Source organism: Pseudomonas mediterranea CFBP 5447, assembly GCF_000774145.1.
In the GTDB taxonomy this organism is placed as follows: Bacteria; Pseudomonadota; Gammaproteobacteria; order Pseudomonadales; family Pseudomonadaceae; genus Aquipseudomonas; species Aquipseudomonas mediterranea.
The window spans coordinates 402,196-517,538 of sequence record NZ_KN322983.1 but is presented as its reverse complement, the minus strand read 5'-3'; the positions used below and the strand labels follow the sequence as shown (position 1 = coordinate 517,538).

The following is a 115,343-nucleotide window of genomic DNA, read 5'->3' as shown; positions in this document are numbered from 1 at the left end:
TGCAAGGTACCACATTGCCAGACGCGACCCAGACAATCTTTCAGGGAGAATTCGATCTTCGGACCGTAGAAAGCCCCTTCTCCCGGCTGCAGGTCGTACGCCAGGCCCGCGCTGTCGAGGGCAGCGGCCAGTGCGGCTTCGGCGCGATCCCACAACTCGTCGGAGCCGACGCGTTTTTCCGGACGAGTGGACAGCTTCATCTCGACTTCGGTGAAGCCGAAGTCCCGGTAGACGTCCATGGTCAGCTTGATGAACGCAGCGGATTCAGCCTGCATCTGCTCTTCGGTGCAGAAAATGTGGGCATCGTCCTGGGTAAACGCACGCACGCGCATGATGCCGTGCAGCGCACCTGACGGCTCGTTACGGTGGCACGCACCGAACTCGGCCAGGCGCATCGGCAGCTCGCGGTAGCTTTTCAGGCCCTGGTTGAACACCTGCACGTGGCATGGGCAGTTCATCGGCTTGATGGCGTAGTCGCGGTTTTCCGACTGGGTGGTGAACATGTTGTCGGCGTAGTTGGCCCAGTGCCCGGACTTCTCCCACAGGCTGCGGTCCACCACTTGCGGCGTCTTGATTTCCAGATAGCCGTTCTCACGCTGGACTTGACGCATGTACTGCTCGAGCACCTGGTACATCGTCCAGCCGTTAGGGTGCCAGAACACCATGCCCGGGGATTCTTCCTGGGTATGGAACAGGCCCAGGCGCTTGCCGATCTTGCGGTGATCGCGCTTCTCGGCTTCCTCGATGCGCTGGATGTAGGCCGCCAGCTGCTTCTTGTCGGCCCAGGCAGTGCCGTAGACGCGCTGCAACTGCTCGTTCTTCGCGTCGCCACGCCAGTAGGCGCCGGACAGCTTGGTCAGCTTGAAGGACTTCAGGAAACGGGTATTCGGCACGTGCGGACCGCGGCACATGTCGACGTATTCTTCGTGGTAGTACAGGCCCATGGCCTGCTCGTCTGGCATGTCTTCCACCAGACGCAGCTTGTAGTCCTCGCCACGGGCCTTGAAGACTTCGATGACCTCGGCGCGAGGAGTGACTTTCTTGATGACGTCGTAATCTTTCTCGATCAACTGCTGCATGCGCTGTTCGATGGCGGCCATGTCGTCCGGGGTAAAAGGACGCTCGAAGGCGATGTCGTAATAGAAGCCTTCGTCGATGACCGGCCCGATGACCATCTTCGCGCTCGGGTACAGCTGCTTGACCGCATGGCCGACCAGGTGAGCGCAGGAGTGGCGAATGATCTCCAGTCCCTCTTCATCCTTGGGGGTAATGATTTGCAGCGTGGCGTCGCTGTCGATGACATCACTGGCATCCACCAGTTTGCCGTTGACCTTGCCGGCCAGGGTGGCCTTGGCCAGGCCGGCACCAATGGATGCGGCGACCTCGGCTACGGATACCGGATGATCGAATGAACGTTGACTGCCGTCGGGAAGAGTAATAGTTGGCATGGCGCCTCCTCTCCTAGTGGTGACCCCTACCAAAGGTCACGTGGGTTGGGATGAGCCAGTACAAGATCCAGTCCAGGCCATTCAATCATGAACGCCTGCCTTACAGCGGCAGGAGCCTTGCGGCCAACCGGGAAACCGAACCAGAGTGACTGGGATTCAAATCAGGGTTATTCGAACATTTGCCGCTTCCGGGACCTGTCGTCATCCGGTGCCTGAAAATACCCGAGCCCGGCATGCTAGCACAGATGAACGGTCATCGCCGTGCTCGAATTGCAACTGTGGAGCAAAGCTTGCTCGCGATCAGGTATAACAGCCGACCACAATGTTTCAGGCCCGCCCGCCCTACCATCGCGAGCAAGCTTTGCTCCCACGGGCCTTGTTCGGCAACAAGCGTAAACCCCTGGTTTTTATGCCAGAGTGCTGAACTGAAACGCCCCGCAATACCTCTGATAACAATACATCGACCCAAAAGGAGCATCCCAGCATGCGTCTGAACACGTTATTGGCAGCAGTCGCCCCCTTCGCCCTGCTGCTCCCGCTGACCGCCCACGCCGACTGGCCAAAAGGCGAGCGTGAGAAATACATGGCCCAGTGCACTCAGGCGGCCACGCCCCAGATCGGCGCGGCGGCGGCCAAATCCCACTGTGCCTGTGGCGCCGATGCGATCAAGTCCTACCCGGCCGCCGATATCCAGGCCCTGATGGACAACAAGGCGCCCGTGGAATTGCAGCAAAAGGCGCTCGGACAGATCGCCAAATGCAAGGCCACCCCCTCGAAGAAAAAATGAGCGGACAGGCCTTTCAAGACTGCCTTGAGCCCATGAAAAACCCCGAATTTGCCTTTTTTCAGACGAATTTTGCAGGTTTTACAGCTTTTTTTATCGCCTTTACTTTTGGCTGAAACCCTTTAAAACCGGGGCTTACAGCGGGATTAGGCAGTAAAGAAAAGACGACTGTTCGGCAAACAGCACGTCCGGGGGGCTCCCAAATCGAACATTTCGACTATGATACCCGGGTGTGCCCAGTTGGCCTGAGCAGCACAGCACTACTGAAAATATATGTTTCTTGGAGATACACCATGTCTAATCGCCAAACCGGCACCGTTAAATGGTTCAACGATGAAAAAGGCTTCGGCTTCATCACTCCTCAAGGTGGCGGTGACGACCTGTTCGTACACTTCAAAGCTATCGAAAGCGACGGTTTCAAAAGCCTGAAAGAAGGCCAGACCGTTTCCTTCGTGGCTGAGAAAGGCCAAAAGGGTATGCAAGCTGCACAAGTTCGCCCAGAGTAATTTCTCGGTGCGCTAAAAAACCCCGTCCATGTGACGGGGTTTTTTATGGGCGGCTGTTGGGACGCAAGGCGTCCCTGGCTGCATTCCCACGGGGAGCATGGGAATGATCCTCCTGCTCCAGGGCAGTCAGCCGCAGTTCACCCGATTGACCACCAGGTTAGCGTCGGTATTGAGATTCAGGCGATCGGATCGGTACTCAAGCGTCACCATGTCGTTGGGCTTGAGGATCCGGGCAATCTGCGCGCCGGAACGGGTGCGGGCCTGTTCCAGCAATTGCGGCGAGGCCTGTTTGCCGATGGCAAACTCGGCGCCCTTCGCTTCGCAGCGATCGTAATGAGTCTCGGCGGCAACCGGATCAGGGGACGATTCAGCGCTGCTGCAACCGTGCAGGAATCCGGCGGCCAGCAAAATACCCAATGACGCGAGCTTCCAAGGCATGAAGCCTCCTTTCGTTGATCAATAAACAGAGAGCGTGCGACAACCCAAACGAAGCTTGGTTTCAGTAGAAGGCCGGCGCCCCGCTCTTCCACTTGGAAAACCGGCAGTTTGCCTGAGCCCGCACCGCTGGTCAGACATGAATCGTGACTGAATATGTTCAGCGCTCAATAAACATCAATGTAGTCGAAGGGCGGATTCGGCCAATTGTCTTTCAGCGCGTTATAGATCTGCATCACCCAGACCTCATCACTGGCAGCGACTCGCCCGACATAACCCGAGCCCTTTGCCCACGTCTCAAGTCGAAACAGCAGGCCATTGATGTCGGTTCCCCCCACCACGCCCGAAGACAGGTAGGCAATACCACCCTTGGTCACGCGCAATTGGGTGTGTTCGTCATCGCTGGCCGATGCCAGCAACTGGCGGACGGCGTCGAGGGTCAGCCCGTCAGGCGCGTTCAAATCGATCTGCACGGCAGGGTTCCTTGAACAATCCAAAAAACAAGTGTCGCACAGCCCTCCCCCAATGCCTAAGTCGCAGTGCCAAACCCAGGGCAAAAGTGGTTAACTCAATCTACAGACCTCCCACCCCGCGAGCCCTTGCCATGAGCATCATCAGCATCGAAGCCACCATCAAGGCCAAATGGTCGGAGGGCCACAGCTCCTACAGCCCTGGCAGCCCCGAGGAACTGGCAATCATCGGTATAGAGCTGTTGGTGAAGGAACTGGGGACGGAAGTGGCCCGGAATTTCATCCAGCAGGCATTCGAGCGCTACCCAAGCGTCGTCGAGGCCACGGATTGAGGCGACACACAGCACCTGTGGGAGCCGAGCTTGCTCGCGATGGCGGCGGACCAGCCAACCTATTGTCGACTGACGATCCTATCGCGAGCGGGCTCGCTCCCACAGGTCTTGTGCTTGAGGCAGGTTACTTGAGACGTGCCAGACGCTCGGTCAACAGGTCGAAGAAGCCCTGGGCATCGCCGTTTTCCACCCAGAATGCATTCTTCGGCGCCTTCAGGCCGTCATACCAATCCACGATGGTCTGGCCGAAAGTCGGCCCCTCGCGGCTGTCCACCACGACGTTGACCGAGCGACCGGTGAACAGCTGCGGCTTGAGCAGGTAGGCAATCACCGTCGCGTCATGCACCGGCCCACCCGACATGCCGTAGTGTTCCATATCGCCCTTGACGTACTCGTTGAGGATATCGCCCACCAGCTTGCTGGCATTGTTGTTCACGGCCGCGATCTGCTTGAGGCGAGCGTCACTGGTGAGGATCTTGTGAGTCACGTCCAGCGGCAGGTAGGTCAGCTTCACACCGCTCTTGGCGACCACTTCCGCCGCCTGTGGGTCGGCGAACAGATTGAATTCAGCCACCGGCGTAATGTTGCCGCCATTGAAGTGCGCACCGCCCATGATCACCACTTCCTTGATGCCCTGGACGATGTCCGGCTCCTGGATCAGCGCCAGGGCCAGGTTGGTCTGCGGACCGAGCATGGCAATGGTGATGCTGTGGGGCTTGGCGGCCTTGAGGGTGTCGATCAGGTAGTTGACGGCGTTACCCTTGGCCAAGCCTTTTTTCGGCTCATGGACGGTGACACCCGACAGGCCTTCCTTGCCATGGATGTTTTCCGCGTAGATCGGCGTGCGCATCATCGGCTTCGGCGCACCGGCGTATACCGGCACCTCTTCGCGCCCTGCCCACTCCCGGGCCAGGCGAGCGTTGCGGGAGGTTTTGTCCAGGCGCACGTTGCCGGCAACGGTGGTCAGCGCGCGGATCTGCAGTTCTTCAGGGGATGCCAGGGCGAACAACAAGGCAACCACATCGTCGGCCCCGGGATCGGTGTCGATGATCAGATCGATTTTTTCCGCCGCCTGGGCGCTCGTAGCGGTGATCAGTGACAACAGCAGCAGACTCCGGAACAGTTGATGCATTTTCTGAGCATAGCGGTGCATGGTGCACTCCTTGTGCGGGGTTTTAGAAGGTTACTCCAGCAATCAGTACAACGTTGCAGTACGGAGAGCATTCTCCTGTGCGAACAATCGCTCGAGCTTGTCGGCTGAGGACCTTGAATTGCTCATGACTGACCAGCTCACGCGTCCCCATTGCACCTTCGGCCTGCAACGACTCGAGCGTCGACAGGGCCGCTGGCTGTTTATCGAATATTTCAGTGGCCAGCACATGGCTTTCCACCTGCATTTCACTGAGCACCACTTTCAGGGTACTGACGAAATCCGGGATGCCATGGGTCAGAGCCAGGTCGATCAACTCGACCCCGGGAGGGACCGGTAGCCCGGCGTCACCGATGACCACCTTATCGCCATGGCCGAGGGAGGCGATCAGTCGTGAGAGGGCCACATTCAGCAAGGGTGTCTTTTTCATGATTTGAAAGCCTGTACTTCCAGCAATGTGGGGATGGAGGGCTGGGCCCCGACGCGGGTGACCGACAGCGCCGCGGCGACCTGACCGAAGCGAATCGCGTCGACTTCGCTTTTTCCATTGGCGAGGGCCGCCGCGAAACCACCGACAAAGGTATCCCCCGCCGCTGTGGTGTCCACAGCCTTGACCCGCGGCGCCGGGAAGTGTTCGAAGCTCGAGCCGTTGGCGAACATCAGCCCCTGGGCGCCCAGCGTCACGACCACCTTGCCGGCACCCGCGGCGATCAACTGCGCCGCGGCCGCTTCGGCGGTTTCCAGGGAATCCACCGCCAGCCCGCTCAGCATGGCGGCTTCGCTTTCGTTGGGAATCAGATAGTCGACACACGCGTACCAGTCGGTCGGCAGCGCACGGGAAGCCGGCGCCGGGTTGAGGATGACGATCTTGCCCAACTCGCGGCCGCGCTTGAGCGCATGGCCGACCGTGGCATCCGGTACTTCAAGCTGGCAGATGATGACATCGGCGCCTTGCAGCACCTTGTCGAAGCCGTCCAGTACCTCAGGCGTGAGCGCACCATTGGCACCGGCGACGATGACAATCGCATTCTGGCTGTTGTCATCGACCACGATCAGCGCCACACCGCTGGCCCCCTCCACGACACTGACGGCCTGGCAATCGATGCCTTCGGCCAGCAGCGCGCCTCGCAACTCCTGGCCATAGGCATCGCTGCCCACACAACCGACCATGGAGACCTGAGCCCCCAGGCGCGCGGCGGCTACCGCCTGGTTGGCACCCTTGCCCCCCGCAATGGTGGAGAACGACTCGCCGATCAGCGTTTCACCGCCCCGGGGCAGACGCGGCGCGCGGGTCACCAGGTCCATGTTCAGGCTGCCTATTACCACTACTTTTGCAGACATACGTCACTACTCATCCATTCGGTTCAGCGGTACTGGGCGAATGCGCCTGACAGCGGCGCGGTCGACTCCCGCAAGACAATGCTGGGCGTCACGATCCGTTGATCGGTGACCAGCCCGGGCGTGGCGATCCGCCGCAACAGCACTTCCGCCGCCATCTCGCCAAGTTGCAGGATCGATTGCCCCACCGTGGTCAGCGCCGGGTAGACATAACGGCTCATCTGAATATCGTCGAAACCGATGACCGACAGTTCGCTGGGCACCCGCACATTGCGCTCGGCGGCGGCTCGCAGCACACCGATGCCGATCATGTCGTTGGCCGCAAAAATCGCACTGGGTGGCTGCTGTTCAAGCAATTCGGCTGCGGCGCGATAGCCGCCGGTGCTGGTGAAATCGCTTTCGAGCATACGCTCGACAGGCAGTTCAATCCCCGCCTCCTTCAGCGCACGGCAGTAACCGGCCAGGCGCATCTGCGCCACACTGGTGTCCGCCGGCCCACCGATAAAAGCGATATCGCGGTGCCCCAACTCCAGCAGGTGTCGGGTTGCCAGGTACGCACCGTATTCGTGATCGATGCGCACCAGGTCCGCATCGACGCCGTCCAGCCCGCGGTCGACGATGACCATGGGCGTGCGCACACCTTTCAAGCCTTGCGCCAGGCCGACGTCGCCACCGGCGGAAGCGACGATCAGGCCGTCAATACGTTTTTCCAGCAGCACCCGCAGGTAACTGCGCTGCTTGTCCGGGTTGTCGTCGGAATTGCACAGGATCACGCAATAACCGTTGCGCTCGCAGTAATCCTCAATGCCCCGGGCCAACTCGGCAAAGTAGGGGTTGAGGCTGTTGGGCACCAGCAGGCCGATGGTCGCCGTGGTCTTGGCCTTGAGCGAACGAGCCACTGCGCTGGGTACATAGTCGAGACGCTGGATCGCCGCCTCGACCTTGAGTCGTACCTCTTCGCTGACCGGCCGGGTCTTGTTCACGACATGGGACACCGTCGTGTAGGAAATCCCCGCGAGCGCCGCTACATCCTTGATCGTCGCCATGGCTCAGGACCGCCGGCTGGCGCGCTGGCTGCGGTAGGTATCCAGCACCACCGCGACCACGATCACCGCACCGGTAATGATGCGCTTGGTCGGTTCTGTCGCGCCGATCTGCGCCAGGCCCGCTGCCAGCACGGAGATGATCAACACGCCAAAGAACGTGCTGATGACCGAACCGCGCCCGCCCATCAGGCTGGTACCACCGATCACCACCGCGGCGATGACCTGCAGTTCGAGCCCTGAGCCCGCGTTCGGGTCCGCCGCCTCCAGGCGGGAAATCTGGAACAGCGCCGCCACGCCGGCCAGCAAGCCCATCAGGCTGAATACCAGGATCTTGTAGGGCTTCGGATTGATACCGGCCAGGCGCACCGCTTCTTCGTTGGTGCCGATGCCGATCAGGTAGCGGCCGAATACCGTACGGGTCAGCACGGCCTGGGCAATGAAGATCACCAGCAAGGCAATGATGAAGGACGGTGAAATACCGAACGCGATCGGGTTGGATAGCCAGGCGAAGGAGTCGCCGATATAAGCCGTCCGGGACCCGGTCATCTGGTACGCGAGGCCACGGGCCATTTCCAGCACGCCAAGGGAGACGATGAACGATGGAATCCGCCACGCCACGGTGATCGAACCGGTAACGGTCCCCGCCAGCGCCGCCACGGCCATGCCCAGTAAGGCCGATGGCCAGACGCTCCAGCCCCAGCCGAGCACTGCGACGCTGACCGTCGAGGCCGCCAACGCCAACACCGAGCCCACCGACAGGTCGATGCCACCGATGATCAGGATGAACGTCATACCGACCGCCAGCACCATGAGGTCGGGAATCTGGTTCGCCAGGGTGCTGAACGTGTCATAGGAAAGGAAGTGGCTGCTCAGGACCGAGAACAGCGCGACCATGGCCAGCAGCGCGCCGGCCAGGCCCAGGTAGGTGCCGAGGCCATAGAAGTTGCCACTCGGCTTGCTGACGGCAGATGCGGTTTTCATGAAAATTCCCTAGGCGTCGCTTCGTTGAGCAACGCGTCACGTTTCTGGTAGCCGGCGAATGCGGCGGCAAGCAAGTCATCCTGGGTCCAGCTGTCGCGCTCGAAGGTGTCGATCAAGCGGCCGGCGGACAGCACGCCGATCCGGTCACAGATCAGCATCAGTTCCCGCAGGTCGCTGGACACCACAACCAGCGCCTTGCCCTGGCGGGTCAACTCGCCGAGCAACGCATAGATGTCGAATTTCGCGCCGACGTCGATACCACGGGTCGGCTCGTCGAACAACAGCACCGAGCAATCGCGTTCGAGCCAGCGGCCGATCACCACCTTCTGCTGATTGCCGCCCGACAGCTCGGACACCAGCTGTGTCGGGCTGGAACTGCGGATGCGCATGGCATCGATCTGCCGCCGGGCCAGGGACAGTTCGTCATTGCCGTTGACGATACCGGCACTGGAAATCTCCGGCATGTTACCCAAGGCAATGTTGGCGGCAATGGATTGGGTCAATAGCAAACCCTCGCCCTTGCGGTCCTCGGTGATCAAGGCAATGCCATGGGCCACCGCATCGGCCGGCGAACGGATGTTGGCGACGGTGGCCGGCGAACCCAATGCAACGGTACCGCTGTCGGCCGCATCGGCGCCGAAGATCAGTCGCAGCAGTTCGGTGCGCCCTGCCCCGATCAGGCCGGAGATGCCGAATATCTCGCCACTGCGGACTTCGAAGGACACATCGCGGACCTTGTCGGAACGGCTCAGGCCTTTGACGGTCAGGGCCGGCGCGCCGATCTGCCGTGGCCCCAGGTCGATATGCTCGCCCAGCTCCCGACCGACCATCAGCGTCACCAACTGCTCGCTGTTGTAATTGGCCATCGGCTCGACGCAGACCAGGTTACCGTCGCGCAGCACCGCAATGCGCTGGGCGACCCGTGCCAGTTCTTCGAGGCGATGGGAAATGTAGATGATCGAAACGCCCCGGGCCTGCAGGCGGGTGATCTGTTCGAACAGCATCTCGACCTCGCGCGCCGTCAGCATGGCGGTCGGTTCGTCGAGAATCAGCACATGGCAATCGCCAATCAGGTTGCGGGCGATCTCGACCATCTGCTGGTGACCGATGCCCAGCTCGCCGACCAGGGTGTCGGGATCGATTGCGTCGAGCCCTACCTGGGCCATGGCTTCCATGGCAGCCTTGCGCAACTGCTTGCGGCTGATCCAGCCGCCGCGACTGGGCAGGTTATCGAGGAACAGGTTTTCGGCCACGGACAGGGTCGGCAGCAGGTTGAGTTCCTGCATCACCATCCGCACGCCCAGCTCTTCAGCCTGGGTACGGCTGCCGGGGCGATAGTCCTGCCCCTGGAATTGCATCTGCCCGGTCGTCGGTGTCACCAGCCCACCGATGATCTTGGACAGGGTACTTTTACCGGCGCCATTTTCACCGGTCAGCGCCAGCACTTCACCGCGCATCAACGTCAGGTCGATGTCGCTCAGTACCGGCTGGGCATAGGTTTTACCGATGCCACTGACGGTCAGGACAGCGTTCGGGTCGAAAACGGACATAAAGACTCTCCACGTGCTCGCCCGGATGGGCGAGCACCACTACATCGTCAGGACGATTACTTCGTAACCAGCTCGACCGGCGTTTCGATCACGCCATTGGCACCACTATCGACTTTCTCGCCCTTGAGGATCTTCAGGGCCGTCTCGATACCGAAGACCGCCTGCTTGGCAGCAAACTGGTCGGCGGTCGCCAGGACACGACCGTCCTTGAGCATTGGTTTGATGGCATTGATGTTGTCGTAGCCGACCACTTGCACCTTGCCGGCCTTGCCCGCAGCGCGCACCGCGGATACCGCGCCGACTGCCATGCTGTCGTTACCGGCCAGCAACGCCTTGATGTTCGGGTATTCGCTGAGCATCGACGCAGCGACCTGATTGCCCTTGTTGATTTCCCAATCGCCCGATTGCAGGGACACGACCTTGACCTGCGCCGCTTCCATTGCATCCTTGAAGCCCGCGGTCCGCGCCTGGGCATTGGTGGTGGTGGACACGCCTTCGATGATGCCGACCTCGTCACCGGCCTTGAGTTGCTTGGCCAGGTATTCACCGACCAGGCGCGCACCCTTGCGGTTGTCCGGGCCTACGAACGGCACATTGATGTTCTTGCTCTTGACCACGGCAGGGTCGAGTTGGTTGTCGATGTTGATCACCGTGATACCGGCGTCGACGGCTTTCTTGATCACCGGCACCATGGCCTTGGAATCGGCAGGCGCAATGATGAGGGCGTCGACCTTGGACACGATCATCTGCTCGACGATGCGGATCTGGTTGGCGGTGTCGGTTTCATCCTTGATCCCGTTGGAGATCAGGTCGAAATCGGCGGAGTGTTCCTTCTGATAGGCCTTGGCGCCATCTTCCATGGTCAGGAAGAATTCGTTGGCCAGGGATTTCATGACCAGGGCGACCTTGGGTTTTTCAGCGGCCTGGGCGAATGCCGAGGAGAACGGCAATGCAGTGGATGCGGCCGCGAGCATGGCGACAGCGAGAAGGCGTCCAGCGAATGGCAACTTCATGGGTTCACTCCGATCTTATGATTATTGTGAGCAAATCAGTGCACGGAACGCCGCGCAAACGTTTGCGTGAAGTGAACTATGGTAAGGCTTTGGGGATTTGTCAACGTTGCGGTTGTGTTCGCAGGGTCTCGGATCATGTCATCGCTTCGAACCCATCGGGTTGAACAGAGTACTTGAAGTCACCGCGGTCAGCTTCTCGGTCCCGGCGATAAATATTCATTTTTTCCCACACCAAAACGTCAAAAGCGCTGTCAGACGATTTTCTTGAATTTTAAGCAGTTGCGTAAATGCCTACGGTTAAATACTGTATGCACGTACAGCTTAATAAGGATAATCCTGTGGCCACGCCCTCCGCTGCAACTACCCCCTTAGATTCCTATACAAAACTCGGCCTGCGGGTCTCGAAAATCATCAACGCCCCTACCGCACAAAAAGCCAAGGCAGCCCTGATCTTTCGCCTTCCCGACGAACCCATGGAGGAATGGGAGCGCCTGCTGGAAGAAATCGACGAGAACGACAACGTGACCCTCGCCTATCGCGACGACGGTGGTGTGCAGGTTTTCTGGGTTGTGCCGAAGGAAGATTGAGTCCGATGAAAGTCCGCTGTGTTGCTTTACTGCTTGTGCTTATCGCCACAGGCGCCCAGGCCGGGGCTCCTCGCACCTTCAACGAAGCCAAGAAAGTCGCCTGGAAACTCTATGCCCCGCAATCCACCGAGTTCTATTGCGGCTGCAAGTACACTGGCAATCGCGTCAACCTGGCGGCCTGTGGTTATGTACCGCGCAAGAATGCCAGTCGCGCCGCCCGTATCGAGTGGGAGCACATCGTTCCGGCGTGGCAGATCGGTCATCAGCGCCAATGCTGGCAACAAGGTGGGCGCAAGAACTGCACCCGCTACGATCCGGTCTATCAACGGGCTGAAGCCGACCTTCACAACCTGGTGCCCAGCATCGGCGAAGTGAACGGTGACCGGAACAACTTCAGCTTCGGCTGGCTGCCGGTGCAGAAGGGTCAATACGGCTCATGCCTGACCCAGGTGGATTTCAAGGCGAAGAAAGTCATGCCCCGCCCTTCCATCCGGGGAATGATCGCCCGGACGTATTTCTACATGAGCAAGCAATATGGCCTGCAGCTGTCGAAACAGGACCGACGCCTGTACGAAGCCTGGGACAAGACCTACCCGGTGGAAAGCTGGGAGCGCCAGCGCAACCAGAGCGTGGCCTGTGTCATGGGACGTGGAAACGAGTTCGTGGGCCCGGTGGATCTGAAAGCCTGCGGCTGACCGCACATTCGTGAACAACACAAAGCAACTGTGGGAGCGAGCCTGCTCACGATAGCGGTGAATCAGTCGATGCAGAAGTCACTCTGTATGGCGATAGCGCTCGTCCGACGCTCCCACAGGTTTTGTTCATACGATCATTGAGCCGTCGGGAAATCCACCACCTGCGTCTCGATGTTGCGTTTCTTGGCCCGAACCAGGGCGGCAGTGACCTGCTCCTGCTTGGCCTCGGCCTCGGCCCTGGAGCTGAACGGTCCGACCAGGACCCGTTCCTTGCCATTTTCCCGAACCACGCTCGACATGAAGCTGTGCTCGATCAGCCATCCGGTCAGGTCGCTGACAGCCTGCGGCGTCTCGCCCCGAACCTCGACTCCCCATTGCGGCGCGGCAGCGACTGCCGGTGCGGAGGTCGCGGATGGCTTCGGCTTCGGCGCTTCGACTTCACGCCCATCGCCACATCCGGCCAGCATCAACACCGCGATAACCCAAGCCAATTTACGCACAACGTTTCCTCAGGAAGACATGAGGGAAGGATTTTAGCACTCACATCCACCAAGAACCCCGCAAACAGTACGCAAAACACGAGAATCCTGCCCGGTCTCTCTGTATAGTCGCACCCTGGGAATTAATGCTGCATCTGCACGTCAGAAAGAGGCACCCACATTGTGACACTTAGCACTAATCTATAAGCAGTACCGACATCTGCACTGTCTGAATCAGGTGCCCTAATAAAGTAATCAAGGAGAACACCATGCTGATACTCACCCGCAAAGTCGGTGAAAGCATAAACATTGGTGACGACATCACGATCACCATTCTGGGCGTTAGCGGCCAACAGGTCCGCATCGGCATCAATGCCCCGAAAAACGTCGCCGTGCATCGGGAAGAGATTTATCAGCGCATTCAGGCGGGCCTGACTGCCCCCGACAAGCCGCAAACTCCCTGAGCCTTGCAGCGGTCCGTAGCCAGCCCGTTTGCATCATCGCAATGGCTGGCTAAAGATTCAGGCCGCCCGCGCCTCCCCCGCATTACCCCGCCCCTGCTTTTCCGTCCAGCCTGTGAACCGATATTAATGCCATGACTCGTAGCATGGCTGTCGGACGTTTCGTTTTAATGGCGGTGAAGCGGGCGTTCGTGCTGCTCAGCCGAAGCTCACGCCTCGGGCCATGCCAGTGGCGGCGATCACCATTAACATCAGCAGCAAGGCTTCGATGTGGCTGATCCGGGCCAGACGGCCGGCCCTTGAAGCATCGATCGTCGTCCCTTTGCCCAGCGCCACCCGCCATTTGATCAAGGTGATCATCGGCACGAGTTCGAGTAGCAGGATCAGCAGGAGCAAGGTCATCTTCAGGTGGAACAGGGGCTGATGCAGGTAATAGTCCGAGCCCTTTTCATAGCCGCCGAAAGCGCGCATCCCTCCGGTCACCAGCAGGACCAGAGCCGACAGGCCCCACACGTTATCCGCCATCAATACGTTTCGAACCGCATCCGCACCACCGGCCAGGCGTCGCAGCGCCGTGCCGCGGGTGAGCACCGCCCACAAGCCGAGGGCGAACGCCAAAAGATGAATTGCCGCGAGAGACCAATGAGCCAACATGGAAGGTACCCGTCAGAGAGAACGTCGGATCGACCTGACAGTACTAGCTCATAAAAGAAAGATCGGTGGGCTGGACACAAAAAATTGTGGGGGCGGGCTTGCTTGCGATAGCGGCTCAGCATTCAACGAAGGTGTTGATTGATCTGACGCCATCGCGAGCAGGCTCGCTCCCACAGGTCGGGGGTGTACGTGGGGCCGGGTTCAACCCGAGACAATGTGGGAGCGAGCCTGCTCGCGATAGCGGTTCAGCATTCAACGAAGGTGTTGACTGACCTGACGCCATCGCGAGCAGGCTCACTCCCACAGTTAATCGTCAGTCAGCCAAGCGCCAGGTCGTGCCGCCCTTCCCATCTTCCAGTACCACGCCCATGGCGGTGAGCTGGTCGCGGATGCGGTCGGATTCGGCCCAATCCTTATTGGCCCGCGCGGTCAGGCGCGCCTGGATCAATGCCTCGACCTCGGCAGCGTCCACACGGCCTTCGGCACCGGCCTGGAGGAAGTCGTCCGCTTCGAGCTGCAGCACGCCCAGGACGCTGGCCAGTTCCTTCAAGCGCGCCGCCAGGCCCGCCGCCGCATCGAGATCGCTCTCACGCAGGCGGTTGACCTCGCGCACCATCTCGAACAGCACCGCGCAGGCTTCCGGCGTACCGAAGTCGTCGTTCATCACCTCGGTAAACCGCGCCACGAACGCCTCGCCACCGGCGGCCGCTACGTTCGGCAGGCCTTTCAATGCGTGGTAGAAACGCTCCAGGGCGCCCTTGGCGTCCTTGAGGTTGTCTTCCGAGTAGTTGATGGCGCTGCGGTAGTGACTCGACACCAGCAAATAACGCACGACCTCGGGGTGGTACTTGTCAAGCACGTCGCGGATGGTGAAGAAGTTGTTCAAGGACTTGGACATCTTCTCGCCATTGATCCGGATCATGCCGCAATGCATCCACGCGTTGGCGTAGGTCTTGCCAGTGGCCGCTTCGCTCTGGGCGATCTCGTTTTCGTGGTGCGGGAACTCCAGGTCGCTGCCGCCGCCATGAATGTCGAAGGTCTCGCCCAGGCAGCAGGTGGACATCACCGAGCATTCGATGTGCCAGCCCGGACGGCCCTTGCCCCACGGCGAATCCCAGCTCGGCTCACCCGGCTTGGCGGCTTTCCACAGCACGAAATCCAGCGGGTCCTGTTTCGACTCGCCGACTTCGATCCGCGCGCCGATGCGCAGGTCTTCGATCTTCTTGCGCGACAGCTTGCCGTAGCCCATGAACTTGCCGACGCGGTAGTACACGTCGCCATTGCCCGGTGCGTAGGCATAACCCTTGTCGATCAGGGTCTGGATCATCGCGTGCATACCAGGGATATGATCGGTGGCCCGCGGTTCCATATCCGGCTTGAGGATATTGAGGCGCGCCTCGTCCTCGTGCATCGCCGCGATCATGCGCTCGGTCAATGCCTCGAACGACTCGCCATTCTCGTTGGCGCGGTTGATGATCTTGTCGTCGATGTCGGTGATGTTGCGCACATACGTCAGGTCATAACCGCTGAAACGCAGCCAGCGGGTCACCAGGTCGAAGGCGACCATGCTGCGGCCGTGGCCCAGGTGGCAATAGTCGTACACGGTCATGCCGCACACGTACATGCGCACCTTGTTGCCATCCAGCGGCTTGAAGACTTCTTTGCTCTTGGTGAGCGTGTTGTAGATCGTAAGCACAGGGTTTCCCTTAAGACTTGATCACTGACCCCAGGAATCGCGCAAGGTCACGGTACGGTTGAAGACCGGAGCACCGGGTTTCGAGTCCTTGATATCCGCGCAGAAGTAGCCTTCGCGCTCGAACTGGAAACGGTCTTCCGGCTGTGCGTTGCCCAGCGAGGGTTCGGCACGACAACCGGTGAGTACTTGCAGGGAATCAGGGTTGATGTTGTCCAGGAAGCTGGCGCTGTCCTCGGCCTTTTCCGGGTTCGGCGAACGGAACAGACGATCGTACAGGCGCACTTCGCATTCGACGCTGGCGGCGGCCGGCACCCAGTGGATCACACCCTTGACCTTGCGACCCTCCGGGTTCTTGCCCAGGGTGTCGGGATCGTACGAGCAACGCAGCTCGACGATGTTGCCATCGGCGTCCTTGATCGCTTCGTCGGCACGGATCACGTAGCTGCCGCGCAGGCGGACTTCACCAGCCGGTTCCAGGCGCTTGTAGCCTTTTGGCGGCTCTTCCATGAAGTCTTCACGGTCGATGTAGATTTCCCGGGCGAACGGCAGTACGCGCACGCCCATGTCTTCTTTCGGGTGGCACGGCAGTTCGAGGTTCTCGACCTGGCCTTCCGGGTAATTGGTGATGACGACCTTCAGCGGACGCAGCACGCACATGGCACGCGGAGCATTCTGGTCCAGGTCTTCGCGGATGCTGAATTCCAGCATGCCGAAGTCCACCACGCCGTCGGAACGGTTGGTGCCGACCATTTCGCAGAAATTGCGGATCGATTTCGGCGTGTAGCCACGACGACGGAAGCCCGACAGCGTCGACATGCGCGGGTCGTCCCAGCCGTTGACGTGCTGTTCATCCACCAGTTGCTTGAGCTTGCGCTTGCTGGTGATGGTGTAGTTCAGGTTCAGGCGGCTGAATTCGTACTGGCGCGGGGTGGCCGGCACCGGCAGGTGTTCGAGGAACCACTCGTACAACGGACGATGGCTTTCGAACTCCAGGGTGCAGATCGAGTGGGTGATGCCTTCGATGGCGTCCGACTGACCATGGGTGAAGTCATAGTTCGGGTAGATGCACCACTTGTCACCGGTCTGGTGGTGATGGGCGTGACGGATGCGATACATGATCGGGTCGCGCAGGTTCATGTTCGGCGAGGCCATGTCGATCTTGGCCCGCAGCACCCGTGCACCGTCCGGGAACTCGCCGGCGCGCATGCGGGCGAACAGGTCCAGGTTCTCCTCCACGCTGCGCTCACGGAACGGGCTGTTCCGGCCCGGCTCGGTCAGGCTGCCACGGTATTCCCGGGCCTGCTCGGGCGTCAGGTCGCAGACGTAAGCCTTGCCGGCCTTGATCAGTTCGACAGCCCAGTCATGCAACTGGTCGAAATACTGCGAGGCATAGCGCACTTCACCGGACCATTGGAAACCCAGCCACTTGACGTCGCTTTCGATCGCGTCGATGTACTCCTGGTCTTCCTTGGCCGGGTTGGTGTCGTCGAACCGCAGGTGCGTGACGCCACCGAACTCCTCGGCCAGGCCGAAGTTCACGCAGATCGACTTGGCGTGGCCGATGTGCAGGTAGCCGTTGGGCTCCGGCGGGAAACGGGTGACGATCTGCGTGTGCTTACCCGAATCCAGGTCCGCCTGGATGATCGGGCGCAGGAAATTGACCGGTACGGCCGGGCCGGTCTTGGAATTCGAGGTAGGGTCGACAGTGGGCTTGCTCATAGGATCCTTGAACTTACAAGTGCGCGGCCGGGTGCGGCCTGATAAATCAAAGCTCGTATCATAGCCGATGCTGTCAAGCCGCTGACAGGCCAGGCCGGCAAACGATTGAATTTATTCGGCCGCTGGGTGAAAAACCGCCTCGAATTTCGTGCCTGGCACGCTAAACTGCCCAACCTGGCCGATTACAGCCGGACCGGTTGCGGGCTTCCGGGCCGCGAAACCCACGAATTCCTAGAAAGAGTAGTCATCATGAGCAAAGTCAAACTGACCACCAACCACGGCGACATCGTCCTGGAACTGAACGCCGAGAAGGCGCCGAAGACCGTTGAAAACTTCCTTGAGTACGTCAAGAAGGGTCACTACGAGAACGTCGTGTTCCACCGCGTGATCAAGGGCTTCATGATCCAGGGCGGTGGTTTCGAGCCTGGCATGCAGGAAAAGAAGGACAAGCGCCCGAGCATCCAGAACGAAGCCGACAACGGCCTGCCGAACAAGAAATACTCCATCGCCATGGCGCGCACCATGGATCCGCATTCGGCATCGGCACAGTTCTTCATCAATGCCAACGACAACAGCTTCCTCAACCACACCGCCAAGAACGCCCAGGGCTGGGGTTATGCCGTGTTCGGTGAAGTGATCGAAGGCCAGGACGTGGTCGACAAGATCGAAGGCGTCGCCACCACCTCCAAGGCTGGCCACCAGGACGTTCCGAAGGACGACGTGATCATCGAGAAAGCCGAGATCATTGAGTGATCCTACTGATTTCAGATCTGCATCTGGAAGAGGAGCGCCCGGACATCACCCGGGCGTTTCTGGATCTACTCGCCACCCGCGCCCGCTCGGCGCAGGCGTTGTACATTCTCGGCGACTTTTTCGAAGCGTGGATCGGCGACGATGCCATGACGCCGTTCCAGCGTTCCATCTGCCAGGCCCTGCGCGAACTCAGCGACAGCGGCACGGCCATTTTCCTGATGCATGGCAATCGCGACTTCATGCTGGGGCAAGCCTTCTGCAAAGCGGCTGGCTGCACCCTGATCAAGGACCCGAGTGTCGTGCAGTTCAACGGCGAACCGGTGTTGCTGATGCACGGCGACAGCCTCTGCACCCGCGACGAAGGCTACATGAAGCTGCGGCGCTGGCTGCGCAACCCGGTCACCCTGTTCATCCTGCGGCACCTGCCGCTGGGCAGTCGCCAGAAGCTGGCGCGCAAGCTGCGCAGTGAAAGCACGACCCAGGTGCGGATGAAAGCCAACGACATCGTCGACGTCACCCCCGAGGAAATTCCGCGGATCATGCAGCAATATGGCGTGAAGACCCTGATCCACGGCCACACCCACCGCCCCGCCATCCATAAGCTGCAACTCGGCGAACGCGCCGCCCGGCGCATCGTGCTCGGGGATTGGGACAAGCAGGGTTGGGCGTTGCAGGTGGATGAACAGGGGTTTGCGTTGGCGCCGTTCGGGGTCGCCCCGCCGCCACAGCTGGCAGCCCCCACCGACTGACAGACACACCCCTTTTGTGGGAGCGAGCCTGTGGGAGCAAAGCTTGCTCGCGATAACTATCGCCGCCAGCATGGTTGTTGACTGACACACCGCTGTCGCGAGCAAGCTTTGCTCCCACAGCGGATTGTGTTTCAGGCTAGTCAGTGCCCGCTGGCCGCCGGCCCCGCCTTCGCCGCAAACGGCGGCTTCGCCAGCCACACCAGCAGGATCAGGCCCATGAACGCCCAGCCCAGCAGCGTGAAGTAGTCCACGGTGGAGAGCATGTACGCCTGGCTGGTGAGAATGTGATCGAGTTGGGCATAGGCCGGTGGGTTCGCGCCGCCGAGCTGGTTGAGCGCCTCGCGGGTGGCCGGGTCGAAGGTGCTGATGCTCTCGCTCAGGTAGGCATGGTGCTGGTCCGCCCGGCGGATCCAGATCCAGGTGGTCAGGGACGCGGCAAAGCTGCCCCCCAGGGTCCGCAGGAACGTCGCCAACCCCGCGCCATCGGCAATCTGCTGCGGTGGCAGGTCGGACATCAGGATGCTCAGGGTCGGCATGAAGAACAGGGCCACCCCGATTCCCATGAACAGTTGCACCAGGGCAATGTGTTGGAAGTCCACTTCGTTGGTGAACCCGGCGCGCATGAAACAGCTCAGGCCGATGGCCAGGAACGCCAAGCCGGCCAGCAAGCGCAGGTCGAATTTATGGGCGTACTTGCCGACGAAGGGCGACATCAACACCGGCAGGATGCCGATGGGCGCCACAGCCAGCCCGGCCCAGGTGGCGGTGTAGCCCATCTGGGTCTGCAACCATTGCGGCAGGATCAGGTTGATGCCGAAGAACCCGGCATAGCCGCCCACCAACACGATGGTGCCGATGCGAAAGTTGCGATAGGCGAACAACCTGAGATTGACCACCGGGTGACGGTCGGTCATTTCCCAAATCACGAACACCGCCAGGGCAACCAGGGAAATCAATGCGCCGATGATGATGAAATTCGACTCGAACCAATCCAGGTCGTTGCCCTTGTCGAGAATCACCTGGAGCGCGCCGACGCCGATGATCAGCGTGATCAGCCCGACGTAGTCCATCGGCTGATAACTGGTCACCACCGGCCGCGCCTTGAGCTGCTGGCGCACCACCATCACCGCGAAAATCCCGATGGGCACGTTGATGAAGAAGATCCACGGCCAGCTGTAGCTGTCGGTGATCCAGCCCCCCAGGATCGGCCCGGCAATCGGCGCCACCACCGTGACCATCGCCAGCAGTGCCAGGGCCATCCCCCGCCTGGCGGGCGGATACACGGCAATCAGCAGGGTCTGGGTCATCGGGTACAAAGGCCCGGCCACCAGGCCCTGGAGCACGCGGAAGCCGATCAGCTCCGGCATCGACGTGGAAATGCCGCACAGGAACGACGCCAGCACGAACAGCATGGTTGCCCACAGAAACAGCTTCACCTCGCCAAACCGGCGGCTCAACCAGCCGGTCAGCGGCAGCGCGATGGCGTTGCTCACCGCGAACGACGTGATCACCCAGGTGCCCTGCTCCGAACTGACGCCCAGGTTGCCGGAAATGGTCGGCAAGGCGACGTTGGCAATGGTGGTGTCGAGCACTTGCATGAACGTCGCCAGCGACAGCCCGATGGTACTGAGCAACAGGCTGGGCGGCGAGAAAGATGCGTTATTGCTCATTGTGAAATCCTAGGAAGCGAAACGGACGTGAAACTCGCAGACGAATCCGGCGACCTGTGGGAGCGAGCCTGCTCGCGATAGCGGTGTATCAGATGACACAAAAGTCGACTGTCATGCCGCCATCGCGAGCAGGCTCGCTCCCACAGATCGATAGAACTCTCACCTGATCATCAACGCTGCGCAGTCTTGCTCGCAGCAGCGCTGTTCTCATGGATCAGGCGCGTGATCATCGCGTCGGCATCGGCCAGCTGGCGGTCGTAGACCTGGGTGCTGAACGAGGCCTTCTGCGGAGGTTGCTGGGCCAGGACCGGACCGCTCTGATCCCGCAGGTTGACGCTGACCTCGGTGGACAGCCCGACCCGCAGCGGATGCTTGGCCAGCTCCTGGGCGTTGACATGAATGCGCACCGGCACCCGCTGGACGATCTTGATCCAGTTACCGGTGGCGTTCTGCGCCGGCAGCAGGGCAAACGCGCTGCCGGTTCCCGCGCCGAGGCTGTCGACGGTGCCGCTGTACTTCACATCGCTGCCGTAGAGGTCGGTTTCGATCTCCACCGGCTGGCCGATGCGCATTTCACGCAGCTGGGTTTCCTTGAAGTTGGCGTCGATCCACAACTGATCCAGCGGAATCACCGCCATCAGCGCCGTGCCCGGTTGCACCCGTTGCCCCAATTGCACGGTGCGCTTGGCGACATAACCGGTGACCGGCGCGATCAGGGTGCTGCGGGCGTTGTTCAGGTAGGCCTGGCGCAATTGCGCGGCGGCCGATTGCACGTCGGGATGGGACGAGACCACGGTGTCGTCCACCAGCGCGCTGGAGGTCTTGAGTTGCTGCCGGGCATTGGCGAGGGCATTCTGCGCCGAGGTCAGGTCATCCCGGGCGTGGGACAGTTCTTCCTTGGAAATCGCCCCGCCAGCCGCCAGGTTCTTACGCCGGTTGTAGTTCTCCTGGGCCTTCTGCACTTCGGCTTCCTGCGCATTGACCTGCGCACGCATGCCGTCGACGTTGCTGTACAAACCACGTACCTGGCGGACCGTGCGGGCCAGGTTGGCCTGGGCACTTTGCAGGCCGACCTCGGCGTCGTTCGGGTCGAACTGCACCAACACCTGGCCTTCGCGCACCAGGTCGCCATCGTCGGCGCCGATGCTCACCACGGTGCCGGTGACCTGCGGCGTGATTTCCACTACGTTGCCGTTCACATAGGCATCGTCGGTGCTTTCGCTCCAGCGGCCGTACAGTTCATGCCAGGCCCAGACACCCAGGCCGGCGAGAATGACGATCACCGTCAGCGCCAGCAGCATCACCTTGCGCTTGCGTGGGTTGTTGTCCTGTTGGTTTTCGGACGCTTGCGTATTTTCTGCGGTGGCCATGACAAATACCTCGAATCAGTTATGCGGCGCGGCGGAAACCGCCGTGGCCGAAGCCAGGGTGTCGGTCTCGAAACCGCCGCCCAGGGCCTGCATCAATTGGATCGACAAATCGATCTGCTCGGCGTTCAGGGTCGCCAGTTGGCGCTGGGCCTGGAGCAGTTGCTGCTCGATACTCAGCACGTCCAGGTAATTGCCGATGCCCGAGCCGTAGCGCTGGACCACGGTGTCGTAGGAACTCTGGGCAATATCGGTGGCGTGCTGCTGGGCACCGATCTGCCGGGAGATATCGCGCAATTGGTTGATGGTGTCGCTGACATCCCCAAGGGCCGTGACCAGGCTCTTGTTGTATTGCGCCACCGCCAGGTCATAGTCGGCATCCCGGGCATCCAGGTCCGCCCGCAGGCGTCCGCCGTCGAAAATCGGCAGCGACACCGTCGGCGCCACGTTGAAGAAGCGGCTGGCCGACCCGAACATCGCGTCACCCAACAAGGACTGCACCCCCGCCGCCGCACTCAGGTTGAGGTTGGGGTAGAAGTTGGTCTTGCCGGCTTCGATGCTCTTGCTCGCCGCCTCTACCCGCCAGCGCGCCGCCACCAGGTCCGGGCGGCGCCCCAACAGTTCGGCCGGCAGGTTCGACGGCAACGCGACGGCACTGGCTTGCAGCACGTTGGGGCGGGCGATTTCATTGCCGCGATCCGGCCCCTTGCCCAACAGCACCGCCAAGGCGATCTTGGCACTTTGCAGGCGTTTTTCCGTATCGATCAGCGTCGCGCTCGCGCTGGCTTCCAGGCTTTCGGTCTGTTGGAACTGGTATTCGCTGTCGATCCCGGCAGTCAGACGACGCTTGCTCAGGTCGAGCATCTGCCGGGTGCGCTTGAGATCTTCAACCGCCAGGTCATGAATGATGTGCGCTTGCCCCAGGTCGCTGTAGGCCCGGGCCACATCGGCGGCCAAGGTCAATTGCGCGGCCTGGCGGTCGATTTCCGCTGCGCGGGCCTGGCCCAGCGCAGATTCCCAGGCCGCCCGCTGGCCGCCCCAGAGGTCGAAGTTGTAATTGAAATCCACGCTCAGCGAACGCAGGGTGCTGTATGCACCGCCCTGCCCCGCCGGGTCCTGGTCACGGGCCAGTCGCGAACGGCTGACGCTGCCGCTGGCATCCAGGGTCGGCATGCGCGCGGCGTTGGCGGCGTAGGCGGCGGCGCTGGCCTGATGCACCCGGGCACTGGCGATCTGCATGTCCGGGCTGTCGCGCAGGGCTTCACGGATCAGGCCGTCGAGTTGCGGATCGCCCAGGCTGGACCACCAGTCGCTTTTCGGCCACGAGGCCGGCGACAGCTTGACGCCATTGAGGGATTGTCCGGCCTTGAGGTTCTGGGCCTCGAGGCTGACGCCTTCGGTCTTCAGGCCGCTGTAGCTGGCACAGCCCGCGAGGCTCATGGCCAGCAGTACCAGGCTCAACCGGGTACGCAAGGTTTTACGCTTCATTTGTCCCCCAGTCGCAACACGGTGATGGGATCACCGGCAGCGAGCAGTATTTTCTTGAGGATCTGTTCGAGGGTCTGCAACTCCTCGCGGCTGATGGCGCCAGCCAGTTGATTCATGGCATCGGCGCCGATGTAGGGCAGGCGATCGGCAAGCCCCTGGCCGGCTTCGGTCAGGACCAATCGCACCTGCCGGCGGTCCTCGGCCGAACGCTGGCGAACCAGGAAGCCCTTCTGCTCCAGGCGATCGAGCATGCGTGTCATCGAGCCACTGTCCAGGGACAGGTAGCGACACAGTTCGGCCGGTGTATCGATGCCGTGCTGGGCCATGATGATCAGCACCTTGAACTGCGCAGCGGTGATGCCGACCGGTTCCATGTGCGTGTCGATGATCCGGTCTTTGAGCAGCGCGGCCCGTCCGAGCAGCATGCCGAGGTGACAGTTATGGAATTCGTCTGGGGTGAAATGCTTCATCAGGACACCGTTTGCTGCCTAGGCAGTGAATGTATGTCGAGATATTACTGCTTAGGCAGCAAATGTCAAACGAATCGTTAGCAGGCTACATACCAGTCTGACGAACGCAGAAAAACCTGTGGGAGCGAGCCTGCTCGCGATAGCGGCATGCCAGTCAGTGATGAGTTGACTGATAGACCGCTATCGCGAGCAGGCTCGCTCCCACAAGGGATAGGGGGAGGCTTAGAAATCGCGCTTGTAGAAGATATCCAGCGAGCTGGCGACGCCGCTGGCGGCTTCGAGGTAGACCTTTTTGCTGAGCTTGTAACGCAGGGCGATGGTGTTGGCCGGTTCGAACACCCCTACGCCATAGCGCAGGCTGAGTTTTTCCGACAGGTTGCCGCTGGCGACCACGCTGGTGGTGTTGCCGCTGCCTTGGGTGTCGAGCTGGAAATCATCGATCCCCAGGTTGCTGGCAAGGCTGGTGGTTACCCCGGAACTGCCCATCAACCCCAAGCCCAGCGCTGCCTGGGCAAGCATGTTGTTGTCCTCGCCGGTGGTGCTGAGCGGTCGCCCCAGCACCAGGTAGGACAGCGCCTGCTCCTGGCTCATGGCCGGTTCCGAGAAGATCTGCGTGACCGGCTGTTCGGCGCTCCCGCTCAAGCGGATGCCGGCGATCACGTCATCGGTCTGGCGAATCGCCTCGACGTCCAGGTAGGGCTGGTCGATGGGCCCGGCGAACAGCAGCCGCGCCCGACGCACCGTCAGCCGCTGCCCGTAGGCCCGGTAACGCCCGTCGTTGAGCCAGAGTTCGCCACGGGTGTCCATGTTGTCGCCGATGTGCACCTGGCCCTGGACGTTGGCCGTCAGGCCGAAACCGGAAAACGCGAGCTTCTCCTGGCCCACGATCACATCGACGTCCATTGCCATGGCCAGCGGCGCCTTGCCCTCTTCGGTCTGGTGGCCGACGATCACCGTGTCATCCGAGACCTTGACGGTGGAAGGCGGCAATTCGCGGACGGTGATCTCGCCCTTGGGCACCAGCACCTTGCCGGCAATCGCCAGCCGCTCGCCATGCAGCGTGATGTTGAGGTCCGGCGCCATCTCCAGCATCGCATAGGGCTCCACGGTGACCGGCAATTGCGACCCCTTGAGCGCCAGGTTCATGCTCAACGCCTCGCCCCAGCCCAGGTTGCCGCTCAGGCTGCCTTGCCCGCCCTTGCCACTTTTCCAACTGCCGTCGAGGCGTACCGTTTCGCCGGCGATCATCGCGCGCACCTGCAAGGCTTCGAGGCTGACCGGCAACTCCGGCCCGGACACCTCGCCTTCGCTGAGCACGAGATTGCCGTTCACCTGCGGCGCCAGCAAGCCACCAGATAACGTGCCACTGCCGTTCAGGTGACCGGTGAGGGTTTCCACCATCGGCACGAACGGCCGGGCCACGGACAGGTCCAGGCCGGTCAGGCGGAACGAACCGCTGAGGGGTTTGCTGGCGGGCAACGGGTTGATCTGGGCCTGAAGCATCAGTTCGCCGAGCCGGGCACCGACAAAATTCAGGTGGGTGTCGATGCGCTTGGGGGTCAGGCGGCTGTCCAGCTTCAGGGTCTGGTAGGGAAAGTCCAGCCACTGCTCCTTGTCTCGAATCCGCAGCGTGCCGCCACTGGCGTCCACCAGAACCCGCCCGTTCGGACCGCTGGCCGGCAGGTCCAATTGCAGATCGGCATTGAGCCGGCCCTGCCAGGCGAAGTCCTTGGGCATCCACTGGGCGAGGCTTTCAATGGGGAACTGCTTGAGGTGATAGCGCAGCTTCGGTTCCGGCATCAGGCGCTGGTCCTCGCCACACAGGCTGGCCTGGCCGGAACGCCAGCAATGGGCGCCGAAATTGAGCGTGCCGTTGGCCAGGCGCTCCAGCTTCGCCGGTCCTTGCAGGCGCCAGTCCTGGCCGCCGACCTGCAGGTCGCCACTGTTCAGGCGCCCGCGCCAGTTGCCTTGATCCAGCGCGCCATCGAAGCCCAGAGCGGTCTTCAGCTGCGGCCCTTGCAGGTCCAGGTTGAGTTTTTGCTGCTTGATATCCCCCTGGCCGCTGACCGTCAGCACGCCCAAAGCAGTGTCGCCGGTGCGGATGTCGCTGGCCTTCAGATCGAGCTTGCCCCGCTGCGCGCTGTCGAGGGTGGCATCCAGGTTCAGGCTTTGCAGGCGATTATTCTGAAGGGCAAGCTGGCTGCCTTGCAGGCCGAGCTTGCCCTGGGGGGCCTTGAGGGTCCCGGCCACATCGATACGACCGTTGAGCTGGCCGCGCAGTTGCGGCCAGAGCTGCGCCAGCCGCGCGAGCTTGATGTCGATCTGGCCGCTCAGTTTCTGTTGCAGGCTGCCGCTGCCGTTGATGCGGTTATCCCCCAGGCGGATGTCCAGCGCGCCGAGGTTCCATTGCTCACCGCTGCCGCTGGCCTTGGCCTGGAACAGCGCCGGCTGGCCACGCAACTTGCCCTTGAGGTCCAGGTCCGCGTCGAGGCCGAGGATGCCGTTTTTCAACGACCCTTTGCTGCGCAGCGGTCCGGCCAGGGTGCCGGGCAGTTCGCCGAGCCAATAGGCGGGGTTGATGGCCGACAGGTCCAGCGCCGTATCCCAGGCAATGCCCTCGGCAAATTGCAGGTCCAGGTGCCCTTCGGCCTTGCCCTGCCCCGCCGCGAGTTGGAGCTGTGGCAAATGGATCTGCGTCAGGTCCCCGCTGAACGGGCTGCCCAGGCTGAAGGCGCCTGCGGGCCCGTCCAACGCGGCCTGGAAATGACCCAGGTACTGACCGTCGGTGTAGGAGACTTCGCCGTTGAAGCTGCGCAACGTCACCTGTGGCTCGTCGATCAGCGGATAGAGACGATGCCAGGGGAAATCCAGCCAGGCGATTTTCGCGTCCGCGCTCAGGCCTTCGCGCCAGTTCACCTGCCCGGTCACGTTCAGGCTCTGCCGGTCGCCAGCGTTCAGGTCCACACCAGCGATCTGCGCACCATTAGCGTCCACCTTGCCTTGCAGCGACAACGCTACCGGCCACTGCTCGGCGGGCAGCGTGGCCTTGCCCAGCAGTTGATAGCCGTTTTTCAGGTCGCCTTCACCGGTCAGTTCCAGTTGATTGAGCAACAGCGTGTCCGGCAGATCGGCGCTGGCCTTGAAGCCGTCGGCGGTGATGCGCACCTTGGCCGGCAGGTTGTCCGCCAACGGTTGCAGCTCGCCGACCAGCCGGCCTTGCAGGTAGCCGCTGCTGTCGGCGTTGAGGTTGAGGGTCTTGAGCAGGTCGCCGTCGACGGCCAGGTCCAGCGTCCACGGCGTGTCGCCCGGGGCCGGCAAGGTCAATTGACCCTGGGCCTTCAGCGGCCAGTTGCCTGCGGGTTTCAACAACCCGGAAAGCTTCAGGCTCAACTCGTCACGCTGCAATTGCACCGAATCGATCTGCAAGCCCGCGGCGGTCCAATGGGCAACCAGTTGCAAGCCCTTGAGCTGCTCGCTGCCGTTGAACAGCAGGCTGCCGACCTGCACTTCGCCCAGCTCGATGGCGATTGGCAAGTCCAGGTCCGGCAACGCGATCGGACCACTGCTCGGCGCGTCGACAGAAGGTGGCAATTGCACGCTGGCCTTATCGACCTTGAGCTGCTCGATGCACAGGGTCATGCGCGCCAGGCACAACGGCGACCACGCAACGATCAGCCCATCGAGCTCCACGCGGCGGCTGTCCTGTTGCCACAAGAGGTGGTCGGCGCTCCACTGTCCGCCCAACCGCCCCTGGAAGTTATCCACGCTCAACCCCGGCACCAGGTCAAGCATCCAGCGGCTACCCGGCTGCGTACCCAGCATGAGGCCCAATGTCAGCACGACCAACGCCAGCACCCCAGCGAGTGCCAGCAGTGTTCTCTTCAAACCACGCCTCACAGCTCAGGCCCCATGGAAAAGTGCAATCGGATACCGCCTTCCTCGTCCAGCGCATGGGCCAGGTCGAGGCGGATCGGGCCCACCGGCGACACCCAGCGCACGCCAACCCCCACGCCGGTCTTGAGGCTCGGCAATTCAAGGCTGTTGAAGGCGTTCCCCTGATCGACGAAGGTCGCGACCCGCCATTTCTCAGCAATCGAGTACTGGTATTCGAGGCTGCCGGCGATCATGTAACGGCCACCGATGCGATCGCCTTCGTTGTTTTCCGGCGACAAGCTCTGATAATCGTAGCCGCGCACGCTCTGGTCGCCGCCGGCGAAAAAGCGCAGGGACGGCGGGATGGATTTGTAGCCATTGGTGGCGCTGCCGCCCACCTGGGCCCGGGCCAGCAGGCGATGCTTGTCGAACACCGTGGTCAGACCCTTGACCATGGCCGTGCCGTAGAGCACGTTGTTGTCCGAGCCCAGCCCTTCCTTGGCGACCTTGGTGTCGAACTGCAAGCGATAGCCGTTGTGCGGGTCGATGCGGTTGTCGCTGCGCAGGTACGAATAGCTGACGCCCGGCATCAGCAGTGTACTCAGACCCGAATCGTCACCCAGGCGATACTCCTCGCGCTGCCACTTGAGCGATATCACCCGCTGCCAGCCACTGGGCAACTTGCTGTGCCACTCGGGCCCCACGGTCAGCAGTTTGCTGAGGCTGTCGGTATCGGCCAGCTCTTCATATTGATAACCGCCGGCGTAGCGCAGCTTGTCGGTCAGCGGCGGGTCCAGCGGTACGTCGTACCACAGGCCGACGTTCTGCCGGGGGGCCGATATCTCCGTCTCCCAGCCGTAGCTGTGGCCCTGGGGGTTGACCCAGTGGCGCGTCCAGTTGGCCTTGGCCCGCGGGCCGACGTCGGTGGAGAACCCCAGGCCCAGGCCCATGGTGCGCGGCTTGCGGGTGTCGAGCTTGACGGCGACCGGAATCACGTTGTCGGTCGCGGCGGTGGGCGCCGCATCCACGCGCACGCCTTCGAAATAACCGCTCGATTGCAGGGCCTGGTTCAGTTCGGCGATCAGCTCCGAGTCGTAGGCCGTACCGGCCTTGAAGGGCACCATGCGTCGCAACAGGTCTTCGTCGAAGGGTGTATCGCCTTCGAAACTCACCGCCCCCAGGGTGTAGCGCGGCCCACTGTCGTAGATCAGCTCGATATCGGCGATGCCGGCCTGGGGGTCCACCTGCAGTTTCTGGCTGACGAATCGACCGCTGAAAAAGCCATAGCGCGAAGCCTGGTTCTGGATTGTCCGCTTGGCGTCTTCATAGCGACCATGGTTGAGCACCGCGCCCGGCTTGAGCGCCGCGTTGTCGGGTACGCGAAAGGCCTTGAGCGAGGCCGCCGGGCCATCGATGCGCACCGTGACGTTGCGCAAATGCACGGGCTCGCCGGGGTCGATGGTCAGGATCAGGCGCGGCTGCTTGCCACCCTTGACCTCGCTGTCGATCCGCGGCTGATAGTAGCCCAGTGCCTGGGCGGCTTTGCGCGCCTGTTCCTCGGCGCCACGACTGAAGCGCAGCAGGGCCTCTTCGTCACGATCGCCGAGGCCACCGATGTAGCCTTCGACGTTGGCCTTGAGTGCGTCATTGGACGGTTTGACCCGTACATCCAATTCACTTTGTGCCAGTGCCACGCAGCTGAGGGACAGCAGGAGCGCGCCACTGGTTATTCGTCCTGGGAGTTTCATGGCGCGGATGCTAACACGGGCTTGGGAGCCTGATAGAACCGGACATGTCGCAAAAGTTCGCAAGCCAGGAGCAGGTTCAGGCCGTTGCGCTTTGCAAAACCTGGGGATTGGGGTGAAAGAACACATGCTCGCGGATCGGTCCTACCGCAATCTCACCGATTTCCTCATACCCCTGGCGCTTATAGAACTCCAGGTACCGCGGGTTACCGGTGTCCAGGACCACGCCCTGGGAATGCTCGTCCACCGCGCACCAGTTGTGCACTGCCTGGAGCAGCTGTTCGCCGAAATGCTTGCCTTGAAACTGTGGATGCACCCCCAGCAGCGGTAGCACATGGACCGCATCCGACGGCAGGCAGGCCGTCACCGCCGCGTGGTATTCCAGGTAGCGCCGGGTGCAGCGAAAACCGGTACTCAACACCATACGCAGGCGCCAGGCCCAGCTTTCGGTGATGCCCAGGCGGCGTTGGGGTGGAGCGATCAGGGCGATACCGATCAGCCGGTCGTTGACCAGCAGGCCGATGGCGGGCAACTCCTGGAGAAAATGCTGCTTGACCAACTCCCGCACCGTCGCCCGCACCCGCTGCTCGTAACCCGGGCGCTCGGACTCGAACAGGTAGCTGAACGTCGGCTCATGGCGATAAGCCTGGTACAGCAATGAACGGGCTTCGCGGGAGTAGCCGCTGTCGAGCATGTGGATATCGGCGATGGCGGTAGCGGTTTCAGGCATGGTGGGAAATCTCCTGGGCGGGCTCGGGAGGCCCTGCTCTTATTGAGTACGAACCCGATAGGGCTGCGATCGTTCCTACATGCACAGGACATTAGCAGTGCATTTGTCCTACTGCCACGCTGGCTCCTCTCCTACATGTCAGCTAGCATCGCAGTTTTGCCAGGACAGCCGACCATGAAGATCGTCTCCTTCAACATCAACGGGCTGCGCGCCCGCCCCCATCAGCTGGCGGCGCTGATCGAGAAGCATCAGCCGGACGTGATCGGCCTGCAGGAAACCAAGGTCCACGACGAACAATTCCCCCTGGCCGAAGTGCAAGCCCTGGGTTACCACGTGCATTACCACGGACAAAAAGGCCATTACGGCGTCGCCCTGCTCTCCCGCCAGGCGCCGTTGAGCCTGTACAAAGGTTTCGAGAGTGATGATGAAGACGCCCAGCGGCGCTTTATCTGGGGCACCTTCGCCGATGCCAATGGCGTGCCGGTCACCATCATGAACGGCTATTTCCCACAAGGTGAAAGCCGCGATCATCCGACCAAGTTCCCGGCCAAGGAGCGTTTCTACAGCGATTTGCAGCACCTGCTGGAAAGCCGCTTCAGCAACGACCAGCCGGTGGTGGTGATGGGCGATGTGAACATCTCCCCGGAAGACTGCGACATCGGCATCGGCCCGGACAACATGAAGCGCTGGCTGAAAACCGGAAAATGCAGCTTCCTGCCGGAAGAACGCGAATGGATGGCCCGCCTGAAGAACTGGGGCCTGGTGGACAGCTTCCGCCACCTGAACCCGGACGTCACCGACCGCTTCAGTTGGTTCGACTACCGCAGCCGCGGCTTCGAGGACGAACCCAAGCGCGGCCTGCGCATCGACCTGATCCTGACCTCCCACGGCCTGCTGCCGCGGGTCAAGGATGCCGGCGTGGACTACGAACTGCGGGGCATGGAGAAACCTTCGGACCATGCGCCGATCTGGCTGCAATTGAGCTGATCCCAAGACCTGCACTAACCCCTGTGGGAGCGAGCCTGCTCGCGATAGCGGTGGGTCAGCTTGCATTGATCAACTTACACGGCGGCAGTAGCGCTCGTCCGAGCGTCCCACAAGGGTCGAGGGTGATTGTCATCTCTCAGTAACCTGACTGACTTAATCTTCCGGCATTTCTCTGGGTTCAAAAGGTGCCGAGATGCGGCTTCGGGTGGGTTGTTTCGTGCTGTGGCTGCCGCTCGCGGCCTGGGCCACCGATCTGCCGGTTCCCGAGCAGGGTCCTGCCTTGCGCATACAGGGCTCGAACACCATTGGCGCGACACTCGGTCCGGCCCTGGCCAAGGGGTTGATGGAAGATCAGGGCCTGCTCAAGGTCAGCAGCGAAATCACCGGCCATGACAACGAGCAACGCATCGTCGGCCAGACCGCCGATGGCCGGCGGGTGGAGATCGACATCGCCGCCCATGGCTCCAGCACCGGATTCGCCGCCCTCAAGCAGGGCAGCGCCGATCTCGCCGCCGCTTCCCGGCCGATCAAGGACAACGAGCTGAAGGAACTGCTGCCCCTGGGGGATCTGAAAAGTCCTACGGCCGAGCAGGTCATCGCCATTGATGGTCTGGCGATCATCCTGCACCCACGCAACCCGCTGCGTCAGTTGAACACGGTGCAACTGGCGAAGATCTTCAGCGGCGAAGCGAAAACCTGGGAGGCGGTGGGCAGCGTCGGCGGACCGATACGGCTCTACGCCCGGGATGACCAGTCCGGCACTTACGACACCTTCAAGGAACTGGTGCTCAACCGCCAGGGCAAACGGCTGGACCCTGCCGCCCTGCGCTTCGAATCCAGCGAACAGTTATCCGACGCCGTCAGCCAGGACCCCCAAGGCATCGGTTTCATCGGTTTGCCCTACGTGCGCCAGGCCAAGGCGCTGGCGATTGCCGATGGCGATTCTCAACCCATGTTGCCGTTGAACAACCTGATTGCCACGGAGGACTACCCGTTGTCCCGGCGGTTGTTCTTCTACCTGCCGCCCCAGGTGGGCACTCCATGGGCCGAGGCGTTGGTGGCGTTCACCCAAAGCGACAAGGGCCAGGCCATCGTCGCGGCGAACGGCTTCATCGCCCAGACCGTGCAGGCCATGGCCGTCACCCCCAATGCCTTGATGCCGGAGGGTTACCAGGCCTTGAGCCGCCACGCCCAACGCCTGACCGTCAACTTCCGCTTCGCCGAAGGCAGCGCCAACCTCGACAACAAGGCCCGCCAGGACCTGAACCGCGTGCTCGACTACCTCCGGCAACACGGCAAAACCGAACGGCACATCACGCTGGTGGGGTTCGGCGACGCCAAGGACGACCCGGCGCGAGCGGACCTGCTGTCCAAGTTGCGGGCCATGGCGGTGCGGCGTGAGCTGGTCAGGAACGGCGTGACATTGCGGGAGGTACGCGGGTTTGGCGCGCTGATGCCGGTGGCGGCCAATAGCGAGGATGAGGGCCGGATCAGGAATCGGCGGGTGGAGGTTTGGGTTTATTGAAATGTTCCGGCCGGCATTAAACCCCTGTAGTCAGGAAGCTTGCTGTGGCCGGGGAGCCTGTTGTGGCGAGGGGCTTGCTGTGGCGAAGGGAGCTAGCTGTGGCGAGGGAGCTTGCTCCCGCTGGGCTGCGAAGCGACCCTCGCTTTTTGCGATTGCTGCGCAATCGAACGGGAGCAAGCTCCCTCGCCACAACAAGCTCCCTGGCCACAAAAGCCATGCGTTTACTGGGTTCCCTTCGGTGTAGGCCGCAACTACATCGCCTTGCGCCATTGCCTACAACTACGCCAGAATCCGCCGGCTTGTGCGCTTTGGGGCCTGACCTTATCGTTTTCCGGTCGCTGACGAATCAGCGATCGGGTTTGGTAGCCCGGTTTTCCTGGCGCATTGTGCAACCGGATGCAGGGGACGTTTTTGTCTTCTATTTGATGGTGGTCATGCGTAGGGCGTCCTCGGACGCGCCGGGTGCCAGGTAACCGGTCTACCAACCTTCGTATGGCCGCCACCCTTCGTTTGGTAGCGAGAGAGTGATGGCTCCAATTTAATTACCTGGAGCTTCAACCATGTTCAAAGTAACCCCCAACCCACCAGACACCGACCCCAACACCTCGGAACTCGACAAAGCCGCCAAGCGCGCCCTCGATTTCTACCTCAAGCCCCAAACGTCCGAATCCAAGGCCGATCTAGGCCAACTTTTCACCGTCGTCAACGGCGTCGACACCGAATGCCTGCTCGCCAACCTCAGCGAAACCCTGGCCTCGGCCAATGCCATGGTCAGTGACCTGGCGTTCGAGCTGGACGGCTCGCGGCGGCATGTGGCTCTGGGCATCCAGCAATTGATCGAACTGGGTGGATTGCTGGCGAACCGGGCGTTGGATAACGTCGAACCGCGCTAGCCAGTTCCCCCTTTGTGGCAAGGGGACTTTGTGGGAGCAAGGCTTGCCCGCGATACAGGCCACTAGGTTCCAAGGTAAATCGCGTGAGCTTCATCGCGGGCAAGCCTTGCTCCCACAGGATTCCTCGCCACAGGGGGTATGTCCTAACCCACAGGATCGCTCCTTCACAGGATTTTGCACTGGGCCCTGATGGCTACCGTCCCGCCAACTCCATGATCATCCGCGACAGCAGATAAACCCGGGGCACGACGCTTTCCACATCCGCGTATTCCTCGGGCGTATGGATGTTGCCGCCGACGATCCCGAAACCGTCCAGCGTTGGCGTACCGACCCCGGCCGACAGGCTGGCGTCCGCCGCGCCACCGCTGCCCTCTTCGGTAAGCTTGCGCCCCAGCTCGCCATAGATGCCCTGGGCCATGGCCATCAGGCGATCCGATTCCGCCGTCTGCGGCATTGGCGGCAGGCCGCGTTTCAGGCTGGTGGTGACTTCGGTATCGGCGATCAGTTTGTCCTGGGACACGCGCGCCAGGTCTTTTTCGATACGGTCGAATTCTTCCGGCACTGCGGCCCGCACGTCGGCCTTGGCGGTGGCCTTGTCGGGAATCACGTTGGTGCGGTCGCCCGCGTTGAGCACCGTGAAGTTGATGGTGGTTTTCTTGTCCGCGTCGCCGAGCTTGCCAAGTTGGAGGATCTGGTGCGCCGCTTCCATCGCCGCATTGCGCCCCAGTTCCGGCGCTACACCGGCGTGGGATGCCCTGCCCTTGACCTCCACCAGCGCCGTGGCACTGCCCTTGCGCCACACCACCAGGCCGTCGGCCGGGCGACCCGGTTCCAGGTTGAGGGTCACGTCATGGGCCTTGGCGGTTTTCTTGATCAGGTCGGTGGCGACGTCCGAACCGGTTTCTTCGCTGGCGTCGAGCAGGAAGGTGATCTGTGCATAGTTCTTGAAGTCCAGGTTTTTGAGCACCTTCAACGCATAGATGCCGGCGACGATGCCGCCCTTGTCGTCCATCACGCCAGGCCCATAGGCGCGGCCGTCCTTAATGTGGAACGGACGCTCGGCAGCCGAGCCTTCCTTGAACACCGTGTCCATGTGGGCCATCAGCAGGATCTTCGCTTTCCCAGTGCCCTTGAGGGTCGCCAGGATGTGCTGACTGCCATCGGAGTTCGGCACCTTTTCAATGCTGGCGCCGAGCTTCTTCAACTCATCGATGGCAATGTCGCCGACCTGGGTCAGCCCCGGCACATACCCGGAGCCGGAGTCGATGTTCACCAGTTTTTCGAGCAGCTTCAGGGCCTCGCCCTTGTACTGTTCGGCGTCGGCGAGGACCTGTTGATTGGGTTGTGCAAAAGCGGCGGGAGCCAAGGCACCGAGGGCCAGGCTCAAGCCAAGACTCACGGCCAGACGGGAGCGCAGAGCGGTAATCATCATGATTCATCCTTGTTCCGTAAAGAAAGACTGCAGGGGCACCCTACCCGAGCCCATGGGCAGCCGCCAACCACGTGCGGGGGATTTAATTCCTGTAGTCCTCTGCAGATTTTGGCTATACATGACAGGGGGTGGCGGCAAACAAGTACCGTCTGCCCCAGGCTGGCTAAACACATTTCGTTGTCGTTCATGGAGAGAAGGCATGCTGTTGTTGTGGGTGATCATCGCTGTATTCGTTGTCTGGAGCTGGCTGACCTATCCGAGCATCGGCCAGGTGCTGTTCGACCTGAGCATGGCGGTGGAAACCCGTCTTTCCCGGTTGCACAAGATCACCGTGCCCATCAGCGAAATGACGGTGTCGACCCTGCAAGGCGGACCTTACGAAGCCTCCGGCAGCATCCTGATGCTGCATGGCTACAGTGCCGACAAGAACCTCTGGCTGCGGTTCGCCCGGCCCTTCGTCCGTGACTACCGGGTGCTGATCCCCGACCTGCCCGGCCATGGTGAAACCGGCTTCAAGGCCGGCGGCGGCTATGACATTCCGACCCAGGCCCGGCGGATAATCGAGTTGCTCGACGCCTGCGGCCTGGACAAGGTCCATGTGATCGGCAACTCCATGGGCGGTTACCTGGCCGCCTGGCTGGCAGCCACTTCGCCGGAGCGGGTGCTGACCCTGGCGCTGCTCAATCCGGCCGGCGTGACCTCGCCCCAACCCAGCGATATGGACCGCCAGGTGGCTGCCGGACGAAACCCATCGCTGATGCGCTCGCGCAGTGATTTCCCGCCGTTCTATGCGATGACCATGGACTCGCCGCCCTGGGTGCCCAAGGTGGTGTTGGCGGCGGTGGCCGATAAATACGTCAGGTGCCGGGAAGAACTGGCGGAGATCTACACGGACTTCAACGCCAGCCCGCCGATGGAGCCGCGCCTGTCCGATATCCGCGCCCCGTCGCTGCTGCTCTGGGGGCGCCAGGACCGGATGATCGACGTCAGCTGCGTGCCGGTGTGGAGCAAGGGCATCGCCGATCTGCGGGTGGAAATCTGGGACGGGATGGGTCACTTGCCGCCGATTGAAAAACCGGAACGGACGGCGGCGTTGTATCGAGGGTTCCTCAAGGGGTTGGGACAGTGAACGAGCGGTGGGATCAGTCCCTGGCAGAATGAAGTCCTGAAGATTCTTCGTTTGCGAGGGCCGGAGAAGACTGCGATCTTTCGTTCCACTTTCATTCCCAATTCCCACAGTCCGAACCAGGAATTCTCACCATGAGCTTCGTCAGTCCCGACCTGATCCGCCAACGCTTCTCCAGGGCGATGTCCGACATGTACCGCGACGAAGTGCCCCTGTACGGCACGCTGATGAAGCTGGTGGAACAGACCAATGCCCAAGTGCTGGGCAACGATCCGCAACTGGCCGAACACTTGGACAGCACTGGCGAGCGCGAGCGCCTGGACCTCGAACGCCACGGCGCGATCCGCGTCGGCACCGCCGCGGAGCTGGCGACCCTGAGCCGGCTGTTCGCGGTCATGGGCATGCAGCCGGTGGGCTATTACGACCTCACGCCCGCCGGGGTACCGGTGCACTCCACGGCCTTTCGCGCGGTGCACGAAAGCGCCTTGCAGGTCAGCCCGTTCCGAGTGTTTACCTCCTTGCTGCGCCTGGAACTGATCGATAATGCCGAGCTTCGGGCGTTTGCCGAATCGGTGTTGGCTAAACGGCAGATCTTTACGTCGAAGGCGCTTGAGCTCATCGATCTCGCTGAACGCCAGGGCGGCCTGACGCAAGCCCAGGCCGACGACTTTGTCCTACAGGCCCTGGAAACGTTTCGCTGGCACCACAGCGCCACCGTCACCGCCGAACAGTACCGTCAACTCAGCGCCCAGCACCGCCTGATCGCCGACGTGGTGGCCTTCAAGGGCCCGCACATCAATCACCTGACACCGCGCACCCTGGACATCGACATTGTCCAAGCGCAGATGCCCGTGCATGGCATCACCCCCAAGGCAGTGATCGAAGGCCCGCCCCGCCGCCAGTGTCCAATCCTGCTGCGCCAGACCAGTTTCAAAGCGCTGGACGAGCCTGTCGCGTTCATCGACCAGCCCCACGCCCAAGGCAGTCACAGCGCTCGCTTCGGTGAAATCGAACAACGGGGCGCCGCCCTCACGCCCAAGGGCCGCGCGCTCTACGATCAGTTGCTCAACGCGGCGCGGGATGCCTTGGGGGAATTTCCCAACGAGGCCAATGCCGCACGCTACAACACCCTGATGGCCGAACACTTTGCCCCGTTCCCGGATAGCCACGATGAGTTGCGCCGGCAGGCATTGGCGTACTTCCGCTATTTCGTGACACAAAAAGGCCTGGCCGCCAAAGGCACACTCGCGCCATCGACGTCGCTGGAGCAACTGGTTGAACAGCAATACCTGCGCGCCGAACCGCTGGTGTATGAAGATTTCCTGCCGGTCAGCGCCGCCGGTATCTTCCAGTCGAACCTCGGCGATGACGCCCAGAGCCGTTACGCCGGACAGTCCAATCGCCAGGCCTTTGAACAAGCGTTGGGACGAACGACGATCGATGAGCTGGGGCTGTATGCCGAGACGCAGCAGCGTTCCATTGATGAGTCCAGGATGGCGTTGGGTTTGTAGGCGCGCGGGTTCCTTTGAATGCCGTTCTGAAGAGGCTGATTGTGGCGAGGGAGCTTGCTCCCGCTTGAGTGCGGAGCACTCACAAAGAGGGTCTGCTGCGCAGCCCAGCAGGAGCAAGCTCCCTCGCCACAGTAAGCATCTCTGCTACAAGATCAGGTTTGGCAAAAAATGCCCCCGCCGCTTTCGCCATGAGCCCATCATTCGCGTCGTTCTGCCAATTCCCACGGGCTCGCAACCGTTGCGCAAGAAATTGCGTGGCGCTGCGCAGCCTGTTGCGCAGATCGCGTCCAAATGGTCGAAGAAATACTCGAAGGCAGCTCACAAAACTTAATAACTATTTGAAATAACAGAACTTTTATAGAAATGGCATAGCTCTTGATAACTCCTCCGGCACCTCGGGACGATTCCCTCCCAGGTCCTTTAGTTATCCAGCAAGGAGAGCATCCATTGGCTACCCCCGCGTACATGTCCATCGAAGGCACCAAACAAGGTCTGATCACGGCCGGTGCGTTTACCGCCGATTCGGTGGGCAACACCTATCAGGAAGGTCATGAAGACCAGGTCATGGTGCAGGGCTTCCAGCATCAGGTCATCATTCCCCGCGATCCGCAGTCCGGCCAGCCAACCGGCCAGCGTGTGCATAAGCCCCTGGTCATCACCAAGGTCTTCGACAAGGCTTCGCCGCTGCTGCTCGCGGCCCTGACCTGCGGCGAACGCCTGACCAAGGTTGAAATCCAGTGGTACCGGACTTCTGCCGCCGGCACCCAGGAGCATTACTACACCACCACATTGGAAGACGCGGTCATCGTCGATATCAAGGACTACATGCTCAACTGCCAGGACCCGGCGAACTCGCACTTCACCCATCTGGAAGATGTGCATTTCACCTATCGCAAGATTACCTGGACTCATGAAGTGAGCGGAACGTCGGGCTCCGATGATTGGCGCTCGCCGGTTGCCGGTTAATACCGGGACAGCCGTTAGACATCGGCCGGCGCCGCTGGTCGATGTAGATGAATAAAGGGGAAAAGTTTCAGACGGTGTTCGCCCAGTGCGACGGCCTCGGCATTCCATGCACTGGTAAAGAGCCAGACACTGGGCGAACGGGCTCAATATAGTGGAACTTTCGAGCCATGTCCGCCTCACCGCTATAAATAATTATTCACCTCCGATTTATTTAACTTTGGCCGAGGACTTTCACTGCATTCGTTCAATTAATCGTTTGATTGAGTAGCAAACTTGGATCCGATAATAGTTGGACAGCCTGTTACACAAACGCAACACCTCAGTACAGCAATTCAACTCAACAAAAACATGTAACACGTCACAAAACCTGACAATAGTTATACATCGCTCTTTCCATTGGAGGGATATGACGGAGTTACGTCATGGCGTCCGGTTTTCTGTGCATCGGTCTCTCCCGCTGCGGGGTTACCCTCCTGCTGCTTGCGCTTGGCCGGATCGTTCGGGCGCAGGGCATCGTTGTCGCGCTCCACTTCGCCGGGCAGCGCCGGTTCGTCGGGGTTTTGTGTGGCGTGTTCGGGGTTGTCCTTCATGGCTACTCCTGGCGTGTTCAGGCTTGCGGATCAGGCATCGGGGTCGGCGACTTCTTCGGCGACGTTGGCATCCGGGGAACGCTGGTGGAGCTGTTCGGCCCGGGCCTTGAGCTCCTGCCACTGCGCCAGGTCGATAGCCCCTTGGCCGAACAGGTCGTTGGCCAGCTGCATCAACTCGGTGAAATGAGCATCGGGCGACTGCTGCCAGTAGGCCTTGTCGTCGAACAGTCGCTGCCAATCGGCCAACGACGGGGGTTTGAGGTCATCGCTCATGACGGGCTCCTATCAGGCCTTGTCCGGGCATTCATAACGTATGAGGGAGCCGCTCTCCGGGAGTTCCGACGAGTCTCAATAACCGGTCATTTCCAGATAGCCGCTGCCGCCATGACTGCCGCTCACCTGTACCGGGCCTTCCCAATAGGGAATGCGCAGGGCCATCCAGGCGTTGGGGTTCAGGGCGCGGGTGCTGATCTCGACTTGCTTGCCGGGGAGCTTGATGGCCCAGCGCACCGGCATCGAGCGTCCGGCGACCTGGGCCATTTCCACAGGCACCAGCTCGATGTCTGCGGCATGCAGGGGCTGCGCCTGGCCCCGGGCATCGATCCAGGTGCCGGTGAGATACGGCGCCCCGTCCTTGTGCCGCATGCGGTAGAGCATCACGTGCTCGCCACTGTCCAGGTGCAGGGAGAACCAGTCCCATCCGGTCTGGTTGGCGGTCAGCGGCTGGCTGCTCCATTCGCGATCGAGCCAGGCCGGGCCACTGACCGTATAGCGCTGACCGTCGATTTCCAGCTGACCATTGGCCTGGAAGAACGGCTGGCTGTAGTAGTACGACGCTTGCCCCTGTTCGGACTTCTGGCTGAAGCCCTTGTCGCCCTGCAACACCAGCGGACGGGTCGACGTGAGTCGCAGCTCATAGCGAAAGTATGGGGCGCGGGCCTTCAGTTGCATGTCGGCCAAGGGGTCGGTACCGCTCGCTTGGGTCGTGAATTGCCAATCGTCGATCCAGGCCTCGAAAGGCACCGCCCGCACCCCGGCCTGCCCCACCCCGCCCCGTGCGTAGCGCTCGGCGGCATGATGGACCGTCGCAGACGTGACCGCGGCGTGACCGAGCCAGATCGTCTGGTTGCGCCAGCCATCCGCTTGGGGCCCTGCGCTCAAGGCGCTGCGAAACAGTGTCCATTGCACGCCAAATTCACGCCCCTCGTCATCCTTGAGATTGGCGGTGACATACCACCATTCAATGCGATAGCCCTGGTGAGCACCGTGATCCGCCGGAAAGTCGAACACCCGCCCTGGCACCACCGGGGTGAAGGCGACGGCCTCGCCCCCCAGGCCGGCAAAGCCTTTTTGGGTTTCAGGCGGGCGGTCACAACCGCTGAGCAGTGCCAACAGCAGCAGGCCGATCCTGACGTTCATGAACGGTCCTCCTGGGAAAAGCGCCTGAGCAGATCCGCAGGCTGGGTACGGTACAAGGCGTACAGCGGCCAGGCGGACGCCAGCAACGTGGCGAACATTGCCAACGCGAGCAGTTGCGCCAGTTGCACCGGGAACACCCGCAACGGCAAACGCCAACCGAACGCCTGCACGTTGATCACCGTATCCAGGCACCAGGCCAGGGCGATGCCCAGCGGCACGGCGAGCACCAGGGTCAGCAGCGACAGCAGCCAGGTCTGGCCGAGGTTGAGCAGCATCAGTTGCCGGCGCGTCACGCCCAGCGCCCACAGCGGCGCCAACTGACCGAGACGACTCTGGCTCTGGGTCAGCAAGCTGATGAACAACGCCACGCCAGCCACGGCCAGCGTCAGGCCGTTCAGCGCGGCAGTGGCGGCAAAGGTACGTTCGAACACCTGGGTCGACCAGCCCTTGAGCCGGGCTTGATCGACGATCCGGCTGTCATCCAGGTCGAATCGGCTTTGCAACGCCGCCAGCAGTGTCGGCATGGCGGACGGCTCGATCCGCAGGTTGAAGCGATACGGCGTCAGTTCCGGCCAGTGGGCAAGCAGATGGTCGGCGTTGACCAGCACATGGCCCTTGGGATTGCCGTAGTCGGCGTAAATACCGACGATACGCGGCGTCCACGGCCCCTGCGGGGTCGGCAGGGTCAGTTGATCGCCAACCCGGACCTTGAGGCGCCGGGCCAACTGTTCGCTGAGCATCAGCGTGTCGGCGGCGGCCAATTGCTCCCAGGGTCCGTCGGCGGATTCCAGCAGTGGCCAATGCTGGCGATAGAGCGGGTGGTCGATGACGCCGAAAACGTCCGTCGGCCAGCCTTGCAACGGCACCGAGACCTGCCAGTTGGGCAGTATGGCGGTCACGGTCGGTTGCTGTTTGAGCCAGAGGTGCAGCTCGCCGGCCTGGGCCGGGGTCTGCGGGCTGACATACAGCTCTGCGGTCAGGCGTTGTTCGAGCCAGTGGGTGAAGGTCTGGCGAAAACCTGCGGTCATGCTGCCGGCGCCGATGTTCGCCGCCAACGCCAGCAGCAAGGCCATCAACGCCAGGCTCAAGCTCGGCAGTTGCTGCCGGCAGTCGGCGAGAAACCATTGGCCGAGCACTGAACGACTGCGTCGCAGCAACAGGTTCAACGCATGATTGAGCAACACCGGCAAGGCCAGGGCCGCGCCCAACAGCAAGGCTGTCATCAAGACAAAACCACTGGCCAGGCTTTCGCCCCGGATCAACGCAAACACGGCAACCAGCCCGGCCAATGTCGCCACCCAACCCTGACGACGCAGCCAACGTGCATGGGCCTGATGCCAGGCCTGGGGATTGGCCAGCGCCAGCAACGGCAAGCGTGCCGCCCGCAGCAAACTGTCGGCGCCGGCCAGCAGCGCGCCGAGCAGGCTCAAGCCAACCCCGCTCAGCCACCACCACGGGCTGAGACTCAACTGCCCGGGCACCTCGGCCCCGTATAACCCTCGCAGGCTCGCCGCGACATCCGGCAACAGCAGGCTCGCCAGCCAGTAGCCGCTCAGCACCCCGGCAACGCCGCCCAACACAGCCAGTGCCCCCAGCTCGACGGCCAGGCTGGTGACCAGCATCCGCGCACTGACGCCGCACGCTCGCAGGGTTCGCAGCAAACTGCGGCGTTGCTCCAGGGCCAGGCCGATCGCCGCGTGAACGATGAACAACCCCACCACAAACGACAGGAAGCCCAGGGCGTCGAGGTTCAGGTGAAAGCTTTCGGTCAGGCGCGACAGGTTGTTTTCTTCATCGGCGCGCTTGAACTGCAACCGACCGTTGAACGCCTCCGGCAACGCCGCGGTGAACGTGGCGGGCAGCAACAATCGCGACAATCGCTCCGGCTGCCCGAGCACTTGCTGGGCAAACCCGATGTCCATCAACAGCATGCCCGGCGCCATGTCCGCCTGGGTGTGCAGCGGCGGCAAGACATGCCCATCGACGGTCAAGGGCCGGTCGCCCTTGCCCAGCCCCAAGGCTTGCAGGGTTTGCGGGGCAATCCAGGTGCGGCCAGATTCGCTGAAAAACGCCACCACCTCGCTCATCTCCCGCGCCTGCCCCGCCAGCGCCGCACCGGCGGGCAGCGACACCGGTTCGACGCCCGTCAGTTGCAGGCGCTGGTCTTCATGCCCCTTGAGCGTCACCCGGGCCTGCAACACCGGCGACACCGGCCAACCCTGGCGACGCAGATCGACAAACCATTGTTGGGGGAAGGTGCCGCCACCGGGCGCACTGAGGCTGGCCTGGGGTTCGCCGCCAATGAGCCGGCTGGCCCGGGCGTAGCTGTCCCGGGCCTGACTGTTCAAGGCTTGCACGCCGGTCAGCAGGCTGGTGGCGAGCCAGAGCCCGGTCAACACACTGAAAAACTGCACCGGGTGCAGGCGCCAATGGCTGAGCAAGGCCTTGAGGGTCTGGCGAAAGATCATCAATCCTGACCCACCTGCGCCAGCCGCCCGCCGTGCAACACCACGCGCTCAGCCAGACGGGCCGCCACCCGCGGACTGTGGGTGACCATCAGCAGGCTGGTAGAGCTGCCGTCCAACAGCTCCAGCAACAGGTGCAGCACTTCATCGCTGGTGGCTTCGTCGAGACTGCCGGTGGGCTCGTCGGCCAGTAGCAGAGGCGGACGCGAGGCCAGCGCCCGGCCCAGGGCGACCCGTTGCTGTTGGCCGCCGGAAAGCTGTTCGGGATAACGTCGCAGCAGCTCCCCAAGACCGAGTCGCTGTATCAGGTGGGTCTGCCAGGCAGGGTCATGGCGACCACACAATCGCGCCTGGAACGCCAGGTTATCCGCCACCGACAAGCTGCTGATGAGGTTGAACTGCTGGAACACCAGGCCGATTTCCGTTCGCCGCCAACTCGCCAACTGGCTTTCGCTCATGCCGTCGAGCCGGTACTCGCCACTGCGGATGCTGCCGCGATCAACTTTGTCCAGCCCGGCGACCAGGTGCAGCAAGGTACTCTTGCCACTGCCGGACTCCCCCATCAGCGCCAGGCTGCTGCCCGGCGCCAACGTCAGGTCGACGCCTTGCAGCACCGGCAACGGGCCCTGAGGGGTGACGTAGCTTTTGAACACATCGCGGACTTCAAGCATGGAAACACTCAGACGAGACGGTGTGAGGCTCAGAATAACGGAGTTGAGCGCAGACCCTATCGCTGAATCTGCGCAAGGGCAGTGTGACCGTTTGTCAGTGTGCAGTGACATTGGATCCAGCAATCTTGCGCGGCGTTAATTTTCAGCTATTAATCAATCAGTCACTCACGCTGCTTCCAGGCTGTCGGCGAAACCGTCATGAATATGACAACCCTTGATGACCTCTTTTCAAGGACGCTCACCGACATGCCTCACAGCAACTATCGCTACGATATCGACGGGCTTCGCGCCGTTGCAGTCATCGCCGTGCTCGTCCATCACCTCAACACCACCCTGCTCCCAGGCGGGTTCGTGGGTGTCGACATTTTCTTCGTCATCTCAGGCTTTCTGATCACTTCTCAGGTGTTTACCGAGATCAAGGACAACCGTTTTTCGGTGAAGCGTTTTTATCAGCGGCGCATCAACCGCATTGTTCCCGCATTGGCAGTGGTATTGCTGGCGAGCGTGATCGCTGGCGCTTTCATCCTTTCTCCGGCCGACCTGACCCGGCTCAACGTCAGTGCACTGTTCTCGCTGCTGGGGGTTTCGAATGTCTACATCTGGGTGAAGTACGGAAATTACTTCGCGGCGGACGCCAGCGAAGCCCCGTTGCTGCACACTTGGTCACTGGGTATCGAAGAACAATTCTATGTGGTCTGGCCGCTGTTCATCCTGGCGATTTATCGGCTGGCGCCCCGGTATATGCTGGCCGTGCTGGGGGTGGGCATTGTCGCGGCGACTGCTTTTTCGGAGTACGCCACGAACGTACTCGTCACCGCCTCCTACTATCTGTTGCCCACGCGCTTTTTCGAGTTGATGGTGGGTGGAGTACTGGGCATTTATCTGTATCGGCCAAGGCCGCTCGGCAGGCGGGCAGCCTTGGGGTTCGCGTTGGCAGGGGCCGGATTGATCGGCTTTTCCTTGTTTAACCTGAGCCCCGACGCCCCCTTCCCCGGCCTCAATGCCTTGATGCCTTGCCTGGGCGCTGCGCTGCTGATCCTGGCCGGCAGTACTGGCTTTCAATCCCGCCTGTTGAACAACCGCCCCATGGTTTTCATCGGCCTGATTTCCTACTCGCTTTATCTATGGCATTGGCCATTGATTGCTTATCTTAATTACCTGGGCATTGCCATCACCCTTCCCGTGGGGATATCGCTGCTGGCTGTTTCGATCACCCTGTCCTGGTGCTCCTGGCGCTATATCGAACGCCCCTTTCGACGTACCGGAGCACCATTACCGTTTGCGCACGTATTCACTCGACGATTCCTGGCACCAGCCCTTGGGCTCGCCGTGTTGGCGGCGCTGAGCCTGTGGTTGCACGGCTTCCCCCAGCGTTTTGCGCCTGAAGTGGCGGCGCTCGAGGCTATGACCCTGGTCGAACCGAACAAACTTCGCAGCGACTGCCACATGCCCAATGCACACTACGACACCGGACCCAACCCCCGTTGTCGACTTGGAGCACATAAGGAACAGATAGACGGGATCATGGTGGGTGACTCGTTCGCCAATCACTTCACCGGCATGATCGATATCCTGGCCGAACCCAACGGCATCGAGCTGATGGATTACACCCTGGATAGCTGCCCGCCAATCTTCGGCGACACCGCTCAGGTATCGACGGTGTATGCCGCCCATTGCAGGGAACGCAACAGACACGTGCTCAGCCTGATCGAGCAGCATCACTACCCTTACGTCGTGCTGGCCGGAGCCTGGCCGCAAGACGCGGCCGCCGTCGACAGGGTCGAAGCCAGCATCAGGCAAGTGGTGGCCAACGCGGACCAGGTGATCGTGATTCTCAGTAACCAGAACATCGACAAGGCCGCAACCTGTCCCGTGCGCCGCTTGATGTTCGGCATCGACCGCCGATGCTCGGCCCAACTGGATATAACGGCACCTTACTGGGCAGGGATACGGGTCAGGTTGCCCCAGGTACGTTTTATCGACCCCAATCAAGTGATCTGCCCGGCAGGGCTGTGCAGCCCGATCATCGACGGGCAAATGCTCTACCGCGATGACGCACATTTGAACGATGGAGGTTCGCGCTTCATTGGTCGCCAGTTGCTCGACCAGGGCTTCTCGCTCCTCCACGACCCCGCTCGTCCCGGAACGATCGCCACGAGAAGGTAGGCTTTCACAAGGGATTGGCGATGAGCATGGATAGTGTGTCCAACCCCGACCTGGGTGGGAGCGGGCTTGCTCGCGAAGACGGCAGCACAGTCAACATCGATGCAATCTGCCCCACCGCTTTCGCGAGCAAGCCCGCTCCCACAGGGGATTGGCGGTGAGCAGGGGTGGTGTGTGCCCCCCCGGACCAGGGTGGGAGCGAGCCTGTTCGCGATGGTGTTCGCGATGGCGGTAGCACATTCGCGGTAGCACATTCGACATCGATGCAAGCTGACCCACCGCTATCGCGAGCAGGGGGTTGGCGGTGGGCATGTGTGGAGTGTTTATCCCGGACCAGGGTGGGAGCGAGCCTGCTCGCGATGGCGGCAGCATGGTCAACATCAACGCAAGCTGAACCACTACCTATCGGGCAGTTCAGTGCCCCACCGCCATCTCGACCTGGGCCGGTTGCGGGGTCACGATGCTGTTCAGGTCAATGTGTTTCCAGGCCGGTTTGGCGCCCAGGCGTGCATTGAAGCGGTAGTTGAAGGTGAAGTCGTCTTCGGTCGGTTGGTCCAGGGATTTCCCATACAGGGTTTCGATTCCAGCACGCTCATAACCCATCAGCCGCAACAGCGTCGGGAAGATGTTGTAGTGGCTGGAGCGGTCCTTGTTGCGGGCCCAGGTCTCGCGCCAATCGAGGGTCTGCAAGTGGCTCCCCTGGATCACCACCAACGGCACTAACCCCTCCTCTTCCACCGGATCTCCGCCGCAATGGGTGTTGAGCCCCGAGTTACCGCGTTCATGCAGGTCCTGGCCATGGTCTGAGGTGTAGATCAGCACGGCATCGGCCAAAGCCGCCTGGTTGAAGAGCCGTCGGAAAAACTCGCCGACATTCCACAGCAGCGTGTTCTGGTAGGCGTTGCGGTAGAGCACCCAGTCATCCTTCTGACCATTGAAACCGTCACGCCGGCCGGTGTCGGCCACGTCCTGATACTGCCCCCGCGGCAAGGCGGGGCGGTAACTCATGAAATCGTCGGGGTATTTGTCGTGCACCGGGAAATGCGCGCCGACCTTGTTGATGACCACCAGCTCCGGCTGGTCATCGCCGAGCAACTCGATCAACTTGTCCGCCGCCGCCATGTCGCGGTCACGCACGCTGGTCTGGTCGAATTGGACAAACACATCGATGTCTTTTTTCTCCAGATCGGTCATCAGGTTCTGCAGGTTGCCCCCCGTGCGCTGGGCATCGATGTAGACGGTGCGCAAGCCCGCGCCCTTGGCGTATTGCCAGATCGAAGGCTGGGTGCTGTTGATGCGCATGTAGTCGGCGCGGGTGCCGCCATAGCGCAGGGTGACGTTGGTGTCGGCGCTGCAATTGGCGATGGACGCCGCGTAGCCGAAATTGAAAATCTCCACCCCGGACGGCGGTGTCTTGAGCCCGGTGTGCACACCCGACGGGGTGTTGATATCCAGGTAGTTGCCAGAGATGCTTTCATCGATGATCAGCACGATGTCATGCCCGATCGGCGGCGTTTGCCGCACAAGCCGTACCGGTTCCCGGGGGCCGACCGTGTTGTGCAAGGCCTCATAGACGAACAGGTTCATATAGGCCAACGGTGTGTACATCACCGGTAAACCGCGGGCGCCCTCACCTGCCCGTACGAAGAGCACGCCGCTGAGCAACAACACCCCCAGCAGCGGCGCGGCGATGGGGAGATAACCGGGCAACGCCAGCCGCCGACGAGGCTTGAGGCCGACGCCCAACAGCAACAACAGCCCGGCAAGCATCGCGTGGACGATCACCTCGCGGTACTGCCAGGCCGCCTCCTGGATAAAACCACCGGAGTACACCAGCGACACGAACTGGCTGTAGGTCAGGTAGCTGTCGGTCACCCGGCTGTACACCTCGAAGAACACCGCCGACGCAAACATCGCCAACGCGAACAGATGCCGTACAAGAGCCTGGCGGATATACGCGGTCATCCACAACGCCGCCACCAACGCCACGAACATCGCGCCGAACAATACCGTCGCCAAGCCAAAACCCAGCGCCGCCAGACGGTCAAGGTAATAGTCATATCCCCTGATCAGGTACAGCGCCAGCAGCAGTTCCTTGAGGTATCGGGCCATGTTTTTCTCGACGCAATCTTGATGTTGCAAAGGACTCTGTTCCTGGACACTAGCAGCGGCTTTCCAAAGCGCAAGAACGGCAATGACCAAATGCGCGTCAAAAAAAAGTTAGCCCGAAAATGACACTAAACACACTCAAAAAAAAGAAAAATCTATGAACAAATACCGTTCATCGATTTTTTTGACGCGCCTTTCACCCTTTAAAACCGGCACTTTTCCAAGAGCGTCAATAACTTGATATCAAAAAGCCGGACTCTTTCTAGTTTTGCCAACAGTGACAACTGTCATTTTGCTGACACGCTTTTCTGAGGCTGCGCTATACCCCCCTAAACAGTTTCATCCGAGTTACATAAAAACGATCTTCGAGGCACGCCAGAATGGACGTGAGCGTATTTGGGACCGGGTATGTGGGGCTGATCCAGGCGGCAGCATTGGCCGACGTCGGGCACCGGGTGTTGTGCATCGACATCGACCCGAACAAGATCCGGCAACTGCAGCAAGCGGTCCCTCCGATCAGCGAACCGGGGCTCTCTGGTTTACTCGAAGACAACATCAAGGCCGGGCGCCTATCGTTCAGCTCCCAGGCCAGCGATGCGGTCAATCATGGCGAACTCATTTTCATCGCCGTCGGCACCCCCGCCGATGAAGACGGCTCGGCAGACCTGAGCCATGTACTGGCGGTGACCCGGCAGATCGCCGACTTCATGGACAGCGATCGCACCCTGATCATCAAGTCCACCGTCCCCGTGGGTACGGCCGACAAGGTCACCGAGTGCGCCCGCCAGGTGCTGGCCCGGCGCGGCCTGAAACGGTTGAACGTGCGGGTGGTGTCCAACCCCGAATTTCTCAAGGAAGGCAGCGCCCTGGCCGATTGCATGCGCCCGGACCGGATCATCGTCGGCACCGCAGACGCTCTGGCCCGCGACCAGATGAGCGAGCTCTACGCGCCCTTCTGCCGCAACCACGAAAAGCTGATGTTCATGGATAACCGCAGCGCCGAGCTGACCAAGTACGCCGCCAACGCCATGCTCGCCACCCGCATCAGTTTCATGAACGAACTGGCCAACCTCACCGAGCGACTGGGGGCCGACATCGAAGCGGTGCGCAAGGGTATCGGCTCGGACCCACGCATCGGTTACCACTTCATTTATCCCGGCTGCGGCTTCGGCGGCTCGTGCTTTCCCAAGGACCTGCGGGCCCTGTTGCACACTGCCGAACAGAGCGGCATGCCGCTGCACCTGTTGCGCAGCGTCACCGACGTCAATGATCGCCAGCGGCACATCCTGTTCGAGAAACTCGCCAAGCAGTTTCCCGATGGCCTGGCCGGTAAATCGATTGCCGTCTGGGGCCTGGCCTTCAAGCCCAATACCGATGACATGCGCGAAGCGCCCAGCCGCTACCTGATGGAAGCACTATGGCGCGAAGGTGCCCGGGTCCAGGCCTACGACCCGGAAGCCATGTCTGAATGCCGGCGGCTCTACGGCTACCGCAAGGACCTGAACCTCTGCGCCACCCGTGACGATACCCTGGAAGACGCCGACGCCCTGGTGATCTGCACCGAGTGGAAGAACTTCCGCGTGGTGGATTTCGACCTGCTGGCCAGCAAACTGCGCGCCCGGGTCATCATTGACGGCCGCAACCTGTACAACCCGGAACACCTCGCTGCCGCCGGGCTGTTGTATCGCGGCATCGGGCTGCGGCACAGCGTGCCGGACGGCTCGGCACCAGGGCCGCAAGCGTGAACATCCTGGTAACCGGCGCGGCCGGCTTCATCGGCGCCCACTGCGTGCGGCGGCTGCTGTGCGACGGCCATCGGGTGTGCGGGCTGGACAATTTCAACGACTACTACGACCCGCGCCTCAAGCATGACCGCATCGCCTGGGTGAAGGGACAGGCCGGGGATTTCCCCCTGGCACGGCTGGACCTGACCGACGCGGGCGCCATCGATGAGCTGTTCCAATCGTACCGCCCGGAGGTAGTGATCCATCTCGCCGCACAGGCGGGGGTGCGCTACTCCCTGGAGAACCCACGGGCCTACGTCGACAGCAACCTTTCCGGGTTCCTGAACATCCTCGAAAGCTGCCGCCGTCATCCGGTCAGGCACCTGATCTACGCCTCCTCAAGCTCGGTGTATGGCGCCAACCCGCGCACGCCTTATTCCGAACAGGACAACGTCGATCATCCACTGTCGCTGTACGCCGCCAGCAAAAAAGCCAACGAGCTGATGGCCCACAGCTACAGCCACCTGTTCGGCCTCCCTTGCACCGGCCTGCGCTTTTTTACCGTGTATGGCCCCTGGGGGCGGCCGGACATGTCGCCGATCCAGTTCGCCCATGCCATCGCCGAAGGCCGGGTGCTGCAGTTGTTCAACCATGGCGAGCACCAGCGTGATTTCACCTACATCGACGACATCGTCGAAAGCATCGCCCGGCTGATCGAACGTCCGCCTCGCGTCACTGCCGCACGGGATGTGGATCCCTTGGACCCATCCACCAGCCGCGCGCCCTGGCGCATCTACAACATCGGCGGACAGCACCCGGTGGCCCTGCGGACCTACGTCGCGCTGCTGGAAAAACACCTGGGCCTGACCGCCCGTATCGAGCTGCTGCCCCTGCAACCGGGGGATGTGCTCAACACCTGCGCCGACGCCAGCGACCTGGCGCGGGCCACCGGTTTCCGGCCACGCATCGAACTGGACGAAGGCCTGGGCCGCTTCGTCGATTGGTTCCGCGATTACTACGCGCTGCCTGCTGCCCGCCCGCCGCTCGCGGCTGAACTTGCAGATGAAACTCAGAGGAGGAGTCTATGACCCGTCATGAGCAGTCCCTTCCGCTCGATACCCCCGGCGACAAGCGTGTCGACCCCGAACACCGCAGGCGTCTGGATGCAGCTATCCACCGGCAAGGTCGTGGTTGGCTGACCGGCCGCAATGGCGGTCGGCCGTGGACCGTCTCACGGACCAACCGGGTGGTCGCCTGCCTCGGTGCCCTGGCCCTCCTGGTTTTGCTCTGCCCGCTGCTGCTGGGCCTGGCCGTGCTGGTCAAGCTCTCCAGCCCCGGCCCGGTGCTGTTCGTGCAGAAGCGCACCGGCTATCGCGGCCGCGTCTTCGGCATGTACAAGTTCCGCACCATGGTCGCCAATGCCGAGGCCCTCAAGGAGTCGCTGCGCCACCTCAACAAGCACGGTGCCGACGCCATCGACTTCAAGATCGACAACGACCCGCGTATCACCCCCATCGGCCGGCTCCTGCGACGCAGCAGCCTCGACGAACTGCCGAACCTGATCAATGTGGTGACCGGCGACATGCGCCTGGTGGGCCCGCGCCCGACCTCGTTCAACGCCTATCGCTACAAGGACAACCATCTTGTGCGCCTGAGCATCTACCCCGGCCTGACCGGCCTGTGGCAGATCTCCGGGCGGAGCAATATCGACTTCGACCAGCGCGTGGAACTGGACCTCAGCTACATCGCCGAGCAGAGCCTGTTGTTGGATTTGAAGATCCTGATGATCACCCCCTTCAAAGTTTTCAGCGGCCACGGAGCGAGTTAAATGGACGGTTCAACGAATATCCTGAGCATCGCAAGCCCGAGCGAGACCAACCTGACCTCGACCGTGCTCGACCCTTCCCTGCGGATCCTGCTTCTGACGTCCGCCAACACCGGCACCGGCACCAGCACCAGTGCCATGGCACTGGCCGCTCAACTGGCGCAGATGAGCAGCGGCCGCGTATTGCTGGTGGACGCCAGCCAGTCACCGCGCAACCTCAGCCAGCAACTGGGGCTGCAAAAGGAGCGCGGCTTCAGCGACCTGCTGTTCAACCACCTCACCCCGCCCCTGTTGCAGGACTGCGTGGTGCAGATCTCCAGCCTGCCCTTCGACGTGCTGCCCATCGGCCGGCTGGGGCGCAATGCCGAACGCTTCAATCCCGAACAGTTGCGCCATCTGTTCAGGCACCTGGCGGCGCAGTACCGCTTCGTGGTGATCGACGCCGACGCTGTGTATGCGGCCTCCGACACGCTGGTCATGAGCGCCCAGGTTGACGGTGTGGTGCTCGTGGTACGCGGCGAGGACACCCGCTGGGAAGTGGCCCAGGCCGCGCGCCAGCGCCTGGCCCAGGCCGGCGCGAAAGTGGTCGGCAGCGTGTTCAACCGGCGCAAGTACTACATGCCCAAGTGGCTCTACAACAACCTGTAAGCGTGCAGAAGGATGACGAGATGAACGCCAAGATACTTGTCCTGCTGTTGCTGCCGCTTGCCGGCTGCTCCAGCACCAGCGATACCCGTTCGATGCCGGTGCAGATCATCACGGCCGCGCCGGCCAATGCCCAGGCCACCGACATGCCCAAGGTCGAACAGACCCTGCGGCCCCAGGATGTGCTCGATGTGATCTTTCACATCGGCATCACCAGTCCCCAGGCTTATCGCGTGCAGCCGGGCGACCAGGTGGCCCTGAACTTCACGGCCGCCAGCCAGCTCAACGGCTCGCAACTGGTGATGCCCGACGGCAGTATCGAACTGCCGGGGGCCAATACGTCGGTGAAAGTCGCCGGCATGACCACCGACGAGGCGCGCCTGGCGGTGCAACGGGCCTACGACCAGAAAATGCTGTTCCAGCCCAATCGCAACCAGTTGACGGTGCTGGTGACCAGCCCGCTGTCCAACGAGACGAACCTGCGCAACACCTTGATCCACCCCGCCACCGGCATGAGCCGGGAAATCATCGTGGGCCGGGATGGCTACGCCAGCTTCCCGGAAATCGGCTCGGTACCGTTGCAAGGGATGACCGTCACCCAGCTGGAGACCTTCCTCAACGAGCGCTACGCCCAGCTGCCCGGCCATATGACCGTGGACGTGCTGCTCAAGTCCACCGCCGGCAATGAAATTTATGTCCTCGGTGAAGTGGCCCAACCCGGTTCCTACCCGATCCGCCGGCCGATCTCCGTGCTCGAGGCATTGACCCTGGCCCGGGGCACGAACGTCAAGGCACGGCTCGACTCGGTGGTGATCATGCGTCGCAACGGCAATCAGGTCGAAGCCCGTCACTACGACGTGGAAAAAGCCCTGAGCGGCGACGCCTCGCAGATTGCCTACCTGCAGCCGGAAGACATGCTCTTCGTGCCCAAGACCAAGCTTGCCAGCGCCGGCGAACTCGCCAGGCAACTGGCCGACGTGGTGCTGTTCCAGGGCGTGGGGGTCAGCTTCGGCTACCGCCTCGACAACAAAAGCAGCAACAGCAACTGAGCCAGGTGATCGATCATGAGTCCCAAGGAAAACTACCTGCATGAGTTCTTCAGGATCTTCTTCGCCAACAAGCAGTGGGTGAAGCGCATCTTCCTGGTCTTCGCCGTGATTGCCCTGGCGCTGCCATTGATGCTCAAACAGAGCTTCGATATCACCGCCCAAGTGATCGTACAGTCGAAAAAACTCTCCCAGGGCGACGCTACCACGTCGTTGAACCAGGAAAACGCCACCTTCGTTCCACCGTCTCTGGCGGACATGGAAACCGAGAGCAATATCCTGCGTTCGCCGGCGCTGATCCGGCAGACCATCAGCACCCTGCGCGACCAGGGCGAGTACAACCCCAGCCCCGGCATCTTCAACAAATGGGTGAGCGAACCGTTCAAACGCTACGTCACCACGCCGTTGCGCGAGTACGTGATCAATCCATTGCGCGATGGCCTGGGGCTGGAGGTCGATCCGGTGCGCGACACCGTGCTCGATTCGCTGACTGACGAAGCCGTCGACAACCTCAAGATCGAGACCCTGCCCGGCTCCAATGTCATTTCCATCGTCTACAGCTTCGGCGATCCACAGCAAGGCACCCGGTTCGTGGCGCAACTGCTGCAGAACTACCTCAGCGGCCGCCAGGAGCTGCAATCGATCGAGTTGCCGCAGACCTTCTATGAACAGAAGAAAAGCCAATACCAGAATCGCCTCGACGGTCTGGAAAGCAATCGGCTGGCCTTGCTCGAAGGCGTCGGCTCGGCTGATCCCAGGGAGGAAATCACCTTCCGCCTGAACGCCATCAACACCGAAGAACAAGCCCTGAACCTGTTCCAGGATCGCCTGCTGCAAAGCCAACGCTGGCTCGACTACCTCAAGACCAGCCTGGCCTCGGCGAACAGCTCGAAGTTCAACGACTACACCTTCCCCTTCACCTTCACCACCACCGTGGACAATATCGCCTTCGAGGATCGGGAGATCAGGCAACTGGGCGAACAACTGACCAGCCAGGTCAGCCGCTACATGAATGACCTGGCGATCTTCCAGCCCGGCAGCGAACCGATGCTGCTGGCTCGGGAACAGATCGTGCGCACCCGCCAGCAATTCCTGAAGGTGGTGAACAACCGGATCCAGGAGCGCACCACCGACCTGGCGGTGGTCAGTTCGGTGATCAATCAGAAGGTCGAGCGCATCGCTGCGTTCAAGGGGCGCATCCACCAGTTGCAGGAAGCCCAGAGCAAGCTGCAACAGATGGACACCGAGATCAACGCTCTGCATGCGGCGTTCTCCACCTACGCCCAACGGTTCGCCGAAGCCAGCACCGCCCGCTCGCTGGACAACGACCTGTCCAATGCCCGCGTGCTCAGCCCGCCCTTCGAACCGACCGCCGCGGCCTTCCCCAAGCCGATGCTGATCATCCCGTTCGGCCTGTTCAGCGGCCTGTTGCTGGCAATTGCCCTGGTCTACGTGCGTGAGTTCTTCGACCATCGCTTCAAGCATCCAGCGCAGATCAGCCAACAACTGGATGTTCCGGTGCTGTTGGTCATCAACGAGCAGTCTCCCGACCAGATCAACCCGCACCGCAACTGGAGCCTGCCCAGCCTTGTCCATTGGGTGCGCAATTGAACGCGCCGTTCGGCCCGTCCCACCGCAGCAGCCCCTTGCCGATCATTCATTTGCTCGACAGCGGCGGCTTCTACGGGGCCGAGCGGATGCTGCTCGATCATTGCCTGGCGACCCCGGGACAGCACCAGGTGCTGTTCCTCGCCGCGCCGCCGACCTTGATCACGCGCTTTCGCCAGGCCGGGGTCGATTGTCATCACTGTGGGAGCTGGGGCGAGTTGTTGCAGCACCTGCGGCAACGGCGCAGTGAACAACCGCTGCTCAACACCCACAACTTCAAGGGGCTGCTGTTCGGCTGGGCCGCGGCCACGTTGCTGCGCCTGCCGCTGGTGATCACCCAGCACGGGTTCACGCCGCGCAGCCCGAAGCAGCGTTTCTACACCTGGTTGAGCCTGCAACTGTGCCGCACGGCGTCGGTCAAGCGCGTGGTCTGCGTCGCCGAGAGCATTGCCGTGCTGCACCGCCAGGCCAGCGTGCGGGCGGAGAAACTCGACGTGATCCCCAACGGTTTGCCGGCACCGACGACACCTGTGGCCCACCGCGACGACGGGCAGCGCTGGCGGGTCGGCTACGTCGGCCGCTTGAGCAGCGAGAAAGGCCCGGACCTGTTCCTCGACGCCATGATCCCTCTGTGCCAACGGCATCCATCGCTGCACGCGGTGATGCTCGGCGACGGCCCGGAACGCCAGGCCCTGCTCAAACGCGTCAACGATGCCGGGCTGCCCACGCGCATCGAACTGCCCGGGTACCAGACCGACATGAACGCCTGGTGGAGTCGCCTCGACGCGTTGGTGATCAGTTCGCGCACCGAAGGCACGCCGATGATTCTGCTCGAGGCCATGCAGGCCGGGGTCCCGGTGGTGGCGTTCGGCGTCGGCGGCATTCCCGATGTGGTACAGGACCGTCACAACGGTTTGCTCGCCGCGCCGGCCGACAGCGCCGAACTGGCCCGGCAGATCGAGACACTGTTCAGCGAACCGCCCCTGGCGCAGATCCTGGCCGATAACGCACGCCGCACCCAACAGGACCGCTACGACCTGCGCACGCTGGCCGAACGCTGGTCGCAGCTCTACATCCGTACGGCACGGGAGGCTCGTCCATGATTGTCCCACTCTCGATTGTCAGCCTGCTGGGGCTGGTTTGCCTGGCCTTGCTGGCCAGCCCGTATCCGTTTCTGGCACCGGGGGCGGTGCTCGGCCTGGTGGGTGTCGCCGCGCTCTATCGCAAACCCGCCTGGGGTCTGCTGGGCATCGCTGCGCTGGTCCCGTTCGAAGGCTTGTTCAAGGACAACCCGCTCTCCGGCAGCAAATTCTTCGGCCTGGCACTGGTGCTGATCCTGATGCTGCAACTGGCCCTGCACCAGATCCCGGGCACGCGCCTGCGCAGCAATATCTGGCGGCCGCTGATCGGCTTCATGATGCTGTATGGCCTGAGCCTGTACCTGTCGGACAGCCTGGAGCTGTCGATGACCCATTTGCGCGAACTGAGCGTGGGATTGACCCTGTTCGTCATCACCCTGTTGATCGGCCGCGAACTGAACCTCGACTGGTTCTGCCGCGTAATGACGCTGAGTGTCGTCACCACCCGCGTGATGGCGATGTTTTCCGCCAAATACCAGGATCAGGGCCGCGCCTCGGGCCTGCTGGAAGACCCGAACGCCTTCGCCCTGCTGATCGCCTTTACCATGCCCCTGGCGTTGCTGCTGGTGGTGCGCGGGCCGAATCTGCTGCACCGGTTGTTCTGGATGGGTTGTCTGGCGCTGCTGCTGGGTGGCATGACCAAGACTGAATCGCGTTCGGGGCTGGTGGTGCTCCTGCTCAGCCTGGCGATCGGGCTGTATCACTATCGCGCGCAACTGCCGCGTGTCCGTCCACGGCACCTGGGGTTCGCCATGCTCGGGCTGGCGCTGCTGGTGCCGCTGGCAGTCGCCGTCATGCCGGCCGGCTACATCGCACGCATCCAGTCGTTGAGCATCCTCAGCGCCGGCGTCAATGCCTACAGGGACGAATCCCTCGGCCGGCGTGCTTCGTACATCGTGGTGGGCAGCCAGATGATCCGCGAAAACCCGGTGCTCGGCACCGGCCCCGGCACCTTCCCGCTGCACTATGCGCCCACCGGCTACGCCAAGGCGTTCTCGGCCAACCGCAAGCTGGGGGACCTGTATCGCCGCGCCCACAACACCTACCTGGAGATCTTCAGTGAAATCGGCATTCCGGGCGGGCTGATGTTCGTCGGCATGCTGGGCCTGGGCCTGTACAACCTGCTGCAGGCCCGCCGGCTCTGGCTCGCGCGCCGGGACTGGGCGCAGGCGGACCTGCTGACGCACCTGGGCACGAGTTTCCTCTCGCTGATGCTGTTCCTGACGTTCCTCAGCGCGCCGAACCACAAGCTGCTGTGGATCATGCTCGCCTTGACCTCCGTGTTGCGCCAAGAGGCAGAACAGGCAAGGCCGCAGGAGGCGCACCCATGAACCGGGTCAGCATTGTGATCCCGATGTACAACGAGGCCCGGCACATCGGCCGTACCTTGCGGGCGGCCCAGGAAGCCGCCCGCCAGGCGCAGCTGGAGTGCGAGTTGATCGTGGTGGACAACGGTTCCGACGACCATGGCCCGCGCATCGCCAACGAGCTGGGCGCGCGGGTGCTGATCGTGCCCGACGTGCACATCGGTGCCCTGCGCAACCGCGGCGCGGCGGCGGCCCACGGCGACTGGCTGGCGTTCATCGACGCCGACATCGAGATGCCGGCCAACTGGCTCAAGCTGCTGCTGGAACTGGAGGGTCACCAGGGCGATGTACTGGGCCTGGACCTCGACACGCCCCGCCAGGCCCCTTGGTTCGCCGAAGCCTGGCAGCGTCGCAGCCAGCGTCCCGGCGCCCATCGTCTGCACCGGGTGCAGTGGCTGCCCAGCGCCAACCTGTTGATGCGTCGGTCGTGGTTCGAACGGGTCGGCGGCTTCGACGAAACCCTGCGCACCGGCGAGGACAAGGATTTCTCCCTGCGCCTGCGCCAGATCGACGCGCAACTGTTGCTGGTCAACGAATGCGTGGCCTTGCATTGGGGCTACGAAGGCAGTTGGCGCGAGTGGATGAGCAAGGAACTGTGGCGCCAGGGCAGTCATCTGCAATTGCTGCGCAGCCATGGTCCGAGCCTGCGCCTGCTGCGCTTTCCGGTGCTGTCCATCGCGGCCTGGGGGCTGGATCTGCTGGCGCTGGTCGCCTCGCTCCAGGGCCAGTTGCGCCTGGCGCTGATGCTGTTGCTGATCACCTCGCTGCCGCCGTTGTTCCTCAGCCTGCGCCAAAGCCGGCGCGACCCGCGCCTGACCTTGCAGCTGTGGGCCTTGCACGGGGTGCGCCTGCACCTGACCGGTGCCGCGTTGTTGCTCAACCTTTGTCATTGGAACGTCAGGAGACCTGCCCGTGGCTGAATTCATTTATTGGGGCTGCCTGTTACTGCCGGTGTATGCCTACCTCGGCTACCCGCTGATGCTGAGCCTGCTGACACCGCTGTTTCCGGTCCGGCGCTACGGCAAGGCGCTGCCGATGGACATCAGCATCGTCATCGCCGCCCACAACGAAGCACGGCACATCGAAGACAAATTGCGCACCTTGCTCGCCCAGGATTATCCGGCGCGCTCGCTGCAGATCATTCTCGCCAGCGACGGTTCCAGCGACGACACGGTGGCCTGCGCACACAAGGTGAACGACCCGCGCATCACCGTGCTCGACCTGCCCCGCCAGGGCAAGGCCGCGGCCCTCAATACCGGCGTGGCCCACAGCAGCGGCGAGATCCTGGTCTTTACCGACGCCGATAACCAATGGAGCCACGACACCCTCGGCCATTTGCTCGCGCCCCTGGGCGATCCGGAGGTCGGCGCCTGTGCCGGACACATGGAAATCCCCGTGCCGGGCAAGGGCCTGAGCCTGGGCGACAGCTTGTACCGGCACTACGAAGGCTGGCTGCGGCGGCTGGAAAGCCGCACCGGCTGCATGGTTTCGGCCGACGGTGCGTTGCTGGCTCTGCGCCGGGAGCTGTTCGAGCCGATTCCGGCCCAGGTCAACGATGACTTCTTCCTCAGCACCTGCGCACCGGCCGCCGGCAAATCCATCGTCTATGTGCCGAAGGCCCGAGTGATCGACCAGGGCGTGGACGAGGCCGACAAGCAGTTTCGCCGGCGCCAGCGGGTCACCGTCGGAGGCTTGCAGAGCCTGGCCCAGCGCCGGGCGCTGCTCAATCCGCTGCGGCATGGTCTGTACGCCATCGGGCTGATCAGCCACAAGCTGATCCGCCGCCTGGCGCCGGTGTTGCTGCTGCCGCTGCTGCTCAGCAACCTCTGGTTGTGGGGCGACCAGGGGTTCTATCGCCTGAGCCTGGCCGCCCAAGTGCTCGGCTACGCCATGGCGCTGCTGGGCCTGGTGGATATGCATCACCGCTTGCCCCGGCCCTTTCGCCTGGCGGCGTTCGTGCTGGTGACGCTGGTGGGCATGAGCATCGGCCTGTGGCAGTTCCTGCGGGGCCGGCGCTACAGCCAATGGAATCCCGAGCAGAACCGCTGAGGAGGTGACCGATGTCGATCAAACAAGTCTTCAAGCTCACCGGCGGCTGGCTGTACCTGAACACGGCCCTGGGCCGCGGCCCGTTGCGGGGTGCCGGCGTGATCCTGATGCTGCATCGCGTACTGAGCAACGACCGCGCCGCCGAACTGCCCCATCGCAACGAATTGTGCGTGGGGCCGGAAGCCTTCGAGCACTTGCTGATCTGGCTGCAACGGTACTTCGAATGCGTGCCCCTGATGACCTTGCTACTGGCCGACCCCGCCACCGTCCCGGACCGTCCGCGGGTGGCCCTGACCTTCGACGACGGCTGGCGCGACAACGCCATGAACGCCTTCCCCTTGCTGCGCCAATACCAGGTGCCGGCGAGTATTTTCCTGTCCACCGATTTCATCGGCAGCCGCCAGCACTTCTGGTGGGAAAGCATCGGCGAAACCCTGTGGGGCAGTCACGGCCAGGTGGCGCGGCTGGCGCTGATCGAACACTTGCAACAGGCCGGACGGCCGCTGCCGGTGATGCTCGATGACCTGGATGACGAACGCCGCAGCCTGTCATTGCTGCATTATCTGCAAAGCCTCAAGACCCTCGATCCGCAAACCCTGAGCGACCTCACCGACACCTGCCCCCATGGCGCCCAGCCCCAGGCATTGGACTGGACCCAGGTGCGCATGCTCGAAGATTCGGGCCTGGTGCGCTTCGGCCCGCACGGGGCCAGCCACGCGATCCTCACCCAGCTCGACGACCAGCGCCTGCATGAAGAACTGAGTCGCAGCCGGATAGCCCTGGAAAACGCCTGCGCCCAACCATTGCCGGTGTATTGCTATCCCAATGGCGATCACGACGAGCGCGTCCGTCGCCAAGTGGCGGCCCACGGTTTTTCCTTCGCCCTGGGCACCGAGGCCGGGCTCTATCGCAACGACGGCGACCCTTTGAACGTACCGCGCTTCGGCGTCAGCCAGCGCAATGCCCTTCATCCCGAACTGCTGGCCTGGCGCATACGCCGAGGGACACGTCCATGAGCCGAGCGCATTACATCAAGCACTTGGTGCTGAGCACGGGCACGAGCCTGGCGATGATCGGCCTGCGCCTGCTGCGCAACGTGTTGCTGGCACGCATTCTGGGGCCCAGCGAACGCGGCTTGTTCGCTCTGCTCAGCACCTTGCCGGACCTGATCAGCGCCGCCACCAGCGGTGGCCTGAACTCCGCCGTGGGCTATCAGGCGGCGCAGCAGCGTCCGATGGGGCTGCTGCTCAGCCAGGTGCTGGTGTTCGGTTGCCTGTTGGCCGGGTTGTTGACCCTGTTGGTCGTGGCGCTGGCGCGGGTGTTCGGTACCGACCTGGACATCACCACTCAGTTGGGGCTGCTGGCCTGGCTGCTGTTGCTCGCCGTGCCGTTGAGTGTCCTCAAGAGCGGCCTGTTGACGCTGCACAATGCCTCCGGCGGCGTGGGCGGCTTCAACGCCTTGCGCCTGATGGAATCCCTGACACCGCTGCTGCTGTTCCTGGCGCTGTTCTGGATGTGGAAGGATGCAGCCCTGGAAGCGGCGCTGATCAGTTGGCTGACGGGCCTGAGCCTGGTGGTGCTGGCCGGCTGGGTCTGGTTGCGGCGCGATCACGACGTGTCGCTGCAATGGAACCGTGCCAGCCAGGGCGAGCTGCTGCGCTACGGTGCCCGCAGCCATCCGGATCTGCTGTTTCAGCAAGTGATGATGCGCTCGGACTACCTGTTCATCGGCGCCCTGCTGGGCAGTGCCGCCCTGGGTCACTACGCCATGGCCAGCGCCGCCGCCGAGCTGCTGCTGATCGTGCCGGAGGCCGTGACCACCCCGCTGATGAAACGCCTGTTGCAACAGGACCGCGACATGCAGCGCCTGACGCCCCTGGCGCTGCGCCTGACCGCCACGGTGATGCTCGGCGCCTGCCTGGCCATGGCGCTGATCGGCGAATGGTTGATCGTGATCTTGTTCGGCGTGGCCTACCAACCGGCTTACCCGGCCTTGCTGGCCTTGCTGCCGGGGCTGTTCGGACTGTGCTACGCGAGCATCCTGCGCCTGGACCTGTTGGGCAAAAACCGGCCCGGCACGGTATCGCTGCTGATGGGTGCGGGGGCGTTGTTGAACCTGGCGCTGAACGTGCTGTTGATTCCCCGCTACGGCATCGTCGGTGCCGCGGCCTCGTCCTCCATCGCGTACCTGGGGGTGACCCTGGCGCTGCTGGCGATATATTGCCGTCTCAGCGGCGTGGCGCTGTGGCAGACGTTGATCATCCTGCCCAGCGACCTGTTGCCGATGCGGCAGATGCTGATGGGGAAATCGGCATGAGCTTCGTCGCCCCTCAGTCCGCCATCGCGAGCAGGCTCGCTCCCACAGGGTTTGGTGTCAATCACAGTATCCGCGGCCGATGCAGGGTGGGAGCGAGCCTGCTCGCGATGGGGGCGGCGCGGTGCTGGATAATGGCTGCATGCCTGTGGGCCCTGGCACTTCCAGCCGATGGCGCCTCCATGTCCTGGACCGGCATCCGCGATGGCAGCCTGTACCTGCAGACCGACCGGCCGGACAGCGTGACCGTGCGCTGGGTGCCGGCCTGGCAGGCCAACGCCAATTCGGAACACCTGTACCTGCTCGACGGCCAGGGGCGCCTGGCAGGGAAACGCTTGATCAAGAAGGTCCAAGAGCGTGGCGAACAGCAATGGCCTTTGCTGCCGGGGGCCGCCAGCTATCGCCTGGAAATTCCCGGCTACAGCTTCCGCCGCTACAGCGTCGAACATGACGCGCGTACCCGCGCGCTGTTCGCACCGGCAAAGGTGCATTTCAGCGTCGAAACCCACGACGGCGAGGAGTTGTATTTCAAGGTCGCCCCCGGCGAACAGGCCGTGCTGGCAGGCAAGTTCCACGGCGGCGTGCGCAGCCTGCGAGCCCGACGCGTCGCCGACGGCAAACAGCTTCAGTTGAACCTCAAGCCCTACCCGGCCTATTGGCAATTCGATCAAGTCGCCCTGCCCGTCGCCAATGTCGAGCAGACCTGGCGCCTGCAATTGCAGGGCAACGGCAAGGCGGCATTCTGGCTGGATGGCACGGCGAACCTGTTCGCGCAGAACCCCGAGCATCTGCAACCGCTGCGCCAGGACCCGGGGCAGGCGCACCTGAAACTCTATGGCGATGTCCTGGGAACAACCCCGAAACTGGGGGTCTACCTGCCCTATGTCGTGCCCCCGCCATCGGTCTACCCGGTGATCGAAGCCCTCAAGCCCCAGGCCGCCAGCTTTTACAGCCTGGTCGACATCATCGCGGACAGGCCGGACTATGAAAACAAGTTTCGGCGCCTGTACCAGGACCGCTTCGGCATTACCCAGGACGTCACCCTGCTGGCCGGTAGCGCGCGCAAGGCCGACCTGCAGGCCGACCGCGTCAGCAACAACGGTTTGCAAAACTGGCTCAAGGCGACCCACGCCTTGGGTGGCAAAGGCATCCACTACCTCGGTTTCGCCGATGAGCCGAACCTCAACTACCCGGATTTCGCCAGCTACCAACAGGTGTTCGAGAACATGGCCAATCAGGTTCGCGCCATCCCCGTCGATGCCCGTGCCGGGGTGCGCATTACCCTACCGCCCAGTTCCCGGTTCACCAATGGTCCTTTGGCGGAAAACGCCGTTGATCGGCGTGGGATCGATTGGGCGCGGCGCTTGCTGGCCAGGTACGGTGACCAGATCGACGCCCTGGCCTGGCATGAATGGATGATCCGCGACCTGCTCGCCACCCGTGTGTACCGCCACAGTGTGCGTCAGGCCGCCCGCCTGGTGGGCCTGGATCATAACGGACGACCACGCAAGGCCCTGCTGTTGGACCAGACCAACATGTCCAGCGGCTCGAGCCTGAGCCCCTACGACCAGGAAACCCACTACGCCGCCCTGTGGTGGACGTCCGTGGTCATCAACGCCTCGGCCGATGGCTGGCTGGACATGCTCAATTGGTTCATGCTCGCCGACGAACCCGAGTACCCCAAAGGCATGATGCGGGTGCTGGACAACCAGCGCTTCGAACTCAAGCCGGTGGGTCTGGCCCAGCAATTCATCCAACAGCATTGGCTCAACCAGGTGCTACGCCTGGATAACGACGCCTTCGAAGTCGACGTTCTGGCCATGGCCACCGACACGAGACGCAGCCTGCTGGGCGTGAACAAAAGCACGCGCCCGCAACAGGTCAGCCTGGACGGCGCGTCGTGTCCCCTGGTTCAGGCAGAGCTGGTGTTTTTCGGCCCCGACAACCACAGCCGCAGCGCCTCGTTCAACTGCGAGGCCGGGCAGATCCGTTTTCTCCTGCCAGGAGAAACCGTGTTTGCCCTGGGCTGGACCGCTCCTTCTTTCCCCCCACCCGCCACCCGTCAGGAGGCACCATGAGCGTTCTGCAAGCGTTACGTGATGGCATTCAAAGAAAAGGCCTGCGCGCTGTTCTCAAACAGCTGTTCAGGCGCTACGTGTTTTTCCACACCCGACTGGTGTGGCTGGAGCACGATGTACGAACCCCACTCCCCCCGCATAACCTCAAGCCCTACCCACCGATGCGCCTGGAGTTCATCACGGTCAGCAATGCCGATGCTTTTGCCCGACACTTCGGCAACCGCGTCGAAACCATGCGCGAGCTGGCGGCCGATGGCTACACGGGCTTGATGTACCTGGATGCTCAGGGCGACACCGTGGGTTTCGCCTGGGCCAGCACGCGGGATTATTTCGACCGCCATTTCTATCGCTGCAACTTCCCGATCAAGCCTGGTGAGTACTTTCAGTTCGGTGGCGAGATGATCCGCGCCTACTGGGGTTCCAGCATGTCTGCGGACATGCAGCTGGAGATGTGGAAAATCATGGCGGACAAAGGTTGCGACACAATGGTCGATGTCTGCGATCTGCAAAACACTCCGGCGATCAAGATGCACCTGCGCATGGGCTTCCAGGAGCGCGGCAAAATCACCCACGTGTACCGCCTGTTCGGACGCTGGCGGCTTTTCCGTGACACGTTCTACCGCGGCTCGGCACTGGACGCCTTCCGTAAACCGGCCGCGCCGCTTGCATCGGCTGCGCCGGCCTGAGGTCCATGGCGATCCACCCCCATCGCGAGCAAACTCGCGATGGGGTCTTTCCCCAATCCGCCCCCCCACCAGGAGGCACCATGAACGTTCTGCGAAAATTGCTTGATCGAATCCGGACAAGAGGTCTGCGCGCCGTTCTGAATCAGCTGTGCAGACACTATGTGTGTCTGCACGAACAACTGGTGTGGATGGAACGCGATCTGGTCAGTCCGATACGGCCCAACAACCTCAGGCCCTATCCGCCGCTGCGCCGGGAAACCATTACCACCGGTAATGCCGATGCCTTCGCCGCGTACTTTGGCGACCGCGTCGAGACCATGCGCGAACTGGCTGCCGACGGCCACACCGGGTTCATGTACCTGGACGACAAGGGCGACAACGTCGCTTTCATCTGGGGCACTACTCGGGACTATTTCGACCGCCATTTCTTTCGCTGCCGGTTCCCGGTCAAACCCGGTGAGTTCTTCCAGTTCGGCGCCGAGCTGTACCACGCTTACTGGGGGACCCGGCTATCGGTGGATCTCCAGCTGGATCTGTGGAAAGCCATGGCCGAACAGGGTTGCGACAAAGTGGTCGACGTCTTCGAGTTGCGCAACATTCCAGCCGTCAAGATGCACCTGCGCATGGACTATCAGGAACGCGGCCAGATCACTCATATGTATTGCCTGTTCGGCCGCTGGCGGTTTTTCCGTGACACGTTTTACACCGGCTCGATCCTGGACTCCTTTCGTAAACCGGCCGAGCCGGTTCCATCCACTGCGGCGGCCTGACCTCCATGACCATCCGGTTCCAATGGTGTCGCTCCCTGGGCGCGGCGGACTTTCCTGTATCAGCTTATGAACAGCTGCGAACCCAGGTGGCCGACGCAACACCGTTCAATACCCTGGCCTGGCTGCAGGCGGCGGAGTTCGCCCTGCTGCCTGATCAACAATTGCATGTGTTACTGGGCTGGCAAGACCAGGACTTGTCTCTGTGCCTGCCCCTGGTTTCGGGACGCGAGCGTATCGGCGGATTGCGCTTCCGGGTGTTGCATCACTTGGGTTACCCCTTGGCCGACCGCATCGCCCTGCTGGCGCGCCTGGACGCCGAAGGCATGGGCCAGGCGCTGATGCAGATCCGTCAGCAGGTGCCCCACGCGATGTTGCAACTCAATGAAGTGGTGGAGCCGGTCGGCGAGCAAAGCGTCCTGAGCACCTGGATGGCCCTGAGCTCCACCGGGGAGCGGCGGCTCAGCTGCCGGGTTCCGGTGCATTTGATCAGCGACGGTGATCATCAGGAAGTCTCTGGCGATCCACGCTACAAACTGCGCCGGGCGCGCAAGCGGATCGCCGCGTGCGGTGCCGAAATCCGCCGGGTGACGCCGGACGCCATCAGCATGGGGCAACTGTTGCGGGCGCTTGCCGATGTCGAGGCCGCCAGTTGGAAAGGCGAGGAAGGCGTCGGCATCTTCTCCGACCCCAGGCGTCGGCAATGGATGAACCACGCCTTCACCGCCCTCGCCGCCCAGGGCCTGGTGCGGGTGGTGCTGCTGGAACTGAACGGCGAATGCATCAGCTATCGCCTCGGCCTGCTGGACCAAGGCCGATTGTACGACTACAACCTGGCGTTCCTACCGCAGCACGCCGACCTGGGCAGCGGCCGGGTATTGCTCGAAGAGTGGATTCGTTGGGGGCTGGACGAAAACTGGCGATGGATCGATGCGTCACGGGTCAGCCTCAATAATTCCAGCCATCAATTGCACGAACGCATGACCGGACAACTGGAGCACTGGCGTTGGAGTTTTTATTCCTGGCAACCCGATGGCCTGATCCTCGGGCTCGCCTTACGACTCTGGAAAAGTCTTAAACCCTGGCTTCCCAAACCTCCGTCCAAAAAAACCACCGCGACAGAGTCAACCCCTATCCCCAAGGAACAGGAGATCGCACATGCCCCGCCAAGTGATCATCAACGCTGACGACTTCGGGTTGCGCTTCAGCGAAAACGCGACAATCGTTCGAGCCTTCGAAGCAGGACTGATCAGTTCTGCCACCGTCATGACTAATATGCCGGGTTTCAAACAGGCGTGTGTAATGGCCCGACAGCCACGGCTCAAAGGGCGCATCGGCCTGCATTTCAATCTCAGCCATGGTCAGCCGTTGAGCCGGGCCATAAAGTCGCGCCCCGCGTTTTGCGATGAAGATGGCCGGTTCAACTTCAGCCTGTCACGCTATTGCCTGCATCTGGGCGCAAAGGACCGCGCCGCAATACAGGACGAACTACAGGCGCAATGGCAACGCTGCCTGGATCACGGAGTGCGCCCAAGCCACCTCGACTCCCATCAGCACGTACATAACATCTGGCCCATCGGAGAGTTGGTGGCGCGCTTCGCTGCGCAGCAGAAGGTGCCCATTCGCCTGGCACGCAACCTCGGAGCGAACCTGAATGTACCCAAGCGCATCTTCAAGACCCTGCTCAACCGCCGCCTGCGTCGTTTATGCGGCGCGACGGCCGACTATGTCTGCATGCCAGCCGACTTGCTGCATGCCGCAGCACCGGACGATGGTTTGCTGGAAGTGATTGTTCATCCAATGCAACTGGACGGGGACTTCGGCGACGTCTATCTGGCCCCTGGCTGCTCATTGACCCAGGTGCTGGGTCAATGCCTGGCGGGGGTGCCGAAGGTGGGGTATGGCAAGACTGAGCGGACGTTTGAGCTGTTGCAGCTTGAGGACGCGTAATGTCCCTTGTGCCATAGAGGCTAGATCGTTCGTACGCCAGGACAGCGGTCCGAAAAACCCTCCGTTGCTCCAGCGAATCTGTTAAAAGGCAGCTTTGTCTTGCGCAGTGAATAACTCGATGCCTTCACCTTTACTTCCACGCCGTCGGCGGCGCTGGTTCGCCTATCTGTGCATGGCTGCGATGCTGGTCGGGTTGCCGGTGGGCTGTGCGGTGTTGCAGCACAAGGAGCGGGAGCTGGTATTTCGCATCGAACCGGGCACGGCGAGCTGGTTCAGCGGCCTCCCGAGCAGCGTGCAGGAGTTCGACCTCAAGCCCAAAAGCTTCAAGGCCGGGGAAAATATCCATGGCTGGTGGTGGCCGGCCGAACGCAAGAACGCACCGGCGATTCTTTATTTGCACGGGGTGCGCTGGAACCTGACGGGTCAGTTGTTTCGCATCCAGCAGTTGCACGCCCTGGGCTTTTCGGTGCTGGCGATCGATTACCGTGGCTTTGGCAAGAGCCATGGCGACCTGCCGTCCGAGGCCAGCGTCTACGAGGACGCGCGGATCGCCTGGGAACGACTTGAGGTGTTGCAACCGGACCCGGCGCTACGGCTGATCTACGGTCATTCCCTCGGCGGCGCCGTCGCGGTGGACCTCGCCGCCGAACTCGGTCAGAAGGCGGCGAAAGACGGCAGCGCCGTGCCGGCCCGAGGCCTGGTCATCGAATCCACTTTCACCTCGCTGGGCGATGTGGCGACCGCCATGGCGGACACCTCCCTGCCCGTGCGCTGGTTGCTGTCGCAGAAGTTCGACTCCATCGACAAGATCCCCGAGATCAACATGCCGCTGCTGGTGGTGCATGGCGCGGCGGACAACTACGTTCCACCGCGTTTCAGCGAGCAATTGTTCAAGGCGGCCCATGAGCCGAAGCACCTGCTGCTGGTGCCTGGGGGAACGCACAACAACAGCATGAGCCTGGCCGGCAAGAGCTATCGGCAGGCGCTGGATACCCTGATGAAAGCCCGCCCCACCCCCATGGCCGGAGGCCCGCAGGCAAGCAAGGTCAAGGCAGGCTGATGATTTTGCAGTGACCCTGACTGTGGGGTGCCTGGAGGTGTGTACCTCCACGATCCATTGTGGGAATCGATGTTGGATGGGCTGGCGTCATCGCGGGCAGGCTCGCTCCCCACAGGGTTTGGCGGCATGCCTGGATGGTGTGGGTCTCCGCGATCCAATGTGGGAGCGAGCCTGCTCGCGATGGCGGTGGGTCTGTTGGCCTCGATGTTGGATGGGCTGGCGTCATCGCGGGCAGGCTCGCTCCCCACAGGGTTTGGCGGCATGCCTGGATGGTGTGGGTCTCCGCGATCCAATGTGGGAGCGAGCCTGCTCGCGATGGCGGTGGGTCTGTTGGTATCGATGTTGGATGGGCTGGTGTCATCGCGGGCAAGCCCGGCTCCCACAGGGGTCGGTGGTGTTTCCTGGGGTCAAAAAAAACGGCACCTTTCGGTGCCGTTCATTTATTGCAGGACGCTTACTTACGGGCTGCTTCCCACGATTTCAGCAGTTCGGCGTAGCTCACGGTTTCGCCTTTAGGCTTCTCGTTCGCCAGTTTCGGCTTCGGTGCGCCCGGTTGGTCGAACCAGTACTGCGCGTCGCGTTCCGGGTTCATTTTCGGCGCGCAGGTGGCCTGGGCCTTGGAGCGTTCCAGACGGGTCATGATCGCGTCCTGATCCTTGGCCAGGCCGTCGAGTGCCTGCTGCGGAGTCTTCTCGCCGCTGGCCGCTTCGGCGATGTGGCTCCACCACAGCTGCGCCAGACGCGGATAGTCCGGAACGTTGGTCCCGGTCGGGGTCCATTGCACGCGGGCCGGGCTGCGGTAGAACTCCACCAGGCCACCGAGCTTCGGCGCCAGGTCGGTCATCGCCTGGGAGTTGATGTCCGATTCGCGAATCGGCGTCAGGCCAACGATGGTTTTCTTCAGCGACACGGTTTTCGACGTCACGAACTGCGCATAAAGCCAAGCCGCAAGTTTCTGCTTCTCAGGCGTGGACTTCATGAAGGTCCAGGAACCCACGTCCTGATACCCCAGCTTCATGCCCTCTTCCCAGTACGGGCCGCGCGGCGACGGAGCCATGCGCCATTTCGGCGTGCCATCGGCGTTGACTACCGGCAGGCCCGGTTTGGTCATGTCGGCGGTGAACGCGGTGTACCAGAAAATCTGCTGGGCAATGTTGCCCTGGGACGGTACCGGGCCAGACTCGGAGAAGGTCATGCCCGCCGCTTCCGGTGGCGCGTACTTCTTCAGCCAATCCACGTATTTGGTGGTGGCGAACACGGCCGCAGGACCGTTGGTATCGCCGCCACGGGTCACGCTGGAACCGACCGGATGGCAGTCCTCGACGCGGATGCCCCACTCGTCCACCGGCAAGCCGTTGGGCAGGCCTTTGTCGCCGCCACCGGCCATGGAGAACCAGGCATCGGTGAAGCGCCAGCCCAGGGATGGGTCTTTCTTGCCGTAGTCCATGTGGCCGTAGACGCGCTTGCCGTCGATCTCCTTGACGTCTTCGGAGAAGAACTTGGCGATGTCTTCATAGGCCGACCAGTTCACCGGTACGCCCAGCTCGTAGCCGTACTTCTCCTTGAACTTGGCCTTCAGGTCCGGACGTTCGAACCAGTCGGCGCGGAACCAGTAGAGGTTGGCGAATTGCTGGTCGGGCAGTTGATAGAGCTTGCCATCCGGCGCGGTGGTGAACGACGTACCGATGAAGTCCTTGATGTCCAGGGTCGGCGAAGTGAAGTTCTTGCCTTCATTGGCCATCAGGTCAGTGATCGATTCGGTCTTGCCGTAGCGAAAGTGCGTACCGATGAGGTCCGAGTCGTTGACCCAGCCGTCATAGATATTCTTGTCCGACTGCATCACCGTCTGCATCTTTTCCACCACGTCGCCTTCTTGCAGCAGGTCGTGGGTCAACTGGATCCCGGTGATTTCGGTGAAGGCCTTGGCCAGTACCTTGGACTCGTATTCGTGGGTGGTAAGGGTTTCCGACACCACGTTGATCTTCATGCCACGAAACGGCTCGGCGGCCTTGATGAACCACTTGAGTTCTTCAAGCTGCTGCTCGGCTGTCAGGGTTGACGGCTTGAATTCACTGCCGATCCATTTTTTAGCGGCGTCTTCATAGGCGTCAGCCCAGGCCACAGCGCTCAACCCGCTGAGTGCCAGTGCGGCAGCCAATGAAACGCTATGTCGCAGCTTATTGTTTTTATTGAACATAGAGACCTCCTGTTTGGGTTTAAGAGCCTGATCGTCGAATTTTCGACGTGGCCTGTACGGTTAATTCGAGTACTCAAATTCGAGTGCCAGAGCTTGCCAGGCAAGGCGCCATGACGAGTCGTAGCCCGCTACGGCGAGGAATGGCAACGCAGCCTGGCGAGCTCTGGCGCCGAAGTTGAGTGCACGAATTAGCCACACAGGCCACTTAGCCCCACCGCATCACTGCCAACAGCCACACCAAAGACAACGCGAACGCTATCCAGATGCTCCAGTCGGTGGCGCCGATTACCAGCAGATGCAGGTAGGCGCTACCGAGAAGACCGATAAACAACCGATCGCCACGGGTCGTGGCAATCGGCAGGAAACCACGCCGAGGGATGCTCGGCGAACGCAACTCCCAAGTGGTCATGCCGACCAGGAACAAGGCAATGACCCCAAAAAATACCGCCGTGGGGACGGTCCAGTTCATCCATTCCATCATCGACTCCTCAGACTCGACCCAGGGCAAAGCCCTTGGCCACGTGGTTACGAACGAACCAGATCACCAGCATGCCCGGCAGGATGGTCAACACCCCCGCCGCCGCCAGCACGCCCCAGTCGATACCCGAGGCCGAGACGGTGCGGGTCATGACCGCTGCGATCGGCTTGGCGTTCACCGAGGTGAGCGTGCGGGCCAGCAACAGTTCGACCCAGGAAAACATGAAGCAGAAGAACGCCGTCACGCCGATGCCGGAGCCAATCAACGGGATGAAGATCTTGGCGAAGAACTTGGGGAAACTGTAGCCGTCAATGTAGGCGGTCTCGTCAATTTCTTTCGGCACCCCGGACATGAAGCCTTCGAGGATCCACACCGCCAACGGCACGTTGAACAGGCAGTGGGCCAGGGCCACGGCGATATGGGTGTCGAACAGCCCGATGGACGAATACAACTGGAAGAACGGCAACAGGAACACCGCCGGTGGCGCCATGCGGTTGGTCAACAGCCAGAAGAACAGGTGCTTGTCCCCCAGGAACCGGTAGCGCGAGAAGGCATAAGCCGCCGGCAGCGCCACGCACAGGGAAATCACCGTGTTCAGGCTCACGTAGTAGAGCGAGTTCAGGTAACCGGTGTACCAGCTCGGGTCGGTGAAGATCACCTTGTAGTTGTGGAACGTGAAATCCTGGGGCCAGAGGGTCAGGCTGCCGAGGATCTCGGTGTTGCTCTTGAACGACATGTTCAGCAGCCAGTAGATGGGCACCAGCAGGAACAGGATGTAGAGCAGCAACGGAATCAGCTTTTTATTGCTCATCGTGCAGGCCTCAACGGTTGGCGTCGGAGTGAGTCATGGCGGTGTAGAACAGCCACGACACCAACAGAATGATCAGGAAGTACACCAGGGAAAACGCTGCCGCCGGGCCCAGGTCGAATTGACCGATGGCCATCTGCGTCAGGGTCTGGCTCAGGAACGTGGTGGCGTTACCCGGGCCGCCACCGGTGAGCACGAACGGTTCGGTGTAGATCATGAAGCTGTCCATGAAACGCAGCATCACCGCGATCAGCAACACACTCTTCATCTTCGGCAACTGGATGTGCCGGAACACCGCCCAGTTGGACGCCCGGTCGATCCGCGCCGCCTGGTAATACACATCCGGGATCGCCCGCAACCCGGAGTAGCACAGCAGCGCCACCAGCGAGGTCCAGTGCCACACGTCCATCACCAGCACCGTCACCCAGGCGTCCATGGTGTTGGCCGCATAGTTGTAGTTGATGCCCAGGGCGTTGAGGGTCGAACCGAGCAGGCCGATATCGGCGCGGCCGAAAATCTGCCAGATGGTACCGACCACGTTCCATGGAATCAGCAGCGGGATCGCCAGGATGATCAACACCAGGGACGACCATTTGCCCTTGGTCGGCATGGTCAGGGCGATGGCAATGCCCAGGGGAATTTCGATCAGCAGCACGCAGGCCGAATAGATGAACTGGCGCAGCAGCGAGTCGTGCAGCCGTGGGTCCATCAGCACCTGCTTGTACCAGTCGGCACCGACGAAATAGCGGCTGGACTGGTCGAAGATGTCCTGCACCGAATAGTTGACCACGGTCATCATCGGGATCACGGCACTGAAGGCCACCAGCAGGAACACCGGCAACACCAGCCACCAGGCCTTGTTGTTCTGCACCTTGTTCATGGCTGCACCTCACTCGACGAATCCAACAGATATTCATCGGCGTACACCATCAGCCATTGGGCCGGGAAGCTGATATACGCCGTGCCTTCCGGCACCGGTTTGTCCTCGGCCAGACGCACCTTCAGCGACGCGCCATCGAGGTTGAGGGTCAGGATCTTGTAGGTGCCCAGGTCTTCGACATGCGTCACTTCGGCGCGCATGGCGTCGTCGTAGGGGCCTTCCCAGACGTGGACGAACTCAGGGCGGATACCGACTTTCAAGGTCTTGCCTTCAGCCTCCGCCACCCGCTTTTGCAGGGTTTCGGACAGTGGCAGGTGGGTCGAGCCGAAACCGACGCCGCCCGGTTGCGCGGTGACCTCGATCAGGTTCATCCCGGGGCTGCCGATGAAGTAGCCGACAAAGGTGTGGCTCGGGCGCTCGAACAAGTCCCGGGGCGTGCCGAACTGCACGATCTGGCCGCCGTACATCACCGCGATCTTGTCGGCGAAGGTGGAGGCCTCCAACTGGTCGTGGGTGACGTAGACCATGGTGATGTTGAACTGCTCGTGGATCTGCTTGAGCTTGCGCCGCAGCTTCCATTTCAGGTGCGGGTCGATCACCGTCAGCGGTTCGTCGAACAGGATCGCCGACACGTCGTCGCGCACCAGTCCGCGGCCCATCGAGACTTTCTGCTTTTCATCGGCGGTGAGGTTGCGGGCCTTCTTGTCCAGCAGATTCTGCAGGTCGAGGACTTCGGCGATTTCCTGCACCTTGGTGTGGATTCGCGCCTCGGCCATGCCCTGGTTGCGCAGCGGGAACGCCAGGTTGTCGAACACCGTCATGGTGTCGTAGACCACCGGGAACTGGAACACCTGGGCGATGTTGCGCTGCTCCGGGCTCAGGTCGTTGACGACTTTATTGTCAAACTTCACCTGGCCCTCGGAGGGGCTGAGCAGACCGGAAATGATGTTGAGCAAGGTTGATTTACCGCACCCCGAAGGCCCGAGCAACGCATAGGCGCCGCCCTGCTCCCAGACGTGGTTCATCTCGCGGATCGCGTAATCTTCGGGGCCCGCCGGGGTGCTGGTGTAGCTGTGGGCGAGGTTCTGCAAATGAATTTCGGCCATCAGGCAACCCTCGCAATACGCTGGCCCGGGGCCTGAACCAACTTGCCCTGGGCATCGAAGACAAACAGTTTGTGGGTCGGGATGTAGATGCGGATCGGCGCATCGACGTCGTACTCATGCACACCGGGCAAATGCAGCACCAACAGGAAGTGCTCGTTGCGCACGTGCAGGAAGGTTTCCGAACCACTGATCTCGGCCACCTCGACGGTCACGGCCAGTTCCAGGTCGTCGTCGTTGCTCGGCACCAGCGAGATATGGCTGGGGCGCACACCGAAGCGGAATTCGCCCTCGCCCACCGGGCGCAGGTCGACGTTCAGCGGGAAGTGCACGAAATTGGCGAAGCTCACTTCATTACCGGCAATACGTCCCGGCATGAGGTTGATGGGCGGCTCGGAGAACAGCTCGGCGGCCAGCACGGTTTGCGGCTGGTGATAGACCGAGGCCGCCTTGCCGCTCTGGATCACCCGGCCTTCATGCAGAATCGTGGTGGTGCCGCCCAGGGCCAACGCTTCGTTGGGCTCGGTGGTGGCATAAACGGCGATGGTGTGGCGGGCCTGGAACAGTTCGCGCATTTCCTGGCGAAGCTCTTCACGCAGCTTGTAGTCCAGGTTCACCAGCGGCTCATCGAACAGGATCAGCTCGGCATCCTTGACCAGCGCGCGGGCCATGGCGGTACGCTGCTGCTGGCCGCCGGACAGTTCCAGCGGATGGCGCTTCAGGAATTTTTCGATCCGGAGCATCTTCGCGGTTTCCAGCACCTTGCTCTGGATCACCTCGTTGGACACACCGGCCTGGCGCAAGGGCGAGGCGATGTTTTCGAAAACGGTCATGGTCGGGTAGTTGATGAACTGCTGATAGACCATCGACACGTTGCGCAGGCGCACCGGACGATGGGTCACATCGACGCCATTCATCAGGATGCGACCGCTGTCGGGCTTGTCCAGGCCGGCCATCAGGCGCATGAGGCTGGTCTTGCCGGACAATGTGCGGCCCAACAGAACGTTGAAGGATCCGGGTTCGAAATTCAGGTTGGCATCGTCGATCCAGGTCTGGCCCTCGACGGTGCGACAAATGTGCTCAAGCGTTAATGACATGGCTCGGCCTTTTTATTTTTTGGAGTCAAGCGACCGAAGGTTAAAAGCGAAAGCCGTGCCAGAAATTTCAACCCGCTGAATTTGTTGGGTTTTAGCGATTTCCGTAGGAAAAATACGTTCACTGATGAACACAAGTGAACAAGCATGACTGAACAACTGAACAATTCGGCGGTTGACAATGAACAATTATGAACAACAATGAATGAACGTTTTCTGAGGCTGAACTGTCTCCTGTGGGAGCGAGCCTGCTCGCGATAGCGGTGGATCAGCCAGCATCCACATTGCCGATAGAGGCGATAGCGCTCGTCCGAGCGAGGGACACAGGATTTGCGTTCTACCTGGCAATCGGGGCTTGCCCCAGCACAAGGAGTCTGTGCGAAACTCACCACAACAATAAGAACAGCTTCTGCGAGAGTGCCCCATGGCCGCACCAGCTCCTGCCTTGTCCCACGACGCCATCATCCAGGCCTCCTGGTCCCGCTGCCGTGCCTTTGGCCTGAATCACCAGAGCGCGCCGACCTTCGATCCATTGCCCGCCGAAGGCATTGCCCAGCTGCTGGAAAGCCAGCATTCCCTGGTGCAGACCACCCACCAGGAAGTCCTGCCTTACTACGAGAACATCCTCAGCAATTCCAATTGCCTGATCATGCTGGCCGACAACCAGGGACAGGTGCTGACCTCCTGGGGCACCCAGCGCTTCATCGAGCCAAAACTGGCCCACGGCTTCAGCGCCGGGGCGAGCTGGATGGAGCGTTGCACCGGCACCAACGCCATCGGCACCGCACTGGCCTGCGAGCAGGCGGTGCACATCGAACACGATGAACACTTCCTCAAGGCCAACCGCTTCATGACCGGCTCCGCCGCGCCAATCTTCGATGCCGAGCGCAAGGTCATCGCCGTGCTGGACGTGTCCAGCGACAGCTATCTGCCGCCCTCCCACACCCTGGGCATGGTCAAGATGATGAGCCAGACCGTGGAGAACCGGTTGATCCTCAACCTGTTCCGCGGTGAACACTTCCAACTGATCTTCAACACCGGTTTGAACAACCTCGACAGCCAATGGGCCGGCCTGCTGATTTTCGACGAGAGCGGCCAGGTACTCTCCGCCAACCGCCGGGCCGACAACCTGCTGGGCCTGAGCCTGGCGCGGGTGAGCATCGAAAGCCTGTTCAAGGTTTCGCTGCTGGAGCTGCTGAACCAGCCCGACGGGCTGCCGTTTTCCCTGCAAGCAGCCGGGCGCAATCGTTTCCAGTGCATGCTCAAGCGCCCGAACCAGGTGTCGATCAAACCACGCGTCTTCACCGAACCATCGCCCTCGCCCGCCCCTGCTCCCGCCGCCCACGCCATCAGCCTCAATACCCTGCATTTTGGTGACAGCCGCGTGGAAAAGGCCGTGCGTCAGGCCGAACGCTTGCTGGAAAAAGACATTCCGTTGTTGATCCACGGCGAAACCGGCGTCGGCAAGGAAGTGTTCGTCAAAGCCTTGCACCAGGCCAGCTCCCGCTGCAAGCAGCCGTTCATTGCGGTCAACTGCGCGGCGATCCCGGCCGAGCTGGTGGAATCGGAATTGTTCGGTTACGAAAAAGGCGCCTTCACCGGCGCCAACCAGAAAGGCAGCATCGGCCTGATCCGCAAGGCCGACCGCGGTACATTGTTCCTCGACGAGATCGGCGACATGCCCCTGCCGACCCAAGCCCGCTTGCTTCGGGTGTTGCAGGAGCGTTGCGTGCAACCGGTGGGCAGCGCCGAGCTGTTCCCGGTGGACATCCGTATCATCTCCGCCACCAACCGCTCACTGCGCGAACAAGTGCAACTGGGCCGTTTCCGCGAAGACCTGTACTACCGCATCGGCGGCCTGACCCTGGAACTGCCGCCGCTACGCGAACGCAGCGACAAACAGGCATTGTTCAAACGCCTGTGGGAACATCATCGCGAGCCGACCCAATGGGCCGGCCTCAGCCGCGAAGTGCAGGAACTGTTCGAGCGTCATCCATGGCCGGGCAACCTGCGGCAGGTCAGCAGCGTGCTGCAAGTGGCCTTGGCGATGGCCGAGGAACAGCCGATCCGCCCGGAACACCTGCCGGATGATTTCTTCGTGGACTTGGAGATGGACCCGGTGGAGGCACCGGAGCCGCTGTCGGTGGACCTGAACGATGCCGAGGACCTGAACCGCCAATTGCAGGCGGTCGGCGGAAACATCTCGCACCTGGCACGGCGGCTCGGGGTCAGCCGCAATACCCTGTACAAACGTCTGCGGCAGCTTGAGAACTGAGGATGCAGCAGCCTGCGGACAGGCTGCTACGCCTGATTCAACCGAGTCTCAATCGAACGCACCGTTCAGTACTTCGTAGATGATGCCCGTGGCTATCGCTACCAGGATCAGGTCAGTGCCGACCTGCCGCCACTCGTAGCCATCGTAGTGCGGCAAGCGTCCCAACAGGCGCCCGTCCAGCTTCTTGGCAATACCCGGCGGCATCGGTTTGCCCCGGGCGAGGTTCTTCTGGATACCCGGCGGCAGTGCCGGGCCGGGGCTCCAATAATCGCGATAACCGCCGATCACGCCGATGATACCGCCCCGGTCGATGCTCGGGCCGTTGTGCCAATCGCCACCGCCACCGTGAGCGTTGCCCTTACCACCCTGGTTACCGTAGTTGCCTTGACCACCCTTGTTGCCTTGTCCTCCTTTGCCCTGCCCGTGACCCGGACCCTGGTCGAACTGAGCGTTTCCCTTGCCGTTCCCCGGATCCGCAACGACAATTTCAGGCCCCGCCACCAAGGCGAAGCAAGTCACCACTGCAATCAACGAGCGCGATTTGAGCATGATGGTTCTCACTAAAAAGGGAAGGTCCCTGCACATATGGACGCTTAGGGTGATATTAGTTCCACATCATGTCCCCGCTGCTGAGGTGATGACCGCCAGTTGAGACATGGTTGAACCGTCACTGGCGTGCGAATCTCCATTCATCGCCTGTAGGGCGCCTCCGATCTTGCCCGGCCACGTCTGGCTCAGGGTTTGCAGCAATCGCCCTAGCCAGCCAGGACGACGATATCCTGGCGCTGCGACAACCCAATCACGCTTGGTCAGCCACCGGAGATGTACCGTGTCAACTCTCAATGAAATCGCAGCGAACCACGCGAGAATGGCAAAGGCAAAGGCAAAGGAAGAAGAATTGATACGGCTGAGTGAGTTTCATGCGCAGGTGCTGGGCGATTTTGAACTGCCGTCTGTCGATGCGACGCAGGAGTCGTCTGTGTTCCTCATGGCTCCCGTTCTGGAGCATTCGTTCGTGGAAGGCATTGGCTGCACGATCTGATTTTTCACTCCGGTGTCGAGGGGATCTGAGAAGCACCTTCTGGAAACACGTGTACAGGATTTTATGAGCTGCATAAGTCCTTCCATCACCACTCATCAGATACATTGCGCGACCTGTCAACTCTGACAGTAGCCATGAATCGAATCGAGGCATGAAATGACGCCAGTACCCCAAATGGAGATACAGGCGTGGACACCGACAACAGTAAAACTACAAACGCAGCCTCACCCCGGGCAGGCGAACTTGATCCCGAATTCAATAACGGTCAGATCTTCATTCTTTCCGGAACAGACGCCAGCGACGTCGCAATCGGTCCGGGAAACAAGCTGTATATCGTGGGTGGCACTGCACTCAATCTCAGTAGTCAATACATAATTACTGCACTCAATCCTGATGGCACTCCCGATCAGACCTTCAATAACGGCGGCCCCGTCACAAATACATTCATACCCGATTCAACGAGCCTGGCGGAACAGGTTCACGTGTTACCGGATGGAAAAATCCTTATTCTGGGGAAGGTAGAATTACCCTCTTATGGTATCAATTTCGCACTGGCACGTTATCTGCCAAACGGCATGCTGGATCTTTCATTCGGAGTCAACGGTATCTCGGTTCCGCTCCATGAAGACTTCAACGATAACAGCATGAAGAGCTACGATTTTGCAGCCGACTCCCCTACGCCAAAATATCTTAAGTCCGGACAATCTTCGTTATTTTTGCATGGCGGACGCACCTACATTTCTGGATTTACTACGAGAGAGGGCAAAGCCCTGACACTGCTCATGTGTCTGGATGACTCCGGCAATCTCGTACAGGACTTCGGCAACAAGGGAGGAAGTATCATCGAGCATCCCAAGCCGTACCCCGATACCCATCATGTGAATGCACGAAGTATGCTGGTCACCGATCGCCATATCTATCTGGGAGGTCATATACAGTACAACCAAAAGAATTACATGGCATGGGTCAGAGTACATTTGAACGGACAGCTCGATTTGAGCTTTGGCGCAGGTGGCTTTGTCTTTGATGTCGGCGATAAAGGCAGAGGAACTTTCAACTCCATCGCATTCAGAAATGACCTCACGCTTGTCGGAGTCGGCAGCGGTAGGAGCGCCGCCACTCGGCGTACGACTCATGGAATGCTGGCAAGCATCGACAAGGAAGGCAACGCAGATCCGAATTTCAATTATGGCGAGCCCATCCTGAGTATCATGAATGATAGCTCTCGATGGTACGACTGTGTGGTTCAACCGGACGGGCGCATTGTGACCTGTGGCAGCTCCGGGAAAAATGAAGAGCTCCTGATCGTTGGCCGTTATCAGCCCGATGGGACGTTCGACGTCAGCTTCGGCAAAAACCATGGCTGGACCGAATATCCCATGAAAGACGAAATGTTTCTGTCTGCACTGACGGTACAGCAGGACCATGCCATCGTCGTAGTCGGTCGGTTTGCTGAGACCCGCCGGGTATTCCCTTTCGTATTGCGACTGAAAGGGTGAGGCATGGAGTAAAAAGTAGCGATTCCATGGGAAATCATGGAAAGCTCACGATCAGGGGCTTTCCACCCATGAAATCATAGGCATCAAAGGTGCCTCACCACAGCAGCTGCCAGTATGCCCGCCGCAATCGCCGGCAACGGTTTCTTCAGGACCAGCATGACAACTGCCGTGGTGAGCAACGCCAGGCGTGCGCCGTCATCCCCCTTGACCGCCATCGGTGCCAGGACCGCCACCAATACCGAGCCCGACATAGCGGTGATGAATTGCTGCACCCGATAGTTGATCGGTACGAACGACATCACGAAGACCCCGCCCCAGCGAGTCGCCAATGTCACCAGCGCCATGACCAGGATGATCACCAGCGTGCCGTACCCCGTCGTCGCGATATTCATTGTTTTTCCTCCATCCACAACGCGCCCAGCAGCCCGCCCGCCAAAGCCCCCACGACGACATGACTGTTGGCCGGTAAGTACCAGTAGGCCATCAATGAGGAGCAGGCTGCGACGGTCCAGATGATGAACATGCGCAAGTTCTTCTTGCCGCCGACCACCATCGCTAGCAGGAAACACCCCATCACCATGTCGAGCCCGAAACTGACGGGATTCTGGATAGCGCTGCCAAAATGCAGGCCCAGCCAACTGCCCAGGATCCAGGCGGCCCACAGCGCAATGCCGCCCCCGAACAACAACCCGAACCCCGGTTTGCCGCGGTTGAACGCTTGCATCGCCATGGCCCAGTTGGCGTCCGAGACCACCAGCATCACGCCGTAGCGCTTGGCCACCGGCAGCTCCCGCAGCCACGGGTAGAGCGTCGCGCCCATCAACAGGTGGCGGGCGTTGATGGCGAACACGGTGATGATCAACGGCACCACGGGCACCTGTTCGCCCCACAGATCCAGCGCGGCAAATTGTGAAGCGCCGGCAAATACCAGCGTACTCATGAGTACCGCCGATGTATCACTCAAGCCCGTTTGCGCTGCAGCCAGGCCGAACGCGACCCCGAACACGACGACGAACAGAGAGATCGGCATCAATAGCTTAAAGCCGTCGTAGATGTACTCGCGCTTCAACTCGTGCAGAGGGGGTTCAACGTGTGACAAGACAGCGCCTCGTTCAAGGATCGGCTTAAAGGAAGTCAGTATGCGAGCCGAAGGCGACTTCCGAAAAGCACATAATTCGAACAGGCCTTATTCGATAACCTCATGCATCAGTGACCCCGTTCATATCGAAGACGCTTGTCTGACGCTAAGATTGTCGCGCGGTCGATCAGTCCCCGCGTCGAGCATCCCTGGAGAACGAGTGAGGTGGCATGAGTACGCTTGAGAAAGCCATAGCGATTTCCGCCCGGGCTCACGAAGGGCAGACCGATAAAGGTGGCTCGCCTTACATCCTGCACCCGCTGAAGGTCATGTTGCGTCTGGCGCATCACGACGAACGTATCGTGGCGGTGCTGCATGACGTGGTCGAAGACACCCGCGTGACTCTGGCAGACCTGCGTAACGAGGGTTTCAGCGAGGCTGTTCTGGCCGCCATCGACTCCCTCACCAAGCGCGAAGGCGAGACCTATCAGGCCTTCATCGAACGGGCTGGCCGTGATCCCCTGGCGCGTCGGGTGAAGTTGGCCGACCTTGCGGAAAACAGTGATTTGTCACGGCTAGACAGGCCGAGCCAGAACGATCTGGAGCGGGTTGAAAAGTATCGCAAGGCCGCTGAGTACCTGTCGGCTTTGACCGGAGATGCGAAGGGATAGCAAGGAACAGAAGCCAAGAAAGCCCTGGCTTATGTGCCAGGGCCTTGTGCACGAGTTACATCACGCCTGCGTGAACGTACCGACGCCGCTACCGGAGAACTCTCCGTCGAAATCAGGTGGAGACTGCTGGGGATTGACCAGCACGGCCTGCAAGCGGGTCCCTTCGAAGATGTACACCTTGATTGAGCCAGCGCTTATCGACAGCTGTAGTGTCAGCTGGACCCCGATGAGATTTACGGCCTCAGGCGCCATACCCAACAGGTACAGATCGGAGGTATTCAAATGGGTGCCCGTGCCGGTCGCCTGGCCGGAAAATCGCACCCGGATGCCTTGCTGGGGAGCATCTGGGCCAATCATGGCGGACAAAGCCGTGATCTGAATCGTTTCGGCGTGGGACCCGTCAACGCTGTCGCTACTTTCGAAGCGGAAGTAGCCACAAATGCCCTGCCGGGATCCGCCCCCTGCCAGGGACTTGGGATGCACGTTCTGATCTTGCAGCCGTTTGACTTCTACGTCATAAGCCGCTTGAGACTGTTTTTTTAGCGCGTCGACTTGGTCAGGTGCGATGTCTTGAAGAGACAGATTCATAGCTAAAATCCCTTTTGAGATACCTGGAGACAATCCGCCTCTCTCGGTCGGCGCCTTCCAGGCGCGGTTTCTATAATGCTACGCAATGCTCGACTTGGAGCCGCTCCTTTAAATCATAAACAGGAAGCGCCTACAACTTTTATGCGGCGCCCCTCACAACAACGGACAAGTTCCAATGACGCCATAGTCCGGGCTGGAAGAGATGATTTCCACAGCCCAGCCATGGGCAAAGACCAACTCGTTCTGTTCAACGAGGGCGAGGATCTCCGGGCAGAGTTTGTTGGCGTCTTCTGAAGAACCGTCTATGACGATATTGACCGTGCGATGCTCTACCGAGAACTCGGAAGCCTGGGTCAAGGCATCCGTGCCATCCAGCAGCTTGCAGAGCAACGATGCGCTCTCTTCGGACTCATCTCCCCCACTGCTGTAGGCCGGTTGAACAATCATGGCCATCAGCAGAAAAAACGCACCCGCTATAAACCTGTTTCTCACAGCCACGCTTCCTCCGGCTACTTATGCGCAGGTTCGGTATTGAACGCGGTATACGGCAGGAACAATGTATCGGCAACCAGGCTGAACGGCAGGTCAATGAGCGCCACCGGTAACAACACACGGAGCACACCAGCGTTTTCCTCCGTGGCGCCCTTGATCACCTCGATATCCGTGGAAGATCCGCAATAGGGATGAGCGCCACAACGCGGGTGGTCGTCAAAGGTTTCGGCAAGCGTCGAACATCCCGTCAGGAGCATGACGGTGATCGCGCTCAGAAAAAACTTCATATGGAGCACTCCAAAAATATCGCGGGCGTTGGGCAACAAGCCCAAGTTACCGGAAGTCCTGCTCCTCTGCCGGAACCAGTTGGCAGAACGGCCCATCCAGCGTCGCGTTGTGGTGAGCCACACTGTCTTCAGCGCTCATCACAGGTGAGTCCGAGGTGGTATGACCGTCGGCCCGGGGTCCATTCAGGCTCAGGGAGTATTGGCACTGGAGGCAGCATCCTGATCGGGCTGCGCCGAAAGCGGCACATCGAACACTCGATCGAATACCCATTGAAAAACCAACGAGTAAAAAAAGAAAAACACAAACAGCCCCAGGTTGGTGATCAGTGCCAGCCAAAGACTGATGCCTAGCCACGCCCCAATCACCGGAGTCAGAATCAACGTCAATCCCCCCTCGAATCCCAAGGAATGAAGCAAGCGTCGACGCCAACTGCGGTGACGGCGGTACTGGCGGCGCTCCCACCACTCGAACAGGCCATTGAAAAGCATGTTCCAGGCCAGCGCCACGGCAGAAATCACCAATGACAGTTGGGTCGAATAGACCAAACCTTGATCGTAGGTCAGCGCCAGGGCCGGCGCCACGAACAGCACGCCGCCAGCCTCATAGAGGATCGCCTGGAGAATCTTGCGGGGGGTGCCTTGCATCGTGGCTCTCTCGATTGGGGTGAGGAGACCACAGCCTGGCGAGTTGAGCGCCCACGCACAATTGAGCTAAATTGAGCCACGCTCAACCTGAGTAACCCACCCTCCCATGTTCGCCAAACTGCCCCTCACCGCCCTGCGCGGCTTTGAGTCTGCCGCAAGGCTAGGCAGCTTCAAGGCAGCGGCCCAGGAACTGAACATCAGCCCGGCGGCGATCTCCCATCAAGTCAAAAGCCTCGAGGCCTTTCTTGGGATGCAACTGTTCGAACGTTCCAGCCAGAACGTGCGCCTGAGCGCCGACGGCGAACGCCTTCAACCACACATCCACCGGGCCCTGCTGGATATCCAACACGGCCTGCAGATGCTGTCGCCACCGTGTGCTGCGCAGTCGCTGGTGGTGAGCACCACGCCGGCATTCGCCAGCCTGTGGTTGATACCCCGGCTTGGGGATTTTCATCGGTTGCACCCGGATATCGACGTCAGCCTGCACAGCAGCAACGAGGTAGTGGACCTCCAGCGTGACGCAAGCATCGACCTGGCGATCCGCGCCTTGTTCACCCCTGACCCACAGCTGATCGAACAGCCTTTATTGGATGAGCACTTCGGCGTCTATTGCCGCCCCGACTGGCAACCGCCCTTAGAGAACTCACCTGTCGAGCTGATCGACGTACCGTGGTTGAGCCATTCAAGCGTCGCGGTCGACTGGCCAGCCTGGTGCGCCGCGGCAGGCACCCTGAGCTGGCTGGATAACGCGCGCTTTCGGCGTTACGACGAGGAACAACATGCGCTGCAGGCAGCCATTGCCGGGCATGGACTGGTGCTCGCCAGTAACGTGTTGGTTGCTGACGCGGTTGCGCGAGGGCAACTGGTTGGCTATCGCCCTGAGGTGCGTCTGCCGGGGGCACGGTATAGCGTGGTGTGCGTGCCGGGGCGGGAGCGGCAGGCGGCGGTGCGGGTTTTTAATGAGTGGCTACTGAAACAGACATCTACCAAGCAAGGAGATGGAGGTGCAGAGCAGACCTACCAATCGGAACTGTAAGGGCGATCAAGAAACTGGCCGGGTTGATGTAGCCGGCTTGACCCTCTGCACCTCCTGAGGAGATACCTATGCAATATCCAATCTGCATCGAATGGGGCGACGAGAAAACCGCCATCGGCATTCAGATCCCAGACATTCCTGGCGCGATCACCGCTGGCGACACGTTCGAGGAGGCTTACAGTGCCGCCGTCGAAATCGCCAACATTATGCTAGAGGAGATCGCGTCAAGCGGCAAAGCGATCCCAATGCCGTCTACCACAGCTCATCACCGGAGCAATCCAGAGTTTGCTGATATGGGCTGGAGCATGCTGGAAGTGGACATCACGCCTTACCTGGGCAAAACCGAGAAGGTCAACGTGCCCCTGCCAGGCTTTGTTGTACAACAGATCGACCGCTTCGTCCGGGAACACAACATCAAGAGTCGTTCATCCTTCCTGGCTGATGCAGCCATGGAAAAACTTGGTCGTTAAACCACGGCTTAAAAATTTGCGACAGGCCACGATTCTAATTCATCTATGTTCGGCCCTCTCATAATCATGGTCTGTTCCCGTCTCCCATTTGGCGCATTCAATAACGTGGCGCGGATTGATGCTCGGCGTAAACGACAGCATTTTTTTATCGGCGGAGGCATCAGTCGGCATTAGGCAGCGCTTTTCCTCCAGGCGCAGACACAGCAGTAGGATGGGGAATATAAATCGCAGAAACCAGAGGTGCGTTCTTCAGGCATACCCAACCGCTTTCTCCAGCATCTCCAGCGATGAGATAACTCGTATTGATTTCCACCAGGAGCCAACCACCGCGCCGTGCCCATTTTGCGGAGTTAGCCGCAACAGAAGTGAACTCCGGCAATTTCACCTGGGGTATCCCTGGCTGAGAGCCACCCACCTGACTGATCATTTGTTGCAGTGTCGGTGCCCCACACGCCGCATTGGCCGGCTCCCCTCCCGCGCTCTTGGAAGTGACCGCAGCCCCGCAACCTGCAGCACTCCCTCCTCGGACCAACGTCACATTGATGTGCCTACCGGTCCTTATCGCGTTCGCAATCACATCGGTTTTCGTGACGACGCCATTGAGAGCGCTGACAATTCCGCTTTCATCTTTTGGAGCGAGTGTGCTGCTGGAAGCCATGTCTATTCTCCTCGTCCCTGAAGGCGCCCGATGAATATCCGGGCAGAAACGCTGAGTATAGATAGATATGAAGTATTCCCAAGGTGAGCTACGACGGGGACGTGCTACAGCGAACGAGCCCACCTGATCACGACCTGTGCACTGTTGGACGCGAAGGGATTGGGTGAGACAAAAGCTGCTTGTCCCCAGCGAGCCAATGAGCCACCATCCATCCCGCCACTCCTGCGCGTATAGGAGTGCACGAAAATCCCGGCCATCGTGTCGGTTTTTTTTTGAGTTATCGAGCACATAAGGACATGGTCATGCGGGTCGTCACTTTCGTCATTTTTTTTGCTGGAGCACTTGCCGGTTGCTCTGGAATACCTTCAGTTCCCTACGAAGAACCTGCTCAATCCGACAGCTTGGCCCGCGTTCGGGTCATCACGAACTCCAGCGTGTATGGAGATAGCATCATTGGCAGTTGTGCTCCCGCCACCCGTCACAAGATGGCTGAAGCTGGACGTTTCGGGCGGGACGGGACGGCGAGCATCAACTATCCGCAGTACCCTCTGAAGACGGCGAACATTGGCATGCCGCAACGCGTTATGCCCACTCTTATCGAGTACATCCCTGCCATTCGGATGGCCGAAGGGGCGTACAAAGAGATCGTGACCGAGTATCGCGTCAGGGCTGATGCGCCCTTCCAGATTGCAACCCTGGGCGCAACCATTGGTGGCTATGGCAGCACTTACTCGTCCTGCGGCGGCCAGGCACTGGTTTACAAGCTGGAACCAGGGAAAGACTATGAAGCTTTGGCAGGCGTGGCTAGCAGCCCCAACAAAGATGGCGGGCAAACGCTGATGTGCATCCTCGGGGTTTTCGAACTCGCCTCTTTCCCTGGCACTTCAATTGTCATTCCCAAAAAGCTGACGCCTGCTGCGCCTCCGCAGGTAGCCTGCAAGAACTGACAAGCACAGTCGCTATCGAGCGGGTTTTGCCTCTATCAGAAATGAGAAAGCCCCGACTTGGATCGGGGCTTTTGCGTTGCGGCGAAAGCGAAAAAGGGAACGGATTTATTTTCCCGTAAGCAGGTAGACCCACTCAAAACAAAGCGTTACCGGCCTGCACCACCATCAATGAAGCACCCTGCGGCTCTCTCCAATTCTGATCCGGTCGAGGGCTCTGTTTAACGCATCCAAGGCGTCGATCAGCGCTTTCGCCTCAGCCTCCCGACCATCGCCCCAAAGGCGCTCGGCCATTTTGTTCAGTGCCTGGATAGAGCGCTCGATGTCAGCAGCAGTCACTGCTTTGCTTTCCTGATATTTCCTAGGCATTGATAAACCCTTCCTCAGGGCGTGCTTTCTTTCCGTTTTTCCAAAAGCTTCACAGCAAAAGACATGAGATCAACGCCCAATTCAAGCGTCGATACGCTAAGCAAGAATCGTCTTACTTGGCTTTCGCGCTCTTGATGTCGCTGATGATTTGCTGAGAAATAGCCTGGACCTGCTTTTGGGTCATGGCCGACATGACACCTTCCCAAGCAGACGAGGACGTGTCATAGGTCCGGGTGCCAATCAGGCGACCTGATTTCAAATCCAAGTAATCTGCGCGGGAGCTGACCCACGCATTGCCTACCATGACCCCGGCTCCGTAGCGCGCGCCTGGGGTCAGGTAACGGAAGTTGGTCACGTTGATCTTGATGCCGACACCGTCTTTGCCGTCGAGGCTTGTCGGCTGGGCTTCGGTAAGGTGGTAGCCCGCGCGAGTCGCTTCCACTTGCAGAGCGTCATTCCACTCTTGCTTCAAGCGAGACCAATCCTCGTTTTGTTCAACCTTGCTGTTTCCCTGGAAGTTGACGACCAGGTTCTGCTTGGCTGTCTCCTGGATAACCAATGTTTCAGTTCCGCCGCTTTTCACAGAGGCAGCGCATCCGCTCAACATCAAGACGGCAACAGCGCAGGACAGCGCAACCGAGAGTTTGGTTTTGTTCATTGATGTCCATATCCACAGAATGGTTGAGAGAGGTTAGGTATTCCCGCGGGGCCAGATGAGCGCACACGTTGAATGCGCAGAATTTAGCATCATTACTTTGCCACTACGAGCCGGGGGCATTATGAAACGGGGACAGCACCACGACGCTCATTTCCCCCCGCTCTAATCCATTGACGAGGTTGCCGGCGGAACCCAATAAGCTTCTCTCACCTCGTCCAACGCCTGCCAGGGTTGGGTGGCGAATCTCGCATTCAGACAGGTCGACTCATGAATGAACGCCTGCTCTTTATCGTTCTCGGACTGCTCGGCGCCACAGCTTTTGCATTTCACGACCTGGCTGCGCAGAGCCCAACTTTCATGCCATGAAATCAGCTTTTCGAGGGGGGTCACTTTCCTACATCCTATTACAAAACCTGTACAAAAATATAAATGATGTACAGGTTATTGGCTAGCCAGTCGCGCCAACACGACTGATCCTCGGGAGCCTTACAGGGTTTAGCCCCATCATCTTCAAACGCCTTTATCTCGAGCGTGCCAGCGGCCGCCAGAAGAAACCGAGCATGGCCAGTCCTGACCTGATAGCGTTGCGGGCAAGGGTCATGGATGGGTGCGGCGAATGGGCAAAACCAGGGGTTCCAATGTCAGGCCGGAATAAGGAACGTTAATGCCGTACAACTACACGAACGGCCGCTATCTGGTCTTCAAAGGCCATGGCAGCGATGGGGCCCCCTTGGGTCGGATTCACCAGGACGGAAAAGTTCGAAACTACTTGGGTGAGCCGCTGTACTACGTCGACATTGACGAACGTGCGTTCATTTCAGTCGATTTTATCTTTCAAGGGATATACAAAAATATCGCTATAGGAGTCTGATCCATGCAAAACATTCTGGCCGATGGGGCCGTTAGCATATCCGAGCTCAAGAAAAACCCCTCCTCCGTCTTAAACGGTGCCAACGGCTTGCCCGTGGCCGTACTGAACCACAACCGAGTTATGGGTTATATGGTCCCGGCGAACGTCTACGAAGCGATGGTCGAGCGCCTGGACGAACTGGAAGTCGTCCAACTGGTCAAGGCACGGCTCGACGCCAACGAAACGCCTGTTCGAGTATCTCTCGATGATCTCATTGGCGAGGCCGAAGCAGATATCGCCCACGGCCGTTGAATACGGAGTCGAGTGGATCCGAAGGCGCTGAAGAACTGCGAAAACTAGACGGCGCCATCCGCCGCCAGTTCTAGTGAAAGCTCCAGGAGGAAACTGGGGACAGACCACGATTTGAGTTCACTTGTAATCGACCCGTCTCATTATCGTGGTCTGTCCTCCGTTCACTGCAAAAAATCGGTGGATTACGACCATCAGGTAGGACCGTCATTCAACCGACCCAAACCTCATGAAATGGGCGACTCAAGTCGCCCATTCTTCTAACCAGTCGCCTGCGCCCTCAACCGCCTACCGATCACATCCATCACGTCACACCCGTCGCGTAGCGACGTCGTGAGGAGTTTGCAAAAGTCGGCGAGCACTAAGGCGTCCGAACTGATATCCGAGCGAAACGCAATATTTTCCAGAACCTGGGTAACGGTGCGAATGCGGTAATCGGCGGTTTCGAAAAGGACGTCGAGGGGGGCTTCGGTGTCGATGAGCAGCGTTGCAGGGATAAGGTCGATGCCAGTGATGGGCATGTATCGATTCATGGGTAGTACCTCAATTCAACGGAAAAGGTCTACTTCATTCCATCGAGTCGCCAAACCCGAGTCGCCACCGGGCGACGGAAGGACTATAGGATTCGTTCTGCTGGGACGGCAAGGTGAGGGTTTCCGAGGTTTGTGTAGGATTTTGCGATAAGGATCTGCGTGGTTCGTATTAGACGCGGGCGGGCTCCAGCGACAGTACGAAAGAGCTTGGGCTTACTGGCAATCAGTCCACCTAATAAGCATGCCGTTCCTTTTTACAAGATTTTCAAGACCTTAAAGCGATATGCGACGCCGCGCACTTGAGCGTCGCTGTCCGGGCATCCAGCATGGACGAAAATCCAGTATTCGATAGACCTAACAAGTAGTAGCGTTAGGCCTCCATAAGCCCGATCGGGCGAACGTGCAGCGGAGCTAGGAAAATGGAATTTTTAGAGCGCTTGAATGCAATGTCGGCGAAGGTGAGCCAGTTAGCGTCAACGATCCAAACCGAGGAAGCAACTAAAACCGCGTTTGTAATGCCCTTCATTCATACAGTACTTGGTTACGATGTTTTCGACCCATCCGAAGTCGTTCCTGAATATATTTGTGATATTGGTACAAAAAAGGGAGAAAAAATAGATTACGCCATTTTAAAGAACGGCCAGATACAAATACTTATTGAAACCAAAAAAATTGGCGAATCTTTACACATAAACCACGCCAGCCAATTATTTAGATACTTCCATGTAACAACCGCCAGAATCTCAATCTTAACTAATGGAAGATATTATAGATTCTTCACAGATTTAGACGCCCCTAATAAAATGGATGAAAAACCATTTTTAGAAATAGACCTTCTAGATATTGATGAACACGTAGTTCCAGAATTACAAAAGCTCACTAAGTCAGCATTCGACGTTGAATCAATAATCAATGCAGCAGGCGAATTAAAATACGTAGGCCAGATAAAAAGGGAAATGGCCTCCCAACTTACCCAGCCCGACGATGACTTTGTGCGTTTCTTTGCCTCTCGAATCTACGAAGGCGCGATCACTCAAAAGGTGAGAGAACAGTTTGCGCTCCTAACCAAAAAAGCCGCTGCTCAGTTTCTGAATGATCAAATTAACGATCGCTTGAAATCTGCAATCAGCGGTGTACCGCTACCTACCCCAGCTGAACTGGTTGTATCCGAAACTCAACCAGAAACAAATGACGCACTTGAAGATAGAGTTCTTACGACAGTGGAGGAATTAGAGGGCTTCCATATAATAAAAGCCATAGTCCGCACGGTAATCGACGCAAAGCGTATTGCACATCGAGACACCCAAAGCTATTTCGGCATCTTATTGGATGATAACAACCGAAAACCAATTGCAAGACTTCACTTCAACAGATCTCAAAAATATCTAGGTGTCTTTGACAAAGATAAAAATGAAACTCGACACCCTATAAGCTCACTCGATGATATTTATGGATTTTCAGATTCATTAAAAGAGACTATCACCTTTTATCAAGGGCAAGCTTGAACGACGGCTCCAGCCCGGAAACGGATGGAGCCGAACAAAACCGAAAGGTTACTGATTTATTCCTGCAAGCAGCAAGCATCTGTCATTACTGCCTTTCTATGAACTTTGATCTTTTATAGACGCTTCTAATGCAGCGAAAACAAAATAAATCTGTCCCCTTTACTCATACCTGTCGGTTTACGTCGGGCGAGGAATTCGCATGTCTGAAATAGAACGGATCATCGAAGCCCTGACGGCCCCACCTCCGTCTGCCGCTGAAGTGGTAACCATCGAACGCGGTATGGTCGAGCGAGCGCTAGCTTTGTTAGAGAGCTATCCAGATATTGCCAAGGGCGGGCCCTCACTCGACCAGGAAGTCTGCGTTTTCGACAGGCACTCGCGGAGCCGAAGGTTGAGCTTGGGGCGATCCACAGCGTTGGCCCGGGCGAAGAGTATCCCTGCCTCAGCAAAGAGGATGCCGAGAGGCGCGTGCGGGAGCTGCGCGACCTAGGCGAACGCCTTAAGCAGGAACGCATCACGCGTGGCGAAAGTATCGAGCATTGGCACGACTGGGTTACTAACATCATCCCATCCCCGTGGGAGTCGGCCGAACACTTCGAAATTATGACCGAGGAATAGATGGAAGACGCCGGCCAACTCCGCCAGCAGCTGATCAAGCTGAAAGACCAGAGCAATGCCCTACAACAACGTGTCGGCCGGTGAGCGCCCCCACTTTTCACGAGACCCGCGCTTTAGGAGCATGACTGTACGAGCAGCAGAACTTCCCGCAGGAATACATTCAGGCACTGCTGGGCAACGCGGACGAGAAGATGACGAAGCACTACCAAGAGGGACATGGCGAGAAGGCGATCGACTATGTTGGGGTGAGCGCCGAATTGGCTTTCTGAGGTGGGCGTTTGCAAAAGTTTTGCAAATCGTAGAAAGCAAAAAGGGGTTACCGTTTCCGGTAACCCCTCTTGACCGCCCAGCAGAGCGGATTTTGTTTGGTAAGCGCGATTGGACTCGAACCAACGACCCCCACCATGTCAAGGTCTGCTGGAGCAGGCTCCTACCCCTGCTGCTCTTGGACTTCACAGAACGCCCATTCACATCTATGAGGCGTCAACAATGGCAAAATTCCGCTCACTTCCGTCCGGCAACTGGAATGCTCAGGTACGGGTTAAAGGCAAATCTCCCCAGTCGAAAACCTTCAGCACCAAGGCTGAAGCAGAGTCATGGGCGAAACAAATCGAAGCCGTGACGTTGGACCGCAAGCACCACACCTTCTATACGCTCGGGATGGTTTACTGCGAAACCATGCTCAAGGGTAAAGGAAGCTACAACCACTCCCTAAAGATCGTTGAGCCTAGAGGCAAGCATTTCACATAGCCTATTCATGAAATCACGCCGCAGATGATCAATGACTTCAAGATCATGCGATTGAAGAAGGTCAAGCCGTCCACGTGCAGAACGCAGCTCGCATTCATGTCACGCTTCTATCGATTTGCTAAACACGGCTTGCTGATCAACATTCACAACCCCGTGAGTGATATCGCACTCCCAAAGCCTGATCGATCCTCTGACAAGGTGGTACGTGCAAGCGAGCTTAAGCGATTACTCGCGAAGCTTTCTCCAACAAGAGGTGCATTGGGAAGTGGGAGAGCACTACTTACGCTTGCCGAGTCCTGGTGCGCCGCCAGGAATAACTCTTACCGATGCAAACTCAGTAGACGACTTACTGCGAATGCCCAGGTCAATGGCTTCCGAGAGTTGTCGACAGTGCTGACACTGAACCGGCAAAAAATAAAGCTCAGGGTCAGGAGTTGTCAGCTTGCCGCAATCTTTACAGGCTGCTGTTGCTAAGGGCTGCTGAGTTGCCTTAACGGTTACCGGCTTCCTCCTGGCAGCCTTGCGACGGGCTGCACGATTGGCTTTACGCTGAAGCTTTTCCGCCTTGGCGGCCTCCTGTTTTTCGGTGACGTCTAGCTGAGCAAAAGCCTTTCTCAATTCATGCGAAAGCAAATCGAAATCCATCGAACACCCTCCCCTGGAGCACAGATAGTAGCACCAGTCCATGCCAGCTCTGGAACTGGCCGTACTCCCACATGTGAGTACGCGAAACCACGCAAGCCACCCGATGTGACGCCAGATGCGGCAGCGGGCAGCGAGAGGACTCCGGCGATGCGCGTGGTGGAGACAACAGATTTCACTGGCTGGCCTTGGCGACAGGGCCAGACGGGAAAATCAATGTGGGTCGTAACGAATTGGCCCAGCAACTAGATGCTGGGCCAAAAAGGTGAGTTAAAGCAATGCAGTGGACAGCATACCCAAGGCCCCCAGAACGAAGCCAATAAGTGCTCCCCGCCCTGGTGTCTCATGGAACAGAGACCACACAACTACGGGCTCAAGAAGCAACAAGGAGGTGACTGATACCACAGTGACGATCCAGATATCACCGACTGCAACGTATCCAAGCCAATATGCCGCCAGTAGACAAATCCCTGCAAAACACATCAGTGCCAAAGGGAAACTGACTGCTCCCCACGAGGCACTTCCTGTCTGCGCAAGTTTGGCGACTACCACCTCACTGTAGATTGCACAGAACTCACCGACCACCATCAAGCCTAGAGCAGAAACTCCGAGTAGTTCTTTGGACATATCAAAAACTCCTTCGTATTTAGAGCAATATTTTTCAGCTCCCAGCTGGTGATGCAGCTGACCAGAAGCTCGTTGCTGAAATACGAAGCAGCCTTGAATAGGCCTGAATTACCGAAATACTGTCCCATGCTCATGTCCTTCAAAGGAGGTGAGTCTCAGCGTGAAACCAAGACACCGTTCAGATCATACGGTCCTTGAACCATTCTGAACAACCAGCACCACGACAGCCTGTCGTTAACTGCCCTAGCACCTGGTCCTCCCCAGCACCAGGCCGCATCGGAGTGCGATCTGGAAAGGCGACTCCATACCGGGCGTGTTGTCAGCACGCTGAGGCCTTGAGCCGGTACTGAATGGGCGTCCTTGCGATGACAAGCGCAGATCACTCCCCAATGCGGAGAAAAAAACGACCTGTGCACCTTAGGATCAAGGCCGTTATTTCGCCTCTTTCGGTAAGTAGAATGGGCAGAGGTACTTCATTGCTAACGGGTCCCCAGCGATGTGCATTTTTGTCGTCATGACTTCATCCTGACGGGCCGGGTCGGCATCGATCTTGGCGATTTCTTCCTTTAGCTCTGGGCTCACCCCGCGATCGGGCACGCTGAGCAAGTTCTGCACCGAGTAGTTCATCTCGGGCTTCAACTCCGCACACATGCGGCCGATCGCAACGACATTCACAGCAGTAGATGCGCTTTCATTGGTCGGAAACGAAACCTGTCCAACGCTACTTAGCGCAACAAAAGCCAGCAGATAACCGCTTTTTGAAATAAATCGCATATCTAAATCATCCAAAAAAGATGACGGCGTCATAGCAGCAGAAACACGAGCGTCAACCCCTCATACCTATCGACGCAGCTCAAATGCCCTCCGCGCCCAACGGCAACCAGCGGAGCGGATGAGTGCATTGCGAATTTTGTTGGATCAACCAAACACTGGAGGTCGTAATGCACAACTGCACCGACACACAAGCTGTTTGCCGATGTTGCGGGCTGAAGCTGCGCGGCTCGCCATCGTGGAAAGGCGGCCTCGCCTATCACCCTGAGCCGAAAGGTGAAGTCCACCAATGCCACTACGGTGGCTGGGTTTGCTCGCGCCGCTGCGACATCCGCGCCTGGGTCGAGCTGGAAGGGAACCATGCCCGGTTGCGGTGGCGTGAACGGCTACGAGCGTCTGTCCATCTACGCAAAAGAGAGCATCGAGCGCCATTGGCCGCAGGCAAAAAGGGGACCGGCAAAAAGGGGACCCAAAAAGGGGACCAAAAAGGGGACAGATTTATTTCCATCAGGAAAGGTTGATGAAAACCGAAGGGAAGACCGCGATTTGGCTCATCTTTTATCAGCTCGTCATAATCGTTGTCCGTCCTAGTTTCCCGATCCTCTTTCCTCTGCCAACAACCATTTACTCGTCTTCTTCATCGCTATCCGACGAGATAATCCCACTGCCACCATCAATAAATGACTGACAACCCTCATCAAATGACGAGGATCCCGTGTCATAGGAGCCCTCACCATCGATTCCATTTTCTTCGCCCACTCCTACCCCGCCTGATGCCCTGAGCAGTGGATCGTTTTGCAAATCGCAGACAACAAAAAAGGGCCCACCTTTCGGTGAGCCCCTCTAGACCGCCCAGCAGAGCGGATTTTGTTTGGTAGGCGCGATTGGACTCGAACCAACGACCCCCACCATGTCAAGGTGGTGCTCTAACCAACTGAGCTACGTGCCTGCTGTGAGGCGGCATTCTACGGAATTCCGAAGGGGTGTCAACACCTTTTTTTCACCTAACCCTATGAATATGCAAAATATTTAATTTCCGCCACGGGATGGAGATTTTGGGGGTGGCTGGCGGCCGATTTTTATCTCGGGTAGGATCTGCGCACTCGTAAAAAATATAAAACAGAGGTTGCAGAATGGCGAACACACCTTATCCAGCGTCCTATTACGCCGCGTCGGCCAACCCGGTGCCGCCCCGCCCGGCCCTGCAGGATGACATCGAGACTGATGTGTGCGTGATCGGCGCAGGCTATACCGGCCTGTCCTCTGCCCTGTTTTTGCTGGAGAACGGCTTCAAGGTCACGATTCTCGAGGCCGCCAAGGTGGGGTTTGGCGCTTCGGGGCGTAATGGCGGGCAGATCGTCAACAGCTATAGCCGCGACATCGATGTGATCGAGCGCAGTGTCGGCCCGCAGCAGGCGCAGTTGCTGGGCAATATGGCGTTCGAGGGTGGGCGGATCATTCGCGAGCGGGTGGCGAAGTATCAGATTCAGTGCGATTTGAAGGACGGCGGTGTATTCGCGGCCCTTACGGCTAAGCAGATGGGCCATCTGGAGTCGCAGAAGCGTTTATGGGAACGCTTCGGCCATACCCAGCTGGAGCTGTTGGATCAGCGTCGTATCCGCGAGGTGGTGGCGTGCGATCAATATGTCGGCGGCATGCTGGACATGAGCGGCGGGCATATCCATCCGCTCAATCTGGCACTGGGTGAGGCGGCGGCGGTGGAGTCCCTGGGTGGGGTGATTTATGAACAGTCGCCGGCGGTGCGCATCGAGCGCGGTGCCAGCCCGGTGGTGCATACGCCGCAGGGCAAGGTCAGGGCCAAGTTCATTATCGTGGCCGGTAATGCCTACCTGGGCAATCTGGTGCCGGAGCTGGCGGCCAAGTCCATGCCTTGCGGCACGCAGGTGATCACGACCGAGCCGTTGGGTGACGAGTTGGCCCACAGCCTGTTGCCTCAGGATTATTGCGTCGAGGACTGCAACTACCTGCTCGACTACTACCGGCTGACGGGCGACAAGCGCCTGATCTTCGGCGGTGGCGTGGTGTATGGCGCGAGGGATCCGGCGAACATCGAAGCGATCATCCGGCCGAAGATGCTCAAGGCGTTCCCGCAACTCAAGAATGTGAAGATCGACTACGCCTGGACCGGAAACTTCCTGCTGACCTTGTCGCGTCTTCCGCAGGTCGGACGCCTGGGGGACAACATCTACTACTCCCAGGGCTGCAGCGGCCATGGCGTGACTTATACGCATCTGGCGGGCAAGGTGCTGGCCGAGGCGCTGCGCGGTCAGGCCGAGCGTTTCGACGCGTTTGCCGACCTGCCCCACTACCCGTTCCCTGGCGGCCAGTTATTGCGCACGCCGTTCGCGGCGTTGGGTGCGTGGTATTACGGGTTGCGGGACAAGCTGGGGGTGTGAACCCGCACTCGGCGGTCCAACGTGATGGATGGAGCCGCTCAATCAAGGGGCTGATGCTCAAAAAGCCCCTGTAACCTTCCCTCCACCTGAGTGCGCGTTTCGCCGCCAATCCAGACCTGGCCGGCGTCATCGCGACGCACATGGATGCGCCCTTTGCGACCGAGACGGGTGCCTTGGGCTGCAACATAGGCCTGCTTAGCCAGGCCGGTCTCGAACAGCCACTGGGCCAGCGAGGCATTCAGGCTGCCCGTGACCGGGTCCTCAACGATGGCGCCCAGGTGGTTGCTGAAAAAGGCCCGGACCTCGAAAGCCGTATCACCACCGGAATGCGGCCCGATCACGCCAACGTCGATTCTGCGCGGCCAGTTCTGTGCCGGTTGCAGGGCCAGGACGTGCTCGGCCGACGCCAGTCGGATGCCCAGCCATCCGGGACCATTATCGACCCAGGCCGCCTCGACAACGTCGCACGGATCTATCCGCAGCAGTTGTAATGCCTCGCTCAGCTCTTCCCTTGACGGAGTTCCGGAGCGAATCAACGCAGGAGCCGCAAAACAAAGCCGGCCTTGATCACGACGAATTTCCACGAGCCCCGCACCACACTCCTGGACAACGTGCGCTTCATTCATGGGTTTGCGACCGGTCGCAAGCCAGGCATGGCAACTCCCTAACGTCGGATGCCCGGCGAACGGCAACTCCCGGTCGAGCGAAAAGATCCTGACCCGATAGTCCGCGTCCGGATGCGTTGGCGATAGCACAAAGGCCGTTTCCGACAGATTGAACCAGCGGGCCAGCCGTTGCATGCCAGCGGTCTCCAGCGCGTCTGCCTCCATGACCACGGCCAGTGGGTTGCCGGAGAACGGCTCGGCGCCAAACACGTCGATGATTTGAATCACAGGGTCCAAGACCCCTCCTTGATTTTCCTGGTGGCTTCAAAACGCAGAAATCAATGGGAGGACAGGAGAAGCTTCAATCCCGCGACCGCGAACAGCGCAGAGAAAAGCCCTTGAATCCAACGCCGCAGCCGGGTGTAGCCGGCGATCATCCTGGTCGTCGAAAACACGATGGCGTAGCCGCCGAAGATGATGATGCCGAGCAAGGCGCAACCGCCGATGATCGCAGGCAAGGTGCCGGCTGGCGCGTCTTCACGGAGCCCGAGCGACATGATCGCCATCCAGGACATGATGGCCTTGGGGTTGCCGATGTGCATGAGCACGCCCTGGCGGTACAGCGGCAGATAACGCCGAGCCTCCCGCCCGGCAGCCGTCTCAGCGCTGTCGGATGTCGATGCCATGGCAGCCTTGCCCGCGCGCATCGCCAGGTAGAGCAGATAGGCCCCGCCCACCGCCCTGATGATGAAAAGCGCCTGGGCATAAGCGGCCAATAATGCGCAGATGCCCGTCGCCGCCAGGAATGCCCAGAAGAGTGAACCGGTCATGACGCCGGATGCCAGCACCAAGGCGTGGGAGCGCCCGTCGCGCATCGCCACGCCCATGATCGCCATATTGCTCGGGCCCGGGCTGGCGGCGGCAAGGATGTAGCTGCCAAAGGCGAGCATGACCGGATGATCGAGCATTGGGATGTCCTCAAGAGGCGTCCGGGACGCGCGGCGTTTCCGTCGTTCCGAACAACTGAACCGTTGTTCCGCAAGCACCATAATGCGCGTGACACTTCATGACTATTGAAATAGTGTCACGCGACACTATTCGTTCAACGGGTACCCATAATGCACCTTCAATCGCCTTGGACACCTCGTCTCGCGGACATCGACGCCAACGCATCGGAACGCCTGGTGCGCGCCCTGGCCGACGACATCGTCGAAGGCCGATTGCAAAGTGGCGACCGCCTCCCCGCCCATCGGCAGCTCGCCTGGCAACTGGGGATCGGGCTGGGTACGGTGACCAAAGCCTATGCCGCCCTGGAACGGCGGGGGCTGGTGCGCAGTGTCAAGGGTCGGGCAACGTTCGTGGCCATTCTGCAGGCACACGAGCAGCGGCTGATCGATCTTTCCTCCAACGTGCCGCCCGCCATGTTGACGAGCCGTCTCCTGGCGCGGACCTTGACCGGCATCGCTCGCAAGATCGACGCCGATCACCTCAATCTGTACTCCCCACCCGCCGGACACCTGGAACATCGTCGCCTGTTGGCCCGCTGGCTTGAAACCCTCGGCATCGTGGTCGAACCGTCCCACCTGGTGCTGACAGGCAATGCCCGCCAGGCGATTTCGCTGGCTTTCGATCTCGCCTGCGGCCCCCACGGAGTGATCCTGACCGAACGCCTCACCTATCCCGGCGCGATTGCCCTGGCCCGGCGCAAAGGCCATCGGATGCAGGGGGTCGAGATCGATGCGCAAGGCATGCTGCCGGAGGCGCTTGCCCAGGCCCTCGGTCATCTCGCAGCAGCCAGCAACAAAGTGGTCTATCTCACTCCCACGCTGCACAACCCCACCACGGCGACGATGGGTGCGGCGCGACGGCAGGCTATCGTCGAGGTCTGTCGACAAGCGGGTGCGTGGATCATCGAGGATGGTGTCTATGCGCTGGGATCCGCGCCAGTACCTGCTCTTGCAACACTGGCGCCCGAGAGAGTGCTGCACGTCAACGGCCTGTCCAAATCCCTCGGCCCCGGGTTGAGGATCGGCATGCTCACCCTGCCCGCAGAATTGCACGGCGCTGCGCAGGAAGCCTTGCAGGATATTCCCCTGGGCCCGTCGCCGTTGTCCTGCGCCGTGGTGGAGGACTGGTTGTCCAATGGCGTGATCGCTTCAATCCAGCAGGATTTGCGTCACGAAGCGCGCCGCAGGACAAGCCTCGCCACCGCATTGCTCGACGAGGCCGCTCTCGTTTCGCATCCGGACGCTTATCACATCTGGCTACCGATGCCTCGCGACGCCGCTGATTCCTTCATGAAGGCGGCGGCCCAGGCAGGCATCAGGGTGACGGCACCAGAATCGCTGATGGTGGATCGCGATGAGCCGATGACTGGCATCCGCTTGTGTCTTGGGGGTCCATCTTTCGAGGAGTTGACCCAAGGGCTGACCCGCCTGTCGAACTTGCTGAAGGCACCCGATTGAGCCCGGGACACCTCCAACCGCCTCAGACGTCCAGCACCAACGTCTCACTCCCCTGCGCCGGCACTGCGCAACAGATCAACACCTCATCCGCCTCCAATCGTTGCGCCGGCGTGTTCAGGTAATGCACTTGACCACTGCTCAGTCGGGTCTTGCAGGTACCGCACGAGCCACCGCGGCAACTGAACTCCGGATTCAGGCCCCGTGCCTCCGCCAGTTCGAGCAACGTCCCGGTGCCAGGCTCCCAGCGCGCTTCCTTGCCCGAGGTGGCGAACAGGACTTTCACCGCTTCATCGGCCATGGGCACCTGTTCGGCCGCTGGCACGCTGACTTCAATGTCACGAACCAGCGTTGACGGGCCGAAGGTTTCCGCGTGAATGCGATCATCCGGAATGCGCAATGCACGCAGCCCATCGTATAGGGCCTGGGTGAAACTCCCCGGCCCGCACAGGTAATAGTCGTAGTCATTCAGCGGGAGCAAGGTCTTGAGCAGTTCGACATCGATGCGGCCGGCCCTGTCGTAGCTGTCGGCCGGACCGTCGATGGGCGGCTGGCTGACCACACGCAGGACCTTGACCTTGTCTCCGGCACGGGCCACCAGCTCGTCGATCTCATCGCGAAAGGCCAGGTCGGCGACTGAACGGCTGCTTTGTATCAGCCACGTCGGCCGCATGCGATTGATGCGTTTCCCTTGATAGACCACTTCGCGCAGCATCGACAGCAACGGCGTAATACCAACACCCGCGCCCAGCAGCACCAGTGGACGCCGCTCGGAAGCCTGCACCGTGAAATCCCCCTGGGGCGCGCGGGCCTCGATCCAGTCGCCGACTTGAATCCGCTCATGCAGATGCGAGGACACCGAACCGTCGCGCTTGACGCTGATGCGCAAGAACTCATCCGACGGCGAACTGGAAACGCTGTAGGTGCGAATGGCGGGGTTCTGCTGTCCTTCCAGCAGAACCCGCACGGGCAAGTGCTGCCCCGGCTCGAACCTGGGCAAGCCGACGCCGTCATTCGCTTGCAGATAAAACGAGCGAATGCCGCGGCTTTCATCCACGATGCGCTCCACCCGCATAGACCGCCAGTGGCTGCGTAGGGCTTCGGCCTGCAAACGCTCGGCCGCCTGCTCCCAACTGCCGGTCATCATCGAGTTGGGTGAGGCGCCCTCGGCCGTGTCCGTCCAACGCAACGGGATCGCAGCCTGACGGTAGACAATACGCTGTGGCTTGAAGCGCCACAGCCGCTCGGCGCCCTGGAACGCGGCAATTTCCGGGCTGTCCAGCAGCACCTCGGCTGAACCGCTCATCTGCAGCAGGTCACCGCTCTGGAAGTCGATGAATACCAGACCGGCCCGGGGGTTCAGCAGGATGTTGCCCAGCGTGTTGAAAAACAGATTTCCGGAGAAATCCGGAATGGTCAGGGCCCCGTCTTCTTCCATTCGCACAAAACCGGGCTTGCCGCCGCGATGCGAGGCATCGACCTGGTTCTGGCCGTCGCGCACGACGTAGGTCGCGACGTAGAACGAGTCGGCAGCGGTGACCATGCGACGCACCTGCGGGTCCGCGCTGGTCAACTCAAGCACGGCGCCCGCCGCCTCATCGACGAAGGCGTACTGGCGCAGATTGATGTAGCGCGGGCAATTGCCGTAGGCCTGGGTCACGGCGATTTCAATACCCTCATCCGACTGGCGCAGTACGTTGCCATTCATGCGGTTGCGTCGACGGGTATGCAGCTCGATGCCGAGCATGCCGATGGCATCGCTCTGCTGCATGCCATCCTGCGCCGGGTCGTCGGGCTGCGGCGGGAGGCTGATGTGCAGGCGTTCCGGCGTGGGAGAATTCATGAAGCCCGGTTGTCCCGTGCGAATCGTCGCCCATGCATCGCCTTGCCGATCGACAGCTCCCAGCACTACGAAGGGCAACTGGGCATAGAACTCGCGATGCTGGTCCGGCATCCACGAGCGAGCCAGTTGTCGTTGGCCGACACCCACCATCATGTCGACCGCACCGACTGCGCGCTGCAAGGTCAATTCGCCCTCATGCCAAGGGGAAGGTTGCGAAGTCGAGACTTTATCCATTCGAGGTCACCTCGCGCACGCGGCGACAATTCGCACCAGCGGCTACGGTCAGGGTTCTTTCACCCCCTGCGGAGGTGAGCGTGAGCACTCATAATCCCTCCGATACTCCTGCGACGGAATCCGCACAGATTACAATCCACTCTTTCAGAAACTGGAATGATCGCAGGCGTGGTCTGAATTGCAGAAACAAAAAACCCCGGTCTTTCGACCAGGGTCTTTGCTATCGATCAGAAGAGGCGTTTCGGCTTTCTTCCTGGCTTCAAGGCGTTCAGTGGGCCTCGAAGCAGATATGGCGCAGCGGACGGGACTCGAACCCGCGACCCCCGGCGTGACAGGCCGGTATTCTAACCGACTGAACTACCGCTGCGTATCGCTGTGGACTTGCGTCCATTTGACTCGTCTGATCAACCACTTGGGCTTGATCTCGAACCAGGCGAACCTGACTCGGAAAATATGGCGCAGCGGACGGGACTCGAACCCGCGACCCCCGGCGTGACAGGCCGGTATTCTAACCGACTGAACTACCGCTGCGCGTCGGTGGAGGCTTTTGACAGCTTCCGTCCTGCTTTCGCAAGACTCTCATGGAACATGGTGGGTGATGACGGGATCGAACCGCCGACATTCTGCTTGTAAGGCAGACGCTCTCCCGGCTGAGCTAATCACCCTTTGCTTCGCTGAGGCCGCGAAATTTACGCAGGTGCCGAAGCTAAGTCAATAGCAGGATTAGGTTTTTTTCAAAAACAGCTTCGAGCGGCAAGCTTCAAGCTGCAAGTCAGAAGCGCCGACACCACACAGTTGCTTGCAGCTTGCAGCTCGCCACTTGCAGCTGCTTCATTCATAAATCATTTTCTTGGTCATGCCGCCGTCCACCACGAACTCCTGGCCCGTGACGAAACCGGCATTGCGCGACAACAGCCACGCCACCATCGCCGCCACATCCTCTACCGTGCCTACCCTGCCCGCCGGATGCTGGGCATGATCGGCGTCGGTCAACGGCTCTGCACGGCGCTGGGACGGGTCCCGTGCGTCGATCCAGCCAGGGCTGACGGCGTTGACCCGGATTTCCGGCCCGAGGCTGATCGCCAAGGCATGGGTCAGGGCCAGCAGCCCGCCTTTGCTCGCGGCATAGGCTTCGGTATCGGGCTCCGACTGCGCGGCACGGGTCGAGGCCAGGTTGACGATGGCGCCGTTGTGGGCACGCAGGTAAGGCGCGCAATGCTTGGCCAGCAGCATCGGCCCGCCGAGGTTCACCGCCAGGACCCGATTCCAATGGGCCAGGTCCAGGCTTTCGAGGGTGATGTTGTGCGGGTCGGCAATGGCCGCGTTGCACACCAGCGCATCGAGCCGGCCGAACTGGCCCAGCACCTCGGCAATGCCGGTAGCGACCTGGGCTTCGTCCGCCACGTCCATGGCGATGAACCAGGCGTTATCGCCCAACGTCCTGGCCACCTTGGAACCGCGCTCGCGATCCAGGTCGGTCAGGACCACTTGCCAACCTTCACAGATCAGCCAGGCGGCGATGCCCAGGCCAATGCCCCGGGCAGCGCCCGTCACCAGTGCAACCCGGCCATGGGTGCCGCTGGGCGGCGTTGCCAGCTCGATCACAAGGCCGCCAACCCACGCGCCAGGTCGGCTTGCAGGTCGGCCACGTCTTCCAGGCCCACCGCAACGCGGATCAGGCTGTCGCGGATCCCCGCCGCTTCACGCTCTTGCGGCGACAGACGGCCGTGGGAGGTGGTGCTCGGGTGGGTAATGGTGGTCTTGCTGTCGCCTAGGTTGGCGGTGATGGACACCAGCCGGGTCGCATCGATGAAGCGCCAGGCGCCCTCCTTGCCTCCCTTGACCTCGAAGCTCACCACGGCGCCGAAACCGCGCTGTTGACGCAGGGCCAGGTCGTGTTGCGGATGGCTCTTGAGGCCGGCGTAATGGACTTTCTCGATGCCGTCCTGCTGCTCCAGCCACTCGGCCAGGGCCTGGGCATTGGCACAATGGGCCTTCATGCGCAGGCCCAGGGTTTCCAGGCCCTTGAGGAAGACCCAGGCGTTGAACGGGCTGAGGGTCGGCCCGGCGGTGCGCAGGAAGCCCACCACCTCTTTCATCTGCTCGCCGCGACCGGCCACCACGCCGCCCATGCAACGGCCCTGGCCGTCGATGAACTTGGTGGCCGAATGCACCACCACGTCCGCGCCCAGCTTCAGCGGTTGTTGCAGCGCCGGGGTGCAGAAACAGTTGTCGACCACCAGCATGGCGCCCTTGGCGTGGGCGATTTCCGCCAACGCGGCGATGTCCACCAGTTCGGCCAAGGGGTTGGACGGTGACTCGACAAACAGCAATTTGGTATTGGCCTTGATTGCCGCATCCCAACCGGACAGATCCGCCAGGGCCACGTAATCGACTTCCACGCCGAAACGCTTGAAGTACTTTTCGAACAGACTGATGGTCGAACCGAAGACACTGCGCGATACCAGCACATGATCACCGGCGCTGCACAGGCTCATCACCACGGCCATGATCGCCGCCATGCCGGTGGCGGTGGCAACCGCCTGCTCGGCCCCTTCCAGCGCGGCAATACGCTCTTCGAAAGCGCGCACGGTGGGGTTGGTGTAGCGCGAGTAGACATTGCCCGGTACTTCACCGGCGAACCGCGCCGCCGCGTCGGCCGCGGTACGGAACACGTAGCTGGAGGTGAAGAACATCGGATCGCCGTGTTCGGCTTCCGGCGTGCGGTGCTGCCCGGCGCGAACCGCCAGGGTGTCGAACGCTACGCCTTCAAGGTCGCTGTCCAGCCGACCGGCATCCCAATCCTGACTCATGCTGTCACTCCTGCAATCGGTCAAACGCAAACCGGCCCCTCAGGGCCGGTTCGTCACTTTAGTTGTTGTACAGATCGATGATCGCGCTGACCGCCTGGGTCTTGGCCTTGGATGCATCGTTGCGGGCGCTTTCGATCTTGTTCAGGTAGGTCTCGTCGACGTCGCCGGTGACGTACTTGCCGTCGAATACTGCGCAGTCGAACTGTTCGATCTTGATCTTGCCGCCGCCCACGGCCTCGATCAAGTCCGGCAGGTCCTGGTAGATCAGCCAGTCGGCACCGATCAGGTCGGCGACTTCCTGGGTGGTGCGGTTATGAGCGATCAGCTCATGGGCACTCGGCATGTCGATGCCGTAGACGTTCGGGTAGCGCACGGCCGGGGCCGCGGAGCAGAAGTACACATTCTTGGCGCCGGCTTCGCGGGCCATCTGGATGATCTGCTTGCAGGTGGTGCCACGCACGATGGAGTCATCCACCAGCATCACGTTCTTGCCGCGGAATTCCAGCTCGATGGCGTTGAGTTTCTGGCGCACGGATTTTTTCCGTGCAGCCTGGCCCGGCATGATGAAGGTGCGGCCGATGTAGCGGTTCTTCACGAAGCCTTCGCGGAACTTGACGCCCAGGTGGTTCGCCAGCTCCAGGGCCGCGGTGCGGCTGGTGTCCGGGATCGGGATGACCACGTCGATGTCATGGTCCGGACGCTCGCGCAGGATCTTCTCGGCCAGCTTCTCGCCCATGCGCAGGCGGGCCTTGTAGACCGAGATGCCGTCGATGATCGAATCCGGACGCGCCAGGTAGACGTGTTCGAAGATGCACGGCGTGAGGCTCGGGTTGGTCGCGCACTGACGGGTGAACAGCTTGCCGTCTTCAGTGATGTAGACCGCTTCGCCCGGGGCCAGGTCGCGAATCAGGGTGAAGCCCAGCACGTCCAGGGACACGCTTTCGGAGGCGATCATGTACTCGACGCCTTCGTCGGTGTGGCGCTGGCCGAAGACGATAGGACGGATGCCGTGGGGGTCGCGGAAACCGACGATGCCGTAGCCGGTCACCATCGCCACCACCGAATAGCCACCGACGCAGCGGTTATGCACGTCGGTCACGGCGGCGAACACGTCCTCTTCGGTCGGCTGCAGCTTGCCACGCTGGGCCAGCTCGTGGGCGAACACGTTGAGCATCACTTCCGAGTCGGAACTGGTGTTGACGTGGCGCAGGTCGGATTCGTAGATTTCCTTGGCCAACTGCTCGACGTTGGTCAGGTTGCCGTTGTGCGCCAAGGTGATGCCGTACGGCGAGTTGACGTAGAACGGCTGGGCTTCGGCCGAGGTCGAACTGCCCGCCGTCGGGTAGCGCACATGGCCGATGCCCATGTGGCCGACCAGGCGCTGCATGTGACGCTGATGGAACACGTCACGCACCAGACCGTTGTCCTTGCGCAGGAATAACCGGCCGTCATGGCTGGTCACGATACCGGCAGCGTCCTGGCCGCGGTGCTGGAGCACGGTTAGCGCGTCATACAGCGCCTGATTGACGTTCGACTTACCGACGATACCGACGATGCCACACATGCGACGCAACCCCTACTTAATGGATCTGAACTGAACAACACTCACTGCGGCGTTTTGGCCGGTGGCAAGAGATGTTCCTTGAACGGTATTTCAGCGGGTACGCTGATACCGCTGGCAAGCCACTGACTGCTCCAACCCAGGATCAGGTTTTTTGACCAGTCTGCGACCAATAGAAATTGTGGCACGAGCCGGGACTCCTGCCACCACGAATCCTGTTGTACCGGCCCCAAGCTCAGCAGCCCGACGGCCACGACCACCAGCAACGCGCCACGCGCGGCGCCAAAGGCCATGCCCAGGAACCGGTCCGTCCCGGAAAGCCCGGTGACGCGAATCAGTTCGCCGATCAGATAGTTGATCATTGCGCCGACCAGCAAGGTGGCGACAAACAAGATGGCACAGCCCGCGATCACGCGAGCCGACGGCGTTTCGATGTATCCGGCGAGGTACTGGGACAGCGAGCCACCAAACATCCAGGCAACGATTCCCGCGATGATCCAGGTCAGCAGCGAGAGGGCTTCCTTGACGAAGCCTCGGCTCAGACTGATCAATGCGGAGATGGCGATGATCGCAACGATCGCCCAGTCAACCCAGGTAAATGGCACGGTGCAGCCTACAGACGGATAAGGCGGCGCATTTTAGCAGAGCCCAGGGCAGTCGGTAAGCTGCGATTATCAGTGTGAGTGAAATCAGGCGCTTAGCCGCGCTCCGGCTGGAAACGCACCACAAAACCCTTGAGATTCTGCTGCCGGCCAAGCAGGTCGCGCAGGCGGTCGGCTTCGGCACGCTCGATCAACGGACCGACGAACACCCGGTTCTTGCCATCGGCGGAACGGATGTAGGCGTTGTAGCCCTGGCTGCGCAGGGATTTCTGCAGGCTTTCCGCACTTTCGCGACTGGTCAGGCTCGCCAGTTGCACGGACCAACTGACCGACAGGCCATTGGCGTCCACACGACTCTGGCTGGTGTCCGGCTTGGTCGGTGCCGCGGTGATCGGCTGGGTCGGCGCGGGCTTGACCGCCGGGGTTGCCGGCACAGGCGCTGGCGCCGGAGCGACAGCGGGCTTGGTCGAGACAGCCGGTGCCGCGGGGATCGGTGCAGAAGGCGTGGCCGGTTGCTCAGCCAGTTCCTCGTCGCTCGGGACCGGCTCCTGGGGCAGCGCCTGCGGCTCGGGCACCGTCACCGGCTCGACCTGCACAGGCGGAACCGATGGCGCCTGGGGCGCGGCAGGTGCATCGACCGTGACCTGGCGCTGCTCGTCCTGACGGGAAAACAGCATCGGCAGGAAAATCACCGCCAGGGCCACCAATACCAGGGCCCCCACCATGCGCTGCTTGTATGCCTTATCCAGCAATGCCATCTGCAGCTTCCTCCGTGGAGCGCCGGGCCAGCCATTGCAGGGCCTCGGCGACACAAAAAAATGATCCGAACAACAGGATTTCGTCATCGGCCGTTGCCACGGCGCACTGCCCTTCCAGCGCGGCAGCGACGCTGTCGTAAGCATCCACCGAAGCGCCACGGCGCTGCAAGGCCGCCTGCAGTTCAACTGCAGGACGTGAGCGCGGCGAATCCAGGGGCGTGACCGCCCAGTGCTGGACACTAGCATCCAGCGCGCCGACCACGCCATCCAGATCCTTGTCGGACAGCAGTCCGAACACCGCCAGGCGCCGTCCTGCCACCGGCCGCCGCGCCAGGCGCTCGGCCAGGTACTGTGCCGCATGGGGGTTGTGACCGACATCCAGCAACAGGTTAAGGCGTTTGCCCTGCCACTGGAACTGGCGCCGATCGAGACGACCGACGATGCGAGTCGTCTGCAATGCCTCGACAATTTGCCCGGCGTCCCACGGCAACCCCATCAGCAGGTAGGCCTGGAGCGCCAGCGCGGCGTTCTCCATCGGCAGGTCCAGCTGCGGCAGGTCGTGCAGCTCCACCGGACGCCCCTGCAGGTCGCTACCGCGCCATTGCCAATGCTGCTCGGTCATGGCCAGGTCGAAATCCCGCCCCCGCAGGAAGAACGGACAGGCCAGTTCCCGGACCTTGTCCAGCAGCGGCTGCGGAGGATTGAGGTCACCACAGAGCGCAGGCGCGCCCCGGCGAAAGATGCCGGCCTTCTCGAAGGCCACGGATTCGCGGGTATCGCCCAGGTAATCGGCATGGTCCACGCCGATGCTGGTGACCAATGCGATGTCCGCGTCCACCAGGTTGACCGTGTCCAGCCGTCCACCGAGGCCGACTTCCAGCACAACGGCATCGAGGCCGGCACGGGCGAACAGCCAGAAGGCCGCCAGGGTACCCATCTCGAAGTACGTGAGTGATATCTCGCCCCGCCCGGCGTCCACCGCGGCGAAAGCCTCGCACAGCTCGGCATCGGCGGCTTCGATGCCGTTGACCTGCACCCGCTCGTTATAACGCAGCAGGTGCGGCGAACTGTAGACGCCGACGCTCAGCCCCTGGGCCCGCAGCAGCGAGGCCACGAAGGCACAGGTCGAGCCCTTGCCGTTGGTGCCGGTGACGGTGATGACCCGGGGCGCCGGCTTGCCCAACCCCATGCGGGACATCACCGCTTGCGAGCGCTCCAACCCCATATCGATGGCTGATGGATGCAGTTGCTCGAGGTAGGCCAGCCACTCGCCCAGGGTGCGTTCGGTCATAGCCCGGCAGGCACCGGCGGAACCACCATCGGCTCGATGGGTGCGGCGACGTACTGAGGCGTCGGCAGGCCCATCAGTTGCGCCAACAGGTTACCCAGGCGCGGACGCAGCTCCTGACGATGGATGATCATGTCGATGGCGCCGTGCTCCAGCAGGAACTCGCTGCGCTGGAAGCCTTCCGGCAGTTTTTCACGCACGGTCTGCTCGATGACCCGCGGACCGGCGAAGCCGATCAGGGCTTTCGGCTCGCCGACGATCACGTCGCCCAGCATTGCCAGGCTGGCGGAGACACCGCCGTAGACCGGATCGGTCAGCACCGAGATGAACGGCAGGCCTTCTTCGCGCAGACGCGCCAGGACGGCAGAGGTCTTGGCCATCTGCATCAGCGAGATCAGCGCTTCCTGCATCCGTGCACCGCCGGAAGCGGCGAAGCAGACCATTGGGCAACGGTTTTCCAGGGCGTAGTTGGCGGCACGAACGAAGCGCTCGCCGACGATGGCGCCCATGGAACCGCCCATGAAGGAGAACTCGAAGGCCGAGACCACCACCGGCATGCCCAGCAGGGTACCGCTCATGGACACCAGGGCGTCTTTTTCGCCGGTCTGCTTCTGGGCCGCGGTCAGGCGGTCCTTGTACTTCTTGCCGTCGCGGAATTTCAGGCGATCCACGGGCTCCAGGTCCGCACCCAGTTCAACACGGCCTTCGGCGTCCAGGAAAATATCGATACGGGCACGCGCGCCAATGCGCATGTGGTGGTTGCACTTGGGGCAAACGTCCAGGGTCTTTTCCAGCTCGGGACGGTACAGCACCGCTTCGCAGGATGGACATTTGTGCCACAGACCTTCAGGCACCGAGCTTTTCTTCACCTCGGAACGCATGATCGAAGGGATCAGTTTGTCTACCAACCAGTTGCTCATGCTTTCTTTCTCCAGTACCGGCGGCCCGAACGCTCTGGTTCGCGGCCCCGCGTATGCCCTTGAGCTAAATTCATTGTGCGGCGAGGGCCGAAAAGCCACCACGGTCAGCGCGAAACATGACCTGCGTGCAGCCCAACCTTCCTCAACCATTCCTGCAACCGCTGCACCGCGGTTGCCGCTACGCTATCGGCCCGCCCGGAGGCGGTGCCTGCCTGCTGTGTACAGTGCAGGTATGGACGGCGGCAGTCTGCCAGCCGTCACATTGGCGACTGGCTGCTGCGCACAGCGGCCATGAACGCTCGAATCTTCGCCGGATCCTTGATGCCCTTGCCCTGCTCCACCCCGCCGCTCACGTCCACCGCGTAAGGACGAACCTGGCGAATCGCTTCGGCCACGTTGTCGGCCGTCAGGCCACCGGCGAGGATGATCGGCTTGCTCAGGCCCCGGGGCACCAATGACCAGTCGAACGCTTCACCGGTCCCACCTGGAACGCCCTCCACATAGGTGTCCAGCAAAATGCCGCTGGCGCTGGCGAACGTCTCGCATGCAGCCGCGATGTCATCCCCCGCCTTGACCCGCAGCGCCTTGATGTAGGGACGATGCCAGCCTTCGCAGTCGGCCGGCTTCTCGTCGCCATGGAACTGCAACAGGCCCAGCGGCACTGCATCGAGTATCTCGCCCAGCTCGCAACGGCTGACGTTGACGAACAGGCCGACCGGAGTCACGAACGGCGGCAAGGCCTGGATGATCGCCCTCGCCTGCTGCACGGTCACCGCCCGCGGGCTCCTGGCATAGAACACCAGCCCGATGGCATCGGCTCCGGCCTCGACAGCAGCCAGCGCGTCCTCGACGCGGGTGATCCCGCAAATCTTGCTGCGAACGACCGACATGTTGTGAAAACCCCGGCTGAATCCGTGAAAGTCCCGGATGGTAGCAAATGCAGCGGGGGGCGTCAGCCGTCGAGTTCCGAGAAGCCGGTGAGGAAATGTGGCCCGATGTAACGCTCCGGCAGTTCGAACTCATCGCGGTATTCAACCTGTACCAGGTACAAGCCAAACGGGTGCGCCGTCACGCCACCGGAGCGGCGGATGCGGCTGTCGAGCACTTCCTTGATCCACTCCACCGGCCGCTCACCAGCGCCGATGGTCATCAGCACGCCGGCGATGTTGCGCACCATGTGGTGCAGGAATGCACTGGCGCGGACGTCGAGCACGATCATCTTGCCGTGACGGGTCACACGCAGGTGATGCAGCTCCTTGATCGGCGACTTGGCCTGGCACTGGCCGGCGCGAAAGGCGCTGAAATCATGAACCCCGACCAGGTACTGTGCGGCTTCAGCCATACGCTCGACGTCCAGCGGACGGTGGTTCCAGGTGATTTCTTCGTTCAAGTGCGCCGGACGGATCTGGTCGTTGTAGATCACATAGCGATAACGCCGGGCGATCGCCTTGAAGCGTGCATGGAAATGCGCCGGCATCACTTTGGCCCAGCTGACGCTGACGTCATGGGGCAGGTTGATGTTGGCCCCCATGACCCAGGCCTTCATCGAACGCTCGACCTGGGTGTCGAAATGCACCACCTGGCCGCAGGCATGCACGCCGGCATCGGTGCGCCCGGCACAGTGCAGCGACACGGGTGAATCGGCGACTTTGGACAGCGCGTTTTCAAGGGTTTCCTGCACGGTCGCGACACCGGAGGCCTGGCGCTGCCAGCCGCGGTAGCGCGAGCCTTTGTATTCAACGCCCAAGGCGATCCGGAAAAAGCCGTCAGCCGCCATTTCGGCGGCCGGGTTGTCTATGTTTGCCAAGGAATTACAGCCTGCTGAGGTACGCAAAGGCGGGCATTATAAGGCCGGCGGGGTGGGATGCCAGTGCAACCGTTGATCCGGTGTTGGATGTGCGGGCCTCATCGCGAGCAGGCTCGCTCCCACAAGGTTCTGTGAACGCTGCAGATCCCCTGTGGGAGCGAGCCTGCTCGCGATGAGGCCCGCCTGGACGCCCCAAACAAAAACGGCAGCCTCAATGGCTGCCGTTCCTGTCACTGCGACCAGCTCACACCAGGCGCGCGAGCATCTCCTGCGCTTCGCTCTTCTGGGTGGCATCGCCTTCGCTGAGGACTTCACCGAGGATATCCCGGGCACCGTCGTGGTCGCCCATGTCGATGTAGGCCTGGGCCAGGTCGAGCTTGGTCGCCACTTCATCGGTGCCGCTGAGGAAGTCGAAGTCCGGCTCGTCTTCGACACCGGCCAAGGCATCCTCCGCCGTGAAGGATGGCTGGCCCAGGCTGTCGGACAAGCGATCCAGCTCGGCGTTGACGTCGTCCAGCTCGGATTCGAAGGGATCCTTCGGCGCGTCCATTTCGTCGGCCAGGGACAGGTCGAAATCCGCCGGCAGCTCGAGATCGTCGGCCGGGGTGTCGAGCAAGGCCGGGGTCTCGGCCGCAGGCTCGTCCAGGCCCTTGAGATCGTCGCCCAGGTCCAGCAGGAAATCCTCGTCGTCCAGGGCCGGTGCCGGCGCATCGGCACCCAGGTCCAGATCGAACTCCGACAAATCGTCCAGGCTTTCGTTGGCTTCGGTCTGCTGCTTGAGCACCGATTCGAAGCTCAGATCGTCGTCCATCGGGAACGCATCCAACTCCGGTACCGGCTCAGGTGCCGGCGCCGTCGGTGCGTTCTCCAGGTCATCCAGGCTCAGGTCGAAGGCACTGTCCAGTTCTTCATCGGTGGCCGGCGTTTCTTCCAGCAATTCCTTGACGTACTGGGCATCCAGTTCGGCAGCCACCGCTGCCGCGGCCAGAGAGGCGCTGGTGGCAACCACCATGGCCGGGAAGCGGCTCTTGAGCTGCTCGACCTGGGCGAAATTTTCACCATTGGCCACCAATTGGCGTTCCTGGGCGACAAACGCGTCGCGGTCGCCTTGCAGGCCGTAGACTTCCATCAATTTCAGGCGCAGGTCGCTGCGCTGTGGCTCGGCCTTGATGCCCTGTTCGAGCTGATCGGCGGCCTGGTTCAAGCGACCGCGATCGATATGGGCCTGGGCCTGGCCCAGCACGTCGTCGAAGCGATCGGCAGCCGGAGCGACCAATGGCGCGGCGATAGGCGGCGAAACCACCACCGGCGCGACCACAGGGGCCGGTTGGGGAACAGGCTTGGGGGCTGGCTTAGGATCGAGCTTTACACTTGGCGCTGGTACTTCAATGCCCTCGAAGCTGCTCGGGGGCAGATCGAGCTCCGGGGAGAAGTCGGCCTCCTCCTCGAGGGCTCGGGCCATGCGCAGGTGTTTCTCGGCTTCTTGCTGGGCCTTGCGGCGGCGGGCGAGCAACAACAGCAGCAACAGCAGGACCAACACACCTCCGCCGATCAAGCCGAGCAGGATCGGGTTGGTCAGCAGGTCGTTGTACTTCTGCTCGTTGGATACCGCCGGGGCTTCGGCCGGAGCAGCCGCAGGTGCCGCCTCGGGGGTCGTCGCTTCAGGCGCCACTTGCGGTGCAGGGGCAGGTGCCGGGACAGGCACCGGAGCCTGTGCCGATGGTGCGGGCGTCAACTGCGCCGACATTGCCGGCGGCGTCTCGCTGGCCGGCGGAACCGCGGCACCTTCGGCCTGCATCTTCGCCAGTTGGTTATTCTTCAGCTCGATCAGGCGCTGCAGCTTGTCCAACTGACTCTGCAGGTCCGCCATGCGGCTTTTCAGTTCTTCGTTGTCGCGACGAGCCGAGTCGAGGCTTTCCTGGGTGACCGCAAGCTTGTTGCTCAGGGCCTGGGCATCGCCGGCAGCCCCCTTGCCTTTGCCCTTGCCGGCCTTCGCAGACTCCGCTGTCACCAGGCTCAGGTTATCGCGGCCAGCGGCCTGTGCCGGTGCGGCTTCACCCTGGCCGCGCTTGGTCGCGTCCAGTTGCTGCCGGCCACCCGGTGCCGCAGTCGCACGGCCTTGGCGCCCCTGGCGCCAGGCGGCGTTCTGCGCAGCCACTTCGGCGATGGCCTGGGGTTGCGGCAACGCAGTGCTTTGTACCGGGTCCGGCAGGCGCAGGACCTGGCCGGTCTTGAGCAAGTTGATATTGCCGTTGATGAAAGCGTGCGGGTTCAGTGCCTGGATCGCCAGCATGGTTTGCTGGACCGACCCGCCGTTGCGGGCCTTGGCGGCGATTTCCCAGAGGGTATCGCGCGGTGTGGTGGTGTACTGGGACGACTTGGTGGCGCCCGTGACCGGCGTCGACACCACCTGGGGTGGTTTCGGTCGGGCGGCCTCGGCAGCCTGGGGCGAGAACTTGGACGGGTCGACCAACACGCTGTAGTCACGCAGCAGGCGACCGTTGGGCCACATCACCTGCACAAGGAACTTGACCAGTGGCTCGGACAGCGGCCGGCTGGAGGTCACCCGCAGGACGCTCTTGCCATTGGCATTGATCACCGGGGTGAAAGCCAGGTCGTTGAGAAACGCCTGGCGGGGTACGCCGGCCTTGGCGAAATCTTCGGGCGAGGCCAGGCTCGGTACGACTTCGGCAGCGGTCAGTTGCTGGACATCGAGCAGCTCGATTTCAGCGACCAGAGGCTGGTTCGGCGGCGACTTGAGGGTCAATTCCCCGAGCCCGAGCGCTTGCGCCATACCGGAGGACAGCGCCGAGGCGGCCGCTATTGCTAACACCAGTTTGCGAACTTGAACCATAGCCTCTTCCTTTGTTTGAACATTCCTCGGCCAGCGAGAAGGTATTGATGTCGCTGCCGCTAGGCATTTCACGCATCCCCGCAGAACGGGGCACACGATCGTTTCTACTCATGCCCGGGAATGTCCCTAGCGGGAGATTTTCGCCTTCAGCGTCCAGGCCAAGCATAGCGCCCGGCTAGAATCATTCGACAAATTGTTGCCAAGTATCTTTTACAGCAGGTCTTTTATCAACAACTCCGCCACCTGCACTGCGTTGAGTGCCGCGCCCTTGCGCACGTTATCCGTCGTCAGCCACATATTCAGTTCCGCCGGATCGTCGATACCGCCGCGCACACGCCCCACATAAACCACGTCCTGGCCCACCGCATCGCCGACCGGCGTCGGGTAGTCGCCCGCCTCCACCAGCTCGATGCCGGCGGCCGCTTCCAGGGCAGCGTTGACTTTCTTCAGGTCGACAGCGCTCGCAGACTGCACGGTCACGCTAAAGCTATCGCCGAAAAACACCGGGGCTTGAATGCAAGTCACGGAAATCTTTAATAAAGGTTGATCCAGCACTTGGCGCAACTCACGCACCAGGCGCTTTTCCAGCTGCGTATGACCCTGCTCGTCCGGGGCGCCGACCTGGGCCAGCAGGTTGAATGCTATCTGCCGGTCGAAGAAGCTCGGCTCCAACGGACGGGCGTTGAGCAATTCGGTGGTCTGGCGCGCCAACTCGGTCACGGCGACGCGGCCCTGGGCGGACACGGCGAGGCTGGCGGTCAGGCTGATGCGTTGTATATCCAGGCATTCGCGCAACGGAGCCAGCGCCACAGCCAGCGCGATGGCCGATGCACTCGGGCTGCTGACCTGGAACGGTTTGCCAAGGCCCGCCAGCGCCTGGGCGTTGGCTTCCGGCACGACCTGCGGTGCCTGCTCCGGCGGCAGCGCACCGGACAGGTCGATGAGGGCGCAACCGGCGGCGGTGGCACGCGGCGCGAAACTCAGGGTGACCGCCGGGC

The 115,343-nt window shown here is 61.0% G+C and carries 107 protein-coding genes, 5 tRNA genes and 2 pseudogenes (2 of these 114 only partly in view); 46 read left to right on the top strand and 68 right to left on the bottom strand.

Annotated features, from left to right (window positions below):
- Positions 1-1,448, bottom strand: the 5' portion of a protein-coding gene (gene thrS / locus N005_RS07855) for a threonine--tRNA ligase (RefSeq protein ID WP_047700668.1). 475 nt of this gene lie to the left of the window's left edge; the window shows 1,448 of its 1,923 coding nt (coding positions 1-1,448); its start codon is at positions 1,446-1,448; the stop codon falls past the left edge of the window.
- 484 nt (positions 1,449-1,932) lie between these two features.
- Between thrS and N005_RS07850 the strand changes: the two genes are divergently transcribed.
- Complete coding sequence (locus N005_RS07850; RefSeq protein ID WP_047700667.1) at positions 1,933-2,235, top strand: hypothetical protein; 303 nt, start codon at positions 1,933-1,935, stop codon at positions 2,233-2,235.
- Positions 2,236-2,525: 290 nt separating this feature from the next.
- Positions 2,526-2,738, top strand: coding sequence for a cold-shock protein (locus tag N005_RS07845; RefSeq protein ID WP_003179963.1), 213 nt, complete (start codon positions 2,526-2,528; stop codon positions 2,736-2,738).
- Between the two features lie 126 nt (positions 2,739-2,864).
- On the opposite strand, the gene N005_RS07840 is transcribed toward N005_RS07845, so the two are convergent.
- Together N005_RS07840 and N005_RS07835 are read right to left on the bottom strand one after the other, a co-directional pair.
- Positions 2,865-3,176, bottom strand: a complete 312-nt coding sequence (locus tag N005_RS07840) for an I78 family peptidase inhibitor (protein WP_047700666.1) — start codon at positions 3,174-3,176, stop codon at positions 2,865-2,867.
- A 164-nt stretch (positions 3,177-3,340) separates the two neighbouring features.
- Positions 3,341-3,646, bottom strand: coding sequence for a hypothetical protein (locus N005_RS07835; RefSeq protein WP_047700665.1), 306 nt, complete (start codon positions 3,644-3,646; stop codon positions 3,341-3,343).
- A gap of 131 nt (positions 3,647-3,777) precedes the next feature.
- Between N005_RS07835 and N005_RS07830 the strand changes: the two genes are divergently transcribed.
- The gene (locus N005_RS07830) at positions 3,778-3,975 is read left to right on the top strand and encodes a hypothetical protein (protein WP_047700664.1); all 198 of its coding nucleotides are present in this window, start codon (positions 3,778-3,780) and stop codon (positions 3,973-3,975) included.
- Positions 3,976-4,099: 124 nt separating this feature from the next.
- Here N005_RS07830 and N005_RS07825 read toward each other — a convergent pair whose 3' ends face one another.
- Genes N005_RS07825 through N005_RS07795 form a run of 7 tightly spaced genes read right to left on the bottom strand, consistent with a single transcriptional unit; the run spans position 4,100 to position 11,053 of the window.
- Entirely contained in the window at positions 4,100-5,128 is a 1,029-nt protein-coding gene (locus tag N005_RS07825; protein ID WP_047700663.1) for a nucleoside hydrolase, read from the bottom strand.
- A gap of 22 nt (positions 5,129-5,150) precedes the next feature.
- On the bottom strand, positions 5,151-5,555 hold the full coding sequence (rbsD, locus tag N005_RS07820; protein WP_047700662.1) for a D-ribose pyranase: 405 nt from the start codon (positions 5,553-5,555) through the stop codon (positions 5,151-5,153).
- A complete protein-coding gene (gene rbsK / locus N005_RS07815) occupies positions 5,552-6,466 on the bottom strand; it encodes a ribokinase (RefSeq protein WP_047700661.1) in 915 nt (304 codons plus the stop codon). The genes rbsD and rbsK overlap by 4 nt, the downstream gene beginning before the upstream one ends.
- A 23-nt stretch (positions 6,467-6,489) precedes the next feature.
- The gene (locus N005_RS07810) at positions 6,490-7,509 is read right to left on the bottom strand and encodes a LacI family DNA-binding transcriptional regulator (RefSeq protein ID WP_047700660.1); all 1,020 of its coding nucleotides are present in this window, start codon (positions 7,507-7,509) and stop codon (positions 6,490-6,492) included.
- Positions 7,510-7,512: 3 nt separating this feature from the next.
- Positions 7,513-8,490 (bottom strand): ABC transporter permease, encoded by a 978-nt coding sequence (locus N005_RS07805; protein ID WP_041024377.1) that lies wholly within the window; start codon positions 8,488-8,490, stop codon positions 7,513-7,515.
- Positions 8,487-10,040 (bottom strand): sugar ABC transporter ATP-binding protein, encoded by a 1,554-nt coding sequence (locus N005_RS07800; RefSeq protein WP_047700659.1) that lies wholly within the window; start codon positions 10,038-10,040, stop codon positions 8,487-8,489. The genes N005_RS07805 and N005_RS07800 overlap by 4 nt, the downstream gene beginning before the upstream one ends.
- A 56-nt stretch (positions 10,041-10,096) precedes the next feature.
- A complete protein-coding gene (locus N005_RS07795) occupies positions 10,097-11,053 on the bottom strand; it encodes a sugar ABC transporter substrate-binding protein (RefSeq protein ID WP_047700658.1) in 957 nt (318 codons plus the stop codon).
- A gap of 287 nt (positions 11,054-11,340) precedes the next feature.
- Here N005_RS07795 and N005_RS07790 point away from each other — a divergent pair, with 287 nt between their 5' ends.
- A complete protein-coding gene (locus N005_RS07790; protein WP_052126365.1) occupies positions 11,341-11,640 on the top strand; it encodes a DUF1654 domain-containing protein in 300 nt (99 codons plus the stop codon).
- 5 nt (positions 11,641-11,645) lie between these two features.
- A complete protein-coding gene (locus tag N005_RS07785) occupies positions 11,646-12,335 on the top strand; it encodes an endonuclease (protein WP_047700657.1) in 690 nt (229 codons plus the stop codon).
- 134 nt (positions 12,336-12,469) lie between these two features.
- On the opposite strand, the gene N005_RS07780 is transcribed toward N005_RS07785, so the two are convergent.
- A complete protein-coding gene (locus N005_RS07780) occupies positions 12,470-12,835 on the bottom strand; it encodes an SPOR domain-containing protein (RefSeq protein WP_047700656.1) in 366 nt (121 codons plus the stop codon).
- Positions 12,836-13,083: 248 nt separating this feature from the next.
- Between N005_RS07780 and csrA the strand changes: the two genes are divergently transcribed.
- On the top strand, positions 13,084-13,278 hold the full coding sequence (gene csrA / locus N005_RS07775) for a carbon storage regulator CsrA (protein WP_003179932.1): 195 nt from the start codon (positions 13,084-13,086) through the stop codon (positions 13,276-13,278).
- 195 nt (positions 13,279-13,473) lie between these two features.
- Here the strand turns inward: csrA and N005_RS07770 are convergent, their stop codons facing one another.
- The 3 genes from N005_RS07770 to N005_RS07760 form a co-directional block, all read right to left on the bottom strand.
- The gene (locus N005_RS07770) at positions 13,474-13,929 is read right to left on the bottom strand and encodes a DUF2214 family protein (protein ID WP_047700655.1); all 456 of its coding nucleotides are present in this window, start codon (positions 13,927-13,929) and stop codon (positions 13,474-13,476) included.
- A 313-nt stretch (positions 13,930-14,242) separates the two neighbouring features.
- Entirely contained in the window at positions 14,243-15,625 is a 1,383-nt protein-coding gene (cysS, locus tag N005_RS07765; RefSeq protein ID WP_047700654.1) for a cysteine--tRNA ligase, read from the bottom strand.
- Positions 15,626-15,646: 21 nt separating this feature from the next.
- Positions 15,647-17,344: a glutamine--tRNA ligase/YqeY domain fusion protein gene (locus N005_RS07760; protein WP_047700653.1), complete on the bottom strand. Its 1,698-nt coding sequence runs from the start codon at positions 17,342-17,344 to the stop codon at positions 15,647-15,649.
- Positions 17,345-17,593: 249 nt separating this feature from the next.
- On the opposite strand from N005_RS07760, the gene N005_RS07755 reads away from it, so the two are divergent.
- Positions 17,594-18,097: a peptidylprolyl isomerase gene (locus tag N005_RS07755; RefSeq protein ID WP_047700652.1), complete on the top strand. Its 504-nt coding sequence runs from the start codon at positions 17,594-17,596 to the stop codon at positions 18,095-18,097.
- The gene (locus tag N005_RS07750; RefSeq protein WP_047700651.1) at positions 18,094-18,846 is read left to right on the top strand and encodes a UDP-2,3-diacylglucosamine diphosphatase; all 753 of its coding nucleotides are present in this window, start codon (positions 18,094-18,096) and stop codon (positions 18,844-18,846) included. Before N005_RS07755 ends, N005_RS07750 begins: the two co-directional genes overlap by 4 nt.
- A 140-nt stretch (positions 18,847-18,986) precedes the next feature.
- On the opposite strand, the gene N005_RS07745 is transcribed toward N005_RS07750, so the two are convergent.
- From N005_RS07745 to N005_RS07715, 7 genes are all read right to left on the bottom strand, one after another.
- On the bottom strand, positions 18,987-20,516 hold the full coding sequence (locus N005_RS07745; RefSeq protein ID WP_047700650.1) for a DHA2 family efflux MFS transporter permease subunit: 1,530 nt from the start codon (positions 20,514-20,516) through the stop codon (positions 18,987-18,989).
- A 170-nt stretch (positions 20,517-20,686) separates the two neighbouring features.
- Positions 20,687-21,886 carry an HlyD/EmrA/EmrK family protein gene (locus N005_RS07740; protein ID WP_047700649.1) on the bottom strand — a complete coding sequence of 400 codons (1,200 nt, stop codon included), beginning with the start codon at positions 21,884-21,886 and terminating at the stop codon, positions 20,687-20,689.
- 15 nt (positions 21,887-21,901) lie between these two features.
- Complete coding sequence (locus N005_RS07735) at positions 21,902-23,371, bottom strand: efflux transporter outer membrane subunit (RefSeq protein WP_047700648.1); 1,470 nt, start codon at positions 23,369-23,371, stop codon at positions 21,902-21,904.
- Entirely contained in the window at positions 23,368-23,841 is a 474-nt protein-coding gene (locus N005_RS07730; RefSeq protein ID WP_041022605.1) for a MarR family winged helix-turn-helix transcriptional regulator, read from the bottom strand. The genes N005_RS07735 and N005_RS07730 overlap by 4 nt, the downstream gene beginning before the upstream one ends.
- A gap of 222 nt (positions 23,842-24,063) precedes the next feature.
- Positions 24,064-27,738 carry a translocation/assembly module TamB domain-containing protein gene (locus N005_RS07725; protein WP_047700647.1) on the bottom strand — a complete coding sequence of 1,225 codons (3,675 nt, stop codon included), beginning with the start codon at positions 27,736-27,738 and terminating at the stop codon, positions 24,064-24,066.
- Positions 27,735-29,462 (bottom strand): autotransporter assembly complex protein TamA, encoded by a 1,728-nt coding sequence (locus N005_RS07720; protein ID WP_047700646.1) that lies wholly within the window; start codon positions 29,460-29,462, stop codon positions 27,735-27,737. Before N005_RS07720 ends, N005_RS07725 begins: the two co-directional genes overlap by 4 nt.
- Before the next feature lie 76 nt (positions 29,463-29,538).
- On the bottom strand, positions 29,539-30,189 hold the full coding sequence (locus tag N005_RS07715; RefSeq protein WP_047700645.1) for a GNAT family N-acetyltransferase: 651 nt from the start codon (positions 30,187-30,189) through the stop codon (positions 29,539-29,541).
- A 174-nt stretch (positions 30,190-30,363) separates the two neighbouring features.
- On the opposite strand from N005_RS07715, the gene xthA reads away from it, so the two are divergent.
- The 3 genes from xthA to N005_RS07700 all read left to right on the top strand — a co-directional run bounded on the left by xthA (position 30,364) and on the right by N005_RS07700 (position 33,594).
- Complete coding sequence (xthA, locus tag N005_RS07710; protein WP_047700644.1) at positions 30,364-31,176, top strand: exodeoxyribonuclease III; 813 nt, start codon at positions 30,364-30,366, stop codon at positions 31,174-31,176.
- A 193-nt stretch (positions 31,177-31,369) separates the two neighbouring features.
- Complete coding sequence (locus N005_RS07705) at positions 31,370-32,701, top strand: substrate-binding domain-containing protein (protein WP_047700643.1); 1,332 nt, start codon at positions 31,370-31,372, stop codon at positions 32,699-32,701.
- 560 nt (positions 32,702-33,261) lie between these two features.
- Positions 33,262-33,594, top strand: coding sequence for a DUF6124 family protein (locus N005_RS07700; protein ID WP_047700642.1), 333 nt, complete (start codon positions 33,262-33,264; stop codon positions 33,592-33,594).
- Between the two features lie 193 nt (positions 33,595-33,787).
- On the opposite strand, the gene N005_RS07695 is transcribed toward N005_RS07700, so the two are convergent.
- Positions 33,788-35,026, bottom strand: a complete 1,239-nt coding sequence (locus tag N005_RS07695) for a M20/M25/M40 family metallo-hydrolase (RefSeq protein WP_047700641.1) — start codon at positions 35,024-35,026, stop codon at positions 33,788-33,790.
- Positions 35,027-35,225: 199 nt separating this feature from the next.
- Here N005_RS07695 and N005_RS07690 point away from each other — a divergent pair, with 199 nt between their 5' ends.
- The 3 genes from N005_RS07690 to N005_RS07680 all read left to right on the top strand — a co-directional run bounded on the left by N005_RS07690 (position 35,226) and on the right by N005_RS07680 (position 38,629).
- Entirely contained in the window at positions 35,226-36,155 is a 930-nt protein-coding gene (locus tag N005_RS07690; protein WP_047700640.1) for an alpha/beta fold hydrolase, read from the top strand.
- Between the two features lie 131 nt (positions 36,156-36,286).
- Positions 36,287-37,663 (top strand): 2-oxoadipate dioxygenase/decarboxylase HglS, encoded by a 1,377-nt coding sequence (gene hglS, locus N005_RS07685; RefSeq protein ID WP_047700639.1) that lies wholly within the window; start codon positions 36,287-36,289, stop codon positions 37,661-37,663.
- 447 nt (positions 37,664-38,110) lie between these two features.
- Positions 38,111-38,629 (top strand): Hcp family type VI secretion system effector, encoded by a 519-nt coding sequence (locus tag N005_RS07680; RefSeq protein ID WP_047700638.1) that lies wholly within the window; start codon positions 38,111-38,113, stop codon positions 38,627-38,629.
- A gap of 377 nt (positions 38,630-39,006) precedes the next feature.
- Here N005_RS07680 and N005_RS07675 read toward each other — a convergent pair whose 3' ends face one another.
- The 5 genes from N005_RS07675 to N005_RS07655 all read right to left on the bottom strand — a co-directional run bounded on the left by N005_RS07675 (position 39,007) and on the right by N005_RS07655 (position 43,774).
- Positions 39,007-39,219: a hypothetical protein gene (locus N005_RS07675; protein ID WP_047700637.1), complete on the bottom strand. Its 213-nt coding sequence runs from the start codon at positions 39,217-39,219 to the stop codon at positions 39,007-39,009.
- A 30-nt stretch (positions 39,220-39,249) separates the two neighbouring features.
- A complete protein-coding gene (locus N005_RS07670) occupies positions 39,250-39,492 on the bottom strand; it encodes a hypothetical protein (RefSeq protein WP_047700636.1) in 243 nt (80 codons plus the stop codon).
- 75 nt (positions 39,493-39,567) lie between these two features.
- Positions 39,568-40,638, bottom strand: a complete 1,071-nt coding sequence (locus N005_RS07665) for a lipocalin-like domain-containing protein (protein WP_047700635.1) — start codon at positions 40,636-40,638, stop codon at positions 39,568-39,570.
- The gene (locus N005_RS07660) at positions 40,635-43,109 is read right to left on the bottom strand and encodes an ABC transporter permease (protein WP_047700634.1); all 2,475 of its coding nucleotides are present in this window, start codon (positions 43,107-43,109) and stop codon (positions 40,635-40,637) included. Before N005_RS07660 ends, N005_RS07665 begins: the two co-directional genes overlap by 4 nt.
- Entirely contained in the window at positions 43,106-43,774 is a 669-nt protein-coding gene (locus tag N005_RS07655) for an ABC transporter ATP-binding protein (protein WP_047700633.1), read from the bottom strand. Before N005_RS07655 ends, N005_RS07660 begins: the two co-directional genes overlap by 4 nt.
- Before the next feature lie 198 nt (positions 43,775-43,972).
- Here N005_RS07655 and N005_RS07650 point away from each other — a divergent pair, with 198 nt between their 5' ends.
- Positions 43,973-45,940: an acyltransferase family protein gene (locus N005_RS07650; protein ID WP_231983267.1), complete on the top strand. Its 1,968-nt coding sequence runs from the start codon at positions 43,973-43,975 to the stop codon at positions 45,938-45,940.
- 411 nt (positions 45,941-46,351) lie between these two features.
- Here the strand turns inward: N005_RS07650 and N005_RS07645 are convergent, their stop codons facing one another.
- Entirely contained in the window at positions 46,352-48,049 is a 1,698-nt protein-coding gene (locus tag N005_RS07645; RefSeq protein ID WP_047701023.1) for a sulfatase-like hydrolase/transferase, read from the bottom strand.
- A gap of 377 nt (positions 48,050-48,426) precedes the next feature.
- On the opposite strand from N005_RS07645, the gene N005_RS07640 reads away from it, so the two are divergent.
- From N005_RS07640 to N005_RS07555, 18 genes are all read left to right on the top strand, one after another.
- The gene (locus N005_RS07640; RefSeq protein ID WP_047700631.1) at positions 48,427-49,791 is read left to right on the top strand and encodes a UDP-glucose dehydrogenase family protein; all 1,365 of its coding nucleotides are present in this window, start codon (positions 48,427-48,429) and stop codon (positions 49,789-49,791) included.
- On the top strand, positions 49,788-50,858 hold the full coding sequence (locus N005_RS07635; RefSeq protein ID WP_047700630.1) for an NAD-dependent epimerase: 1,071 nt from the start codon (positions 49,788-49,790) through the stop codon (positions 50,856-50,858). Before N005_RS07640 ends, N005_RS07635 begins: the two co-directional genes overlap by 4 nt.
- A complete protein-coding gene (locus N005_RS07630) occupies positions 50,855-51,598 on the top strand; it encodes a sugar transferase (protein WP_047700629.1) in 744 nt (247 codons plus the stop codon). Before N005_RS07635 ends, N005_RS07630 begins: the two co-directional genes overlap by 4 nt.
- Positions 51,599-52,243: a CpsD/CapB family tyrosine-protein kinase gene (locus N005_RS07625; protein WP_047700628.1), complete on the top strand. Its 645-nt coding sequence runs from the start codon at positions 51,599-51,601 to the stop codon at positions 52,241-52,243.
- A gap of 20 nt (positions 52,244-52,263) precedes the next feature.
- On the top strand, positions 52,264-53,289 hold the full coding sequence (locus N005_RS07620) for a polysaccharide biosynthesis/export family protein (protein WP_047700627.1): 1,026 nt from the start codon (positions 52,264-52,266) through the stop codon (positions 53,287-53,289).
- 15 nt (positions 53,290-53,304) lie between these two features.
- Positions 53,305-54,897, top strand: coding sequence for a GumC family protein (locus N005_RS07615; protein WP_047700626.1), 1,593 nt, complete (start codon positions 53,305-53,307; stop codon positions 54,895-54,897).
- On the top strand, positions 54,894-55,997 hold the full coding sequence (locus N005_RS07610) for a glycosyltransferase family 4 protein (RefSeq protein WP_047700625.1): 1,104 nt from the start codon (positions 54,894-54,896) through the stop codon (positions 55,995-55,997). The genes N005_RS07615 and N005_RS07610 overlap by 4 nt, the downstream gene beginning before the upstream one ends.
- Positions 55,994-57,364, top strand: a complete 1,371-nt coding sequence (locus N005_RS07605; protein ID WP_047700624.1) for an O-antigen ligase family protein — start codon at positions 55,994-55,996, stop codon at positions 57,362-57,364. Before N005_RS07610 ends, N005_RS07605 begins: the two co-directional genes overlap by 4 nt.
- Positions 57,361-58,320 (top strand): glycosyltransferase, encoded by a 960-nt coding sequence (locus N005_RS07600; RefSeq protein ID WP_047700623.1) that lies wholly within the window; start codon positions 57,361-57,363, stop codon positions 58,318-58,320. Before N005_RS07605 ends, N005_RS07600 begins: the two co-directional genes overlap by 4 nt.
- Positions 58,313-59,449, top strand: coding sequence for a glycosyltransferase family 2 protein (locus N005_RS07595; protein ID WP_047700622.1), 1,137 nt, complete (start codon positions 58,313-58,315; stop codon positions 59,447-59,449). Before N005_RS07600 ends, N005_RS07595 begins: the two co-directional genes overlap by 8 nt.
- Positions 59,450-59,460: 11 nt before the next feature.
- Positions 59,461-60,465, top strand: coding sequence for a polysaccharide deacetylase family protein (locus tag N005_RS07590; protein WP_047700621.1), 1,005 nt, complete (start codon positions 59,461-59,463; stop codon positions 60,463-60,465).
- Entirely contained in the window at positions 60,462-61,766 is a 1,305-nt protein-coding gene (locus N005_RS07585; RefSeq protein WP_047700620.1) for a lipopolysaccharide biosynthesis protein, read from the top strand. The genes N005_RS07590 and N005_RS07585 overlap by 4 nt, the downstream gene beginning before the upstream one ends.
- A gap of 131 nt (positions 61,767-61,897) precedes the next feature.
- On the top strand, positions 61,898-63,841 hold the full coding sequence (locus N005_RS07580) for a hypothetical protein (RefSeq protein WP_162843599.1): 1,944 nt from the start codon (positions 61,898-61,900) through the stop codon (positions 63,839-63,841).
- A complete protein-coding gene (locus tag N005_RS07575; RefSeq protein ID WP_047700618.1) occupies positions 63,838-64,527 on the top strand; it encodes a GNAT family N-acetyltransferase in 690 nt (229 codons plus the stop codon). Before N005_RS07580 ends, N005_RS07575 begins: the two co-directional genes overlap by 4 nt.
- An 80-nt stretch (positions 64,528-64,607) precedes the next feature.
- Positions 64,608-65,297 carry a hypothetical protein gene (locus tag N005_RS07570; RefSeq protein ID WP_047700617.1) on the top strand — a complete coding sequence of 230 codons (690 nt, stop codon included), beginning with the start codon at positions 64,608-64,610 and terminating at the stop codon, positions 65,295-65,297.
- Positions 65,298-65,302: 5 nt separating this feature from the next.
- Positions 65,303-66,481 (top strand): GNAT family N-acetyltransferase, encoded by a 1,179-nt coding sequence (locus N005_RS07565; protein ID WP_047700616.1) that lies wholly within the window; start codon positions 65,303-65,305, stop codon positions 66,479-66,481.
- The gene (locus tag N005_RS07560) at positions 66,453-67,244 is read left to right on the top strand and encodes a carbohydrate deacetylase (protein ID WP_047700615.1); all 792 of its coding nucleotides are present in this window, start codon (positions 66,453-66,455) and stop codon (positions 67,242-67,244) included. Before N005_RS07565 ends, N005_RS07560 begins: the two co-directional genes overlap by 29 nt.
- A 118-nt stretch (positions 67,245-67,362) precedes the next feature.
- Positions 67,363-68,304, top strand: a complete 942-nt coding sequence (locus N005_RS07555; RefSeq protein WP_047700614.1) for an alpha/beta hydrolase — start codon at positions 67,363-67,365, stop codon at positions 68,302-68,304.
- 454 nt (positions 68,305-68,758) lie between these two features.
- Here N005_RS07555 and N005_RS07550 read toward each other — a convergent pair whose 3' ends face one another.
- The 6 genes from N005_RS07550 to N005_RS07525 all read right to left on the bottom strand — a co-directional run bounded on the left by N005_RS07550 (position 68,759) and on the right by N005_RS07525 (position 74,867).
- Positions 68,759-70,501: an ABC transporter substrate-binding protein gene (locus N005_RS07550; RefSeq protein WP_041023707.1), complete on the bottom strand. Its 1,743-nt coding sequence runs from the start codon at positions 70,499-70,501 to the stop codon at positions 68,759-68,761.
- A gap of 205 nt (positions 70,502-70,706) precedes the next feature.
- Positions 70,707-70,979 carry a DUF2160 domain-containing protein gene (locus N005_RS07545; protein WP_047700613.1) on the bottom strand — a complete coding sequence of 91 codons (273 nt, stop codon included), beginning with the start codon at positions 70,977-70,979 and terminating at the stop codon, positions 70,707-70,709.
- Between the two features lie 10 nt (positions 70,980-70,989).
- On the bottom strand, positions 70,990-71,790 hold the full coding sequence (locus N005_RS07540; protein ID WP_047700612.1) for a carbohydrate ABC transporter permease: 801 nt from the start codon (positions 71,788-71,790) through the stop codon (positions 70,990-70,992).
- A gap of 10 nt (positions 71,791-71,800) precedes the next feature.
- The gene (locus tag N005_RS07535) at positions 71,801-72,667 is read right to left on the bottom strand and encodes a carbohydrate ABC transporter permease (protein WP_041023710.1); all 867 of its coding nucleotides are present in this window, start codon (positions 72,665-72,667) and stop codon (positions 71,801-71,803) included.
- Positions 72,664-73,773 carry an ABC transporter ATP-binding protein gene (locus N005_RS07530; RefSeq protein WP_047700611.1) on the bottom strand — a complete coding sequence of 370 codons (1,110 nt, stop codon included), beginning with the start codon at positions 73,771-73,773 and terminating at the stop codon, positions 72,664-72,666. Before N005_RS07530 ends, N005_RS07535 begins: the two co-directional genes overlap by 4 nt.
- A complete protein-coding gene (locus N005_RS07525) occupies positions 73,773-74,867 on the bottom strand; it encodes an ABC transporter ATP-binding protein (RefSeq protein WP_047700610.1) in 1,095 nt (364 codons plus the stop codon). Before N005_RS07525 ends, N005_RS07530 begins: the two co-directional genes overlap by 1 nt.
- Positions 74,868-75,288: 421 nt before the next feature.
- On the opposite strand from N005_RS07525, the gene N005_RS07520 reads away from it, so the two are divergent.
- Positions 75,289-77,139 (top strand): sigma-54-dependent Fis family transcriptional regulator, encoded by a 1,851-nt coding sequence (locus N005_RS07520; protein WP_047700609.1) that lies wholly within the window; start codon positions 75,289-75,291, stop codon positions 77,137-77,139.
- Positions 77,140-77,187: 48 nt separating this feature from the next.
- Here N005_RS07520 and N005_RS07515 read toward each other — a convergent pair whose 3' ends face one another.
- Positions 77,188-77,688 carry an anti-virulence regulator CigR family protein gene (locus tag N005_RS07515; protein WP_047700608.1) on the bottom strand — a complete coding sequence of 167 codons (501 nt, stop codon included), beginning with the start codon at positions 77,686-77,688 and terminating at the stop codon, positions 77,188-77,190.
- A 280-nt stretch (positions 77,689-77,968) separates the two neighbouring features.
- Here N005_RS07515 and N005_RS07510 point away from each other — a divergent pair, with 280 nt between their 5' ends.
- The gene (locus N005_RS07510) at positions 77,969-78,181 is read left to right on the top strand and encodes a hypothetical protein (protein ID WP_047700607.1); all 213 of its coding nucleotides are present in this window, start codon (positions 77,969-77,971) and stop codon (positions 78,179-78,181) included.
- 188 nt (positions 78,182-78,369) lie between these two features.
- A complete protein-coding gene (locus N005_RS07505; protein ID WP_047700606.1) occupies positions 78,370-79,680 on the top strand; it encodes an NHL repeat-containing protein in 1,311 nt (436 codons plus the stop codon).
- Positions 79,681-79,763: 83 nt separating this feature from the next.
- On the opposite strand, the gene N005_RS07500 is transcribed toward N005_RS07505, so the two are convergent.
- Positions 79,764-80,072, bottom strand: a complete 309-nt coding sequence (locus N005_RS07500; protein ID WP_047700605.1) for an AzlD family protein — start codon at positions 80,070-80,072, stop codon at positions 79,764-79,766.
- Entirely contained in the window at positions 80,069-80,779 is a 711-nt protein-coding gene (locus N005_RS07495) for an AzlC family ABC transporter permease (protein ID WP_047700604.1), read from the bottom strand. Before N005_RS07495 ends, N005_RS07500 begins: the two co-directional genes overlap by 4 nt.
- A gap of 209 nt (positions 80,780-80,988) precedes the next feature.
- Between N005_RS07495 and N005_RS07490 the strand changes: the two genes are divergently transcribed.
- Positions 80,989-81,429 (top strand): HD domain-containing protein, encoded by a 441-nt coding sequence (locus N005_RS07490; RefSeq protein ID WP_047700603.1) that lies wholly within the window; start codon positions 80,989-80,991, stop codon positions 81,427-81,429.
- A gap of 60 nt (positions 81,430-81,489) precedes the next feature.
- On the opposite strand, the gene N005_RS07485 is transcribed toward N005_RS07490, so the two are convergent.
- The 5 genes and pseudogenes from N005_RS07485 to N005_RS07470 all read right to left on the bottom strand — a co-directional run bounded on the left by N005_RS07485 (position 81,490) and on the right by N005_RS07470 (position 83,441).
- Complete coding sequence (locus N005_RS07485; protein WP_047700602.1) at positions 81,490-82,017, bottom strand: hypothetical protein; 528 nt, start codon at positions 82,015-82,017, stop codon at positions 81,490-81,492.
- Between the two features lie 153 nt (positions 82,018-82,170).
- On the bottom strand, positions 82,171-82,515 hold the full coding sequence (locus N005_RS07480) for a hypothetical protein (protein ID WP_047700601.1): 345 nt from the start codon (positions 82,513-82,515) through the stop codon (positions 82,171-82,173).
- Between the two features lie 11 nt (positions 82,516-82,526).
- A complete protein-coding gene (locus N005_RS07475; RefSeq protein ID WP_236675597.1) occupies positions 82,527-82,841 on the bottom strand; it encodes a YceK/YidQ family lipoprotein in 315 nt (104 codons plus the stop codon).
- Position 82,842: 1 nt separating this feature from the next.
- Positions 82,843-82,968: pseudogene (locus N005_RS28080) on the bottom strand (cysteine hydrolase); the annotation flags it as partial.
- A gap of 17 nt (positions 82,969-82,985) precedes the next feature.
- Positions 82,986-83,441 (bottom strand): PACE efflux transporter, encoded by a 456-nt coding sequence (locus tag N005_RS07470; RefSeq protein WP_047700599.1) that lies wholly within the window; start codon positions 83,439-83,441, stop codon positions 82,986-82,988.
- A gap of 106 nt (positions 83,442-83,547) precedes the next feature.
- Between N005_RS07470 and N005_RS07465 the strand changes: the two genes are divergently transcribed.
- Positions 83,548-84,477, top strand: a complete 930-nt coding sequence (locus N005_RS07465; RefSeq protein ID WP_052126364.1) for a LysR substrate-binding domain-containing protein — start codon at positions 83,548-83,550, stop codon at positions 84,475-84,477.
- A gap of 68 nt (positions 84,478-84,545) precedes the next feature.
- On the top strand, positions 84,546-84,947 hold the full coding sequence (locus N005_RS07460; protein WP_047700598.1) for a type II toxin-antitoxin system HicB family antitoxin: 402 nt from the start codon (positions 84,546-84,548) through the stop codon (positions 84,945-84,947).
- Between the two features lie 160 nt (positions 84,948-85,107).
- On the opposite strand, the gene N005_RS28825 is transcribed toward N005_RS07460, so the two are convergent.
- The gene (locus N005_RS28825; RefSeq protein WP_144402638.1) at positions 85,108-85,605 is read right to left on the bottom strand and encodes a hypothetical protein; all 498 of its coding nucleotides are present in this window, start codon (positions 85,603-85,605) and stop codon (positions 85,108-85,110) included.
- A gap of 302 nt (positions 85,606-85,907) precedes the next feature.
- Here N005_RS28825 and N005_RS07455 point away from each other — a divergent pair, with 302 nt between their 5' ends.
- A complete protein-coding gene (locus N005_RS07455; protein ID WP_047700597.1) occupies positions 85,908-86,552 on the top strand; it encodes a hypothetical protein in 645 nt (214 codons plus the stop codon).
- A 165-nt stretch (positions 86,553-86,717) separates the two neighbouring features.
- On the opposite strand, the gene N005_RS07450 is transcribed toward N005_RS07455, so the two are convergent.
- Together N005_RS07450 and N005_RS07445 are read right to left on the bottom strand one after the other, a co-directional pair.
- On the bottom strand, positions 86,718-86,918 hold the full coding sequence (locus N005_RS07450; RefSeq protein ID WP_047700596.1) for a hypothetical protein: 201 nt from the start codon (positions 86,916-86,918) through the stop codon (positions 86,718-86,720).
- 112 nt (positions 86,919-87,030) lie between these two features.
- On the bottom strand, positions 87,031-87,576 hold the full coding sequence (locus N005_RS07445) for a DUF4410 domain-containing protein (RefSeq protein ID WP_047700595.1): 546 nt from the start codon (positions 87,574-87,576) through the stop codon (positions 87,031-87,033).
- A gap of 664 nt (positions 87,577-88,240) precedes the next feature.
- Here N005_RS07445 and N005_RS07435 point away from each other — a divergent pair.
- Complete coding sequence (locus N005_RS07435) at positions 88,241-88,447, top strand: hypothetical protein (RefSeq protein WP_047700593.1); 207 nt, start codon at positions 88,241-88,243, stop codon at positions 88,445-88,447.
- A 3-nt stretch (positions 88,448-88,450) separates the two neighbouring features.
- Positions 88,451-88,738 carry a type II toxin-antitoxin system Phd/YefM family antitoxin gene (locus tag N005_RS07430; protein WP_047700592.1) on the top strand — a complete coding sequence of 96 codons (288 nt, stop codon included), beginning with the start codon at positions 88,451-88,453 and terminating at the stop codon, positions 88,736-88,738.
- Positions 88,739-88,995: 257 nt separating this feature from the next.
- Here N005_RS07430 and N005_RS07425 read toward each other — a convergent pair whose 3' ends face one another.
- The gene (locus tag N005_RS07425; RefSeq protein WP_047700591.1) at positions 88,996-89,268 is read right to left on the bottom strand and encodes a hypothetical protein; all 273 of its coding nucleotides are present in this window, start codon (positions 89,266-89,268) and stop codon (positions 88,996-88,998) included.
- 419 nt (positions 89,269-89,687) lie between these two features.
- Here N005_RS07425 and N005_RS07420 point away from each other — a divergent pair, with 419 nt between their 5' ends.
- A complete protein-coding gene (locus N005_RS07420) occupies positions 89,688-90,773 on the top strand; it encodes a type I restriction endonuclease (RefSeq protein ID WP_047700590.1) in 1,086 nt (361 codons plus the stop codon).
- Positions 90,774-91,757: 984 nt separating this feature from the next.
- Here the strand turns inward: N005_RS07420 and N005_RS29305 are convergent.
- Positions 91,758-91,838 (bottom strand) — tRNA-Val (locus N005_RS29305).
- Positions 91,839-91,880: 42 nt separating this feature from the next.
- Here N005_RS29305 and N005_RS29850 point away from each other — a divergent pair.
- Positions 91,881-92,390, top strand: a pseudogene (locus N005_RS29850) (site-specific integrase); the annotation flags it as partial.
- Between the two features lie 27 nt (positions 92,391-92,417).
- Here the strand turns inward: N005_RS29850 and N005_RS28820 are convergent.
- The 4 genes from N005_RS28820 to N005_RS07400 form a co-directional block, all read right to left on the bottom strand.
- Positions 92,418-92,786, bottom strand: a complete 369-nt coding sequence (locus N005_RS28820; protein ID WP_082443913.1) for a hypothetical protein — start codon at positions 92,784-92,786, stop codon at positions 92,418-92,420.
- Between the two features lie 267 nt (positions 92,787-93,053).
- Positions 93,054-93,410 carry a hypothetical protein gene (locus N005_RS07410; protein ID WP_144402637.1) on the bottom strand — a complete coding sequence of 119 codons (357 nt, stop codon included), beginning with the start codon at positions 93,408-93,410 and terminating at the stop codon, positions 93,054-93,056.
- Between the two features lie 432 nt (positions 93,411-93,842).
- The gene (locus tag N005_RS07405; RefSeq protein WP_144402636.1) at positions 93,843-94,217 is read right to left on the bottom strand and encodes a hypothetical protein; all 375 of its coding nucleotides are present in this window, start codon (positions 94,215-94,217) and stop codon (positions 93,843-93,845) included.
- An 836-nt stretch (positions 94,218-95,053) separates the two neighbouring features.
- Positions 95,054-95,130: transfer RNA gene (locus N005_RS07400), tRNA-Val, on the bottom strand.
- 184 nt (positions 95,131-95,314) lie between these two features.
- On the opposite strand from N005_RS07400, the gene N005_RS07395 reads away from it, so the two are divergent.
- Positions 95,315-96,598 (top strand): NAD(P)/FAD-dependent oxidoreductase, encoded by a 1,284-nt coding sequence (locus tag N005_RS07395; RefSeq protein ID WP_047700589.1) that lies wholly within the window; start codon positions 95,315-95,317, stop codon positions 96,596-96,598.
- A gap of 38 nt (positions 96,599-96,636) precedes the next feature.
- On the opposite strand, the gene N005_RS07390 is transcribed toward N005_RS07395, so the two are convergent.
- Both N005_RS07390 and N005_RS07385 read right to left on the bottom strand, forming a co-directional pair.
- Positions 96,637-97,500 carry a PhzF family phenazine biosynthesis protein gene (locus N005_RS07390; RefSeq protein WP_047700588.1) on the bottom strand — a complete coding sequence of 288 codons (864 nt, stop codon included), beginning with the start codon at positions 97,498-97,500 and terminating at the stop codon, positions 96,637-96,639.
- 41 nt (positions 97,501-97,541) lie between these two features.
- The gene (locus N005_RS07385) at positions 97,542-98,171 is read right to left on the bottom strand and encodes a LysE family translocator (protein ID WP_047700587.1); all 630 of its coding nucleotides are present in this window, start codon (positions 98,169-98,171) and stop codon (positions 97,542-97,544) included.
- Positions 98,172-98,387: 216 nt separating this feature from the next.
- Between N005_RS07385 and N005_RS07380 the strand changes: the two genes are divergently transcribed.
- A complete protein-coding gene (locus N005_RS07380) occupies positions 98,388-99,668 on the top strand; it encodes an aminotransferase-like domain-containing protein (RefSeq protein WP_197678635.1) in 1,281 nt (426 codons plus the stop codon).
- Positions 99,669-99,690: 22 nt separating this feature from the next.
- On the opposite strand, the gene N005_RS07375 is transcribed toward N005_RS07380, so the two are convergent.
- From N005_RS07375 to N005_RS07305, 15 genes are all read right to left on the bottom strand, one after another.
- Positions 99,691-101,742 carry a 2Fe-2S iron-sulfur cluster-binding protein gene (locus N005_RS07375; RefSeq protein ID WP_047700585.1) on the bottom strand — a complete coding sequence of 684 codons (2,052 nt, stop codon included), beginning with the start codon at positions 101,740-101,742 and terminating at the stop codon, positions 99,691-99,693.
- Positions 101,743-102,032: 290 nt separating this feature from the next.
- A tRNA-Asp gene (locus N005_RS07370) sits at positions 102,033-102,109 on the bottom strand.
- An 87-nt stretch (positions 102,110-102,196) separates the two neighbouring features.
- Positions 102,197-102,273: transfer RNA gene (locus N005_RS07365), tRNA-Asp, on the bottom strand.
- A gap of 58 nt (positions 102,274-102,331) precedes the next feature.
- Positions 102,332-102,407 (bottom strand) — tRNA-Val (locus N005_RS07360).
- A gap of 166 nt (positions 102,408-102,573) precedes the next feature.
- Positions 102,574-103,347: an SDR family oxidoreductase gene (locus N005_RS07355; RefSeq protein WP_047700584.1), complete on the bottom strand. Its 774-nt coding sequence runs from the start codon at positions 103,345-103,347 to the stop codon at positions 102,574-102,576.
- On the bottom strand, positions 103,344-104,555 hold the full coding sequence (locus N005_RS07350; RefSeq protein ID WP_047700583.1) for an O-succinylhomoserine sulfhydrylase: 1,212 nt from the start codon (positions 104,553-104,555) through the stop codon (positions 103,344-103,346). Before N005_RS07350 ends, N005_RS07355 begins: the two co-directional genes overlap by 4 nt.
- A gap of 58 nt (positions 104,556-104,613) precedes the next feature.
- On the bottom strand, positions 104,614-106,119 hold the full coding sequence (purF, locus tag N005_RS07345) for an amidophosphoribosyltransferase (RefSeq protein WP_047700582.1): 1,506 nt from the start codon (positions 106,117-106,119) through the stop codon (positions 104,614-104,616).
- Positions 106,120-106,160: 41 nt separating this feature from the next.
- Positions 106,161-106,721 carry a CvpA family protein gene (locus N005_RS07340; RefSeq protein WP_047700581.1) on the bottom strand — a complete coding sequence of 187 codons (561 nt, stop codon included), beginning with the start codon at positions 106,719-106,721 and terminating at the stop codon, positions 106,161-106,163.
- A gap of 92 nt (positions 106,722-106,813) precedes the next feature.
- Positions 106,814-107,476, bottom strand: a complete 663-nt coding sequence (locus tag N005_RS07335) for an SPOR domain-containing protein (RefSeq protein ID WP_047700580.1) — start codon at positions 107,474-107,476, stop codon at positions 106,814-106,816.
- Positions 107,460-108,767 (bottom strand): bifunctional tetrahydrofolate synthase/dihydrofolate synthase, encoded by a 1,308-nt coding sequence (folC, locus tag N005_RS07330; protein ID WP_047700579.1) that lies wholly within the window; start codon positions 108,765-108,767, stop codon positions 107,460-107,462. Before folC ends, N005_RS07335 begins: the two co-directional genes overlap by 17 nt.
- Complete coding sequence (gene accD, locus N005_RS07325) at positions 108,764-109,684, bottom strand: acetyl-CoA carboxylase, carboxyltransferase subunit beta (RefSeq protein ID WP_047700578.1); 921 nt, start codon at positions 109,682-109,684, stop codon at positions 108,764-108,766. The genes folC and accD overlap by 4 nt, the downstream gene beginning before the upstream one ends.
- A gap of 257 nt (positions 109,685-109,941) precedes the next feature.
- On the bottom strand, positions 109,942-110,574 hold the full coding sequence (locus N005_RS07320) for a phosphoribosylanthranilate isomerase (protein WP_047700577.1): 633 nt from the start codon (positions 110,572-110,574) through the stop codon (positions 109,942-109,944).
- A gap of 62 nt (positions 110,575-110,636) precedes the next feature.
- Positions 110,637-111,461: a tRNA pseudouridine(38-40) synthase TruA gene (truA, locus tag N005_RS07315; RefSeq protein ID WP_047701020.1), complete on the bottom strand. Its 825-nt coding sequence runs from the start codon at positions 111,459-111,461 to the stop codon at positions 110,637-110,639.
- Positions 111,462-111,735: 274 nt separating this feature from the next.
- A complete protein-coding gene (locus N005_RS07310) occupies positions 111,736-114,345 on the bottom strand; it encodes a motility hub landmark protein FimV (RefSeq protein ID WP_047700576.1) in 2,610 nt (869 codons plus the stop codon).
- Between the two features lie 210 nt (positions 114,346-114,555).
- Positions 114,556-115,343, bottom strand: partial view of an aspartate-semialdehyde dehydrogenase gene (locus N005_RS07305; protein ID WP_047700575.1) — the 3' portion only. Its footprint extends 223 nt past the window's final position; 788 of the gene's 1,011 nt are visible here — the last part of the coding sequence; its start codon lies beyond the right edge, outside the window; its stop codon occupies positions 114,556-114,558.

Bases quoted from the DNA above. Each gene is read 5' to 3' on its own strand.
- N005_RS07850 (WP_047700667.1), top strand. From the start codon at position 1,933: ATGCGTCTGAACACGTTATTGGCAGCAGTCGCCCCCTTCGCCCTGCTG.
- N005_RS07845 (WP_003179963.1), top strand. From the start codon at position 2,526: ATGTCTAATCGCCAAACCGGCACCGTTAAATGGTTCAACGATGAAAAA.
- N005_RS07840 (WP_047700666.1), bottom strand. From the start codon at position 3,176: ATGCCTTGGAAGCTCGCGTCATTGGGTATTTTGCTGGCCGCCGGATTC.
- N005_RS07830 (WP_047700664.1), top strand. From the start codon at position 3,778: ATGAGCATCATCAGCATCGAAGCCACCATCAAGGCCAAATGGTCGGAG.
- N005_RS07825 (WP_047700663.1), bottom strand. From the start codon at position 5,128: ATGCACCGCTATGCTCAGAAAATGCATCAACTGTTCCGGAGTCTGCTG.
- rbsD (WP_047700662.1), bottom strand. From the start codon at position 5,555: ATGAAAAAGACACCCTTGCTGAATGTGGCCCTCTCACGACTGATCGCC.
- rbsK (WP_047700661.1), bottom strand. From the start codon at position 6,466: ATGTCTGCAAAAGTAGTGGTAATAGGCAGCCTGAACATGGACCTGGTG.
- N005_RS07810 (WP_047700660.1), bottom strand. From the start codon at position 7,509: ATGGCGACGATCAAGGATGTAGCGGCGCTCGCGGGGATTTCCTACACG.
- N005_RS07805 (WP_041024377.1), bottom strand. From the start codon at position 8,490: ATGAAAACCGCATCTGCCGTCAGCAAGCCGAGTGGCAACTTCTATGGC.
- N005_RS07800 (WP_047700659.1), bottom strand. From the start codon at position 10,040: ATGTCCGTTTTCGACCCGAACGCTGTCCTGACCGTCAGTGGCATCGGT.
- N005_RS07795 (WP_047700658.1), bottom strand. From the start codon at position 11,053: ATGAAGTTGCCATTCGCTGGACGCCTTCTCGCTGTCGCCATGCTCGCG.
- N005_RS07790 (WP_052126365.1), top strand. From the start codon at position 11,341: ATGCCTACGGTTAAATACTGTATGCACGTACAGCTTAATAAGGATAAT.
- N005_RS07785 (WP_047700657.1), top strand. From the start codon at position 11,646: ATGAAAGTCCGCTGTGTTGCTTTACTGCTTGTGCTTATCGCCACAGGC.
- csrA (WP_003179932.1), top strand. From the start codon at position 13,084: ATGCTGATACTCACCCGCAAAGTCGGTGAAAGCATAAACATTGGTGAC.
- N005_RS07770 (WP_047700655.1), bottom strand. From the start codon at position 13,929: ATGTTGGCTCATTGGTCTCTCGCGGCAATTCATCTTTTGGCGTTCGCC.
- N005_RS07760 (WP_047700653.1), bottom strand. From the start codon at position 17,344: ATGAGCAAGCCCACTGTCGACCCTACCTCGAATTCCAAGACCGGCCCG.
- N005_RS07755 (WP_047700652.1), top strand. From the start codon at position 17,594: ATGAGCAAAGTCAAACTGACCACCAACCACGGCGACATCGTCCTGGAA.
- N005_RS07745 (WP_047700650.1), bottom strand. From the start codon at position 20,516: ATGAGCAATAACGCATCTTTCTCGCCGCCCAGCCTGTTGCTCAGTACC.
- N005_RS07740 (WP_047700649.1), bottom strand. From the start codon at position 21,886: ATGGCCACCGCAGAAAATACGCAAGCGTCCGAAAACCAACAGGACAAC.
- N005_RS07735 (WP_047700648.1), bottom strand. From the start codon at position 23,371: ATGAAGCGTAAAACCTTGCGTACCCGGTTGAGCCTGGTACTGCTGGCC.
- N005_RS07730 (WP_041022605.1), bottom strand. From the start codon at position 23,841: ATGAAGCATTTCACCCCAGACGAATTCCATAACTGTCACCTCGGCATG.
- N005_RS07720 (WP_047700646.1), bottom strand. From the start codon at position 29,462: ATGAAACTCCCAGGACGAATAACCAGTGGCGCGCTCCTGCTGTCCCTC.
- N005_RS07715 (WP_047700645.1), bottom strand. From the start codon at position 30,189: ATGCCTGAAACCGCTACCGCCATCGCCGATATCCACATGCTCGACAGC.
- xthA (WP_047700644.1), top strand. From the start codon at position 30,364: ATGAAGATCGTCTCCTTCAACATCAACGGGCTGCGCGCCCGCCCCCAT.
- N005_RS07705 (WP_047700643.1), top strand. From the start codon at position 31,370: ATGCGGCTTCGGGTGGGTTGTTTCGTGCTGTGGCTGCCGCTCGCGGCC.
- N005_RS07700 (WP_047700642.1), top strand. From the start codon at position 33,262: ATGTTCAAAGTAACCCCCAACCCACCAGACACCGACCCCAACACCTCG.
- N005_RS07695 (WP_047700641.1), bottom strand. From the start codon at position 35,026: ATGATGATTACCGCTCTGCGCTCCCGTCTGGCCGTGAGTCTTGGCTTG.
- N005_RS07690 (WP_047700640.1), top strand. From the start codon at position 35,226: ATGCTGTTGTTGTGGGTGATCATCGCTGTATTCGTTGTCTGGAGCTGG.
- hglS (WP_047700639.1), top strand. From the start codon at position 36,287: ATGAGCTTCGTCAGTCCCGACCTGATCCGCCAACGCTTCTCCAGGGCG.
- N005_RS07675 (WP_047700637.1), bottom strand. From the start codon at position 39,219: ATGAAGGACAACCCCGAACACGCCACACAAAACCCCGACGAACCGGCG.
- N005_RS07670 (WP_047700636.1), bottom strand. From the start codon at position 39,492: ATGAGCGATGACCTCAAACCCCCGTCGTTGGCCGATTGGCAGCGACTG.
- N005_RS07665 (WP_047700635.1), bottom strand. From the start codon at position 40,638: ATGAACGTCAGGATCGGCCTGCTGCTGTTGGCACTGCTCAGCGGTTGT.
- N005_RS07655 (WP_047700633.1), bottom strand. From the start codon at position 43,774: ATGCTTGAAGTCCGCGATGTGTTCAAAAGCTACGTCACCCCTCAGGGC.
- N005_RS07650 (WP_231983267.1), top strand. From the start codon at position 43,973: ATGAATATGACAACCCTTGATGACCTCTTTTCAAGGACGCTCACCGAC.
- N005_RS07645 (WP_047701023.1), bottom strand. From the start codon at position 48,049: ATGGCCCGATACCTCAAGGAACTGCTGCTGGCGCTGTACCTGATCAGG.
- N005_RS07640 (WP_047700631.1), top strand. From the start codon at position 48,427: ATGGACGTGAGCGTATTTGGGACCGGGTATGTGGGGCTGATCCAGGCG.
- N005_RS07630 (WP_047700629.1), top strand. From the start codon at position 50,855: ATGACCCGTCATGAGCAGTCCCTTCCGCTCGATACCCCCGGCGACAAG.
- N005_RS07625 (WP_047700628.1), top strand. From the start codon at position 51,599: ATGGACGGTTCAACGAATATCCTGAGCATCGCAAGCCCGAGCGAGACC.
- N005_RS07620 (WP_047700627.1), top strand. From the start codon at position 52,264: ATGAACGCCAAGATACTTGTCCTGCTGTTGCTGCCGCTTGCCGGCTGC.
- N005_RS07615 (WP_047700626.1), top strand. From the start codon at position 53,305: ATGAGTCCCAAGGAAAACTACCTGCATGAGTTCTTCAGGATCTTCTTC.
- N005_RS07605 (WP_047700624.1), top strand. From the start codon at position 55,994: ATGATTGTCCCACTCTCGATTGTCAGCCTGCTGGGGCTGGTTTGCCTG.
- N005_RS07600 (WP_047700623.1), top strand. From the start codon at position 57,361: ATGAACCGGGTCAGCATTGTGATCCCGATGTACAACGAGGCCCGGCAC.
- N005_RS07590 (WP_047700621.1), top strand. From the start codon at position 59,461: ATGTCGATCAAACAAGTCTTCAAGCTCACCGGCGGCTGGCTGTACCTG.
- N005_RS07585 (WP_047700620.1), top strand. From the start codon at position 60,462: ATGAGCCGAGCGCATTACATCAAGCACTTGGTGCTGAGCACGGGCACG.
- N005_RS07580 (WP_162843599.1), top strand. From the start codon at position 61,898: ATGGCTGCATGCCTGTGGGCCCTGGCACTTCCAGCCGATGGCGCCTCC.
- N005_RS07575 (WP_047700618.1), top strand. From the start codon at position 63,838: ATGAGCGTTCTGCAAGCGTTACGTGATGGCATTCAAAGAAAAGGCCTG.
- N005_RS07570 (WP_047700617.1), top strand. From the start codon at position 64,608: ATGAACGTTCTGCGAAAATTGCTTGATCGAATCCGGACAAGAGGTCTG.
- N005_RS07565 (WP_047700616.1), top strand. From the start codon at position 65,303: ATGACCATCCGGTTCCAATGGTGTCGCTCCCTGGGCGCGGCGGACTTT.
- N005_RS07560 (WP_047700615.1), top strand. From the start codon at position 66,453: ATGCCCCGCCAAGTGATCATCAACGCTGACGACTTCGGGTTGCGCTTC.
- N005_RS07555 (WP_047700614.1), top strand. From the start codon at position 67,363: ATGCCTTCACCTTTACTTCCACGCCGTCGGCGGCGCTGGTTCGCCTAT.
- N005_RS07550 (WP_041023707.1), bottom strand. From the start codon at position 70,501: ATGTTCAATAAAAACAATAAGCTGCGACATAGCGTTTCATTGGCTGCC.
- N005_RS07545 (WP_047700613.1), bottom strand. From the start codon at position 70,979: ATGGAATGGATGAACTGGACCGTCCCCACGGCGGTATTTTTTGGGGTC.
- N005_RS07540 (WP_047700612.1), bottom strand. From the start codon at position 71,790: ATGAGCAATAAAAAGCTGATTCCGTTGCTGCTCTACATCCTGTTCCTG.
- N005_RS07535 (WP_041023710.1), bottom strand. From the start codon at position 72,667: ATGAACAAGGTGCAGAACAACAAGGCCTGGTGGCTGGTGTTGCCGGTG.
- N005_RS07530 (WP_047700611.1), bottom strand. From the start codon at position 73,773: ATGGCCGAAATTCATTTGCAGAACCTCGCCCACAGCTACACCAGCACC.
- N005_RS07525 (WP_047700610.1), bottom strand. From the start codon at position 74,867: ATGTCATTAACGCTTGAGCACATTTGTCGCACCGTCGAGGGCCAGACC.
- N005_RS07520 (WP_047700609.1), top strand. From the start codon at position 75,289: ATGGCCGCACCAGCTCCTGCCTTGTCCCACGACGCCATCATCCAGGCC.
- N005_RS07515 (WP_047700608.1), bottom strand. From the start codon at position 77,688: ATGCTCAAATCGCGCTCGTTGATTGCAGTGGTGACTTGCTTCGCCTTG.
- N005_RS07500 (WP_047700605.1), bottom strand. From the start codon at position 80,072: ATGAATATCGCGACGACGGGGTACGGCACGCTGGTGATCATCCTGGTC.
- N005_RS07490 (WP_047700603.1), top strand. From the start codon at position 80,989: ATGAGTACGCTTGAGAAAGCCATAGCGATTTCCGCCCGGGCTCACGAA.
- N005_RS07485 (WP_047700602.1), bottom strand. From the start codon at position 82,017: ATGAATCTGTCTCTTCAAGACATCGCACCTGACCAAGTCGACGCGCTA.
- N005_RS07470 (WP_047700599.1), bottom strand. From the start codon at position 83,441: ATGCAAGGCACCCCCCGCAAGATTCTCCAGGCGATCCTCTATGAGGCT.
- N005_RS07465 (WP_052126364.1), top strand. From the start codon at position 83,548: ATGTTCGCCAAACTGCCCCTCACCGCCCTGCGCGGCTTTGAGTCTGCC.
- N005_RS07460 (WP_047700598.1), top strand. From the start codon at position 84,546: ATGCAATATCCAATCTGCATCGAATGGGGCGACGAGAAAACCGCCATC.
- N005_RS28825 (WP_144402638.1), bottom strand. From the start codon at position 85,605: ATGGCTTCCAGCAGCACACTCGCTCCAAAAGATGAAAGCGGAATTGTC.
- N005_RS07455 (WP_047700597.1), top strand. From the start codon at position 85,908: ATGCGGGTCGTCACTTTCGTCATTTTTTTTGCTGGAGCACTTGCCGGT.
- N005_RS07450 (WP_047700596.1), bottom strand. From the start codon at position 86,918: ATGCCTAGGAAATATCAGGAAAGCAAAGCAGTGACTGCTGCTGACATC.
- N005_RS07445 (WP_047700595.1), bottom strand. From the start codon at position 87,576: ATGAACAAAACCAAACTCTCGGTTGCGCTGTCCTGCGCTGTTGCCGTC.
- N005_RS07435 (WP_047700593.1), top strand. From the start codon at position 88,241: ATGCCGTACAACTACACGAACGGCCGCTATCTGGTCTTCAAAGGCCAT.
- N005_RS07430 (WP_047700592.1), top strand. From the start codon at position 88,451: ATGCAAAACATTCTGGCCGATGGGGCCGTTAGCATATCCGAGCTCAAG.
- N005_RS07425 (WP_047700591.1), bottom strand. From the start codon at position 89,268: ATGAATCGATACATGCCCATCACTGGCATCGACCTTATCCCTGCAACG.
- N005_RS07420 (WP_047700590.1), top strand. From the start codon at position 89,688: ATGGAATTTTTAGAGCGCTTGAATGCAATGTCGGCGAAGGTGAGCCAG.
- N005_RS28820 (WP_082443913.1), bottom strand. From the start codon at position 92,786: ATGGATTTCGATTTGCTTTCGCATGAATTGAGAAAGGCTTTTGCTCAG.
- N005_RS07410 (WP_144402637.1), bottom strand. From the start codon at position 93,410: ATGTCCAAAGAACTACTCGGAGTTTCTGCTCTAGGCTTGATGGTGGTC.
- N005_RS07405 (WP_144402636.1), bottom strand. From the start codon at position 94,217: ATGACGCCGTCATCTTTTTTGGATGATTTAGATATGCGATTTATTTCA.
- N005_RS07395 (WP_047700589.1), top strand. From the start codon at position 95,315: ATGGCGAACACACCTTATCCAGCGTCCTATTACGCCGCGTCGGCCAAC.
- N005_RS07385 (WP_047700587.1), bottom strand. From the start codon at position 98,171: ATGCTCGATCATCCGGTCATGCTCGCCTTTGGCAGCTACATCCTTGCC.
- N005_RS07375 (WP_047700585.1), bottom strand. From the start codon at position 101,742: ATGGATAAAGTCTCGACTTCGCAACCTTCCCCTTGGCATGAGGGCGAA.
- N005_RS07350 (WP_047700583.1), bottom strand. From the start codon at position 104,555: ATGAGTCAGGATTGGGATGCCGGTCGGCTGGACAGCGACCTTGAAGGC.
- purF (WP_047700582.1), bottom strand. From the start codon at position 106,119: ATGTGTGGCATCGTCGGTATCGTCGGTAAGTCGAACGTCAATCAGGCG.
- N005_RS07335 (WP_047700580.1), bottom strand. From the start codon at position 107,476: ATGGCATTGCTGGATAAGGCATACAAGCAGCGCATGGTGGGGGCCCTG.
- folC (WP_047700579.1), bottom strand. From the start codon at position 108,767: ATGACCGAACGCACCCTGGGCGAGTGGCTGGCCTACCTCGAGCAACTG.
- accD (WP_047700578.1), bottom strand. From the start codon at position 109,684: ATGAGCAACTGGTTGGTAGACAAACTGATCCCTTCGATCATGCGTTCC.
- N005_RS07320 (WP_047700577.1), bottom strand. From the start codon at position 110,574: ATGTCGGTCGTTCGCAGCAAGATTTGCGGGATCACCCGCGTCGAGGAC.
- truA (WP_047701020.1), bottom strand. From the start codon at position 111,461: ATGGCGGCTGACGGCTTTTTCCGGATCGCCTTGGGCGTTGAATACAAA.
- N005_RS07310 (WP_047700576.1), bottom strand. From the start codon at position 114,345: ATGGTTCAAGTTCGCAAACTGGTGTTAGCAATAGCGGCCGCCTCGGCG.